Origin of the sequence: Veronia nyctiphanis, from assembly GCF_004116385.1 — a bacterium.
GTDB classification, from domain to species: Bacteria; Pseudomonadota; Gammaproteobacteria; order Enterobacterales; family Vibrionaceae; genus Veronia; species Veronia nyctiphanis.
Genome location: NZ_PEIB01000001.1, coordinates 230686 through 346028 on the forward strand (window position 1 = coordinate 230686; position 115343 = coordinate 346028).

The 115343-nt window shown below is 46.7% G+C and carries 87 protein-coding genes, 2 tRNA genes and 21 pseudogenes (2 of these 110 only partly in view); 82 read left to right on the forward strand and 28 right to left on the reverse strand.

The annotated features are described in order from the left end of the window. The 10 genes and pseudogenes from CS022_RS01080 to CS022_RS01110 form a co-directional block, all read left to right on the forward strand. On the forward strand, window positions 1–98 hold the 3' portion of the coding sequence (locus CS022_RS01080; protein ID WP_129120731.1) for a hypothetical protein. The gene continues 883 nt to the left of window position 1, outside the view; the window shows 98 of its 981 coding nt (coding positions 884–981); the start codon falls outside the window, past its left edge; its stop codon occupies window positions 96–98. 57 nt (window positions 99–155) lie between these two features. Next, entirely contained in the window at window positions 156–500 is a 345-nt protein-coding gene (locus tag CS022_RS25730) for a hypothetical protein (RefSeq protein ID WP_235869177.1), read from the forward strand. Beyond that, the gene (locus CS022_RS01085; protein ID WP_235869191.1) at window positions 473–2503 is read left to right on the forward strand and encodes an efflux RND transporter permease subunit; all 2031 of its coding nucleotides are present in this window, start codon (window positions 473–475) and stop codon (window positions 2501–2503) included. Before CS022_RS25730 ends, CS022_RS01085 begins: the two co-directional genes overlap by 28 nt. Further along, window positions 2503–3297 carry an outer membrane lipoprotein-sorting protein gene (locus tag CS022_RS01090; RefSeq protein WP_129120732.1) on the forward strand — a complete coding sequence of 265 codons (795 nt, stop codon included), beginning with the start codon at window positions 2503–2505 and terminating at the stop codon, window positions 3295–3297. Before CS022_RS01085 ends, CS022_RS01090 begins: the two co-directional genes overlap by 1 nt. Before the next feature lie 18 nt (window positions 3298–3315). Continuing rightward, entirely contained in the window at window positions 3316–4566 is a 1251-nt protein-coding gene (locus CS022_RS01095) for a hypothetical protein (protein ID WP_129120733.1), read from the forward strand. Window positions 4567–4885: 319 nt separating this feature from the next. Then, window positions 4886–7063, forward strand: coding sequence for an efflux RND transporter permease subunit (locus tag CS022_RS01100; protein ID WP_235869178.1), 2178 nt, complete (start codon window positions 4886–4888; stop codon window positions 7061–7063). Next, entirely contained in the window at window positions 6997–7242 is a 246-nt protein-coding gene (locus CS022_RS25735) for a hypothetical protein (protein ID WP_235869179.1), read from the forward strand. The genes CS022_RS01100 and CS022_RS25735 overlap by 67 nt, the downstream gene beginning before the upstream one ends. 323 nt (window positions 7243–7565) lie before the next feature. After that, a pseudogene (locus tag CS022_RS01105) lies at window positions 7566–9857 on the forward strand (efflux RND transporter permease subunit); the annotation flags it as partial. A gap of 303 nt (window positions 9858–10160) precedes the next feature. Further along, window positions 10161–10706, forward strand: a pseudogene (locus CS022_RS25740) (outer membrane lipoprotein-sorting protein); the annotation flags it as partial. Between the two features lie 10 nt (window positions 10707–10716). Beyond that, a pseudogene (locus CS022_RS01110) lies at window positions 10717–11885 on the forward strand (hypothetical protein). Window positions 11886–12295: 410 nt separating this feature from the next. Here CS022_RS01110 and CS022_RS01115 read toward each other — a convergent pair. Beyond that, window positions 12296–13176 (reverse strand): annotated as a pseudogene (locus CS022_RS01115) (DUF72 domain-containing protein). Window positions 13177–13500: 324 nt separating this feature from the next. Between CS022_RS01115 and aspS the strand changes: the two are divergent. From aspS to CS022_RS01160, 9 genes are all read left to right on the forward strand, one after another. Then, window positions 13501–15282, forward strand: coding sequence for an aspartate--tRNA ligase (gene aspS / locus CS022_RS01120; protein ID WP_129120734.1), 1782 nt, complete (start codon window positions 13501–13503; stop codon window positions 15280–15282). 182 nt (window positions 15283–15464) lie between these two features. Further along, the gene (locus CS022_RS01125) at window positions 15465–16211 is read left to right on the forward strand and encodes a YebC/PmpR family DNA-binding transcriptional regulator (RefSeq protein ID WP_129120735.1); all 747 of its coding nucleotides are present in this window, start codon (window positions 15465–15467) and stop codon (window positions 16209–16211) included. 7 nt (window positions 16212–16218) lie between these two features. After that, window positions 16219–16740, forward strand: a complete 522-nt coding sequence (ruvC, locus tag CS022_RS01130; protein ID WP_129120736.1) for a crossover junction endodeoxyribonuclease RuvC — start codon at window positions 16219–16221, stop codon at window positions 16738–16740. A gap of 143 nt (window positions 16741–16883) precedes the next feature. Further along, window positions 16884–17135, forward strand: coding sequence for a cysteine hydrolase family protein (locus CS022_RS01135; RefSeq protein ID WP_129120737.1), 252 nt, complete (start codon window positions 16884–16886; stop codon window positions 17133–17135). After that, complete coding sequence (locus CS022_RS01140; protein ID WP_201746175.1) at window positions 17065–17388, forward strand: isochorismatase family protein; 324 nt, start codon at window positions 17065–17067, stop codon at window positions 17386–17388. Before CS022_RS01135 ends, CS022_RS01140 begins: the two co-directional genes overlap by 71 nt. 276 nt (window positions 17389–17664) lie before the next feature. Further along, window positions 17665–19119, forward strand: coding sequence for an FAD/NAD(P)-binding protein (locus tag CS022_RS01145; RefSeq protein WP_129120739.1), 1455 nt, complete (start codon window positions 17665–17667; stop codon window positions 19117–19119). Then, window positions 19116–19472 carry an MFS transporter gene (locus CS022_RS27060; RefSeq protein ID WP_129120740.1) on the forward strand — a complete coding sequence of 119 codons (357 nt, stop codon included), beginning with the start codon at window positions 19116–19118 and terminating at the stop codon, window positions 19470–19472. Before CS022_RS01145 ends, CS022_RS27060 begins: the two co-directional genes overlap by 4 nt. Before the next feature lie 47 nt (window positions 19473–19519). Further along, entirely contained in the window at window positions 19520–20083 is a 564-nt protein-coding gene (locus tag CS022_RS27065) for an MFS transporter (RefSeq protein ID WP_268967841.1), read from the forward strand. A 174-nt stretch (window positions 20084–20257) separates the two neighbouring features. Beyond that, window positions 20258–20485: a hypothetical protein gene (locus CS022_RS01160; protein ID WP_129120742.1), complete on the forward strand. Its 228-nt coding sequence runs from the start codon at window positions 20258–20260 to the stop codon at window positions 20483–20485. 63 nt (window positions 20486–20548) lie between these two features. Here the strand turns inward: CS022_RS01160 and CS022_RS01165 are convergent, their stop codons facing one another. Beyond that, window positions 20549–21019 (reverse strand): DUF2780 domain-containing protein, encoded by a 471-nt coding sequence (locus CS022_RS01165; RefSeq protein ID WP_129120743.1) that lies wholly within the window; start codon window positions 21017–21019, stop codon window positions 20549–20551. Window positions 21020–21391: 372 nt separating this feature from the next. Here CS022_RS01165 and CS022_RS01170 point away from each other — a divergent pair, with 372 nt between their 5' ends. The 16 genes and pseudogenes from CS022_RS01170 (at window position 21392) to nadA (ending at window position 35507) form a co-directional block, all read left to right on the forward strand. Then, complete coding sequence (locus CS022_RS01170) at window positions 21392–23209, forward strand: ABC transporter transmembrane domain-containing protein (RefSeq protein ID WP_201746176.1); 1818 nt, start codon at window positions 21392–21394, stop codon at window positions 23207–23209. A gap of 159 nt (window positions 23210–23368) precedes the next feature. Further along, the gene (gene ruvA / locus CS022_RS01175; RefSeq protein WP_129120744.1) at window positions 23369–24001 is read left to right on the forward strand and encodes a Holliday junction branch migration protein RuvA; all 633 of its coding nucleotides are present in this window, start codon (window positions 23369–23371) and stop codon (window positions 23999–24001) included. Between the two features lie 12 nt (window positions 24002–24013). Then, window positions 24014–25021, forward strand: a complete 1008-nt coding sequence (ruvB, locus tag CS022_RS01180) for a Holliday junction branch migration DNA helicase RuvB (RefSeq protein ID WP_129120745.1) — start codon at window positions 24014–24016, stop codon at window positions 25019–25021. Between the two features lie 475 nt (window positions 25022–25496). Beyond that, the gene (locus CS022_RS01185; RefSeq protein ID WP_201746184.1) at window positions 25497–27077 is read left to right on the forward strand and encodes a cytochrome ubiquinol oxidase subunit I; all 1581 of its coding nucleotides are present in this window, start codon (window positions 25497–25499) and stop codon (window positions 27075–27077) included. 12 nt (window positions 27078–27089) lie between these two features. Further along, window positions 27090–28225, forward strand: a pseudogene (gene cydB / locus CS022_RS01190) (cytochrome d ubiquinol oxidase subunit II). Between the two features lie 15 nt (window positions 28226–28240). After that, complete coding sequence (gene cydX, locus CS022_RS01195; RefSeq protein WP_129120747.1) at window positions 28241–28351, forward strand: cytochrome bd-I oxidase subunit CydX; 111 nt, start codon at window positions 28241–28243, stop codon at window positions 28349–28351. Between the two features lie 97 nt (window positions 28352–28448). Beyond that, window positions 28449–28645, forward strand: a pseudogene (locus CS022_RS25745) (cyd operon YbgE family protein). A gap of 196 nt (window positions 28646–28841) precedes the next feature. Continuing rightward, window positions 28842–29261 (forward strand): tol-pal system-associated acyl-CoA thioesterase, encoded by a 420-nt coding sequence (gene ybgC / locus CS022_RS01205; protein WP_129120748.1) that lies wholly within the window; start codon window positions 28842–28844, stop codon window positions 29259–29261. Beyond that, on the forward strand, window positions 29251–29946 hold the full coding sequence (tolQ, locus tag CS022_RS01210) for a protein TolQ (protein WP_129120749.1): 696 nt from the start codon (window positions 29251–29253) through the stop codon (window positions 29944–29946). Before ybgC ends, tolQ begins: the two co-directional genes overlap by 11 nt. Then, window positions 29947–30393 (forward strand): protein TolR, encoded by a 447-nt coding sequence (gene tolR, locus CS022_RS01215; RefSeq protein ID WP_129120750.1) that lies wholly within the window; start codon window positions 29947–29949, stop codon window positions 30391–30393. 176 nt (window positions 30394–30569) lie between these two features. Beyond that, the gene (locus CS022_RS25750) at window positions 30570–31154 is read left to right on the forward strand and encodes a cell envelope integrity protein TolA (protein ID WP_235869180.1); all 585 of its coding nucleotides are present in this window, start codon (window positions 30570–30572) and stop codon (window positions 31152–31154) included. Window positions 31155–31173: 19 nt separating this feature from the next. Further along, window positions 31174–31632 carry a cell envelope integrity protein TolA gene (gene tolA / locus CS022_RS25755; protein WP_235869193.1) on the forward strand — a complete coding sequence of 153 codons (459 nt, stop codon included), beginning with the start codon at window positions 31174–31176 and terminating at the stop codon, window positions 31630–31632. Window positions 31633–31640: 8 nt separating this feature from the next. Then, entirely contained in the window at window positions 31641–32999 is a 1359-nt protein-coding gene (gene tolB, locus CS022_RS01225) for a Tol-Pal system beta propeller repeat protein TolB (protein ID WP_129120751.1), read from the forward strand. Window positions 33000–33034: 35 nt separating this feature from the next. Beyond that, on the forward strand, window positions 33035–33553 hold the full coding sequence (pal, locus tag CS022_RS01230; RefSeq protein WP_129120752.1) for a peptidoglycan-associated lipoprotein Pal: 519 nt from the start codon (window positions 33035–33037) through the stop codon (window positions 33551–33553). Between the two features lie 25 nt (window positions 33554–33578). Next, the gene (gene ybgF / locus CS022_RS01235; RefSeq protein WP_129120753.1) at window positions 33579–34322 is read left to right on the forward strand and encodes a tol-pal system protein YbgF; all 744 of its coding nucleotides are present in this window, start codon (window positions 33579–33581) and stop codon (window positions 34320–34322) included. Window positions 34323–34445: 123 nt separating this feature from the next. Continuing rightward, on the forward strand, window positions 34446–35507 hold the full coding sequence (gene nadA, locus CS022_RS01240; protein ID WP_129120754.1) for a quinolinate synthase NadA: 1062 nt from the start codon (window positions 34446–34448) through the stop codon (window positions 35505–35507). Window positions 35508–35569: 62 nt separating this feature from the next. Here the strand turns inward: nadA and CS022_RS01245 are convergent, their stop codons facing one another. Next, on the reverse strand, window positions 35570–36151 hold the full coding sequence (locus CS022_RS01245; protein WP_129120755.1) for a UPF0149 family protein: 582 nt from the start codon (window positions 36149–36151) through the stop codon (window positions 35570–35572). 198 nt (window positions 36152–36349) lie between these two features. Here CS022_RS01245 and CS022_RS01250 point away from each other — a divergent pair. The 3 genes from CS022_RS01250 (at window position 36350) to CS022_RS01260 (ending at window position 37523) form a co-directional block, all read left to right on the forward strand. After that, window positions 36350–36437, forward strand: a tRNA-Ser gene (locus CS022_RS01250). A 185-nt stretch (window positions 36438–36622) separates the two neighbouring features. Then, complete coding sequence (locus CS022_RS01255; RefSeq protein WP_129120756.1) at window positions 36623–37282, forward strand: hypothetical protein; 660 nt, start codon at window positions 36623–36625, stop codon at window positions 37280–37282. Between the two features lie 153 nt (window positions 37283–37435). Then, window positions 37436–37523, forward strand: a tRNA-Ser gene (locus CS022_RS01260). A 496-nt stretch (window positions 37524–38019) separates the two neighbouring features. On the opposite strand, the gene CS022_RS01265 is transcribed toward CS022_RS01260, so the two are convergent. The 3 genes from CS022_RS01265 to cls form a co-directional block, all read right to left on the reverse strand. Further along, the gene (locus CS022_RS01265; protein WP_129120757.1) at window positions 38020–38940 is read right to left on the reverse strand and encodes a manganese-dependent inorganic pyrophosphatase; all 921 of its coding nucleotides are present in this window, start codon (window positions 38938–38940) and stop codon (window positions 38020–38022) included. A 287-nt stretch (window positions 38941–39227) separates the two neighbouring features. Next, window positions 39228–39530 carry a hypothetical protein gene (locus tag CS022_RS01270; RefSeq protein ID WP_129120758.1) on the reverse strand — a complete coding sequence of 101 codons (303 nt, stop codon included), beginning with the start codon at window positions 39528–39530 and terminating at the stop codon, window positions 39228–39230. Between the two features lie 271 nt (window positions 39531–39801). Next, complete coding sequence (gene cls, locus CS022_RS01275; RefSeq protein WP_129120759.1) at window positions 39802–41268, reverse strand: cardiolipin synthase; 1467 nt, start codon at window positions 41266–41268, stop codon at window positions 39802–39804. Between the two features lie 374 nt (window positions 41269–41642). Between cls and CS022_RS01280 the strand changes: the two are divergent. From CS022_RS01280 to CS022_RS01290, 3 genes and pseudogenes are all read left to right on the forward strand, one after another. Continuing rightward, a pseudogene (locus CS022_RS01280) lies at window positions 41643–42999 on the forward strand (sodium-dependent transporter). A 117-nt stretch (window positions 43000–43116) separates the two neighbouring features. Then, entirely contained in the window at window positions 43117–43788 is a 672-nt protein-coding gene (locus CS022_RS01285) for a TIGR01621 family pseudouridine synthase (RefSeq protein ID WP_129120760.1), read from the forward strand. A gap of 14 nt (window positions 43789–43802) precedes the next feature. After that, window positions 43803–44741 carry a class I SAM-dependent methyltransferase gene (locus CS022_RS01290; RefSeq protein WP_129120761.1) on the forward strand — a complete coding sequence of 313 codons (939 nt, stop codon included), beginning with the start codon at window positions 43803–43805 and terminating at the stop codon, window positions 44739–44741. Window positions 44742–44849: 108 nt separating this feature from the next. Here CS022_RS01290 and gspS2 read toward each other — a convergent pair whose 3' ends face one another. The 12 genes and pseudogenes from gspS2 to CS022_RS01350 form a co-directional block, all read right to left on the reverse strand. Beyond that, window positions 44850–45251 (reverse strand): type II secretion system pilot lipoprotein GspS-beta, encoded by a 402-nt coding sequence (gspS2, locus tag CS022_RS01295; RefSeq protein ID WP_129120762.1) that lies wholly within the window; start codon window positions 45249–45251, stop codon window positions 44850–44852. A gap of 33 nt (window positions 45252–45284) precedes the next feature. After that, a complete protein-coding gene (locus CS022_RS01300) occupies window positions 45285–45587 on the reverse strand; it encodes a YciI family protein (RefSeq protein WP_129120763.1) in 303 nt (100 codons plus the stop codon). Window positions 45588–45684: 97 nt separating this feature from the next. Further along, the gene (yciA, locus tag CS022_RS01305) at window positions 45685–46083 is read right to left on the reverse strand and encodes an acyl-CoA thioester hydrolase YciA (RefSeq protein ID WP_129120764.1); all 399 of its coding nucleotides are present in this window, start codon (window positions 46081–46083) and stop codon (window positions 45685–45687) included. An 89-nt stretch (window positions 46084–46172) separates the two neighbouring features. Continuing rightward, window positions 46173–46712: a septation protein A gene (locus tag CS022_RS01310; RefSeq protein WP_129120765.1), complete on the reverse strand. Its 540-nt coding sequence runs from the start codon at window positions 46710–46712 to the stop codon at window positions 46173–46175. A gap of 167 nt (window positions 46713–46879) precedes the next feature. After that, window positions 46880–47700 (reverse strand): annotated as a pseudogene (gene trpA / locus CS022_RS01315) (tryptophan synthase subunit alpha). Next, window positions 47700–48890 (reverse strand): tryptophan synthase subunit beta, encoded by a 1191-nt coding sequence (gene trpB, locus CS022_RS01320; RefSeq protein WP_129120766.1) that lies wholly within the window; start codon window positions 48888–48890, stop codon window positions 47700–47702. Before trpB ends, trpA begins: the two are co-directional and overlap by 1 nt. A gap of 8 nt (window positions 48891–48898) precedes the next feature. After that, window positions 48899–50266: a bifunctional indole-3-glycerol-phosphate synthase TrpC/phosphoribosylanthranilate isomerase TrpF gene (trpCF, locus tag CS022_RS01325; protein WP_129120767.1), complete on the reverse strand. Its 1368-nt coding sequence runs from the start codon at window positions 50264–50266 to the stop codon at window positions 48899–48901. Continuing rightward, window positions 50266–51267, reverse strand: coding sequence for an anthranilate phosphoribosyltransferase (gene trpD / locus CS022_RS01330; RefSeq protein WP_129120768.1), 1002 nt, complete (start codon window positions 51265–51267; stop codon window positions 50266–50268). Before trpD ends, trpCF begins: the two co-directional genes overlap by 1 nt. A gap of 33 nt (window positions 51268–51300) precedes the next feature. Then, window positions 51301–51906: an aminodeoxychorismate/anthranilate synthase component II gene (locus CS022_RS01335; RefSeq protein ID WP_129120769.1), complete on the reverse strand. Its 606-nt coding sequence runs from the start codon at window positions 51904–51906 to the stop codon at window positions 51301–51303. Further along, window positions 51903–53485, reverse strand: a pseudogene (locus CS022_RS01340) (anthranilate synthase component 1). The gene CS022_RS01335 and the pseudogene CS022_RS01340 overlap by 4 nt, the downstream one beginning before the upstream one ends. Next, window positions 53482–54495 carry a 3-deoxy-7-phosphoheptulonate synthase gene (gene aroF, locus CS022_RS01345; protein WP_129120770.1) on the reverse strand — a complete coding sequence of 338 codons (1014 nt, stop codon included), beginning with the start codon at window positions 54493–54495 and terminating at the stop codon, window positions 53482–53484. The pseudogene CS022_RS01340 and the gene aroF overlap by 4 nt, the downstream one beginning before the upstream one ends. 354 nt (window positions 54496–54849) lie before the next feature. Then, window positions 54850–55869: a helix-turn-helix domain-containing protein gene (locus tag CS022_RS01350; protein WP_129120771.1), complete on the reverse strand. Its 1020-nt coding sequence runs from the start codon at window positions 55867–55869 to the stop codon at window positions 54850–54852. Window positions 55870–56021: 152 nt separating this feature from the next. On the opposite strand from CS022_RS01350, the gene CS022_RS01355 reads away from it, so the two are divergent. The 5 genes and pseudogenes from CS022_RS01355 (at window position 56022) to rluB (ending at window position 61641) form a co-directional block, all read left to right on the forward strand. Then, the gene (locus tag CS022_RS01355; RefSeq protein ID WP_161569520.1) at window positions 56022–57212 is read left to right on the forward strand and encodes a flavin reductase family protein; all 1191 of its coding nucleotides are present in this window, start codon (window positions 56022–56024) and stop codon (window positions 57210–57212) included. 382 nt (window positions 57213–57594) lie between these two features. Beyond that, entirely contained in the window at window positions 57595–58770 is a 1176-nt protein-coding gene (locus tag CS022_RS01360; protein ID WP_129120773.1) for a ferritin-like domain-containing protein, read from the forward strand. A 254-nt stretch (window positions 58771–59024) separates the two neighbouring features. Next, window positions 59025–59903: an RNase RNM gene (gene rnm, locus CS022_RS01365; protein WP_129120774.1), complete on the forward strand. Its 879-nt coding sequence runs from the start codon at window positions 59025–59027 to the stop codon at window positions 59901–59903. Further along, a pseudogene (locus tag CS022_RS01370) lies at window positions 59903–60522 on the forward strand (L-threonylcarbamoyladenylate synthase). Before rnm ends, CS022_RS01370 begins: the two are co-directional and overlap by 1 nt. 144 nt (window positions 60523–60666) lie before the next feature. Next, entirely contained in the window at window positions 60667–61641 is a 975-nt protein-coding gene (gene rluB / locus CS022_RS01375; RefSeq protein WP_129120775.1) for a 23S rRNA pseudouridine(2605) synthase RluB, read from the forward strand. A 106-nt stretch (window positions 61642–61747) separates the two neighbouring features. Here the strand turns inward: rluB and CS022_RS01380 are convergent, their stop codons facing one another. Further along, entirely contained in the window at window positions 61748–62527 is a 780-nt protein-coding gene (locus CS022_RS01380) for a YciK family oxidoreductase (protein WP_129120776.1), read from the reverse strand. 180 nt (window positions 62528–62707) lie between these two features. Here CS022_RS01380 and sohB point away from each other — a divergent pair, with 180 nt between their 5' ends. From sohB to topA, 3 genes are all read left to right on the forward strand, one after another. Next, window positions 62708–63769 carry a protease SohB gene (gene sohB, locus CS022_RS01385; protein WP_129120777.1) on the forward strand — a complete coding sequence of 354 codons (1062 nt, stop codon included), beginning with the start codon at window positions 62708–62710 and terminating at the stop codon, window positions 63767–63769. Window positions 63770–63777: 8 nt separating this feature from the next. Then, a complete protein-coding gene (locus CS022_RS01390) occupies window positions 63778–64203 on the forward strand; it encodes a DUF805 domain-containing protein (protein WP_129120778.1) in 426 nt (141 codons plus the stop codon). 544 nt (window positions 64204–64747) lie between these two features. After that, window positions 64748–67372 (forward strand): type I DNA topoisomerase, encoded by a 2625-nt coding sequence (gene topA / locus CS022_RS01395; protein ID WP_129120779.1) that lies wholly within the window; start codon window positions 64748–64750, stop codon window positions 67370–67372. 83 nt (window positions 67373–67455) lie between these two features. Here the strand turns inward: topA and CS022_RS01400 are convergent, their stop codons facing one another. Next, the gene (locus tag CS022_RS01400) at window positions 67456–68388 is read right to left on the reverse strand and encodes an NmrA family NAD(P)-binding protein (RefSeq protein ID WP_129120780.1); all 933 of its coding nucleotides are present in this window, start codon (window positions 68386–68388) and stop codon (window positions 67456–67458) included. A 92-nt stretch (window positions 68389–68480) separates the two neighbouring features. Here CS022_RS01400 and CS022_RS01405 point away from each other — a divergent pair, with 92 nt between their 5' ends. Next, window positions 68481–69128, forward strand: a complete 648-nt coding sequence (locus CS022_RS01405) for a LysR family transcriptional regulator (RefSeq protein WP_129120781.1) — start codon at window positions 68481–68483, stop codon at window positions 69126–69128. Then, window positions 69125–69379: a LysR substrate-binding domain-containing protein gene (locus CS022_RS27070; protein WP_161569521.1), complete on the forward strand. Its 255-nt coding sequence runs from the start codon at window positions 69125–69127 to the stop codon at window positions 69377–69379. Before CS022_RS01405 ends, CS022_RS27070 begins: the two co-directional genes overlap by 4 nt. 16 nt (window positions 69380–69395) lie before the next feature. Here CS022_RS27070 and miaE read toward each other — a convergent pair. Continuing rightward, window positions 69396–70171 (reverse strand): annotated as a pseudogene (miaE, locus tag CS022_RS01415) (tRNA isopentenyl-2-thiomethyl-A-37 hydroxylase MiaE). 181 nt (window positions 70172–70352) lie between these two features. On the opposite strand from miaE, the gene CS022_RS01420 reads away from it, so the two are divergent. The 4 genes from CS022_RS01420 (at window position 70353) to CS022_RS01435 (ending at window position 72949) form a co-directional block, all read left to right on the forward strand. Next, window positions 70353–70721, forward strand: a complete 369-nt coding sequence (locus CS022_RS01420) for an antibiotic biosynthesis monooxygenase family protein (RefSeq protein ID WP_129120783.1) — start codon at window positions 70353–70355, stop codon at window positions 70719–70721. Next, a complete protein-coding gene (locus CS022_RS01425) occupies window positions 70718–71113 on the forward strand; it encodes a DUF3224 domain-containing protein (protein WP_129120784.1) in 396 nt (131 codons plus the stop codon). Before CS022_RS01420 ends, CS022_RS01425 begins: the two co-directional genes overlap by 4 nt. Window positions 71114–71137: 24 nt before the next feature. Continuing rightward, window positions 71138–71824, forward strand: a complete 687-nt coding sequence (locus CS022_RS01430; protein ID WP_129120785.1) for a helix-turn-helix transcriptional regulator — start codon at window positions 71138–71140, stop codon at window positions 71822–71824. 135 nt (window positions 71825–71959) lie between these two features. Further along, a complete protein-coding gene (locus tag CS022_RS01435) occupies window positions 71960–72949 on the forward strand; it encodes a WD40 repeat domain-containing protein (RefSeq protein ID WP_129120786.1) in 990 nt (329 codons plus the stop codon). A 57-nt stretch (window positions 72950–73006) separates the two neighbouring features. Here CS022_RS01435 and CS022_RS01440 read toward each other — a convergent pair. Together CS022_RS01440 and rne are read right to left on the reverse strand one after the other, a co-directional pair. Further along, window positions 73007–74562 (reverse strand): annotated as a pseudogene (locus CS022_RS01440) (SulP family inorganic anion transporter). A gap of 173 nt (window positions 74563–74735) precedes the next feature. Then, window positions 74736–77865, reverse strand: a pseudogene (gene rne / locus CS022_RS01445) (ribonuclease E). Window positions 77866–78301: 436 nt separating this feature from the next. On the opposite strand from rne, the gene rluC reads away from it, so the two are divergent. Together rluC and CS022_RS01455 are read left to right on the forward strand one after the other, a co-directional pair. Then, the gene (gene rluC / locus CS022_RS01450) at window positions 78302–79246 is read left to right on the forward strand and encodes a 23S rRNA pseudouridine(955/2504/2580) synthase RluC (RefSeq protein WP_129120787.1); all 945 of its coding nucleotides are present in this window, start codon (window positions 78302–78304) and stop codon (window positions 79244–79246) included. Further along, window positions 79243–79902 (forward strand): HAD family hydrolase, encoded by a 660-nt coding sequence (locus tag CS022_RS01455; RefSeq protein ID WP_129120788.1) that lies wholly within the window; start codon window positions 79243–79245, stop codon window positions 79900–79902. Before rluC ends, CS022_RS01455 begins: the two co-directional genes overlap by 4 nt. A gap of 26 nt (window positions 79903–79928) precedes the next feature. Here CS022_RS01455 and CS022_RS01460 read toward each other — a convergent pair whose 3' ends face one another. Further along, entirely contained in the window at window positions 79929–80522 is a 594-nt protein-coding gene (locus CS022_RS01460) for a Maf family protein (protein ID WP_129120789.1), read from the reverse strand. Window positions 80523–80788: 266 nt separating this feature from the next. On the opposite strand from CS022_RS01460, the pseudogene yceD reads away from it, so the two are divergent. The 14 genes and pseudogenes from yceD (at window position 80789) to ptsG (ending at window position 92993) form a co-directional block, all read left to right on the forward strand. Continuing rightward, a pseudogene (yceD, locus tag CS022_RS01465) lies at window positions 80789–81318 on the forward strand (23S rRNA accumulation protein YceD). A gap of 5 nt (window positions 81319–81323) precedes the next feature. Next, a complete protein-coding gene (rpmF, locus tag CS022_RS01470; protein ID WP_068899683.1) occupies window positions 81324–81494 on the forward strand; it encodes a 50S ribosomal protein L32 in 171 nt (56 codons plus the stop codon). Window positions 81495–81503: 9 nt separating this feature from the next. After that, window positions 81504–82528: pseudogene (plsX, locus tag CS022_RS01475) on the forward strand (phosphate acyltransferase PlsX). A 5-nt stretch (window positions 82529–82533) separates the two neighbouring features. Continuing rightward, window positions 82534–83495: pseudogene (locus tag CS022_RS01480) on the forward strand (beta-ketoacyl-ACP synthase III). 13 nt (window positions 83496–83508) lie between these two features. Continuing rightward, window positions 83509–84432 carry an ACP S-malonyltransferase gene (gene fabD / locus CS022_RS01485; RefSeq protein WP_129120790.1) on the forward strand — a complete coding sequence of 308 codons (924 nt, stop codon included), beginning with the start codon at window positions 83509–83511 and terminating at the stop codon, window positions 84430–84432. A 52-nt stretch (window positions 84433–84484) separates the two neighbouring features. Beyond that, the gene (fabG, locus tag CS022_RS01490; RefSeq protein ID WP_129120791.1) at window positions 84485–85219 is read left to right on the forward strand and encodes a 3-oxoacyl-ACP reductase FabG; all 735 of its coding nucleotides are present in this window, start codon (window positions 84485–84487) and stop codon (window positions 85217–85219) included. 146 nt (window positions 85220–85365) lie between these two features. Continuing rightward, on the forward strand, window positions 85366–85599 hold the full coding sequence (gene acpP, locus CS022_RS01495) for an acyl carrier protein (RefSeq protein ID WP_129120792.1): 234 nt from the start codon (window positions 85366–85368) through the stop codon (window positions 85597–85599). Window positions 85600–85670: 71 nt separating this feature from the next. Beyond that, a complete protein-coding gene (gene fabF / locus CS022_RS01500; protein ID WP_268967845.1) occupies window positions 85671–86927 on the forward strand; it encodes a beta-ketoacyl-ACP synthase II in 1257 nt (418 codons plus the stop codon). Between the two features lie 87 nt (window positions 86928–87014). Further along, entirely contained in the window at window positions 87015–87824 is an 810-nt protein-coding gene (pabC, locus tag CS022_RS01505; protein WP_161569522.1) for an aminodeoxychorismate lyase, read from the forward strand. Further along, window positions 87818–88831, forward strand: coding sequence for an endolytic transglycosylase MltG (gene mltG, locus CS022_RS01510; protein ID WP_129120794.1), 1014 nt, complete (start codon window positions 87818–87820; stop codon window positions 88829–88831). The genes pabC and mltG overlap by 7 nt, the downstream gene beginning before the upstream one ends. After that, a complete protein-coding gene (gene tmk / locus CS022_RS01515) occupies window positions 88828–89460 on the forward strand; it encodes a dTMP kinase (protein ID WP_129120795.1) in 633 nt (210 codons plus the stop codon). The genes mltG and tmk overlap by 4 nt, the downstream gene beginning before the upstream one ends. A 16-nt stretch (window positions 89461–89476) precedes the next feature. Beyond that, a pseudogene (gene holB, locus CS022_RS01520) lies at window positions 89477–90414 on the forward strand (DNA polymerase III subunit delta'). Window positions 90415–90461: 47 nt separating this feature from the next. Next, window positions 90462–91244, forward strand: a complete 783-nt coding sequence (locus CS022_RS01525; RefSeq protein WP_129120796.1) for a TatD family hydrolase — start codon at window positions 90462–90464, stop codon at window positions 91242–91244. 327 nt (window positions 91245–91571) lie between these two features. Then, window positions 91572–92993: pseudogene (gene ptsG / locus CS022_RS01530) on the forward strand (PTS glucose transporter subunit IIBC). Between the two features lie 57 nt (window positions 92994–93050). Here the strand turns inward: ptsG and CS022_RS01535 are convergent. Then, a pseudogene (locus CS022_RS01535) lies at window positions 93051–93952 on the reverse strand (lysine exporter LysO family protein). A 446-nt stretch (window positions 93953–94398) separates the two neighbouring features. On the opposite strand from CS022_RS01535, the gene CS022_RS01540 reads away from it, so the two are divergent. Both CS022_RS01540 and dsdC read left to right on the forward strand, forming a co-directional pair. Beyond that, window positions 94399–94983: a TfoX/Sxy family DNA transformation protein gene (locus tag CS022_RS01540; protein ID WP_129120797.1), complete on the forward strand. Its 585-nt coding sequence runs from the start codon at window positions 94399–94401 to the stop codon at window positions 94981–94983. 134 nt (window positions 94984–95117) lie between these two features. Beyond that, the gene (gene dsdC, locus CS022_RS01545) at window positions 95118–96029 is read left to right on the forward strand and encodes a DNA-binding transcriptional regulator DsdC (RefSeq protein ID WP_129120859.1); all 912 of its coding nucleotides are present in this window, start codon (window positions 95118–95120) and stop codon (window positions 96027–96029) included. A 36-nt stretch (window positions 96030–96065) separates the two neighbouring features. Here the strand turns inward: dsdC and CS022_RS01550 are convergent, their stop codons facing one another. Then, window positions 96066–96629 (reverse strand): outer membrane beta-barrel protein, encoded by a 564-nt coding sequence (locus tag CS022_RS01550; protein WP_129120798.1) that lies wholly within the window; start codon window positions 96627–96629, stop codon window positions 96066–96068. A 342-nt stretch (window positions 96630–96971) separates the two neighbouring features. Here CS022_RS01550 and CS022_RS01555 point away from each other — a divergent pair, with 342 nt between their 5' ends. Together CS022_RS01555 and CS022_RS01560 are read left to right on the forward strand one after the other, a co-directional pair. Continuing rightward, window positions 96972–98276 carry a DUF945 family protein gene (locus CS022_RS01555; protein WP_129120799.1) on the forward strand — a complete coding sequence of 435 codons (1305 nt, stop codon included), beginning with the start codon at window positions 96972–96974 and terminating at the stop codon, window positions 98274–98276. A 211-nt stretch (window positions 98277–98487) separates the two neighbouring features. Continuing rightward, on the forward strand, window positions 98488–98904 hold the full coding sequence (locus CS022_RS01560) for a CBS domain-containing protein (RefSeq protein WP_129120800.1): 417 nt from the start codon (window positions 98488–98490) through the stop codon (window positions 98902–98904). A 71-nt stretch (window positions 98905–98975) separates the two neighbouring features. Here the strand turns inward: CS022_RS01560 and CS022_RS01565 are convergent, their stop codons facing one another. Next, window positions 98976–99446 (reverse strand): LEA type 2 family protein, encoded by a 471-nt coding sequence (locus tag CS022_RS01565; protein WP_129120801.1) that lies wholly within the window; start codon window positions 99444–99446, stop codon window positions 98976–98978. A 392-nt stretch (window positions 99447–99838) separates the two neighbouring features. Here CS022_RS01565 and CS022_RS01570 point away from each other — a divergent pair, with 392 nt between their 5' ends. The 6 genes and pseudogenes from CS022_RS01570 (at window position 99839) to udp (ending at window position 107052) form a co-directional block, all read left to right on the forward strand. After that, window positions 99839–100729 carry an MATE family efflux transporter gene (locus CS022_RS01570; protein ID WP_328590298.1) on the forward strand — a complete coding sequence of 297 codons (891 nt, stop codon included), beginning with the start codon at window positions 99839–99841 and terminating at the stop codon, window positions 100727–100729. Between the two features lie 29 nt (window positions 100730–100758). Next, window positions 100759–101142: an MATE family efflux transporter gene (locus CS022_RS27600; RefSeq protein WP_328590299.1), complete on the forward strand. Its 384-nt coding sequence runs from the start codon at window positions 100759–100761 to the stop codon at window positions 101140–101142. A gap of 351 nt (window positions 101143–101493) precedes the next feature. Then, complete coding sequence (locus tag CS022_RS01575; RefSeq protein ID WP_129120802.1) at window positions 101494–101862, forward strand: diacylglycerol kinase; 369 nt, start codon at window positions 101494–101496, stop codon at window positions 101860–101862. Between the two features lie 94 nt (window positions 101863–101956). Continuing rightward, window positions 101957–103531, forward strand: a complete 1575-nt coding sequence (locus CS022_RS01580; protein ID WP_129120860.1) for a phosphoethanolamine transferase — start codon at window positions 101957–101959, stop codon at window positions 103529–103531. A gap of 191 nt (window positions 103532–103722) precedes the next feature. Beyond that, window positions 103723–106056 carry a zinc/cadmium/mercury/lead-transporting ATPase gene (locus CS022_RS01585; RefSeq protein WP_129120803.1) on the forward strand — a complete coding sequence of 778 codons (2334 nt, stop codon included), beginning with the start codon at window positions 103723–103725 and terminating at the stop codon, window positions 106054–106056. A 235-nt stretch (window positions 106057–106291) separates the two neighbouring features. Beyond that, a pseudogene (udp, locus tag CS022_RS01590) lies at window positions 106292–107052 on the forward strand (uridine phosphorylase). A 71-nt stretch (window positions 107053–107123) separates the two neighbouring features. On the opposite strand, the pseudogene CS022_RS01595 reads toward udp, so the two are convergent. Then, a pseudogene (locus CS022_RS01595) lies at window positions 107124–108295 on the reverse strand (Card1-like endonuclease domain-containing protein). Between the two features lie 2444 nt (window positions 108296–110739). Here CS022_RS01595 and CS022_RS01600 point away from each other — a divergent pair. Beyond that, window positions 110740–115343 carry the 5' portion of a hypothetical protein gene (locus CS022_RS01600; protein WP_145964499.1) on the forward strand. Its footprint extends 373 nt past the window's final position, so only the first 4604 of its 4977 coding nucleotides appear in the window; the start codon lies at window positions 110740–110742; its stop codon lies off the right edge, out of view.

Here is a 115343-nt window from a genome sequence, read left to right on the forward strand (position 1 = left end):
TCTCCGGCGCATTCTTCAATAGCGAAGAAAAACAGGATCCTTTGTTCAACATTAAAGATGATGATTACGTTGAGGCTGGTGTGAAGTACTACTTTTAACGCCAGTGCTTAGTGAAAACCAAAAGGAGTGAGATAGGTGATGAAAAAGGTAGTTGAATGAACGTTAGTGCAGCGCTTCAATGGCCCGCCTCACGTCCGTGGTGGTGTATTCTCATTGCGATCTTATTTGTTGTTGCGGCTTCACTGGGCGCTAAAAATCTCTATTTTCGGGGCGATTACAAAGTCTTTTTCAAAGATGACAACCCTCAGCTCGTTGCCTACGAAAACGAAAAGGTCAGTTTTAACAGCTCCGACGGATTAATCATCGTTGTGGTTCCGCCTGACGGTCAGGTTTTTAGCGCGTCATCGCTCGGCCTCATTCGCGAGATAACAAAAAAAAGCTGGCAAATTCCTTTCACGACACGTGTGACTCAATTACAAACTATCAGCACACTGCCGTAGAGGCGGATGATTTAGTGGTTGAAGACCTTGTTCCTGATTACTATCCGCTTGATGAAAAAAGAGTGGCTTACGTTAAAGGTGTGGCCCTTAATCAACCGGAGATTTTAGGGGCGTTGGTGACAGAGAAGGCCGATGTTGCCACCGTATCGGTGAGTCTGACCCTGCCTGATGGCGACCAAACGGATGCGTTGATAGAGGTCATGACTTTCGTCAAGCAGATGCTTGATGGTGCCAAAAGTGATTTTCCGAAAACAGAATTTTACCTTGTCGGCAGAGCGGCGTTGAATAATGCCTTTTTAGAGTCCGCGTTAAGCGACGGAACAACGCTGATCCCGCTTATGTTCGTGACAGTGATTCTGTTTCTCCTCTACATGCTGGGGTCGTGGCAATTTATGCTGGCTACGCTGGTGGTGATTATTGCGACCAACACTGCAACACTCGGACTTCTTGGCTGGGCTGAGCACTACCTGACCAATGGCACGGTCAATATTCCTACCTTGTTAATGACGTTGGCCGTCGCTGATTCTGTTCACATCATTACCACTTATACCCATGCGCTGCGAGAAGGTAAGCCTAAATTCGAAGCGTTAAACCACAGCTTGAAGCTTAACTACATGGCGTTGTTGATCACTTCTGTGACTACAGCGGTGGGTTTTTTGATGATGAATGCGTCGACATCTCCGGTGTTGATTGAATTCGGCAACCTTGCTGCGGTGGGGGTGATGATTGCCTTTTTCCTGTCTATTACTCTGCTACCCGCAATCATCATTCTGATCCCTGTTGATAAGCTGCCCGCGCTGTCATCCAAGACCAATCGTAATATGAATGGGTTGGCTGACTGGGTGATTCGTCATCACAAAAAGCTCTTACCAGCGGGGTTCGTGGTTGTGGCACTCAGTGTCGCGGGATTAGTTCAAAATGAAGTGAACGATCGACCCATCGGGTATTTTGACGGAGATAACTCTTTCCGTCAGGCAGTGGATTTTATGGAGGACAATTTCAGTGGCATGTCCCGCATTGGTGTGACGGTGGATTCCGGGCAGTCACAGGGTGTCACTGAACCGGACTTTCTTCGCCTGTTGGATAGTTTCGCCGAATGGGCAAGGCAGCAACCGGAAGTAGATCATGTCGCCAGCCTGTCAGATATCTTTTATCGGTTGAACCAGAACATGCACGGTGGTGATCCCGCTTACTATCGTTTACCTGAATCGTCTGAGTTAGCCGCGCAGTATCTTTTATTGTTCGAGTTATCACTGCCTTACGGTCTAGATCTTAATAATCGACTTGATATCGACAAGTCATCGGTGTTGGTGTCGCTGACGGTGGAAAACCTAGGCAGTAAGGAAATGGTGGCGTTTGAGACCCGCATAAACCAGTGGTTCAAGGAACGTATTTCATCGTGCCCTTCTTGCTCGGTATCGGTGTCCGGTACCGCACTGATGTTTGCTCATATTGGCGAAACAAACATGTCGAGCATGCTAGAAACCTTACCATGGGTGCTTTTACTGATTTCAGGTTTACTTGTGCTTGCATTGCGCTCCCTGAAACTCGGCCTCATCAGCATATTGCCTAACGCCGTTCCTGCCATTATTGGCTTCGGTATCTGGGGAGTATTTTCCGGAGAGATTAACCTTGGCCTCTCCGTTGTGACGACATTGACGCTTGGCATTGTGGTCGACGACAGTGTGCATTTTCTGACGAAATACCGATATGCAAGGTTGAAAGGTGATGAGGTTGAAGAGGCGATTCGTTATGCCTTCAACACAGTTGGACGGGCACTCTGGGTCACCACCATGGTACTTGTTGCCGGCTTCTGCATACTTGCCTCATCAAGCTTCCGTGTAAATGCTGATATGGGTGCGCTTAGCGCTCTCGTTATATTTATTGCTTTGGTAATAGATTTTCTATTACTACCGGCTGCGTTGCTTATTTTTGATAAGCAACCTTATCAACGTGTCATAGAACACGATTCTGTAAATGAAATTGAAAAGGAGAGGGGATAATGAAAAAGGTTTTTAAACATTTGAAGGTCGGTATAGCCGTGTTAGCAATGGCTGGATTGACTGCACCTGTATTCGCAGATGAGGCGAAAGGGCTGGATATTGCGAAGGAGATGAAATCGCGTGCAGCAGGGTGGGGTGACAGTCAAGCCAAGCTGGTGATGGAGCTGAAAACAGCCCGTGGAGACAGCAGTACCCGTAAGCTCCGAGTGAAGAACCTTGAGGTTCAGAGTGACGGTGATAAGGGAATGACCATTTTCGATGAGCCAAAAGATGTGAGGGGGACAGTATTCCTGTCATACAGTCACGTTGATAAGCCCGATGATCAGTGGCTTTATTTGCCAGCGCTGAAACGCGTGAAGCGTATCGCGTCAAGAAATAAGTCGGGTCCGTTTATGGGCAGTGAATTCGCTTATGAAGATCTCAGTTCGTTTGAACTGGATAAGTATGCATTCACCTACCTGCGTGATGAAGCTGTCAATGGGGAAGACGCTTTTGTGATTGAGCAAATCCCAACAGATGAGTTTTCAGGCTACACCAAACAAATTGTCTGGGTCAGTAAAGAACATTACCGTGTTCTAAAGGTTGAATTTTACGACAGGAAAAAAGCACTCCTGAAAACTTTGATGGCAAGCGAGTACAAGCAATATCTCAATAAATTTTGGCGAGCTCACCGCCTTGAGATGCAAAACCATCAGACAGGTAAAAGCACAGTACTGGCGACTGACTCGATCGAGTTCAACACTGGCTTGAGAGAGAAAGACTTTTCTAAATCCAGCATGAGCCGGGTGAGATAGCATAGCTGAGGATCACGGATGAAAAAGTGCAACACGTACAGTATTGCTCTCGCTTGCATGTGGCTGTCTTCGCAAGCTCACGCCATACTGGGTGCAGATATCAATGTCACTGTTGCAGTTGAACATCGACAATTTCTTAAAGAGGGAAGTCTGGGCCAGAAACAGGCCCAGACGTCACTAATATTGTCCCCCGAGATTTACTTTGAGAATGAAGACGGTGACACCAGCTTTACTTATGTTCCGTACAATCGTTTTGATAGTTTGGACAAGGGCCGAAATGTCATGGACATTCGGGAAGGTCTTTTTCGCTACTACAAAGGCGACTATGAAATCAGGGTTGGAATAGGTCAGACATTTTGGGGGGTGATGGAGTCATTTAACCCCGTTGATATTGTCAACCAAATTGACTTTGGGGATTCGTTCGACGGTTCGCAGAAACTGGGTCAGCCCATGTTGAATTTGATATTCGATTCAGACTACGGGCATTTTGACGTTTTATACCTGCCCGCTTTTCGTGAACGTTCATTTGCGACGAAAGAGGGAAGAATAGCTTACCCCAGATTACAGGAAAACGGGGCGAGTTTCGAATCTAAATTTGATGAATTCCACTCTGATGTTGCGTTTCGCTATAGCAATACTTTTGGCGATTCTGACATAGGCTTAAGCGCGTTTCATGGCACCAGCAGAGACCCTTACTTCATGGTTAACCGAAAGCTGGTGACATCTCGGATTCCCGGATTGACAATCAGTCCTGTGCCCGGGGTTGAGATTTTCCCGTTTTATTCGCAAATGACCCAGATTGGACTCGACTTTCAGCATGTTTATGACGATTGGTTATTCAAGCTGGAAGCGATTCACAGGCTCAGTGAAGAGGACTATTCGTCAGCCGCTATAGGCTTTGAGTACCAGTTATACGGCCTTGATGACTACCTTGGCTACTGGTTACAAGGGCATGAGTGGACCTTATATGGCGAGTATCTTTATGACTCTCGGGGTCAGCGAGCGTTTACTTATCTTCAGAATGATATATTTTCTGGCCTAAGGTGGACGTTCAATGATTTACGGAGCACAGAAGTCAATATAGGTTTGACACAAGACTTGGAAGATATGGATTCAAGGACGTTGCGCGGAGAAGCAAGTATGAGGCTCTTCGATAGCTGGAAAATCTACCTTAACGGGCAGATGTTTTTCAGTGAATCGGTAAAAGATGCACTCTATTTGTTGCGAGACGACGACTTTGTTGAAGCCGGACTGGAATATCGATTTTAGTTCATTTCTTCTTTTTACAGGGGGTCAGCTGTTCGGGCTGGCCTCACCTCAACTACCACCTCCCATCACCGCACGCCAAATAAGAATATAGTTTCATTAATAAAACCTGCGGTTATTTATTCGCCGTTTCACCCCTGATTGTCTTTGTCCGGCTTTTCAAATAAGAATACTTACTCTAATTTGGTATATCGTCATTTTTTGACGGAGTGTCAAATACTCATGTGGCGATAACTCTTGGGAGCTGTTTGCTCGTAGGAGTACCTAAATATCTAATAACAATATTTGCCTAATTTATACGTTTGAAGAAAGGGAATGTTTTATGAGAGGGAAGCTCTTCCGGATACCAATAGCCAAAGCATGGCTGTGTATAGCGCTAACACTTTTCTGTGTGTTGCTGTCAGCCGCCGGTAATAAAAATCTTTATTTCAATGGTGATTACAAGACATTTTTTGATAACAGCAATCCTCAGTTGCAAGCACATCAAAGTATCGAAAATGCGTTTCTTAAATCAGATTCACTGGGAATTGTTATAGAACCTGAAAATGGCAATGTATTTACCAAAGAAAATCTTACTCTTATCAGAGAGATAACAGACGCATTCTGGCAGGCAAACTATGTACGCCGTGTAGATTCGATCACCAACTACCAGCATACCTCAGCGGAGGGTGACGATCTGCTTGTTGAGGATCTTGCGCCAGATTATTTGCCACTTGATGACGCGAGAATTGCGCATATCAAAGAGATCGCGTTGAGTGCGCCAAGGCTGAAAGGTTCTTTGGTCTCGGAAGCTGGCGATATCTCTGTTGTTAATGTGTCGTTCAATGGACCGGATGGCGATCCAACCAAGCTTGTTGCCGAAATTGCCGTTTTCACCCGTGATATCTTTGCAGAGATGGAGCAGCGGTATCCGGGTGTTAAATTCCACATGGTGGGGATCGTGGCTCTCAATATGTCGCTGACGGAAGCTGCGATTGCTGATGCTACGACACTCATTCCTATGATGTTTACCGCTGTCGTGATTTTTCTTGGCATCATGCTGAAATCATGGCGATTTGTCTGTGCAACATTGGCCATTATTGTGACGTCAATCATTGCGACCATGGGGCTAGTGGGTTGGATGGAGCATTACCTAACCACAGCACTGGTCAATGTGCCTACCGTTGTCATGACACTAGCGGTGGCAGATTGTGTGCATATCATCGCGTCTTACATCAATATCCGCCGTGCAGGTACACCTCATCGCGATGCCATTCTTGAGAGCATTAACCTCAACATGACGGCTCTGGTAATTACCTCGGTCACAACATCGATTGGTTTTTTGATGCTGAATGCCTCGGAGTCTCCGGCGCTGAGAGATTTCGGCACACTGACAGCAATCGGCATTTTGGTGGCATTTTTCCTGTCTGTGACATTGCTCCCTGCACTTTTAACCGTGATGCCTGAAAAAGACAGCGCCTTTGACCGGCATAATGACAAGCAGTCTATGGATCGTCTGGCACTGTGGATTATTCGCTTTCATAAAGCCATTCTGCCCGCTGGTATTGTTGTTATTGCCGTTTCTTCTGTCTTGATGATGCAGAACAAAGTGGATGATAAGCAGTATGAATACTTTGATACCGGCTCTCCATTCCGACAGGCTGTTGAGCTAGTTAATGACTCTTTGAAAGGTTCAACGGTGATTAACATTTCGTTGGACACTGGGGTGGAAAATGGTATCACGTCGCCGGAGTTTCTCCGTACTTTAGAAGAATTCACTCTATGGCTGAACACGCAGCCTGAAGTTGGCCATGTCATCAGTCTTTCTGACACGATCAAACGGCTGAACAAGAACATGCACGGTGATGATTCTGACTACTATCGAATACCTTTAGACAGTTCTGAATCCGCCCAATACTTGTTGTTATTCGAACTCTCTTTGCCCTACGGACTTGATTTAACGAATGAGATAAATCTCGACAAGTCAGCAGTAAAACTGACGATAACGATACGTAATCTCGGCAGTGCGGAAATGGTGGCATTTGAGCAACGTGTTAAGCAATGGTTATCAGACAACACACCGAATACCGAGCGTGCAATCTCAAGTATCTCGCTGATGTTTGCACATATTGGTGAGGTGAATATGGCCAGTATGCTGAAAACCTTGCCTATCACATTACTGGTGATATCAGGGCTATTGATTTTTGCACTTCGCTCATTACGGCTTGGAGTCGTCAGTCTGATACCGAATATTGCCCCCGCGATCTTGGGTTTCGGACTTTGGGCATTACTGTCTGGTGAGATTAACCTTGGCTTGTCGGTGGTGATAACGATGACGATGGGCATTGTTGTCGATGACACGGTGCATTTTCTTAGCAAATATCGGCATTCTCGCTTCAGGGAAAGAGTGTCGAAGAGGGAATCCTCTATGCATTTTCGACCGTTGGTAAAGCATTGTGGATCACTACTGTCGTTTTGGTTGTTGGCTTTGGCATTCTTGCTACGTCAGATTTTCGCATAAATTCTGACATGGGATTACTCAGCGCGATTGTCATTTTCATTGCACTCATTGTTGATTTTACAATTCTTCCTTCAGCGCTACTGATTTTTGACCGAAAGTCATATGTGAAAGAAGACGTTAGTCATGCCAATGAACTCAGCCAATCTCCGCGAGGTGGAGCTGCCCAAGGTCAGCAATGAAGCCTCTGATTCATCGCTGTTTGTATTGTTCTGAGGCAGTTTGTAAATTTATATCTGATTAATTTCATATGACAAAGGCCGAATAATGCTTCCACCTAGCGTTATTTTGGCCTATTATGACGATCAGTCAAATATTGACGAAGTGTCAATTTTATCATTATTACAAGCGCAAACCGGCATAAGACATCGATTTGCTTGCTAAGAAACAAAGCCTCTCACTGAGAGGTTAATTTTTCCTCCCATTTTGACGATCCGTCAAAATGGGAGGATGCAGACAATACTGAGATTGCCTTACAGCGCGAACGTCACAAACGGAGAATGTGATGAAAGATAAGCTTCTGAATTGGCCCGTTAACAGAGCATGGTGGTTTCTTTGCTTAACCATGTTTGTTGTTATCGTGGCATCGATTGGAAATAAGAACCTCTATTTCCGAGGCGACTACAAAATCTTTTTTGATGACGGAAACCCGCAACTCCTTGCTTTTGAAGAGTTGGAAAACGTTTTCGCCAAAACCGATACCATGGCCATCGTGGTGGCGCCTAACAGCAACAATGCGTTAAGTGCGTCATCACTTGAGCTGGTCAGAGAGATGACCGAAAAAGCGTGGCAAACACCCTATTCGTCACGTGTTGATTCCATCACCAATTACCAACATACCGCCGCAGAAGAAGATGATCTGATTGTCGAGGATTTAGTTCCTGACTACTACCCACTGGATAGTGAACGGCTGGCTTATGTCCGCGATATCGCATTGAATGAGCCGAGACTGAGAGGGTTACTGATTTCTCCCAAGGCTGACGTCACCATGATCAATGTGACACTGCAACTGCCGGATGGTGATCAGACTCTACAGGTGCAAGAAGTGGCCGAATATGGTCGGGCACTGATGGCCGAAATGCAGCAATCTTATCCTGATGTCGAGTTCTACATGACGGGCGCTATTGCCCTTAACTATGCGTTTGCCGAAGCGGCAATGAAAGACGGCAATACACTGATACCCATGATGTTTGTCGCCATTCTTATCTTTTTGGGCGTGATGCTTCGCTCATGGCGCTTTGTGTCAGCGACATTAATTGTCATTGTCGCCTCAATCACAACCACCATGGGACTGCTTGGCTGGGCCGAGCATTACATTACGAACGGCACGGTGAATGTCCCAACGGTCGTTATGACGCTGGCCGTCGCTGATTGCGTGCACGTGATTGTCTCTTACATCAGTGCAAGGCGTGAAGGCAAAGAAAACAAAGAGGCGATATCTCATAGCCTGAGCATCAACTTTATGGCGTTGCTGATCACCTCAGTAACAACCGCGTTTGGCTTTTTGATGATGAATGCGTCAGCCTCACCTGTCTTACGAGAATTGGGTACATTGACTGCCATTGGCGTCATGATAGCGTTCTTCTTGTCTATTACTTTGCTACCCGCACTGCTTTCGCTTCTGCCAGAGAAAAAAGGAGTCATGGTGAAGCAAGGCGAAGATAAAACTATGCTGCCATTGGCTAATTTCGTCATCCGTTACCACAAAAAAGTGTTGCCGCTTGGCGTCTTGTCAGTGGTGATATCGGCGGGCTTATTATTTCAAAATCAGGTCAATGATGAACCCTTCGAATACTTTGATACCGGCAATTCATACCGTGTGGCCGTTGACTTCATTGATGAAAAACTCAGTGGAAGCACAAATGTAAGCATCGGCATCAAAACGGGTAAAGAGAATGGCATCAACGACCCAGCCTTTTTGAAAAAGCTGGAAGCTTTTACTGACTGGCTTAAACAACAACCAGAGATAGATCATGTTGCCAGCTTGTCAGACACCTTCAAGCGTTTGAATAAAAATATGCATGGTGATGATCCTGCCTATTACACCTTGCCAGAAGAAAGCGAACTCGCTGCTCAATATTTGCTGTTGTATGAGATGTCTTTGCCTTATGGACTCGACTTGAATAACGAAATCAATCTCGACAAGTCTGCGGTGAAAATGTCACTGACATTGGCAAACATTGGCAGTAACGAGCTGGTGGATTTTGAGCTGCGTGTGTATGACTGGTTTGCTGAAAATGCCCCTGATTATGATGTGTTGGCATCCAGCCCATCAATGATGTTTGCGCATGTTGGCGAGAACAACATGAACAGCATGTTGAAAACACTACCAGTGACATTGGTGGTGATCTCCGCACTCTTGGTGTTCGCGCTGCGCTCAATGCGACTGGGGTTGATCAGCCTCATTCCTAACATCGCGCCAGCCGTTCTGGGCTTCGGTGTGTGGGCGCTGATATCCGGCGAAATCAATCTCGGCTTATCGGTCGTGGTATCCATGACGCTGGGTATTGTGGTTGATGATGCGGTGCACTTCCTCAGCAAATACCGCTACGCCAGAGTGCGAGGTGATGATGTTGAAGCCGGCATCCGCTATGCGTTTGCAACGGTTGGCAAAGCGTTATGGGTCACCACAGTAGTGCTGGTGGTTGGCTTCGGCATTTTGGCCACCTCAGATTTCAGGCTCAACGGTGACATGGGCACCTTGAGCGCAATGGTGATATTTATCGCGTTAGCGGTTGATTTCACCATTCTTCCTGCGGCTCTGCTTATCTTTGACCGCAAAGCATACACAGAAAAAAAAGGTTGCATACCGAACGCAGCCTTCGCAGTAAAAATTGACAGGGATGATTCTATGAAAAAGCTTACATCAATGATGGTTCTGGGTTCAGCATTGCTGAGTGTGATAACCGCTTCTGTGCCAGTGATGGCGCAGAATGAGAAGGGCCTGAAAATTGCGCAGGAAAGGAAAGCCCGCGATTTGGGCTGGGGAGACAGCATCTCGGCCCTTAGCATGGAGCTGACCAATGCCAATGGCGACACGAGCACTCGCAAATTGCGGATCAAATCATTGGAAGTCAATGACGATGGCGACAAAGGGCTGACCATCTTTGATGAGCCAAAAGACGTGCGAGGCACCGTGTTTCTGAGTCACTCCCACATTGGTTCACCGGATGATCAGTGGATCTTCCTGCCTGCTCTAAAACGTGTGAAGCGCATTGCATCGCGTAATAAATCAGGCCCGTTTATGGGGAGTGAATTTGCTTATGAGGATCTGAGCTCGTTTGAGCTTGAGAAGTTCGAATTTACCTACCTTCGTGATGAAACCTTTGAGGGGCAGGACGTGTTTGTTATTGAGCAAACCCCGACTGACAAATTCTCTGGATATTCACGCCAGCTTGTCTGGATGGATAAAGAGCATTATCGCCCGCTGAAAGTCGAGTTCTATGACCGCAGAAACAGTTTGCTGAAAACGCTAACATTCAATGGTTACAAGCAGTACCTCAATAAATTCTGGCGTCCGGACGAGTTAGTCATGGCTAACCACCAGACGAAAAAACTCACGCGTCTTACGACAGAAAGTCTCACCTTTAATAATGGCCTGACAGAAAAGGATTTCAGCAAATCAGGCATGAAGCGCGTTCGTTAGGGAGAATACTATGCGCAGTACTTTATTAGCGGCCACGATGTTTGTGGCCTCCACACCCATTAGTGCGCTTGAATTTCAGGGAGAAATTGGCGTGCAACATCGATATTTTTTCGAAGAAGGCGCACTTGGGCAGAAACAGAATCAAACTTCTGTATTTGTTGAGCCAGACATCTTCTGGGAAAGCGATGACATTGATTTAACCTTCAGCTTAAAACCCTTTTACCGCTACGATGCGTTGGATGATGAGCGAACACATGCTGATATTCGAGAAGCGCTTTTCTCCTATTACAGCGAGAATTACGAGTTCAAGGCGGGCGTTGGCAAAGTATTCTGGGGTGTTACCGAGTCACAGCATCTTGTCGATGTTATCAATCAAAGTGATTTCATTGAGTCCATAGATGGTGAAGTCAAACTCGGGCAGCCCATGTTAAGCGTGGGTGCAGAGACGGACAACGGCATGTGGGAAGTTTTTGTTCTGCCATATTTCCGAGAGCGCACCTATGCGGGCCCTGAAGGTCGCCTCTCTCTGCCGGGCTTTTCTGAACATCATGTGACATATGAATCGAGCAATGAAGAAAAGCACACTGATGTGGCATTTAGATATGCCACTTCTCTTGATGATGTCGATGTCGGGCTGAGTGCATTTCATGGCACCAATCGTGATCCGTTTTTGCAGCAAGCCGTCATAAACGGGAAAGGAGCCTTGGTGCTTCACTATGCCCAAATGACACAGCTAGCTCTGGATGCTCAGGCTATTGCAGGCAGTTGGCTATGGAAACTTGAGGCCATTCATCGAGACAGCTTGAGAATCATGTCGCTGCGACGGCAGGCTTTGAATACAGCTTGGTCACAGGTAATGGTTATGACGTTGGTCTGCTGGCAGAGTATCTTTACGACGACCGAAAGGGTATGACACAGCCGATAGGTCAAAATGATGTGTTCGCAGGTGTAAGGCTTGCACTTAACGACATCGATGGCACTGAGCTTTTGGTTGGCGGGACCGTCGATCTTGAGACTTCGGACTCGACAACACTGCGTGTAGAGGCCAGTGGACGCATTAACAATGACGTGAGCTGGAATCTGACTGCTGGCGCGTTTAATAGCGAAAAAGTGACAGATCCGCTCTATCAAATAAAGAAAGACGATTACATCGAATTGGGTATGACTTACTACTTTTGATGCTATTTCCTGATGCGGGTGTTATTTCTGCTCACGGAAGAGCGGGTACCCTGGAATGTGTAGCATGTTGCCGACAGCCTTCTGCCTGTCGGCTTTTTTTCGTCAGGGAAACTGGCGATTAATACAGCCTAAACCGAGTGAATTCAGAATGAAAAAAAGGCCGCACAAATCGGCGGCCGTTTGCTGAAATATGACCTGTTCAGCACGAGCTAAAAAGAAAATCTCTTCCGTGTGATTAGAGTTATTAGGAACGCTCAATGAAGCAGTGTGACCTGCTAAGAAGCGAGCGAATCATAACGGCTTTGCAGGAGGCTTGTTCACATCAAAAGTTAATCTTTTATACACTGTTTTCTTTTATTGCTTGCTTAGATAACGCTTGGCCAATGTTGCAGCGATAGAGATTTCTTTGCTTACAGCAGGCTAAGCTGATCGCCATGTCTATCAGGGTTCAGTGTTGCGATTTCTGGTAGGGGTTTCTCGTCAGTTGCCAGTTCCTCTGAAATCAATTTATAAAAGTGGTTGGCCAGCTCCGGTGCCTCGGTGTTGTCAGCGGTGTGTACCATCAGATACGGCACTTTTCCTTCTGTTATCCACTGGCAAAACTTCTTTTTCCAAGGAGTGAAAAACGCATCGTTTTCCGCTAATGCTGGGTTTCCGATAAAACGCACCATAGGGGATTGATCGGTCGCGATAACGTGAACCGGCACTCTGGGTTTTTTCTTCTGTGCATCAATAAGGCGTCGGTGTCGGCTTTAACCGCAAAGACTGGCCGAGAATCCATGATGATGCGATCAGCACTGTGAGAAATCAAAAGTGCATTAAAAGCTTTCTCATCGTCACCTTTGGCAAAAAATGCGGGGTGACGTACCTCCACACCCATCTGAAAGTCACGAGGCATAGATGTTAGAAAATTATCCAGCGCCGGCAGCGAGTCAGGGCCAAACGCGGCGGGCAGTTGCAGTGTCCACATGCCAATACGTGCGTGAAGTGGTGCCATTAACGTCAGGAATTCTCCGACCATAGCATCAGCATGCTGGAGCATCAGCTGGTGGGTGATTGCCTTGGGAAACTTGAACGTGAAGCTGAAGTTGTCGCTGGTTGCCGACTTCCAGTTTTCAACCGTGGCAGGGGACGGGCTGGCATAAAACGTAGTGTTCCCCTCGACGGTATTAAAGACCTGTGCATAGCGAGCAAGTCTCTCGCCCGCTTTGGTACCAGAGGGATAAAACTTTCGTTGCCAGTCATTGTGCGACCATTGTGTAAGCCCGAGTCGAATGGGAGGGCGGGGCATTGCTTCGAGTGTCGCAGGGGTGATGGCGTCCATAATCACTTATTGTTGGTAATCCCGATAAGTCGGTATTCTGATAATGTTGCGGTTGTTTGGTCAAGTGGTGGTGGTTTTTTGGTCAATCAACGGCATTTCCCGCATTTACTGTTTCTCTCTTTACTCAGAGCCGTTTTTTTCCTTTATAATGCTCCGTCATTTTGTTATCTCTGATGGTTGCTAGGCAAACGTCTGGCTGGCAGCTATCTGCGGCAAAACAGGCCGCGTGATTTTGTATTTTTGCACACAAAGCAGTGCAACCGGACAATCAAAACAGATCGGGAATTTTCTATGCGAACCCAATATTGTGGTCACCTGAACAAAGCCCTTGCAGGGCAAACTGTGGAACTTTGCGGCTGGGTTAACCGTCGCCGAGATTTAGGCGGTCTTATCTTCATCGATATGCGAGATCGTGAAGGTGTCGTTCAGGTGGTGATTGATCCGGATATGAAAGATGTCTTTGACATCGCTAACCAGCTACGTAACGAATTTTGTATCAAAATTACCGGTGAAGTCCGTGTACGCCCAGGCAGTCAGGTCAACAAAGACATGGCAACGGGTGAAGTAGAAGTGCTGGCGCGCGGTCTTGAGATTATCAACCGTGCAGAGCCGCTTCCGCTGGATTTCAACCAAAACAACTCTGAAGAGCAGCGCCTGAAGCACCGCTACCTTGACTTGCGTCGTCCTGAAATGAGTGACCGCATCAAGCTGCGTGCAAAAGCGTCGAGCTTTGTTCGTCGTTTCCTAGATGACAATGGCTTCCTTGATATCGAAACGCCTGTGTTGACGAAAGCAACCCCAGAAGGCGCGCGTGACTATCTGGTACCTAGTCGTGTCCACAAGGGCAAATTTTACGCACTGCCTCAGTCTCCACAGCTGTTCAAGCAGCTGCTGATGATGTCAGGATTTGACCGTTACTATCAAATCGTGAAGTGCTTCCGTGACGAAGATTTACGTGCCGACCGTCAGCCTGAGTTTACTCAGATAGATATCGAAACCTCTTTCATGACCGCGGTAGAAGTGCGCGAGAAGATGGAAGAAATGATCCGCAACATGTGGCAAGAGCTGCTAAATGTGGATCTGGGCGATTTCCCAATGATGTCTTATGAAGAAGCAATGCGTCGTTTCGGCTCTGACAAACCAGACTTGCGTAACCCGCTTGAGCTTGTCGATGTGGCTGACATCCTGAAAGACGTTGAATTCAAAGTATTCTCTGGCCCTGCGAACGATGAGAAAGGCCGTGTTGCGGTTATCCGTGTTCCGGGCGGCGCTGAGCTGTCTCGTAAGCAAATCGATGAGTACACCAAATACGTCGGTATTTACGGTGCCAAAGGTTTGGCATGGATGAAAGTCAACGACCGCGCAGCGGGCTTCGAGGGTGTTCAGTCTCCGGTTGCCAAGTTCCTGAATGAGGAAGTGGTCAACGCAATCCTTGACCGCACTGGCGCGGGGTCTGGCGATATCATTCTGTTTGGTGCTGACAGCGCGAAAGTGGTGACAGAAGCGATGGGCGCGCTGCGTCTGAAACTGGGTATCGATCGTGAGCTCACAGACACCAGCAAGTGGGCACCGCTTTGGGTTGTTGACTGGCCAATGTTCGAAGATGATGACGAAGGCAACTTGCATGCCGTTCACCACCCATTCACAGCACCTTTAGGTGTGACGCCAGAAGAGCTGAAAGCAAACCCTGCGGGCACGCTGTCAGACGCTTATGACATGGTCCTTAATGGTTATGAAGTGGGTGGCGGCTCTGTTCGTATTCATAACTCAGAAATGCAAACGGCTGTCTTCGACCTGTTGGGCATTGAAGAAGATGAGCAGCAGCAAAAATTTGGCTTCCTGCTTGAAGCGCTCAAGTACGGTACGCCGCCACACGCGGGTTTGGCATTTGGCCTTGACCGTCTTGTGATGCTGCTGTGTGGTACTGAGAATATTCGTGACGTTATCGCGTTCCCGAAAACAACGGCGGCAGCTTGTCTTCTGACTGATGCACCAAGCGAAGCCAATCCGGCAGCGCTTGAAGAACTGGCGTTGACGATTACGGCGGCACAGAAAGAACAAAACGACGCCTAAGTCTCAAAATGCGTTGAAAATAAGGCCAGAATCTCTGGCCTTATTTTATTTCAGGCAAACAGAGAGTTCTGTTTGCTATAAACAATAAGTTAATCAGAACAACCTCAGCACAAAACGAGGCCAGCTGGCCACCTCCCCGAGCCAGATTAAGGCACTTTTCCTTGCTGATAATGGAGTGAAACATGGCAGGTCACAGTAAATGGGCCAACATCAAACACCGTAAAGCAGCGCAAGACGCTAAACGCGGTAAAATCTTCACCAAACTTATCCGTGAAATTGTGGTGTCAGCAAAAGAAGGCGGCGCCGAAACAGAGAACAACCCACGCCTCCGTGCGGCAGTCGATAAAGCACTGTCAAACAACATGACCCGAGACACGGTTAACCGTGCCATCTCACGCGGTGCGGGTGGTGAAGGTGACGAGAATATGGAGACCGTCATCTACGAAGGTTACGGTCCGGGCGGAACAGCAGTCATGGTGGAATGTCTGACAGACAATCGTAATCGGACTGTTTCCGGCGTTCGTCACGCGTTCTCAAAAGCAGGTGGCAATCTGGGCACCGATGGTAGCGTGAACTATTTGTTTGAAAAGAAAGGCGTGATTTCTTACGCATCGGGTCTGGATGAGGACGAGGTGATGGAAGCGGCGCTGGAGGGGGGTGCAGACGATGTTGAGACGCATGAAGATGGCTCAATTGACGTTTACACCTCGCCGTCTGATTTTGGCCCGGTCAAAGATGCACTCGATGCTGCTGACTTAGAAGCACAAAATGCAGAAGTAACATTGGTTCCTTCTACTAAGGCCGATCTGGATGCTGATACTGCGCCAAAACTGCTTCGCTTGATTGATGCCCTCGAAGATCTTGATGATGTTCAGGAGGTGTATCACAACGGTGATATTTCCGATGAGGTGGCTGCGACGTTGGAATAACTGACGGATGGCTATTATTCTCGGGATTGATCCGGGTTCGCGGATCACAGGCTATGGTGTGATTCGCCAGCAAGGACGTCATTTAGAGTACCTCGGAAGTGGTTGTATCCGCACTGAATCGGACGATTTGGCGGGTAAGCTAGGTCAGATTTATGCGGGTGTCAGTGAGGTGATCACTCAGTTTCAGCCTGATACCTTTGCTATTGAGCAAGTATTCATGGCCCGCAATGCAGACTCTGCACTCAAACTTGGACAAGCACGGGGCAGTGCAATGGTCGCTGCCGTTAATGCTGGCTTACCCGTTTCTGAATATGCTGCTCGCCTGATCAAACAGGCGGTTGTAGGCAAAGGCAGTGCAGATAAGAAGCAGGTACAACATATGGTGGTTCATATGCTAAAACTGGCTTCAACCCCACAGGCCGATGCTGCTGATGCATTGGCTGTGGCAATTTGTCACGCTCATACCAACCATACGCTAGTTGCAATGGCGGGGCAGGCATCACGTGCCCGGAGGGGCCGCTATCAGTAAACGTCTACATGAAAACGGCGGGACAAGGGATGCCTTCTCTCGCTGTTTCTTTTCAATGACCCAATAACTTTTCTATCTTCCTGTTAAATTTTGGGATGTTGTTTACTCTGGAAGAGTAGGCTGTCGATAAATAGGGAGGCAAAGTGACACAATCAACGCTGATCACAGCATCCAACAGTATACTTTTGGCTGTTGATATTCAGGAAGAACTGCTACCTGCAATTCACAACCATGTGTCTCTTTTACATCGGACGACTGTGCTACTCGATGTAGCGAGAAAACTCGATATCCCCAGAGTATTTAGCGAGCATTGCGTCGATAAAATTGGCCCCATCATCCTCATTTCTAACTTCAACCGCTGGCGAACATCATACGCTGACAAAAACGAATTTTAGTCTGGTCGCTGAACCTGGGGCCATCGCTGATCTTGCAGGTATGGAGAAACGGCAAGTCATCATTATCGGGATAGAAGCACACGTTTGTGTATTACAAAGCGCCATTGGTTTGCTAGAAAACGGCTTCGAAGTGTATCTGGGGTCTGATGCGATTGGGTCAAGAAGTTCTTCTCATGTTGATGATGCGATTCGACGAGCTGAAGTGAATGATTGGGTCTTATGTGAAGGCATGAGGTGTTATGTATTAATCTGAAATGAAACGCGAGTGTAGCACGAAATTGGCAACTTCCCCCTTATATTAACCCGGTTTCAAAAATCCTATCCCCCAAAAAGCCTGCCAAATAATTAAGGCTAACCTTGGCGGTGATGACTAATATTTTATGCAATTTGATTTATTTTCAGGTATTCCGTGAATTAATTCCCAGTCTCCTATTATCTCTCATAATCATCTTGAAACGAGATTAATTTTCATTAGGTTATCAATATCATCATAACTACCATATAAATTAGTCAGTCGGTAATACCAAGAATGAAAATTGCGATAATAGGTGCTGACGTAGCTGGCATATCAGTAATGAAATCACTATCAAACCATGTAAAAAGTCATGGTATTGGTAACACCTATTTAGACGGTACGGTTTATGAGCCTGAAAAAATGGGAGGCTTGGCTTATCAAACCAAAAGTAATGCATGTTTGCTTAACCTTCCAGCAGGTATAATGTCGATTGATTCAAGTAACTCCTCTTGTTTTTTACAATGGCTAAATAAAAACAACATACCTACGCACTCTATACCAAGGTATATATTCGGTAATTACTTAAAAGAACAGTACAACAAACTTATAAACGAAAGTAATCCTTGGATAAGGTTCAACAGTAAGGAACAAGCAGTTAAGAAAATAAGTAAAATAGGGAAGCTATTCAAAGTATACACTTTCAATAATTTTGACATTGTTGATAAAGTTGTATTATTTGCTGGCCATTCTGAGCCTACTTCTCTTATAGAGCAGACTGAAAACAGCAATTACATAAATAACCCATGGAAATATGATTTCACAAAAATAGATAAGCATAACAGTATCGCAATAGTAGGAACACGCTTAACCGCTTTCGATGTGGTCAAAAAGTTATTCTACAATGGCCATAAAGGACCAATCACTCTATTCTCTCGCACAAACAACCCACCGCACGTGAGAAGCCTAGTATCCTCCCCCATACCACTCAAGTACTTAAGATGGGATGTGATAGAGTCACTGAAAGATAACCATGGTCATGTCCCCTTAGAAAAAGTGATAGAACTTCTGTCTCATGAACTCTCTAATTCGGGAGATTCATTCCTTTTGTCATCGGAAAAAGTAACTTGCCCGTCTACGTTCATCGCTTCCCAACTCGATTTGGCAAAGAGTGCAAGCCCAGACCAAGAAATACTTAGCGCGCTATATCGTTCAAAGCTTATCGACCTTATTTGGATGAGATTATCATCAAAAGATAAATCCTACTTTTATGAAAACTTTCATAGCAAATGGATGTGTTTGGCACATCCTATTACTTTCGAAAATGGCGTTTTCCTTAATGATGCTATAGAAAGTGGCTATGTCCAAATAGAAAAAGGTCTAAAAGAAATCAAAGAAGATTACGTTTATGGATTTAGACTAATAACACAAAAATCCTTGGATTTTGATTACGTGGCAAATTGTACTGGCATGTCAAAATCCATTAAAAAACACAAATCCAGTTTATTATGTAGCATAGATACTGACGACAACTTATTAGAAAACCATTTTGGCGGGATCGATATCAATCCATATAATCTGCAAGTCATCTCTAAAAATGGCGAAGAAACGACAGGATTCTATGCCAATGGTGCGATTACTTGTGGCGTATTTTTCTCTGCATTTGCCACTATACACGCCGTACGAAATTCTTTTTCTATCGCAAATAATATCTTGTCTGATTTAAATATAGAACAGAGAGCATCAGCATGAAGCGTTCATTAGATGTTGAAAAGACAAGCGTTAGCGTGCTATTCGCCTTGTTAGTCGCCCTACCCATGATTTCCACGGACCTACTTGTTCCGGCGATACCTGTCGTTGTTGAACAGCTTGGTACAACGCAAGAGTTTGGCAAACTGACGTTCGTTTCTTACATGATAGGATTTGCAGCTTCTATACTGCTTTTTGGGATTGCTTCCGACAAGTTCGGGAGAAAACCCTGTCTGCTTTTATCCATATCCGTCTTCGTTTTGGCGTCTATCGGTTGCTATTTCAGCGACACGATTTCACAAATGATCTTCTTTCGTTTCCTTCAGCCTTTGGCATTGGGAGCTGCACGGTATTAGTTCGCTCTATCATAAGAGATGTCTACACGGAGTCGCAGGCCATCGGCATGCTAGCGGTCATTGCCGCTAGCATGACACTTTCTACACTCATTGCTCCCGTTCTAGGAGGAGCTATCGCAGAAATCGTTTCTTGGCGGCACATTTTTAGCTTACTGGTTTTGCTCGGCTTAAGCATTGGCGCAGCCGTTCTGATTTGGATCCCTGAAACAAATAGCAACACGGATAGTGAGGCTCTGCGATTACGTCGTTTGGCAAGTAAATTCCAACATTGTTGGCATAACCGTGCGTTCCTTGTGTATACACTCACTATTTCATTGGTATGGAGTGCATTTTTTCTATTTATCGTTGAGTCTTCCTTTATTTACCAGGGGGAATTTGATGTTGGGCTTCGTACTTTCGCACTGATTTTTGCGCTGATTTCTCAGGGTTATATCTGCGGCTCTTATGCAACGAAGAAACTGGTTTCTAAGGTAGGGGCGGATAGACTTATTTCCTATGGGCTGGCAGTTAGCACCCTCGCTTTGATGCTTTTAACACTCTCATCCCTGATCAACCCTGAACCGATTTCGGTGACAACTGGAATGTTTGTTTTTCTCTTCGGTTGTGGCTGATTGTCCCCAACTGCCAAGGAAAAGCACTACAGCCTTTTCCACATATCGCGGGGTTCGCGGGTAGTATCTTCTATTTTACAGAAATGATATTTGCTGGTTTTACATCCATGGCGATGAGCAAACTGGATCTTCCACTTTATGGTAGATTCTTAGCGATGTTTATTCTGCTGATCTTTGCCAGTACAGTTTTCATTTGGTATCTACGGCCAACCCTTGCAAAGCCAGAAGCTTGGCGTGCAAGTGGTAAATACTGAAATGGTACTGTTCGAATGGCTACATAAGGCTGATACCGAGGTATTTAAACAGGTATTGCCAGCAATTAAGAAGTTACTTCCATCGCCAGAAAATATGGATGCATTGACATCGTTATTTGACGCCGCTGATGAAGAGGAGAAAACCTGATTACGTTGAGGGTGTGAGGCGATTTGAAGATTCAAACCGCCTCTGGCAACTTCTGGGTTCAGACTATTTGGGCCAAATTCCTTTGAGTTCACTCAGCAGTGCACTGCTTGCTCCTTTCTCACCCAAAAACTTCATAATGATGGGGGTGAACTGACTTACCATCGCCGGATCAAGACCCAGACTGGTGAAGATCTTACTGACATCAGATGACGTGTTAAGCAGCGCTCCCAAACCTCCGGGAAGTGTATTTGTCAGGTTCTCCATTCCCGGAATTAAGCTGTTAAGCTCATTATTGTTCTTCTTACTCATCTGCCCGAGAGCCTGCGTGAGCAGCGCGCCTGCGCCACCTGCTGCTTGCTCTGAGCTTATGCCGAGAGATTGACTCAGCGAGTCGATGAGTGGACTGGCTGGGCTCTGTTGCTCAGTTTTTTTCTCGTCACTCAAAAGGCTGGGTAAGTTGAAGGCATGTGACACGACTGGCTGAGTCAGTGACACCAGTACGGTGAGAGAAATGAAAAGGGGATACTTCTTCATGGTTTGCTCCTATGACAAGGCGCAAATCGATACATCGAAAAGTAGGCTGGCCGGCGCACTTCACAAACCGAGTTGTCAGTAAGGGAAGTTTTCGCATCCATGCCGGGCGCATTTGTGATTTGCAGGGATAGAAAGTCGATGTAAATCAAACGCAAGAACATAGTAAACGTATGTATGACTTTGCAGAGTCCAAGATCTGCGAACGAAGGCATCGTGATGATAAACCTATCATCATTTCAACCAGAAATGATGAGGTGTTTGTTAAGGATGCAGGCGACCAATGTTATTTCATAACGTGTATATTCGTATTACCTGAACCAAAACTATCTGTTAACGTAAAAGAAAGGGTTTTCAATAAATCTAAGGATCAGAGTGAAAAATAAAAATACGAAAGACAATTCCCCACTTTCTCAAGTGAGCACGGGGAACGTTGTCCGTTGGATTGGTTCCTTTCTAAAGCCTCACAAGGGGCGTGTGTTTGGTGCGGTATTCTTTCTTTTATTAAGCTCGGTAGCATGGCTTGCGCTTGGACAAGGTGTTCGCTTGTTGATTGATGATGGCTTTCTCGCCGGTAACGGCGAACGTCTCACTCAAATTGTATTTTTGATCCTCGGTATTACCTTCTTAAGCTCTGTGGCGGTGTTTTTTCGCTTTTACTTCATGAGTTGGTTGGGCGAACGAGTCAGTGCTGACATCCGTTTAGAGATTTATAAAAAGATGTTGGCATTGTCGCCTTCCTTCTTTGCGAGGGAGCGCACGGGTGAGGTAATTAGCCGTTTCACTGCCGATACCACACTGTTGCAGACAGTTATCGGCTCAAGTCTTTCAATGGCTTTGCGTTCAGCGCTTTCTGTGGTTGGTGGGGTTATTATGATGGGGATAACCAGCATAAAGCTGACCGCCATGGTTCTGCTCGTTGTACCTGTCGTGCTGGTACCTGTGATGGTGCTAGGTAAAAAAGTAAGACGGCTGGCGCGGGTTAGTCAGGATAAAGTGGCTGATTTGGGTGCTCAGATAGACGAAACGCTTCATGAGATACATACCGTTCAGTCATACGGTCATGAAGAGGTTGATAACAAACAGTTCAGCTTGGGTGTTGAGGTGGCAATGTCGGCGGCGCGGAAACGTATCTGGTATCGTTCAATGCTTATTTTCGCTGTGATGATGTTGAGTATCTCGGCAATCGTCATTGTGACGTGGTTTGGCGCGCAAAGTGTGATTTCAGGCTCAATGAGCGGCGGTGAGTTGTCTGCCTTCATTTTCTACGCAGTTGTGGTCGCGGGTGCAGTGGCGACGATCAGTGAAGTGGTGGGTGAAATTCAGCGCGCAGCCGGCGCAAGTGAGCGACTGATTGAGCTGTCTCAGGCCACGCCTGATATTTCTGACCCGGAAGATGCAGTGAGTCTTCCCAAGGCCGTGTCCGGTTCATTGAGTTTTGAAGGCGTTAACTTTACATACCCCGGAGACAACGAAAGCCAAATCTTTACTGACCTTGACTTTAATGTCAAACCGGGAGAAAGAGTGGCGTTAGTTGGCCCGAGTGGAGCAGGAAAAAGTACCGTCTTTTCTTTGTTCCAGCGCTTCTTCGACCCTCAGTCTGGCAACGTGACGGTCGAAGGCATCCCTGTGTCTTCACTTTCTGTTGATGAGCTGCGTGAGCAGTTTGCGTTAGTGCCCCAAGAGTCAGTGATTTTCGCGATGTCAGTGCTTGAAAACGTCAGGTATGGGTTGCCAAATGCCTCTGAGGAACAGGTAATCGATGCTTGTCGTTCAGCCAGAGCAGACGAGTTCATTCAGGAATTGCCTGACGGCTATCACACAGAACTGGGTGAGCGGGGTGTCCGACTTTCCGGTGGCCAGAAGCAACGTATTTCAATTGCCAGAGCGATTTTGGCTGACAGGCCAATTCTTCTGCTTGATGAAGCCACCAGTGCGTTAGATGCGGTGAGTGAATTTCACGTCAAGCGCGCGCTGGACACCTTAATGCAAAAGAAAACGACGTTAATCATCGCCCACCGATTGTCGACTGTAGTGAATGCTGACCGCATCTTGGTAATGGATAAGGGTGAGCTGGTTGCCAGCGGGACACATGACGAGCTGATGCGCACCAGCGACGTGTACAAGGAGTTCGCCCGATTACAATTGATTAACGGTGAGGACAATACCACACCTCAACTGGTGGGTAGTTAAGACACCCCATCGCTCGAAAAATACCCTGTATGTGCAGGGTATTTTTAATTGCTGATTGTTTGGTCAACGTTTCAGTAAATCAAAAGGCCGAAAACTGGATATCTATCCAGTTGTTCATTATGCTATCGGGAATATCAAATGTAATAAGAGTAGCGACTTGTGATTGGCCGATTGCGCGGAACCCTTCTGGAAAAACAACCCCCTGAAATTCTTATTGAAGTAAATGGTATTGGCTACGAAGTCAGTATGCCGATGAACTGCATCTATGAACTTCCTGACTTAGGTGAAGAGGCAGTCATTTACACCCATTTCGTGGTGCGGGAAGACGCGCAGCTACTCTATGGCTTCAACACAACAGTCGAGCGCGCCTTATTCCGTGAGGTCATTAAAGCTAACGGGGTGGGGCCGAAGCTTGGCTTGTCTATTTTGTCAGGAATGACAGCGACACAGTTTGTTGACAGCGTCGAGCGTGAAGATATTTCAACGCTGGTGAAGATCCCCGGTGTTGGCAAGAAGACAGCAGAACGTTTGGTCATCGAAATGCGTGATCGCCTCAAGAACTGGCATGCGTTCGATTTGTTTACTCCCCATGCTGATGCCGCCGCAAAACGTGCTTCATCTGGCACCGACACAGTTGTTGCGGCGTCAAGCAATCCGAAAGATGAAGCAACCAGTGCATTGGTTGCCCTCGGGTATAAAGCTGCTCAGGCTGAGAAAGTGGTCAAGCAAGTTGCTCAGGATGGTATGAGCTGTGAAGCCATCATCCGTGAAGCATTACGGTCAATGGTGTAAAAGGACAACAGAATGATAGAAGCTGACCGTCTGACGTCTTCCGTTCCGCCCAGTAAAGAAGATGAGATTATTGATCGCGCAATACGCCCAAAGATGCTTGCTGATTATCAAGGGCAAGATCATGTTCGCGACCAGATGGAGATTTTTATTCATGCAGCGCGCAAGCGCGAGGAGGCTCTCGATCATCTACTGATCTTCGGTCCTCCGGGTTTGGGTAAAACTACGCTGGCAAATATCGTTGCCAATGAAATGGACGTGAATATTCGTACCACGTCCGGACCTGTTTTAGAAAAAGCAGGTGATCTTGCTGCACTTCTTACAAATCTGGAACCTCATGATGTGCTATTCATTGATGAAATACATCGTCTGAGCCCAGTGGTTGAAGAAGTGCTTTATCCGGCAATGGAAGACTATCAACTTGATATTATGATCGGTGAGGGGCCGGCTGCGCGCTCGATAAAGATCGATCTTCCTCCTTTCACTTTGGTGGGTGCTACAACCCGAGCAGGCTCTCTGACATCACCCCTTCGGGATCGTTTTGGTATTACTCAGCGTCTTGAGTATTACAACATTACTGATCTAAAGGGGATTGTGAAGCGCAGTGCAAATTGCCTTAATTTGGATATGGATGATCAGGGAGCGCTTGAGATAGCCCGCCGTGCGCGAGGGACACCCCGAATCGCTAACCGGTTGCTGCGGCGTGTTCGTGACTACGCAGAAGTAAAAGCTGATGGACGAATTTGTGCTGACATCGCCGCGAAAGCACTGGATATGCTTGATGTTGATACACAGGGCTTTGACTACATGGACAGAAAGCTCCTAAAAGCCATCATTGAGAAATTTGATGGGGGTCCTGTTGGTCTTGACAACTTAGCGGCTGCGATTGGCGAAGCGAAAGATACGATTGAAGATGTGTTGGAGCCTTTTCTTATTCAGCAAGGTTACCTTCAACGTACTCCTAGAGGCAGGATAGCCAGCCAACGATCTTACTTACACTTCGGTTTTGACCTGCCAGAATAAAAAATGTTGTTCAGAAAAAAGTGGCGCCTGAGGGCGCCGTTTTTTTATCAAAATCTAACTTAATAGACAGCGAATTTCTCAAGATATCCGACTCTTAGTAGTGAACTTTCAATAACCATAATGTATGTATGATTTCAAATCCTTCGATGATTAACATTTCATATCTTTGATTTAGATCAATTTTATAGGCGATATGGAAAGAAATGATTACGTGTATTTTGTGACTTTGACTGCACGAATCCTTTAACTGATTATGAAAAAGGCGTAACCTTTCTCCACAGTATATTAGGGGTTGATTGACAAAAAACCAACGTTTGAAAAACATTGGTGTAACAATTTATCGGCAGTAAATTCACATCTGCTGGAAGCAATAAAAACTGAGCCCTTATATCCCGCTAGTGTATTTATTTGAGCATTTACTTATAAGTACCTGAGTACTTACGTCAGTCGCACTGACAACGAAGGAGTTATCATGATAACTGACATAGTCGATCTGTCGCGGTTCCAGTTTGCATTAACTGCGATGTATCACTTCTTATTTGTTCCACTGACTCTTGGTATGGCGTTCTTGCTGGCCATCATGGAGTCGCTCTATGTCATGACCGACAAACAAGTTTACAAAGACATGACAAAATTCTGGGGTAAGTTGTTTGCTATCAACTTTGCTCTTGGAGTTACAACTGGTCTGACGATGGAGTTCCAGTTCGGTACAAACTGGGCATACTACTCACATTACGTGGGTGACATCTTCGGTGCCCCGCTGGCTATCGAAGCTCTTATGGCTTTCTTCCTCGAGTCTACCTTGATAGGTATGTTCTTCTTCGGTTGGGACCGACTCTCTAAGCGTCAGCACTTAACGGTAACTTGGTTGACTGCTATCGCATCTAACTTCTCCGCTCTGTGGATTCTTGTCGCTAATGGCTGGATGCAAAACCCAGTTGGCGCAGAGTTTAACTTCGAAACGATGCGTATGGAGATGTTGAGCTTTGCAGATGTCGTCATGAACCCAGTCGCTCAGGTGAAATTTGTTCACACGGTTTCTGCAGGTTACACGACTGGTGCAATGTTCGTTCTAGGTATCAGTTCTTACTACTTGCTGAAAGGTCGTGATTTGCCTTTCGCCCGTCGTTCATTTGCTATCGCGGCGTCATTTGGTATAGCTGCGATTCTGTCTACTCTGGTACTGGGTGATGATTCTGGTTATGAGTTGGGTGATGTACAGCAAGCGAAACTGGCAGCCATCGAGGCTGAGTGGCACACAGAAGAGGCGCCTGCCGCCTTTACCCTGTTTGGTCTTCCGAATCAGGAAACCATGCATACCGATTACGCCATTAAAATCCCTTATGTGATGGGGATTATCGCGACGCGCTCACTCGATACGCCAGTGTTGGGTTTGAGTGATCTGGTAGCGAAAAATGAGCTGCGTATTCGTAACGGGATGGTGGCTTACGAGTTGCTTGAAAAACTTCGTTCAGGTGACAAGACACCAGAAAATATCGCTAAGTTTGATGAAGTGAAACATGATCTGGGTTATGGCCTGCTGTTGAAAGCGCATACCGATGATGTTCCTAATGCCACAGAGTCTGAAATTAAGGCCGCGGCGAAAGATTCGATCCCGCATGTTGCGCCTCTGTTCTTCGCGTTCCGCATTATGGTCGGATGTGGTGTTGCCATGCTCTTCATCTTTGGAATGGCATTCTATCAAACCTGCCGTCAGCGTATCGGTCAAAAACCGTGGTTACTTAAACTAGCGTTGTTCTCTATCCCGCTGCCGTGGATTGCCTCTGAGGCTGGCTGGTTTGTCGCCGAGTTTGGTCGTCAGCCGTGGGCCGTCGGTGAAATTCTGCCAGTGACCATGGCCCACTCCGAGGTACCTGTGAGTGACCTGTGGGTATCATTAGCAACCATTATTGCCTTGTATACCGTGTTCCTGATCGTAGAAATGTATCTGATGTTTAAGTTCGCGCGTCTCGGTCCAAGCAGCCTTAAAACAGGTCGCTATCACTTCGAGCAAGAAGGCTTTAAACCCGAACTGTCTCGTCAAGTTGAAGTGTAAGGGAGAGCTAACATGTTTGACTATGAATTAATCCGTTTCATTTGGTGGGCGTTAATCGGTGTGCTTTGCATCGGCTTTGCGGTAACAGATGGCTTTGATATGGGGGTCGGCGCGCTGGTCCCGGTTATCGGTAAAACAGACAATGAACGTCGTATCATGATTAACTCTATTGCCCCGCACTGGATGGTAATCAGGTATGGCTTATCACTGCGGGTGGTGCGCTTTTCGCAGCATGGCCGTTGGTTTATGCCACGTCTTTCTCTGGCTTTTATCTGGCGATGATACTGACGCTGGCAGCTTTGTGGCTTCGTCCTATCGGTTTCGACTACCGCTCAAAGATTGAGAATCCAACGTGGCGTAAGAACTGGGACCGTGCGATTTTCGTGGGCAGTTTTGTGCCACCAATCATCTTTGGTGTTGCTTTTGGTAATCTTCTTCAGGGATTGCCATTCGAGTTCAACGAGTTTCTGATCCCGACATACAAAGGCGGCTTTTTCGACCTGCTTAATCCGTTTGCATTACTGTGTGGCCTTGTCAGTCTGTTTATGGTTTTGGCGCAAGGTGCAAACTGGCTTCAGATGAAAACGACGGACGCGCTGAGAGACAGAGCAAGAGTCATGTCTCAACTCAGCTCCGTGCTTATGGTCGTTTGTTTTGTTGTTGCAGGTATCTGGGTTCAAAGCATTCAGGGTTATGTCGTCACCAGTCAGCTTATTCACGATGCGGCGTCAAATCCGCTTAACAAAGAAGTGATGCTGGAAACAGGTGCGTGGTTCAGAAATTACGAAACGTATCCGCTGCTGTGGATTGCACCGACACTGGCGGTTTTCATGCCTTTGCTGTCGGCTCTGGCTTCACGCTTTAATCGTTGTGGTTTCGCGTTCCTGTTTTCAAGTCTCGCTATTGCAGGAGTAATTTTGACAGCAGGGTTTGCTTTGTTTCCATTCATCATGCCGTCAAGTCTTGTGCCTGCGCACAGCCTGACGATGTGGGATTCCACGTCTAGCCAGTTAACATTGACAATCATGACATGTGTGGCCTCTGTTATGGTGCCTGTTATCCTTGGCTACACGACTTGGTGTTACTACAAAATGTTTGGCCGTCTCGATGAAAAATACATCGAAGACAACAAATCATCACTTTATTGATAGAGGGAGTAGACCATGTGGTATTTTACTTGGATTCTAGGTGTATTACTGGCGTGCTCATTCGGCATTATCAATGCATTATGGCTTGAGCATACTGAAGCAATGGACAAGGACTGTGAGAAGTAAGCTGATAAGCGCATTAGATAGCATCCACGACTGGCTTCAGCGTTCAATACTGAGTGTGTTCTCGCTGGTCATGGCGGTTGCCTGCGGTGGGTTAGTCATGTGGGACCCCCATGCTTTTTCAAATGCGATTGGCGGTTTTTCAGCGGCTAATGCCACCGCGATAATCTGGCAACATGCTGTAGCCTGATTCATGGTGTGGGATTTAAGCCAAAGGCCTTTTTTTGGCAGTTGATGTTCTTCCCGCCATTAGCTTGGTTGGTTCTTCTAGCCACGTTTCTGACTGTGTATTCCTAATATAAGCCAGATATTTATGAGACAAAGCCCAATATTTTTGTATTGGGCTTTTTTATTTTCAAACAGGCTCTAATAATTTAATAAACTATTGTTCTAAATATGAACATACGCGGATTGTAGGGCTTTCATAATTAATTAAAAGTCCGGTATAGTGAAGCGTGATAAATTAATAGAGATTTTCAGGTAATTATTCAGGATGACTAATTTCCGTCCATTTCGGTGGCCAGTTCGCGTTTACTATGAAGACACAGATGTCGGCGGCCTCGTCTACCATTCCAACTTCCTCAAATACTTCGAACGTGCAAGAAGCGAACTATTACGGGAAATTGGTGTCAATCAAGTGGAATTATTCGAGCAAAATACAGCATTTGTTGTGAGCCGAGTAGAAATGGATTTTAAGAAAGGCGCGAAGTTTGATGATCTGCTCACCGTTGAAACAAAGCTCATTGAAGCCAAGAAGGTTACGATGACCGTTGATCAGAAGATCCTAAACCAACAGAATGACGTGCTATGTCAGGCCATCATAAAGATTGCTTGCATTGATACCGCAACGTCCAGACCCAAACAGAGCCCTATGAACCAACTGCTTAACGCGGAGATGCTAAGTGAACGCTGAATTATCAATCCTGGATTTATTTTTGCAGGCGAGCCTGCTTGTAAAATCCGTCATGCTTATCTTACTAGGAATGTCTGTCGTCTCCTGGACGATGATAGTCCAGCGTTCAAGAGCATTGTCTCAGGCGTCTGAAAAAGTAGAGCGTTTTGAAGACAGATTCTGGTCGGGCGTTGACCTAAGTCAGCTCTATCAAGAAGTAAAAGCCCGTAAACACTATTTAAGCGGAAGCGAACAAATTTTTTACGCGGGATTTACCGAATATGCCAGATTGCATCGCAGCAACGGCCGAGTGCCTGAAGCCGTGATGGAGGGCGCTTCTCGTGCTATGCGAGTTTCATTGTCAAAAGAAGTTGAAGATTTAGAAACACATTTGCCGTTTTTGGCGACTGTTGGTTCAATCAGCCCTTATATTGGTCTTTTCGGGACAGTCTGGGGGATCATGCACGCGTTCATCGGTCTGGGCGCAGTTAAACAAGCTACGCTGTCAATGGTCGCACCTGGTATTGCTGAAGCACTTGTTGCAACAGCAATGGGCCTATTTGCAGCGATTCCAGCCGTCATGTTTTACAACCGCCTCAGTCATCGCGTAAACCGCCTTGAGAATGACTACGCAAATTTCATGGAAGAATTTTCGAGCATCCTTCACCGTCAGGCTTTTGCTTCACCTCAGCAGGAGCAGCAGTAAATGGCTCACCTTGTAAAGCGTCGCAAAATGGAGGCCCAAATCAACGTTGTGCCTTACATTGATGTCATGCTTGTTCTTCTGATCATCTTCATGGTGACAGCGCCATTTGTTACTCAAGGTGTGGATGTCGAGCTTCCGAAGACCACAACGGCAAAAACTGCCAGTGAATTGGCTAAAGACAGTGAAAATGCCAGCTTTATTATTGTTGAAGTTGACCAAAACGGTGGTTTAGGCCTCAGCGTTGATAACGGTGACATGCAGCATGGCCTTTCCATCACGGACCTGGTGTATCGGGTGAAAGCTGAACTCGAATTAAACCCTTCCTCACCAGTATTGGTAGGGGGTGACGGTCGTGTTCCTTATGCAGAAATCATATTAACACTTGATGAATTGAACAAAGCGGGTGTTACCTCTGTAGGCTTAATGACCGAGCCGCTTGAGCCGTAAATGAGACAGTGAATGAAAAGAATCAATAACAGTAGTTACGGTCTAGCAATATTGGCATCCGTCGTTTTGCATGGCGTGTTGCTCGCTGTACTGTTATGGGGTACGGATTTTACAACAAAGAAGCAGCAGAACAATGGCGGTAGCGTGATTGATGCTGTTGTCATTGACCGGCTCTTGTGTCTCAACAGGCGCGTCAGATTCGTGCTCAGCGTGAAGAAGCAAAACGGCGTGAGGATGAGCGGCTTAATCTGCTCAAAAACCAAGTCAATGAATTGGAACGGCAGCGAGAACTCGACGAAAAGCGTTTGAGAGATTTAAAACAACAGAAGTTGTCTGCGGAGAAAGCAGCCCGTGAGGCTGAAAAAGAACGTCAGAAAGTCGCTGAAGAGCGCAAAAAATTGGCTGAAGAAAAAAGGAAAGCTGATGAGGCCGCGAAACTTGCTCGTAAGAAAGTTGCTGAAGAAGAAGCTGAAATTCAACGCAAGATAGCAGAGAGAAAACAGGCTGAGGAAGACACCCGAAAGGCTAATGAAGCAAAACAGCAAGCCGAACGTGAGAGTAAGGCGCAACTGGTAGAACAACAGAAAGCGCAAGAAGCTGCTGAAAAAGCGAAAGCCGCAGCTCAAAAAGCGGAACAAGAAAGACAGAAAAAAATAGCTGAACAGAAAAAAGCCGAGGCCGCAGCTAAAAAAGCAGAGCAGGAAAGGCTCAAGAAAATAGAAGAGAAAAAGAAAGCCGAAAGAAGCAGCCAAAAAAGCTGAGCAAGAGCGCAAACGCAAACTGGCTGAAAAAAAGAAAGCGGAAGAAGCGAAGCGAAAAGCGGAGGCTCAACAGCGAGAAGCGGAGAAAAAAGCCGCTGAAGCTAAGCGTCGTCAGCAGGAACAAGAAGCAGCACTTAATGAGCTTTTTAGTGATTTAGCGTCAGACTCAGTCCAGCGTTCTGGCGCAAAAGCACAGTTCATAGATGACGAAGCTAATAGACTTGGTTCGATTTATGAGCAGATGATTCAGCGAAACCTTATTTACGATGACAGTATGCGTGGCAAAGAATGTAGGGTAAATATTCGTTTGACTGGGACAGGTGTTGTACTTGACGTTAGCCAAATTTCTGGTGATGCATCGGTATGTCGAGCGACAAAGGCAGCAGTTCTCAAAGTTCCAGCTTTTCCAATGAGTGACGACCCGGATGTGAATAAAAAACTCAGGGATATTAACTTAACCTTTGCACCGGCTAAGTAGGAGCAGATATGTTTAAACGTTTTTTCTTCGGGATTTTGTTGCTTGTAAGCGGAATACAAGCAGCAAATGCCGGTCTTGAACTGGTGATCACCGAAGGCATAGATTCAGCGCGTCCGATTGCCATTATTCCTTTTCAATGGAATGGTCAGGGACCTGCGCCACGAAACCTTGCGGACGTTGTTGCGTCAGATTTGCAGCGAAGCGGTAAGTTCAATCCTGTATCCGTCAACCTGATGCCTCAAACGCCTTATGAGGACAAGGACATTAATTATAACGATTGGACAGCGATAGGCGTTGATTCGCTGCTCACCGGAAAGGTATCGACCAATGTGAATGGTGACTACATCATTGAATACAAACTGGTTGATATTGTACGCGGACAACTCACGGGCGGAACGGCAAAGGGTCTGAGTACGGATGGTCAGCTCGTTTTGACACGTGATCATTTGTTGCTTAACAACCGCAAAACCATCAAGCAGCCAGACAACAAAAAGCTTAGACGTTACGGTCACCGTATCGCCGATTTGGTCTATGAAAAGCTAACAGGTGAAAAAGGCGCGTTTTCAACGCGTATCGCTTACGTAGTGATTAACGACAAAGCCAAATACCCTTATCAGCTTCGTGTTGCAGATTATGATGGTTTTAACGAGATAACTGTTATTCGTTCTAACGAGCCGCTGATGTCACCCGCTTGGTCGCCAGATGGCAGAAAGCTTGCCTATGTAAGTTTCCAGAACGGTCAGGCTGAAATTTTCATCATGGACGTCTTCACAGCAAAAACCGAAAAGATAACGTCATTCCCCCGTCATAATGGTGCACCACGTTTTTCACCTAATGGTGATAAATTGGCTATAGTTTTGTCTAAAACCGGAAGTTTACAAATTTATGTCATTGATTTGAAAACTCGTAAGATGAAACAGATTACCAAAGGAAGAGCTAATAATACGGAACCTTTCTGGGATCCGAGTGGTAACTCTCTGGTATTTACATCAGACCGGGGTGGTAAACCTCAGATTTATAGAGTAGATTTGGCGGATAGCTCTACCCAGCGTATCACTTGGCAGGGAAGGCAAAATCTTGGTGGTCAGTTGACGCCGGATGGTCGTTACTTGGTTTCAGTACAGCAATCTGAAGCTGGGTATAACATCGCCAAGCAAGATTTAAGCAGTGGGGCGGTGCAAATTCTGACATCAACCATACTCGATGAATCGGCAAGTTTGGCACCCAATGGTGGCATGGTCATTTATAGCTCGATGTATGGTGGTAGAAATGTCTTGTCTATGGTTTCGATAGACGGGCGATTTAAAGCAAGATTACCAGTAACTAACGGAAGGGTCCGTGCTCCAGCGTGGTCGCCATTTCTATAGCAGATACGCAAAGTAATATTGAAAAGGAATCTAAGATGGAAGTTAATAAACTACTAAAAGGCCTAGCAGTGGCTTTACCTATGTTCACGCTGGCAGCATGTAGCTCAAGTGGTCAGTCGACAGATAGCGATGGTAGCATGTCAAAGACTGATGCAACGACTGTTGTTACTCCAGTAGATGGCAGCAGCGCTAAGCTGTCTGAAGAAGAGCTGCGTAACCAGCAATTGCGTCAATCACAAACTGTTTACTTTAACTTTGACGATTCTTCTGTTCTTCCAGAATACGAAGAAATGCTTGATGCACATGCTGACTTCCTGCGTAACAACACGAACATCAACGTTGTTGTTGAAGGCCATGCGGATGAGCGTGGTACACCTGAATACAACATCGCGCTGGGCGAGCGTCGTGCGAAAGCTGTTGCTAAGTACCTTCAGGCACTGGGTGTGACTGCAGACCAAATCAGCATTGTAAGCTATGGTGAAGAGAAGCCGCTGGTATTCGGCCAAACTGAAGCTGCATACAGCAAAAACCGTCGCGCGGTTCTGGTTTACTAATCCAACAACCATATAGAGAAATAGAGTGAAGACACGTACTTTACGACTGTTATCTCTGGCGATATTGGCAGGCTCAGTGTCTTTTGTAAGCGCTGAGCCTGCGCCTGTTTCTGAGCTAGGAAATTCGAAAAGTGTTTCTGAGCGCTTGGATAATTTGGCAAGGCTGATAACGGCACGTAATCAGACGCAGATTCAGATGCAGCAGCAGCTGGATGAGATCTCCAGAGAAATTGACGAGCTTCGAGGTAATGTCGAGCGAAACAGCTATGACCTGAACCAAATGCTGACTCGCCAACGTGATATTTACCGTGAAATAGACAATCTTCGTACTGCGAAACCAGTACAAGAGGTTAAAACGGACACGACGACACCATCTTCAGGAAGCTATTCATCCAATAAAAATGAGAATGCTGACTACGAGAAGGCCGTTAATCTTATTCTGAAAGACAAAGATTACTCCGGTGCAACTGATGCGCTGAAAGCATTTGTGTCTGCTTATCCGAAATCTGTATACCTCGCGAATGCGCACTATTGGCTGGGACAGTTGTACTTTGCCCGCGGTGATTTTAACAGTTCAAAACCGCATTTTACGTCGGTTGTTGCTGATAAATCATCCGCTAAGCGTGCTGATGCACTATTTAAACTGGGCAAGATTGCTGTGAATCAGGGAGATAAAACGGGAGCAAAAGGCTTTTATAAGCAAGTTGTTGACCAATATCCTGACTCTTCTACAGCAAGGGATGCGAAGAAAGAACTGTCAAAAAAATAGGTTTGTTTTATAATCGTAATTAGCCGGCGTTTACCCGGCTTTTTGTCGTTACAGCGATGGGGAATACGTTCCTGTCCCTTACGCAATCATTAAAATGGAACGTGAAGAATTCAGAGTAAGTCGATGAGCCAAGTCCTTGAAACCACTGAAGTGGTTTATCCTTTTCCTCCTAAGCCCCGAGTATTGACTGAGCAAGAGAAGCAAGCTTATATCGCCAGCATTAAAGTTCTCTTAAAAGAGAAAGATGCCGTTCTGATTGCTCATTACTATACCGATCCGGAAATTCAAGCCCTCGCTGAAGAAACGGGTGGATTTGTTGGTGACTCTCTGGAGATGGCGCGTTTCGGTAATCAACACCCAGCTAAAACCTTGATTATTGGTGGTGTTAGGTTCATGGGTGAAAGTGCGAAGATACTGACACCAGAGAAAACGGTGTTAATGCCAACGTTGGAAGCTGAGTGTTCTCTGGACTTAGGTTGCCCGGTAGACAAGTTTACCGCTTTTTGTGATGCGCATCCCGACCATACAGTGGTTGTGTATGCCAATACGTCAGCCGCAGTCAAAGCTCGTGCAGACTGGGTGGTGACCTCTTCAATCGCATTGGAAATTGTTGAGCATTTAGATTCAGAGGATAAACAGATTATCTGGGGGCCTGACAGGCACTTAGGTTCGTACATCGAGAAGCAAACTGGCGCTGAGATGTTACTTTGGCAAGGAGAATGCGTAGTTCATGACGAGTTCTCAGCTAAAGCCCTAAAAGATATGAAGTCCGTTTACCCGGACGCCGCGATACTGGTGCACCCTGAATCACCTGCCAGCGTAGTGCAAGTTGCCGATGCAGTGGGCTCAACCAGCCAACTGATAAAAGCAGCGAAAGAACTACCAAACAAGACACTTATCGTTGCTACTGATAAGGGTATATTCTACAAAATGCAGCAAATGGTTCCTGATAAGGAGCTGATCGAAGCACCAACAGCAGGCGCAGGTGCGACATGTCGAAGCTGTGCACACTGTCCGTGGATGGCAATGAATGGTTTAGAAGCAATTGAATCAGCATTGAAAGATGGCGGACAAGGTCACGAGATTCATGTTGATGAGGCTATTCGAGAAAAGTCGCTCATTCCTCTTAACCGGATGCTGGATTTTGCTGCGCAAATGCAGCTAAAAGTGAAAGGCAACGCTTAAGACTATTATTGCTAAGTAAAAAGGCGGGTTATCCGCCTTTTTTATATTTTACGCGTGGTTATTTATTCTTCTGCTTCTTGAATTCTCTGTGCAGCTCTCATGGTTAGCCCGCAAAGCATTGTAGGCATAGCACTGAAGATTTCTTCGAATTGGGCCAGCTCAATTGCTCCTTGTTCCTCTACGGCAGTCAATGCCGACTCAGGGTCAAACATCAAGGTTATAGATAGCAAAACGCCACCCATTAGTGCGTTATCTTCGGACTCTTCTGGCATCAGAGTCTCCCAATCATCACGTGCAAGCGTCCACCCCTGAAGTAAGCCTTCACAGAACAGGCGCGTATCGTTAGTCACGATCTCTTCGTCGTCTAGCGCACAGCCATCTGGCCATACCCAAGTATTTGAAAGAAGCTTCTCACGTTCTTGGTTCCAGATAGCGACGATAATATTCGCGTATTCTTCGAGCATTTCATGGGTGTCAAAAGGGGAAGTTTCTTCACCTCCCCACATGAAAGCTAACCACTCTGCTGGGTCAATAAGGTGGGGTGCTGCCGCCATTGAGGTAACAAAGCCTCGGGTTTGCATGTCAGACAGAAGGTGGTCTTCCAGTGAGTGATTCGCAATAAATTCTTTTAATGACTGAGCCATCGGGACATTCTCTTTGTTTATTCGCGAGATAGTGTAACAGCCAGATTGATTACACGTCACCGAAATAATATGAATTGTAGGATTTGCCAGCATATTGCCGATTACGCACTCAGTTAAATGGGTAAGATGACAGTGGCTGTTGACCTTCATATCGGCTATCTCTATAGTGCCGGCAAGTCGGTGAGAGCTGACCGAATTGGTGAGGTGTCCGAGTGGCTGAAGGAGCACGCCTGGAAAGTGTGTATACGGCAACGTATCGAGGGTTCGAATCCCTCCCTCACCGCCATATTTAAGCCCGAGCAGCAATGCTTGGGCTTTTGCTGTTTATAAAGCCAGGATGTTTATAAATCAGACTAAGCGATGTCGTCTCTGATACGCAACAAGTCGAGAAGAACTCTCAAGAGGTATTGATAACCTCATTGAACATCGTAAAAATCGAAGCTTGAATCAAACAGTGAGAATTAAAAAATTATGCGCGTACTGTGCCTTGTGCTTATTTTAATGTTGTCTGGCTGCGTAAACCGAGTTGCCAACCTTTCGAACCACCTTTCCCTAGAGCCAAATGAGCCATTAATCATCAATGATGAACGTGAGCGTGACAGCTTAAAAGGTGAATTTTTATCTAACCTAATTACAAGTTGCGATTATGGTGTCGAAAGGCTGGGAGAAGACAAAATAGAGCCTTTAAGACTGGAGATACTGAATGACTTACTGTCGAATAAATACAGTCAAACATTCTCGGGTGAAATCATTAGTGTCTTTGAATTTGATATATACAGTAACCGAGCGGTGGTTTTTAGACATATTGCTTACGGCAGTGCCGGTGTGGAAGGGGAACTGATGCGTTTGGCGGTTGAACCTTTTTTTAACGATTGCCCTCTGGAATCGTCAATTGGTGCCTATACCAAAGAGGAAGCTTCAACACCGTATTCACCCATTATTATTTGGTTTGATGTCCAACATAACGGTCAGCGTGTGAAAACACGAACGGTTTACTCGCCTGAAGAGGAGTTTATGGGTCAATACCACTCTCCAGAAGGCGCTGATGCACTTTATAAGGCCATAGAGACAGCTGTCGATGATTTGGTTATTGAGCTCGGCACAGTTACAGCCAAACATGCTGTAAAGTAAAACCAATTGTCTTGTAAGATCTTTGAAAAAAATCGCGTGTTCTGGGTGTTTTTTGTTCTAACAAACTGTTTCAAGGATAAAACCCGTTGACCATAAATGTGGAAATGTCTATAGTAGCGCTCCGTTACGGCACTGTGTGTTGAACGACAATTTGGTGAGGTGTCCGAGTGGCCGAAGGAGCACGCCTGGAAAGTGTGTATACGGAAACGTATCGAGGGTTCGAATCCCTCCCTCACCGCCATATTTAAGCCCGAGCAGAAATGCTCGGGCTTTTTTCGTTTGGAAACAATTTAATCGTTACTGATATAAAAAAAACAGACCGAGTCGTCCGGTTTCATTGTGTTTAGGAGATCTTGATTCTTATATCAAACCGCCCCAATACATTGCATTAAATAGCGTAAAGCCAATGCTTGCAACGACCATAAAAAGGAATGGACCATAGCTGGAGACCTTAGCAGCAAGTTTTTTAGACACAACTGTATCCCTAGGAAGAATATTTTGCACAAATTATCCTTTTTATGTGATCAATTTCAAGTAGAAGCTATGGTGTAAAATACCTATTTTTTGCTTGGAGCAGTGGGATCACCTGAAAAGGCTTGGCAACTTCATATTATCAGTGAGTTAATCGATACAGCGTCTGATGTGAGCTGATAGTCATTACTGTCGGCAGATTTAGAGATAAAAAGGAAAGGGAAAGAGGGGGGATGAAAGGCGCCAAGATTGACGCCCAGAAGAGCTTAAGCAAAAGCTTCTTGAAGTGGCGGTACCACTTGCTTTTTGCGGCTTAGCACGCCGTCCAGCCATATGCGGCCAGCATCGGTGTCTTTGCCATAAGCACGCTCAACAATGTTCACGTCATCAGACACCACTAAAAGCTCAGAGCCTTCTTTCATGATATCGGTCAACAGTAACATCACAGTATGACGCTGACCTTCTTCTTTGAGTTTTGCAATATCAGCCTCCAGATCTGCTTTGATTTTGTCAAATACAGACAGATCAACAACCTCAAGCTGGCCGATGCCAACAAGGTTATCGTTCATATTGAAGTCTTTAAAATCGCGAAGCACAAGATCACGAACCGGTGTCCCGTCAACGGCTGACTTCACTTTGAACATTTCCATGCCAAGCGCTTCGTAGTCTTCGATGCCCGCGATTTTTGCAAGATCTTCGACACAACGAATGTCCGCAGTCGTGCAAGTAGGAGATTTGAAAATGACAGTGTCGCTGAGGATTGCGCAAAGCATGATGCCTGCAATATCTTTCGGGATCTCAACACCATGAAAATCGTACATCATTTTGATAACGGTGTTGCTGCAACCAACAGGGCGGATCCAGCACTCCAATGGCGTCGATGTTGTCAGATCACCCAGCTTATGGTGGTCAACAATGCCTACGATAGTTGCTTGTGCAATATCATCAGGTGCCTGAGTCAGCTCAGAGTGGTCGACGATATACACTTCTTCGCCAGCATAGCTCATTTTGAGTTCTGGAGCTTCAAAACCAAAGCGATCAAGAATGAATTGGGTTTCAGGTGAAGGTTCACCAAGACGTGAAGCTTTCGCAGGCTCACCAATTTGGTTTTTCAGATAAGCCAGAGCGATTGCGCCACAAATTGAATCCGAATCAGGGATCTTGTGTCCCACTACGTACATTGCCATATGTTTCTCTCTCAGAAAATTTTCCGCGCAATTTTATCAAAGTGAATTCAAATGTACATCTATCGTCAACGTGGATAGTTATTCATTTCTGATCGGGATAACGGTATCTAAGGGTAGTAGGTGATGCACTGGACCAGAAGTTCACCAACTATTGTTTGTTTGATTACCGAAACGTATCGAGGGAAGGGGGTTTAACTATCGAATGCTGTCCCGGGAAAAGCGTTTAATTTGAAAAGTGATAAAGCAAAACTGCCCAGATTGAAAGGGCAATTTTGGCTAAAGATCTTTCATAGGTCACGCATCAGTATTTCAAGTTCTTCAGAGGCATCTTCAATTAATTGTTCTAATTCTTTGGCATCCTCTACACGAAGTGGAACCTGCCATTGTACTTTTTTACTTCCTGATTGCGTCTGCCCAACTAACTTTGCAATTTTGCCACGTCTTTCGAACCTAACCTTGTCAAACTCGGCTGAATGACACTCTTTTTTGTCGACGATTTCTACTTCAACAATACCCGTTGGAATGACCTCAAAATGGGCTCGGAGATGCTTGGTATCTTGTAGTAGATAATCCCGATGTCTCGATAACATTTTGTTCCTCCTTTCGTGCTATTTTTCTTTGGCGCTTAACCAGTGTAGTCAAGCACCCAATTAAAATTTGAAAAAAATCATTAAAATAGCCAGTTAATCTCTATATTTCTGTTAAATAAGGATTTTATTTTTATCGAATTTGAGACGATAAACAGTGAGGCGTATGACTTTCGTTTAGAACTCAGAGTCATAAATTATGCAAAACTACTTGGCTAGTAATTTACTTTTAGGTGGGCGTTTTAAGCAAGGATACGTATGGAATTAGAGCCCCTTATAACAGGGGCGCAAACATATAAAAAAACTGTTCTATGGGTTTGTTGACGACGGACCTTTTTTGCCACATATCAAAGTCTAGAATTTCAGACTTGTGTGTGTAGCTTTTCTGAAGCTCAACGAGTTGTTGGCAAAATTCAGGGTCTTCGACCGCAATGGTTAGCTCGAAATTGAGCCAGAGGCTTCTCATATCAAGGTTCACTGTACCGATGAAACAGAATTCCTCGTCTATAACGACGGACTTTGTATGAAGTAGTCCACCATCGAAGCGATAAATCAGGATCCCGGATAACATAAGCTCCGAGAAGAATGAGCGGCTCGCCCAGTCCACCATCAGGCTATCATTCTTTGCTGGTATGATGAGATTCACTTTCACACCGCGTTCAGCTGTGGTTCTTAATGCGTTCAGCAGGCTTTCACTCGGTATCAGGTACGGCGTAGTGATAGTAATTGACCGCTGAGCCTGATGAATCGCGAGCATGAGCACTTGCTGTATCACGCCATCCGGCATACCGGGACCTGACGGAATAACCTGTATTGCATGGGGATCATCAGCTGTCGCTTTCTCTGCTGCCACATCACACTCAGGAAGGGGAGGTAAATCACGGATCCCTGTTTCTACTTCCCAATCCCATGAGAACACACTATTGATGACAGGGACTGCGGGACCAGTGAGCCTGACCATGATATCGACCCATTGGCCCACACCCGCATTTTGTTTGAAGAAGCGCGGATCGACCATATTCATTGAGCCTGTGTAGGCAATGTTATTATCGATCACGACGATTTTTCTGTGTTGCCGTATGTCCAGTCGTCGGAAAAACATCCGTAATGGGCTTACAGAGAGCGCTTCAATTAACTCTACGCCCGCATCACGCATCTCCGAAGGCCATGGGCTTTTGAAGAACTCTTTACTGCCAGCAGAATCAAGCATCACCCTTACAGCAACCCCGCGGTGTGCAGCATCACAGATTGCCTGAGCGACCCGATCAGCATCGCCTCCAGGATACCAGATGTAAAACACCATGTTGATGTGCGTTTTGGCACTGGCGATATCTGTCTCTATCGCACTCAGAATTTTGGCAGGGTTGTCTTTCAGCTCCATGCTGTTGCCTGCAAGTGCAGGAATACCCAAGCGATGGAAACAGAGGTCACTGACATTGCGAGATTGCTGATTCAGTAATTGTGGGGCGTGGTTCGTACATGCCCTGAGTTTCCTTAGCCAACTCTCGAAGGAAGAAAACATGGCTTTGGCACGTTCAGCACGTTTCTTGCCAAGGTTTAACTCGCCAACCAGCAAATACAGGAAAACACCGAGAATCGGCAGGATATATATCACCATCAACCAAGCAATAGAGACGCCGGGTGCACGTCGACGAAATACAACCCGGACGGTGACGGACGCAATCAGAAGCCAGTAAAGAAAGAGGCCCGCCCAGCTGACAATTTGAAAGAATTTTTCCATATCACATTATTTTTACCATTGTGCTCAACAATATAGAGTGAACAGAAAGAACTTGCATTGATTATCGCTGTCTAGACACGCGAAGAGAGAATTAACTCGATATTCTTCTCATCACAGCAATGAGGTTATGTAGGGGAGATTGGATGGTGTCTGCTTTTTATTCACTCAATGCTGAAATAATAAGCGAAAAATGAAAAAAAATAAAAATATAGCGCGGGCGCTTTAAATTCTAATTGCAAACTGGTTTACTTGCTACGCTCTAGTTGAAAACACTGTTTTTACAGGTGTAAAATTATTATTACAGTTGCCTTTTTATAGATATATGAACGTTTTCACTAGATGTGTAGGTATGTTCAAAATTTAAGCGAGATTTTATGGCAGGAAATAACAGAGCCCAGTTTTCGTCCCGACTGGGGTTCATTTTAGCAGCCGCGGGCTCGGCTGTAGGCTTGGTAACATATGGGGGTTCCCGACTAAGGCTGCCAGTAATGGCGGCGCGGTATTTCTTTTAACCTATTTATTCATGGTGTTTGTGTTGGCCTATCCACTGCTAGTGGCTGAGCTGACGATTGGTCGTTATGGCAATGCTAACCCGATTCGCTCTCTGTCTGCTGTCGCACCTAAACACAAAATACTGGCTAAAACGATTGGACTGGTTGGTTTGCTGGGAGCCAGTGGGATCCTGAGCTTTTATGCGATTGTAGCGGGTTGGCTGATTGGCTATTTCGCCTCGCCGGTACTGTCAATGTTAGGACTGGACAGCGCTGCTGAATGGGTAAAAACGTTTGGCAATGAGCGAAATTTGCTGTTGATGCTGATCTTCATGGTGGTCACCGTGTTGGTTGTTCGCAAGGGGGTTGCCGCAGGTATTGAGCGCTGGTCGAGCCGTCTGATGCCAGTATTGTTTATCTTGTTTGTTCTTATGACCATCTACATCATGACGTTACCGGGCGCTGTTGAAGGCCTAGAAATGTATTTGATTCCTGATGCTTCCCATTTTTCTCCTGATTTGGTGGTCAGCGCAATGGGACAGGCATTTTTCTCGCTGTCTATCGGCGTGTGCACCATGATGGTTTATGGTTCTTACCTGAAGAAAGAAGCAAACCTGGCATCAACCGCCGCTCAAGTCGCCTTGTTAGACACGGGTGTTGCTTTCTTGGCAGGTTTATTAATTCTTCCTGCGATGTTTGTTGCTCAGAACAATGGCGTGGAAATCTACAGTGATGCAGGGGCGTTGCTCGAAGAGGACACACTGGTTTTCAGTGTTCTGCCAGCGATGTTTGATACCATGGGTAGCGCGGGTGTTGTGGTCGGTATTGCCTTTTTTGCTTTGATGATTATTGCTGCACTCACATCATCAATCTCGATGTTAGAAGCGCCTGTGTCGACAGCCATTGAAGAGTTCGAGATGGAACGAAGTAAAGCCGTATGGCTTATAGCAGGTGCCATTACGCTGTTCTCGACACTCATTGTGTTTAACTTCGACAAACTATTTGGCTGGTTGTCAGTGTCACGACAAAATACGCCCAACCGATCATTGGGTTACTGACTGCATTGGTTGCTGGCTGGTTGTGGCATAGAAACCAAGTGCTTGAAGAGCTTAGGCAAGGGAATCCGGAACTGGAAAACAGCATATTCTGGAAAATCTGGCCACATTATGTCCGCTTGGTGTGCCCGGTTCTGATGGCAGTAGTCTTCCTCTGGCCAGTGCTCAAGTCATTGTTCGAATAATTTTGAAAACCCTTGCGGTGCATGATAAAGCCGCAGGGTGTTTCTACTCCTTCCTACTTTATTCCTCCCCCTGCAATCAGTACACTCATGCGCTGATTTTTAGATAAGGGTGCAGGCATGTACAGCCTGATTTTTCAGTGTGATGATTTTTTGGTGGTCAATAAGGCGCCGGGAGTCAGTGTACACAAAGACGATAATGAACAGCCCTTTGTGGCGGCAATTGCTAAAGATACAGGCGACAAGCAACTTTACCTTGTTCACCGCCTGGATAAGATGACATCCGGCCTGTTACTTCTCGCACGAAGTGCCCGTTGCGCTGCAGCTCTGAGTTCATTGTTCGCGGAGCGCGATGTGGAAAAATACTATGTGGCTCTCTCCGCGAAAAAGCCGACTAAGAAGCAGGGTACAATTATCGGCGATATGATGAAAAGCCGACGTTCAGCGTGGAAGTTGACCGCCGATAAATGCAATCCTGCGGTCACGCAGTTTTTCTCAGTAGCTGCTGCTCCGGGACAGCGCCTGTTTTTGTGTAAACCCTACACCGGAAAAACACATCAGATTCGTGTGGCGCTAAAAAGTGTAGGTTCTCCAATTCTTGGTGACGGCATCTATGGCGGAGAGGGAAGTGACAGAGGATACCTGCATGCCTATTGTTTGCGGTTCAAGCTAAACGGAGAGCTGTTTTCCTTTCTTTGCCCACCTGAAATGGGCAGTGACTGGTTTACTCTTCCTGATGAATGGCAAACCCCTTGGTTGCTTAACTGGCCCAAAGTACCTAACCGACGTTGATGCAAGGACACCCTATGAACAAAAATATGCTCACAGAACTGTCGGACATACTTAATTCTCGCTTTTCTGGTCTGCCTTGCGAAGCACGTCGGCTATTTCATGGGCGAGGGCGCTGCTATGAAGGACTGGAGCAACTTACTGTTGACTGGTTAAAACCTGTTTTACTCGTGTCGATATTCAAAGAACAAGAAGACAGCTTTTACGCGAGTCTGAGTGAGATGTTGCTAGTTTTCGCGAGTTCTCCTAAGTGGAAAGAGGCGGGAGGCGAGCACATTCTGGTTCAGCACAGAGACAGGATAGATTCCCCTTCAGAGGTAGTTGTCGGCTCGATACCGGAGCAATTAGAAATTACGGAAAACGGACTGACTTTTCTGCTTGATATCGGAAAAAGGCAAAATAATGGGTTGTTTCTCGATATGCGTTTTGGAAGAAAGTGGGTCATGGCCAATTCACAAAATAAGCGCGTATTGAATCTGTTTGCCTACACCTGCGGTTTCTCAGTGGCTGCTATACAAGGTGGCGCACAAAAGGTCGTAAACCTTGATATGGCAAAATCCTCGCTGGCTAGGGGTAGAGATAATCACAGGCTTAATGCTCATGACTTATCGAAAGTCAGCTTCATGGGACATGACATTTTCAAGTCTTGGGGAAAGCTTAGAAAAAATGGACCTTACGATTTGGTGGTGATTGACCCGCCATCATTTCAAAAAGGCAGCTTTGTGCTGACAAAAGATTACGCAAAAATACTCAGGCGATTACCAGAATTGGTCGCTGAGAATGGCGAAGTCTTGGCATGTGTGAACGCCCCTGATGTTGGCGTGGAATTTCTGCTTGAGCAGATGAAAGAGCAGGCACCAGAATTCGCGTTTGTCTGTCGCCTTGAAAATCCACCCGAATTTGAGGATATCAGTGATCAAAGCGCGCTAAAGGTGATGCATTTCGTCAGAGGTTAGTCTGTTCAGAGCGATTTTCATTGGCAGATAACGACAAAGGGCAACATCACGTTGCCCTTTGTCGTTGTTAATCACCCAAGGAGCAGGCTTTGATGTTTTAAGAGCTTATTAACCCTGACAGCTTGAGATGGTAATTGGACGCTCCAGAATCTTCTTGCCGCGTTGGTCTCTGACAAGCAGCGAGTAGGTTACGCCAGTTTCTAGCATCGACAGGATTTCAACGTCGTTGCAATAACGTGTGGTCATGCCCTGAAATAGTTGTTCGGGCTGCTTTTTCTTGGCATCCCCAGTGAACATCATGGTCAGCTCAATGTTACTGCCCGTCGCTTTGGCCTTGAGAATCGAATAGCCATCGAGGTTAACGGGGACGACTTTACTCAGCATTTCAGCGCGCTGACTTGCAAATGATTCAGCCAAGTTGTTACCCGAAGGGGTTGTTGAACATGCAGAGAGTGCTAAAGCAAAAACAGATGTAAATAAAAGTCGTGTCATACCCAATTTGCGCTGCATTGAGGTTTCCTTTTCTGTTGTAATTTTGTTTCGTTATGCCGGAAGAACCTTCTTAAACGGCTTAACGATGACATCCTTGTATACCCCAGCTTCAATATAGGGGTCCTGATCGGCCCAGGCTTTCGCTTCTTCAAGGCTACCGAACTGAGCGATAACGGTTGAACCTGTGAATCCAGCTTCACCCGGATCTTCTGAGTCAACTGCTGGGTTGGGTCCCGCCACCAAGAGTCTACCTGATGCTTCCAACTCCCTTAACCTTGCAAGATGTTGCTCACGAACTTGCATACGTAATGGGAGACTGTTTTCAACATCCTGAGAAAAAATGACGTACCACATCCTTAACTAACTCCAAAATAATAGGTTTGTTTCAGTGTATTCGCATTGTTGTCACAATAAAAATCCGACATTCTATTCGGTGACAGACCTCCACGAATCAATTTGGTTTTACAGGCCGGGGTCTGCCATTTACATCGATTGCAACGTAATTGAAAACGGCCTCACAAACTTTGTACCGCTCACCAATACCATCGGTACCAATGGGTTTTACCCAAACCTCAAGGTCAACACTCATTGAAGTGCGGCCTATTCGTGAACATTCGCCGTAACAACAAACGACATCACCAACTTTGACCGGTGTCTTGAAGACAATTTCGTTAACTGACACAGTGACGACTCTTCCACCACAGATTTCTTTCGCGAGTATTGCGCCAGCAAGGTCAAGCTGTGACATGATCCAGCCACCAAAAATATCACCGTTTGCGTTGGTATCTGCTGGCATTGCAAGTGTTCTTAATAGCAATTGACCGCGCGGACATGAAGCTGTTTCAGACATAGTTCTTTCCAGAAATAGACAGTGCGAATAAAGACAAAGACAGGGGCATAAAGCCCCTGTTTATAGTTATGATTGTAAAAACGACTGATTTATTCAGTGTTTTCCTCTTTTGGCATCTGGCGATAAATATATACGCCCGTTACCAAAGTATAAATAAGCGTCAGGGCCATCAGGCCGAAGACTTTAAAGTTAACCCATACATCTAGCGGTAATTCGTAAGCGACATAAATGTTCACTACTGACAGAATCGCGAAGAAAGCGACCCATGCATGGTTGATGTTGCGCCATGCTTGATCAGGAAGCGTAATTTCTTTGCCGAGCATTCCTTTGATCAGTGGTTTACCGATTAACTGAGATACAACAAGGCCAACGGCGAACAATACGTAAACAATGGTGACCTTCCACTTAATGAAGTTATCGTCGTGGAAAAAGAGCGTCATTCCGCCAAATGCGGCCACGAGGGCGGCAGTGACTAGTTGCATCTTTTCGACCTTACGATAAAGCACCCAGGTAACAATGACCTGAATGATCGTAGCGACGATCAGCGCCCCTGTGGCGGTGTATATGTCATACATCTTGTAGAGCGCAAAGAAAATAATTAGTGGAATAAAATCGAGTAGTTGTTTCATCCGGTTACCTGTGAAGTCCGTTTTATCTGTATTTCAGGTTATTGATACGGAGTTTACCGGAAAGCGTGCAGAGATAAAACGCGGGGATTGTTTGGAAAGGTTTCAATTAGGCTTCACGCGTCCTCTGTTGCGCAGAAAACAGAGTGAAGCCATTCGCGAGTAAGAGATTACTTGGCGGTTGCTGCTTTCATTTTACTGACGAAATCGCCCAGCTCACTCAGCATTTTCTCAGGATTGTCGACATTGGTTTCGATGATCTTGACCACGGCCGATCCTGATATTGCGCCTGCTGCCCCTGCTGAAATCGCATCTGAAACCTGCTCAGGCGATGCGATACCGAATCCAAGTAGTGGTCGCGGTGCGTTAAATTCAGCGAGTTTTTCAAGCAGATGGCCAATAGGTTTGCCTGCTTTTGTCTCAGTGCCCGTGACACCTGCGCGTGAAAGCAGGTAGGTGTAACCGCCGCCCAGTTCAGACACTGTTTTCAACGTCTGATCATCTGCATTTGGCGGTGCAATGAAAATCGGATGAATGCCATGTTTAACGGCAGACTGACGAAACTCTTCCGATTCATTGGCGGGTACATCGGCAATGAGTACTGAATCGACACCGGCATCAGCACACTTGGCATAGAAGTTATCTACGCCATTGGCGAACACAAGGTTGGCGTACATCAAAAGCCCATAGGGATCTCAGGATAACGTTCGCGGACTTGTTTGATGATGCCAAAGCAATTGTCCGGCGTTGTTCCAGAGTCCAGCGCTCTGATAGCTGCGCCCTGAATTGTCGGTCCGTCCGCCAACGGATCAGAGAATGGAATACCTAGTTCAAGTGCGTCCGCACCGTTTTCAACCAGTGTTTCTATCACGCGTAAAGAGTGCTCTGGGGTAGGATCGCCAATCGTGACAAAAGGAACGAAAGCAGCTTCACCCTTCGCATCAAGATTCTCAAACATCGTCTGATAGCGGTGTGACATAGCTGTAGTCATTACAGTGCTCCTTTTTCTTCAAGAATGTCGTAGACGGTGAAGATATCCTTATCACCACGCCCAGACAGGTTAACTACCAAGAGTTGCTCTTTTTCAGGGTTTTCTTTCGCCATTTTCACCGCGTGAGCCAACGCGTGTGCAGACTCAAGGGCTGGAATAATACCTTCGTGACGTGCTAGCTCCTGGAATGCTTCCAGAGCTTCGTCGTCGGTAACCGCTTCATATTTGGCACGGCCTGTCGCATTCAGGTGAGCGTGCTGAGGACCGACAGACGGGAAATCCAAGCCGGCAGAAACAGAATAAGACTCTTCGACCTGACCATGGGTGTCTTGCATTAGTGGGGCTTTCATTCCGAAGAAAATACCCAGCTTACCGTGTTTCAGCGGCGCGCCGTGTTGGTCGGTGTCGATGCCAAGGCCAGCAGGCTCTACACCAATCAGTTCTACTTCGGTGTCGTCGATAAAATCTGAGAACATACCGATAGCATTGGAGCCACCGCCAACACAGGCAATGATGGAATCTGGCAGGCGACCTTCTTTTTCAAGGATCTGCTTTTTGGTTTCTTCACCGATCATTTTCTGGAATTCACGAACGATGGTTGGGAAGGGGTGAGGCCCCGCTGCCGTGCCCAGCAGATAGTGTGCTTTGTCATACGTTGCGGACCAGTCACGGAGGGCTTCGTTACAAGCATCTTTAAGTGTTGATGAACCTGAATGAACTGGAATCACTTCTGCACCCATCAGGCGCATACGGAATACGTTCGGGCTTTGTCTCTCAACGTCTTTCGCACCCATGTAGACGCGGCATTTGAGATCAAGTAATGCACATGCGAGGGCAGTCGCCACACCGTGCTGGCCAGCACCCGTTTCGGCAATAATTTCGTTCTTGCCCATACGTTTTGCAAGCAGCGCCTGACCGAGCACCTGATTGGTTTTGTGCGCACCGCCGTGAAGTAAGTCTTCACGTTTCAGGTACAGCTTGGTTTTAGTGCCTTTGGTCAGGTTCTTACATAAGGTCAGCGCGGTTGGTCTTCCCGCATATTCTTGCAGCAAATCGATAAATTCACGTTGGAATTCAGGATCGCTTTGCGCGTCAATAAAAGCCTGCTCCAACTGGTCAAGGGCTGGAACGAGGATCTGTGGTACGTACTGACCACCAAATTCACCAAAATAGGCGTTTAACTTTGTCATAATAATCCCTAATAACCTCTGACTGCGGCAAAAGCGGCGGCCAGTTTTTGATGATCTTTAATACCCGGAGCTGATTCAACGCCTGAGTTGAAATCCAGCCCCAACGCCCCTAATTTTGCTGCTTCGGTGGCGTTATCTGGCGATAAACCACCTGCAATCATAATCTGTGCTTTGTCTTCATCCGGTACCAGCGTCCAGTCAAAGACTTGACCTGTTCCGCCGCTCTCATTACCCACTTTGGTGTCGAGTAAGCGTCGGTCTGCGCCCTGTACAGGTTCTGGCAAGCTGTCGGAAACACCTTGCGCTTTCCATACCTGACAGTCTGCCGGCAGTTCACTCTTCAGCGCCGCGATATATTCTGCATCTTCATCACCGTGAAGCTGCACGGCATGCAGATTCAAGGCTTTCGCCAGTCTTGCTACTTCTTCAATTGCGTGATTCTGGAATACGCCCACGTAGTGAAGGGGAGCTGCAGCAATGACCTGTTCGGCCTGAGATTGCGTTACGCAGCGCGCTGATTTCTCCACGAAGATGAGCCCGCCATAAACGGCATTGTTCTGGTAAACCGCTTTCGCATCTTCGGCACGTGTCAGGCCACACACTTTGTTTTCGCCGAAAATGACTTTTCTGACCGCTAAATCCACATCCTGTTCGCCCATCAGGGAGCTGCCAATCAGGAATCCGTTAGCAAACTGCGCAAGGTCGCGAACCTGCTGGTGGGTGTAGATACCTGACTCCGAGATCACAATTGTTCCTGCCGGAATGCGGGGTGCCAGCTCTTTGGTGCGATTCAGGTCGATACTCAGGTCGCGAAGGTTTCGATTGTTGATGCCGATGACGCGAGCTTCAAGCGCAATCGCTCTTTCCAGCTCTTCGTCATTACTGACTTCGGTCAGAACGCCAAGGCCAAGTTCATGAGCGACATCTTGTAGCTGCTTATATTCTTCGTCATTGAGTACTGACAGCATCAGCAATATCGCGTCTGCCTGATAATGGCGAGCAAGGTAGACCTGATATGGATCAATCATGAAATCTTTGCAGAGAACAGGCACATTTACCTGACCCCGAACCTGAGGTAAGAAATCAAAATTACCCTGAAAATACTTCTCGTCCGTCAATACGGAAATTGCCGATGCGTGTTTTCCGTAAACACTCGCAATGTAATCAAGATCAAAATCGTCACGGATTAACCCTTTTGACGGCGACGCCTTTTTACATTCAAGAATGAACTTTGCGGGCTTTCCTTCCAGTGCTTGATAAAAGCTTCTGTCACTTGCCACAACGTCACTGGCAAAACTTTCAAGCGGTTGAGTGCGTTTTCTCTCCTCAACCCAGATACGTTTGTCAGCAACGATTTTTGCTAAAACGGTTTCCATTAATTACTCCGGGCAGCCAGTTGCTGCATCAACTCATACGGCTTGCCACTGTTCATGACATCCAGTGCTTTTTGTGTATTCGCTTTCAGGTCTTCATTGCCGAATAAGCGTAATAGCAAGGCAACATTCACCGCAACTGCACTTTGTTGTGCCTCTGTGCCTTTTCCTTGCAGGATTTGGCTGATGATTTCACGGTTTTCTTCCGGCGTTCCACCTTCGATTGATGACAATGGATGGGTATTCACCCCAAAATCTTCGGGTGTCAGCGTGTAGTGGGTGATATCGCCGTTAATGATCTCAGCCACTGTGGTTTCGCCGTGAATGGCCACTTCATCCAGACCACTGCCGTGAACAACCGCAGCGCGTTTGAGGCCAAGTGAACGGATAGTCTCTGCAATCGGTGCGACCAGTGATTTGTCGTACACACCCATTAGCTCTAGCGTTGGTTTAGCAGGGTTAATTAGCGGGCCCAGTACATTGAAGATGGTCCGCGTTTTCATGGTTTGCCTGACGGGCATCGCATGGCGGACACCACTGTGATACTCGGGGGCAAACAGGAAGCAGACACCCAAATCGTCCAGCGCCTGTCTTGCTGTTTCCGGCGCCATCGCCAAATCAATCCCAAAGGCTGCGAGTAAATCGGATGAGCCGGACTTGCTCGACACGCCACGATTACCATGTTTGGCAACTTTTACACCACATGCTGCTGCGACAAACGCTGCCGTGGTTGAAATGTTAATGGTGTTTGCGCCGTCGCCACCTGTACCAACGATATCGGCAAAGTCGTAATCTGGTGACGGGAATGGGTTAGCGTTTTCTGTCAGTGCAGATGCTGCGCCTGCAATCTCTTCTGGCGTTTCACCTTTAACCTTAAGTGCGGTCAGTGCTGCTGCCAGCAAGATCGGGTCGAGCTCACCCTTAATGATGGTATCAAACAGCTGGTGGCTTTCCGATTTGGTCAGTGACTCTTGTTGATAGAGTTTATTAATTATTGTGTCCATAAAATCCTCTCCTTGAAATATAGCCAGCCGCTGTCAGACGCCTGTTGCCCAGCCTATGGTCTTGGTGAGCAGGTCGGCACCTTTAGTTGTCAGTATTGATTCCGGATGAAATTGGTATCCCACAACTTTATCTTTGTTGTTTGCTACGGCCATCACCAGTCCATCTACGTCCGCAATGACTTCCAATGAGTCTGGTACTTCAGTAGCGACCAGAGAATGGTAGCGAGCAATGGTCAGTGGGCTTGATATGCCTTCAAAAACCGGGTGATCACCGCATTGCATATCTGACGCCTTACCGTGAACGATTTCGCCAGCGCCTTCAACTTTACCGCCATAGGCTTCAACAATCGCCTGCTGACCAAGACAAATACCAATCATGGGTACTTTTCCTTTCAGGCGTTGAATCAGCTCTGGCATACAGCCCGCGTCAGCGGGAGCACCGGGCCCTGGTGATAGCACAACAACAGGGTTATCGAGCTTATCAATGGCTGATTCGATTTGGGTGGCTTCCAGATTGTTACGGTAAATCGTGACCGGGTAACCCAGCGAGCGGAATTGGTCCACCAGGTTATAAGTGAACGAGTCAAAGTTATCGACCAGAACAATGCTGGCAAGCGTTTGAGCTGATACTGCACTCATGCGTTTGCCTCCTGATGCGCTGCTTTGATGGCGGTGATCACTGCCTGTGCTTTGCCGCGCGTTTCATCGGCTTCAGCTTGCGGCACAGAGTCAAACACAACCCCCGCTCCGGCCTGAACCTGTGCAACGTCATTCTCAACATAGGCTGAGCGGATAACAATACAAGTATCCATATCGCCATGGCCTGTCAGGTAACCAACAGCACCACCGTAGCTGCCGCGACGTTGTTGTTCGAAATCGCGAATCAATTGCATGGCACGGATTTTCGGCGCACCTGTCAGGGTGCCCATGTTCATACAGGCTTGATAGGCGTGCAGCGCATCCAGATCATGACGAAGTTGGCCGACAACTCGCGAGACCAAGTGCATGACGTGCTGTAGCGGTCAACTTTCAGTAGGTCGGCGACGTATCTTGTGCCCGGTTCACTGATCCGTGCAACGTCGTTTCTTGCAAGGTCGACCAGCATCATGTGCTCGGCTTTTTCCTTGGTATCGTTTCTAAGTTCAAGCTCGATACGACCATCAAGGTCAAGGTTGATAGAACCATCGGCATTTTTGCCGCGAGGGCGGGTACCTGCAATAGGATAAATCTCGACCTGATTGGTTTCTTTACTGTATTTCAACGCGCTTTCCGGCGATGCGCCGAACAGGCTGAAGTCTTCATCATGCATGTAGAACATGTATGGACTTGGGTTTCCCTGCTTAAGCTTACGGTAGGCGTTAAGCGGTGACGGGCAGGGCAGGGTGAAGCGTCTGCTTGGCACGACCTGAAACACATCACCTTTCACGACGTAGTCACGCATGGTTTCTACCGCGGTGCAGAAGTCTTCGTCAGAAACAGATGGAACGGCTTCACACTCATCAAGCTGAACGGCATCAGGCAGTTTGCCCGGGTTGAGGCACGATTCTTTGATGGACTGAAGACGACGGCTGAGGTCGAAATAGCTCTCGGTAGTATCGTCACCGCCAAACAGCGTAGCTTGCAGGCGGCCCTTGCGGCGCTGGTGGTCGATTACTAATAAGGTCTCAGCGACATAAAACACATAATCCGGACATTTGTTGGTCGCTTTTGCATCTGGCAGTGGCTCAAACTCTGCGACCAGATCGTAGGCAAACAGGCCGCCAATCATAATGGCATCATCAGGGTGACCAGCGAGTTCACACGATTCCTGAACCAGCCTTAATGCGTCAAACTGGGAATGTTCCCTCAGGCGCGCATCTTCATCGAGTGCTGATGTTATTTGCGGAAAATGCATCTCCAGTGTGTCTGGGGTGCGTGTTGTTTCGATGGAAAGGCGCTGGCTTTCAATGCGGTGCTCGACAGCGGCTAACAGATTGCGGCCATTTCCAGTTTTCGCATGCAAGCTGACATCACGACCGCGGCATACGATACGCACGGCAGCATCGACCAGCATCCAGCTCTTTAAATCTTGCTTTGAATCAATTTCTGCCGACTCAAGTAACAGGCTGTTTGGCCTGTCCTGACACACGGCACTGTAGAGTTCGATTGGATCAGCCACATACGGCACGTCCAGACTCAATACTTCCAGTTCACCTGTTTTTACAGCGTGGTTGTTCACAGCGTTCTCCCTGCTGCCTCTACAAAAGGTTTAAGTTCTTGCATTAATTGGGCAAACATTTCTCCGGTCAGCGCTTGATGGCCATCTGATAAGGCTTCGCTTGGGTTCAGATGACTTTCAACAATGATTCCGTCAGCCCCCACCGCTGCAGCCGCTCTTGACAGAGGGATGACCAGTTCACGCACACCTGTGCCATGGCTTGGGTCAACCAGCACGGGGAGGTGGCTCTTTTGCTTGATCACAGCGACAGCATTGAGGTCCAGCGTGTTGCGGGTGGCGGTTTCAAATGTTCGGATACCGCGCTCACACAGAATAATGTTTGGGTTACCAGCGTCATAGATGTATTCAGCAGCCAGTAACAATTCCTCGATAGTGGCGGAAAGTCCACGTTTTAACAAGACTGGTTTGCCAGTTTCGCCGACGGCTTTTAATAAACCGTAGTTTTGCATGTTTCTCGCGCCAATTTGCAGGCAATCAACGTAGTTGACCATCATGTCGACCTGGCTGGTTTCCATCACTTCAGAAACAATAGGTAGTCCCGTCATATCGCGGGCAAGGCTCATTAGCTTAAGACCTTCTTCACCGAGACCTTGAAAATCGTACGGGCTGGTTCTTGGTTTGAATGCACCACCACGAATTGCTACTGCCCCTTCTTTGGCAACCACCTCAGAAACAGAGAGCATTTGTTGCTCCGATTCAACAGAACAAGGCCCGGCAATTACTGTGAAACGATTGCCACCGACTGGCACATTACCAATGCGAACAACAGAATCATGGGCTTGCACATCTCGTGACACCATCTTGTACTTGGTCAAAATAGGCTTCACTTCTTCTACAGTAGGTAGGTTTTCAAGGTGAAGCTTCTGAAGTACACGCTCATCGCCCAACGCGCCCAATACCGTTCGCTCTACCCCTGGCATGTAGAGTGGTTTTAACCCAGCTTGCTCAATTTTATTTAAGATATGTTTTGCGTCTTGTTCTGTGGCCTGCGCTTTCAATACGATGATCATTCCGTTAATCCTTTCAATTTTGTTGTCAGTGACAATGACGTTCCGTGTCTTTTAGCCAATAAAAAACCCGCATTTTTGCGGGCTCCGGTATTGGGTTGATGCGTTTCAACGACATCGCTTACCGGAGCGGGCTTGACCACCACCAGTTTGTGTTGTTTCTTGTTTTTACGGTGACTGACAACATGACAAAACCCTATCTCAATGTAATTACGTACTAGTTAACTAGTTCAAAGGCGTAAAGTCAAGGAGTGTTTTATAAGATGCGAACAGGACACGATTTTTTTTGTCTCTGTGTCCTGTCAATTGCTGAAAATAGTGGTGGTGGGTTTACCAAAGGTTATGAATCGTCTATTTCTAACTCACTTCTAAACTCCGACGGCGTTTTGCTACCCACCTTTTGAAGGTGCGGGAAAAGTTTGATGCTTCCTGGTAACCCAGTGAGTCCGAAATTTCCTCGACAGTCATGCTGGTTTTTGTCAGGTACCAGATTGCGAATTCTTTTCTGACGTCATCGAGAATTTCCTGGTAACTGGTTTCTGAGGCTTTGAGCTTTCTCATTAAGGTGCGGGTAGACATACTAAGGTTGTCTGCAACCTCATTAAGTCCCATAAAATTGCTTTCTGAGTTCAGCAATAAGCAACGGACACGAAGCGCAATGTCTTCACCCATCTCTTGTTGCTTTTTTATACGCTCACATTGCGACGTCGCGAGCTGAAATGCGCCGGGCTCATGCGTGAGTGATATAACATTCAGGTATTCGTTAGGAATGAATACTGAGATATTCTTTTGACCAAAAAGAAACTGATTGCCGGGCATAGAGGCATCATATTCAACTGCCCAATCAGGTTTTTCATACGTCATGCTAAGAAGCCAATTTTTGATTGGCAGGCCTGTAATGGTGACTACCGCACGATACAGAACACCAAACAGCGCACAACAGACGAATTCTTCATCGTGTAACAGCGTGACATTGGGGACCATCGTAATTTTCAGCCCACCTGGCTCTTCTGTCATTTCCGGGGAGAATATTTTTTGTCTCGTGCCCATAAAGGTGGTGATGAATTCAATAGCTTGTTTGAGATTTTTGCTGACAACGACACCAAAGCCCAAACTACTGTGGTGTCCTGTCTGAATCGTTTTCGCTAGCTCTAGTGCGATCCATGGCTTTTGTGAAACTTGAACAGACCGGGAGGCGATACGGGAGAACTGCTCGAAGCTGATAAACTGTGTATCGTTTTGCAGGTCATCCCAGTTAATATTGGTCGGGTTTAGAAATGTTTCTGCATCCATGCCTTCTCGGGCGAAATATGCACAGATGATTCGTGCATAAGCAGGGTGGATAGAAGGTTGAAGCCTATCCGAGTACAATTGCATTCTTGCTTCCTTTTTCTTGTCGCTTTGTCTCTCTTATTCTTTATCCTAGTCTGATTTACGTAGAATGTTGTCACAATATGACGACTAATTGTCGTTGTGGACTCTCGTGTCATCACTGATTAATAGCCATGATTGAAGTATGGAAAAGTTCAATGGCAAAAGGAGCAGTGATAATGGCAAACATGGTTACTTCTTTTATTGGTGCGTTGTTTTCCACTAATAAAGTGAATCATAAGCGGGTCAGGCGGCAACATCAGGCGCCGTCTAATGCTTATGATAGCTGTCACGACCACACAAAAAACATGGCAACAGTCACGGAGGTTATTCGCGAAACCGAAAATGCAGTAACGCTCGTCTTCAACACCCGTCTTCCCATTGACTATCGACCTGGACAGTTTATTCACTGTCATTTTTATGCCGACGGCGAATTAGAAAGTAGAAGCTATTCTTTTTCCGGTATCCGCAGTGATGGCCAACATCAGATAACCATAAAAGAAACCTCGGATGGGTATGTTTCTAAATTGATAAATCAGACTTTTCGAGAAGGAATGCTGTTTCAGGTTTCAAATGTCGGCGGCAACATCTCACCCACGCTGTTGACTTCAACCTATGAGAAATTGGTTCTTTTTGCTGGTGGCTCAGGGATTACGCCTCTAAAAGCGTTGGCTGAATATGCGCTTGAAGAAACATCCAAGCCTGTTGTCATTGTCTATTCGAATCGAACTCATGATGACATTATTTTCTTTGACCAACTCGAAGCGCTCAATGAAAAATACGCCAACCTCACTCTGGTACATGTTCTTGATAAGGCAAGTTCAAAAATTGGTTCACAAGGCCCAATGAACCGGGCTGTGGCAGAACAATACGAACTTCTCGGCAGCAATAATCTTTTTGTGACATGCGGTCCGGGGGGGTACATCAATGCTGTTTCTAATCTCCTCGACGGTGCGGATATATCAGCAAGCTCTCGCCATATTGAAGTGTTTACATCAGTGAATATTCCTTCTGTACCTCTGCCTCCTATGGCCAAAACAAGTAATGGCTACACAGCCTCTGATGATAAGGCGAAACGCGTTGAGATTCGTGATACAGGCGAATCTTTCGTTGTGAAACCTAACCATACTATTTTGGGCTCTGCTGCCGGAGTCGGTATTAATCTTAAGCACAGTTGTCAAGCTGGCGGATGTGGCGAATGCAAAATGAAGCTAATCAGCGGTCAAGTGAGACATCAAGAACCTAACTGCCTGACAGAATCAGAGAGAGCAGACGGTTTTGTGCTGACCTGTGTTGGCGTGCCTACGATGGATGTCGTTCTGGAATCCACTACATCAAGCGTGCACTGACTCATTTTATAGATGAATTGATTGACGCTTAACTTGCAAATTTGAAAAGAAAAAAGGCTGGTAGTTGAACCAGCCTTTTTCGTTTTAACGCCGTTTTATCACTTGTTTTTGCTCGAGTCCAAATGCTGTGATCTTGGCATTTTATGACGGCTAATTGGCGTTATTAAACTTGGGCAAAGAATGCGCTCAAGAGCATACTGTGTTACGTGGAAGTTATCGCAATGCGACAACCAGGGGTATCCACATTCTCAGCAGTTGCTCGTTATCTGCACTGCTGATGAAAATAGCAACTTAAGCATCGTAATTGCCCGACGATTAGGCATAACACCAATAAGAAAACGCTTATCTCGGGCTCCACTTTCTAGAAAAGGAATTGGTAGTCATGTTAGAGAAAATGTTAAACGGTATGCCCCTCCATGCTCAACGTAAAGTTGAAGCAACAATGGATAACATCAACACCCTGACGAATATCAAAAACAAGCGGGTCATGGCGAGTTTAGGGCCGTCAGTGGTACGCGGAATGTTCCGCAAACAAGGTAAAAAGTACGATAACACAGGCATGGTTTCGGAGCATGCTGTGGATTTCGACTGGACCTACAAAATGGATTTCCCTGAGATGCAGGAGCTTTATCGTCGTGCAGTCGGCAATCAGTGGGATGGTGACAAACACATTGATTGGTCTATCGACGTTGATCCGTTGAACCCGCATGTTCCGATTATCGCCGATAGGTTCATTCCTATGGAAACGTTGCGCGAACACGGCGTGAAGCTGACAACGACAGAGTTTCGGGAATTTAATTTTAATATCGCTTGCTGGATCCTAAGCCAAATGATGCATGGTGAGCAGGGCGCATTATACGCCTCGTGTCAGGTCACTGAAGCAGTACGTTGGTTTGATGGAAAGTTATACGGAGCCACGCAGGTTGTTGATGAAGCGAGGCACCTAGAGGTGTTCATGCGATACCTCGACACCAAGCTTGGTAAGCTTTATGACGTGAATGACAACATGTTCTCAATCCTTGATGGTCTGCTGACAGATAGCCGGTGGGATATCAAGTTCCTTGGGATGCAAATAATGGTCGAAGGGTTGGCATTGGGTGCGTTTACGACTGTGCACAACATGAGCAAAGAACCTCTGTTGAAGAGTATCCTTCGCTATGTGATTCAGGATGAGGCGAGACACGTGCACTACGGAGTGCTGGCGCTCAAGAAAACGTTCGAAGAGGAACTGACGCCATCCGAACGTCGTGAGCGACAAGAGTGGGCTTTTGAAGTTGCTGTCTTAATGAGAAACAGATTCCTCGGTCACGAAATATACGAGGAGTGGTTTGAAGGGATAATGACACGCAAAACATGGAACAAACTCATTTCAGAGTCTGATGCAATGAACACCTTGCGTAAAACTATGTTCAAGCGCCTGGTACCAAACCTAGAATGCATTGGTTTGTTGCCTGACAGTATGCTCAAACATTATGAAGAAGCTGGCCTCACCCATTACATGGGGGGTAAGAGTGCGATGGAATTGACCGACGCAGACATGATGGCTGATCTTCATTAATTAACAATTTACAGCAATACCTGTTTTATCCGCGTTGCGGGTGACAGACCATTTTCAAACGTAATTTACTCTTCTTAATGTAAGAAGCCGGCTTGTCCGGCTATTTTTTTGTCCAAAATAGAACGTCTGGGTGGCAAAAGTGCTTTATCGTGCTTCGATACCACGTTTTATTTCATTAAGCATCAGTAGATGTTTGCAATCATCTATTGCCTCCCTCATCATGGCGCACGTTCAGTTCGTCTCAGAGATACCCCATGCTATTTGATTTACACAGCCATACCACTGCATCTGATGGTCATTTATCGCCGAGAGCACTTATTGAGCGAGCGTCATCGTTTAATGTTGATGTACTGGCCATCACGGACCATGACACGGTAGCTGGTCTGAATGACGCCAGAGACGTGCTTTCAGAGCTTGAACGCTCGATGACCCTAATTAACGGCATCGAGATTTCAACGGTGTGGAGCAACTTTGATATTCATATTGTTGGTCTGAATATCGATCCCGATGCTGAAGGACTTGCAACACTTATTGAGGAACAGACTGTTCGTCGCGATCTGCGCTCAAGAGAGATTGCTGAAAAGCTCGAAAAACAGCGTATGCCTGGTGCATTGGAAGGCGCGAAAGCCATTGCCGGTGATGTATCGCTGACCCGAGCGCATTTTGCCCGCTGGATGGTAGAAAAAGGTCACGTAAAAAATATCCAGACAGTATTTAAAAAGTACCTGACTCGAGGTAACCCGGGTTATGTGCCGCCAAATTGGTGCTCTATTGAGCATGCAGTTGATATAATTCACAAAGCAGGTGGGCAGGCTGTACTTGCTCATCCCGGTCGCTATAAACTCTCCGCCAAATGGTTGAAGCGCCTGCTTCAGGCCTTTGCTGATGCTGGTGGTGATGCAATGGAAGTTGCTCAGCCGCAGCAGGCACCTAATGAGCGAAGGCTACTTGCCGACTATGCTATTCACTATGGACTACTGGCTTCTCAAGGTTCAGATTTTCATTACCCTTCTCCCTGGTTGGAGTTGGGAAGGAATCTATATTTACCCAAAGGGTGTCAACCTGTTTGGGAAAACTGGACTTTGCCGGTGAACAGATTGGCTGAAACCAGCCACAAGCTCGAGGAGAAATAATGAGCCAATTTTTCTATGTTCACCCTGAAAATCCGCAAGCACGCCTGATCAATCAGGCCGTTGCGATCGTGCGAAATGGAGGGGTGATCGTTTACCCGACTGACTCTGGCTATGCGCTGGGTTGTCAGCTTGAAAACAAACAGGCGCTGGAGCGTATTTGTCGCATTCGTCGTCTCGATGACAGCCATAACTTCACACTGTTATGTCGCGATTTGTCAGAGCTTTCGCTTTACGCGCGCGTTGACAATACGGCGTTTCGTCTTATCCGAAACAATACACCGGGTGCGTTTACCTTCATCTTCAAAGCGACCAAAGAAGTGCCGCGTCGATTGATGAACCCGAAGCGCAAAACCATCGGTATTCGGGTACCAGATAACCAGATCGCGTTGGATTTGCTGGAGGCATTGGGTGAGCCCATGATGTCGACATCTCTTATCCTTCCAGGTAATGACTATACCGAGTCTGATCCTGAATCAATTAGAGATAATCTTGAGCATGCGGTTGATGTTATTTTGCATGGTGCTATCTCGGTGAGCACCCGACAACCGTGGTGGATTTCAGTGAAGATTCACCAGAGATTCTGCGTTACGGTGCAGGTGATGCCGCGCCATTCGAGTGATTGGATTAATCATAATCTTGATCACAAAATGCATGGTGTATTCTTGTACACTTTGGCATAATGCGCCGTTGTTTCGAAGATGGTCTCCGAAACCCCAATGTCCGACATCGACGCCTGTGAAGGCGACAGTAAGGTAACGATTTAATGAGCGAAAAATTACAGAAGGTGCTGGCTCGCGCTGGCTTAGGTTCCCGCCGGGAAGTTGAAAGTCTGATTCAGGCTGGTCGAGTCAGTGTTAATGGCGCTGTGGCCAAGCTTGGTGATCGCCTTGACGACCTCAATGCACACATTCGTGTTGATGGCCATAGCGTGAAAATCTCAGCATCTTCTGAGGTTGTTTGTCGTGTTCTGGCATACAACAAACCTGAGGGTGAGCTGTGTACTCGCAGTGACCCAGAGGGCAGAAGGACGGTGTTTGATCGCCTCCCACGTTTGAACGATGCCCGCTGGGTATCGGTAGGTCGCCTTGATGCCAATACGTCAGGCCTATTGCTGTTCACGACTGACGGCGAGCTTGCTAACCGCCTGATGCATCCTAGCCGTCAGGTTCAGCGTGAATATATGGTTCGCGTGTTCGGCGAAGTGAACGAGCAAATGGTTCGTAACCTTGTAAACGGTGTCAAGCTGGAAGATGGCGAAGCCCGTTTTGAAGATGTTCAGTACGCGGGCGGTGAAGGCATGAACCATACCTTCTATGTCGTGATCACTGAAGGCCGTAACCGTGAAGTTCGCCGTTTGTGGGAAACACAGGGTGTGACAGTCAGCCGTCTAAAGCGTGTACGCTACGGTGATTTGTACCTGAGCAAAGAACTACCTCGTGGCGGTTGGATGGAACTTGACCTGAAAGAAGTGAATTACCTTCGCGAGATGGTCGAGATGCGTCCCGAGAAAGAAACCTTTGTGACTCCAGAAGCGGAAAAACGCAAAGCACGTTCTCAGAAAATCCGTCGCGCTGTTCGTCGACACGAAGAACGCGTAGATTCTTCTGATACGCGAAAGTCACGTCAATCTCGTCGTGGTAACTCAGCGTCTAAACCTCAAGCTAAAGGCCGTCCAGGCAGCCAACAACGCCCAGGGCAGTCTTCAAACCGTCAGAAACGCGGCTCGTCTAAGCGATAAGCCTGTGTGGCGCTGAAATTCGCGCAACAAGAACAACAAAGGCCAGCAAATGCTGGCCTTTTTCTTTCTGTCATCAATGTATGTTTGGGGTAAGGAAGAAGAAAAGTTACTCTTCTTCTTCCTTTGCCTTTTGTTGCCCCGGTACCAGTTTGGGTTGCGCATAGATACATTGACCATTCACATCTCTGCCTTCCGGTGCCATCAAATAAATGTAAAGAGGCATAATATCAGCTGGCGTTTTCAGGAGGTTTGAATCTTCCGCTGGGAAAGCAGATGCGCGCATTTTCGTGCGAGTACCGCCCGGATTTATCGCATTAACGCGCACGTTTGTGTCAGAAAGCTCATCAGCAAGGATTTGCATCATCCCTTCGGTCGCAAATTTAGAGATGGCGTAGCTTCCCCAAAATGCGCGTCCCATGTGTCCAACGGTTGATGAAGTAAACACAATCCGGGCGTCTTCAGATTTCTTCATCAGCGGCAACAAGGCTTGTGTCATCAAAAACGCCCCTTTGACGTTAACCTGCATGACATCATCGAACGTCTTTTCATCAATCTGGTCAAACGGGCTCAGTACACCCAGCAAACTTGCATTGTGCAGCACACCATCAAGTCGACTAAATTGCCCTTCAATGGTATCCGCCATGTCGATGTAATTTTGTTTAGTGGCCCCCATAAGGTCAAGAGGCACAATGGCAGGTGTCGGGCCACCAGCAGTTTCTATCTCGTCGTACACAGCCTCGAGCTTAGACACTGTTCGACCCAAAAGAATAACGGTAGCACCCTTGGCAGCATAACTGAGTGCGGCCTCCCGGCCTATACCGTCTCCGGCGCCAGTCACCAGGATGACTCTGTCATTTAACGCGTCTGATGAGACTTGATATTCCACGATACACTTCCTACGTACTGAGTAAAACGCCCATTGTACGTGCGCAATATCTGATGAAACAACCAAAGAGATCTCGCAAAGCGGTAAAAATTAGTTTCAATTACATGTACTCTGGACAGTAATAATTTCTATCAGTTGATAGTAGAATTCTAAATCTACAAAGATAAAGAGGGATTAAAGGTGGATTTTCTTTTTGAATACGGTCTTTTTCTGCTGAAAGCGGCGACGTTTGTGGTCGTTGTTTTTGCAATCTTTGCGATCATTCGAGGTGGTGGCAAAGGCGCAGCTCAGCCTGGGGAGCTTAAAATTACCAACCTGACTGAGGCGTTCAAAGACACGATCTCTACGATGGAATCCCATCTTTACGATGATGCGGCCATGAAGCTGCGTGAGAAAGAAGAGAAAAAAGCAGACAAAGCAAAAGCGAAAGAAGAAAAGAGCAAAGCCAAAGAACTTGCAAACAGCGGTGATCTTGATACGAGCCGAAAACCTCAGCTCTTTGTCATTGATTTCAACGGCAGCATTGATGCCCGAGAAGTCGGTGCTATGCGCGAAGAAATCACCGCGATTCTGGCCGTTGCCAAAGAAGGTGACGAAGTGCTGGTCAGGCTTGAAAGCGGCGGCGGTATGGTGCATGCATATGGTCTTGCTTCTTCTCAACTTGATCGCGTGAAGAAAGCGGGTGTTAAGCTAACGATTTCTGTTGATAAAGTCGCTGCTAGTGGTGGCTACATGATGGCATGTGTTGCTGATAAAATCATCGCGGCACCGTTTGCTATCGTAGGTTCTATTGGCGTAATTGCCCAGTTGCCAAACTTTAATAAGCTTCTGAAAAAGAATGACATTGAGTTTGAACAGCTGACAGCAGGCGAATTCAAGCGCACGTTGACGATGTTTGGCGAAAACACAGACAAAGCACGCGAGAAGTTTCAGGAAGAACTGGAGCAGACACATGGCTTGTTCAAAGATTTCATCGCTGATCATAGACCTGACCTTGAGCTGACAAAAGTGGCAACGGGTGAGCACTGGTTTGGTAATCAGGCATTGCCGCTTGGGTTGATTGATGAGGTAGGTACCAGTGATGACTTTTTGATGGCTGCCTGTAAAGAAGACAGAGATATTTTGAAAATTCAATATACCGCGCGTAAGAAGCTGATGGACAAGGTGTTTGATTCATCATCAGAGGCGGTGGACCGTTTGTTGTTGAAATGGGTTGCTCGCGGTCAGCGACCAATCGTTTAGGAGTGAAAATGAATCCGACCTGGGCCTTCTTCTCGCTGCAGGGGAGAATGAGACGTAGGGATTACTGGCTGTGGAATATTGTGTTAGGCATGATTCAGTGGCCAGCAATGATGTATATCTTTCAGGGGGGTACAGGGGCGCTCAGTATCCTTGCTTCTATCGTGATGTTCATTTCGACGTGGTCTAACCTCGCCATGGACATCAAACGCCTTAGAGACAGAGATATGCCACCATGGTGGATAGGGATGAGTCTTTTACCACTGACCAATATCCTGCCGCTCATTTTGGTGAGTGCGGTTTTCCGTCTTGTTGTGCTCGGCATTTTGGATGGTACACCAGGACCAAATCGCTACGGGCCTGACCCGAAGGGACGGGGTGGTAAACCGCCATCAAATGATAGCAAACCGAAAGATGAAGCTGTGTTCGAAGGCTAATCTGGAGGTAAAAAAGCCACGACTAACATCGTGGCTTTTTTTTGGTCGGGGGAGTCTTCAACATTCTTAATGTATCAGCAAGCTTGTCTTTGTCTTTACTCCGGCTACGAAAATCATGTATATACTTTAGCGGTTGTTGATGGCCAATAGTGTTTATCCATTTAGCATGAGAATCTACCAATAACCGGGCACTCAAACTGCTGTTTTATTCATTGTGCCAGAGCTTTCAGTGTCACGTTACTCTTAAATTTAGTGTGACCCAGGCCAGAAATTTGTGCATCTTAATAGCGTTAAAGTCATTACCAATGGTAATGATTAGCGCCCATGAGGGAACACAGTGGTCTGAAAAAAGGCGTTACACCAGCTACTGTTCATTTTTTTTTCAAAAATCGAAGAAGCCGCGACCAATCAGCGACTTTTCCGTAGAAACAGGTTGATATTCAGTTCGACACGCTCAATATTAAAAAGCGTTGGCCCGTCTCAGATGGGTATTGTTCAACCTGATCATTAGATTTTATAAATACGAGGGCGTAATTGGTTCATTATGGGTAAATCTCTCGTTATCGTGGAGTCACCAGCGAAGGCGAAAACGATAAACAAGTATCTTGGCAAAGATTTTGTCGTTAAGTCGAGTGTCGGCCACGTTCGTGACCTGCCAACTGGCGCTTCTCAGGGCGGTAAAAAAGCTGCTCCAGTGTCAACTAAAGGCCTGAGTCCGGAAGAAAAAGAGCGCATCAAAAAGCAGAAAGAGAAGAAAGCGCTGATCAACAAAATGGGTGTAGACCCATACGATGACTGGAAAGCCAACTACCAAATTTTGCCCGGCAAAGAGAAAGTCGTTGCCGAGCTCAAAACTCTTGCTGAAAAAGCTGACCATGTTTATCTCGCGACCGATTTGGACCGTGAGGGTGAGGCGATAGCCTGGCACTTGCGGGAAATCATTGGTGGTGATCAAGATCGTTTCAAACGCGTTGTCTTTAATGAGATCACCAAAAACGCGATCACTCAGGCTTTCGAAGCGCCGGGTGAGTTGAACATAGACGGTGTGAATGCCCAGCAGGCTCGCCGTTTCTTGGACCGTGTTGTTGGTTTCATGGTATCGCCGCTGCTTTGGAAGAAAGTCGCTCGTGGCTTGTCCGCTGGTCGTGTGCAGTCTGTGGCGGTAAAATTGCTGGTAGAACGTGAGCACGAAATTAAAGCTTTCGTGCCGCAGGAATACTGGGATATTCACACCGATACCACGACAGCAAGTCAAAGCGCGCTCCGTTTGGTGGTGGCCCAGCAAAACAAAGCTGCCTTCAAGCCGCTGAACGAAGAATCAGCCATGGCGGCAACGCGCGTACTTCAGTCTGCGACATACAAGGTTGTCGATCGTGAAGATCGTCCTACCAGCAGCAAGCCATCAGCACCTTATATCACGTCTACGCTCCAGCAGGCGGCAAGTACCCGTCTTGGCTTTGGTGTGAAGAAGACCATGATGTTAGCTCAGCGTCTCTATGAGGCGGGCTACATCACTTATATGCGTACAGACTCAACGAACCTCAGTAAAGAGGCGGTGGAGGCTGCACGAGGCTTCATCGGCACTGAGTACGGTGAAAACTATCTGCCCGGCAGTGCCAATGTTTATGGTGCAAAGAGCAATGCACAAGAAGCGCACGAAGCGATTCGACCTTCAAGTGTTGATGTTAATGCTGACCAACTGACAGGCATGGACCCTGATGCGCACCGTCTTTACGACCTGATTTGGCGACAATTTGTTGCTTGTCAGATGGTGCCAGCAAAATACGATTCGAGCACCATCACGGTGGAAGCGGGCGAATTTACCCTGAAAGCGAAAGGCCGTACTTTACGCTTTGATGGTTGGACACGTGTTCAGCGTCCAATGGGTAAAAACGAAGACACAACGTTGCCGCGTGTCGATGTTGGCGAACAGCTTTCGCTTGAGAAAGTGGACCCGAAACAGCACTTCACCAAGCCGCCAGCGCGTTACACCGAAGCGGCATTGGTTAAAGAGCTGGAAAAACGTGGTATTGGCCGTCCATCAACATATGCATCGATTATTTCTACCATTCAGGATCGTGGCTACGTTCGCGTTGAGCAGCGTCGTTTCTATGCAGAGAAAATGGGAGAGATCGTTACTGACCGTCTCGACCATAGCTTTGCGGATTTGATGGATTATGATTTCACCGCAAGAATGGAAGAGCGTCTTGACCAGATTGCTGTTGGCAGCAAGAACTGGAAAGAAGTGCTTAACGCATTCTTTGACGATTTCACCGATGTATTGGGTACTGCCGAACAGGATGAAGATCAGGGCGGAATGAAGCCAAACAATATCGTACTGACTGATATTGATTGCCCGACCTGTGGCCGTAAGATGGGTATTCGTACCGCATCAACGGGTGTTTTTCTTGGCTGTTCAGGCTATGCGCTTCCGCCAAAAGAACGATGCAAGACCACTATCAACCTAATGGATGAAGAGGGTATTGTTAACGTTCTGGAAGAAGACGTTGAAACTGAAGCGCTGCGAGCGAAGAAACGTTGCCCGAAATGTGAAACGGCAATGGACGCTTACCTCATCGATCAGGAGCGTAAACTGCACGTTTGTGGTAATAACCCAAGTTGTGACGGTTATGTCGTTGAAAAGGGACAGTACCAGCTCAAGGGTTACGATGGCCCCGTTGTTGAGTGTGACAAGTGTAGTTCCGATATGGTGCTAAAAAATGGCCGATTCGGGAAATACATGGACTGCACCAATGATGAGTGTAAAAACACGCGTAAGATTCTGAAAAACGGCGAGGTTGCACCTCCGAAAGAAGATCCTGTGCATTTTCCTGAGTTACCATGTGAAAACTCAGATGCGTATTTTGTTCTGCGTGATGGCGCATCTGGTTTGTTTATGGCGGCCAGCAACTTCCCTAAATCGCGCGAAACACGAGCACCGTTGGTTGAAGAGTTGTCACGCTTCAAAGACCGTTTGTCGGATAAGTTCAAGTACCTTGCTGATGCACCGCAGGAAGATCCTGATGGCCGCAAAGCCGTTGTGCGCTTTAGTCGTAAAACCAAAGAGAACTACATTCGTACCGAAGAAGATGGAAAGCCGTCTGGCTGGACGGGCTTGTTTATCGATGGTAAGTGGGAAATCACTGACAAGCGTAAAAAGAAGAAATAACGCAGTTCAGTAGTGACCAGGAATTAAAAGGACAGCATGAGCTGTCCTTTTTCTTTTCTCACTACTAACGTGTTCGGTACTTCTTAAATCAAATCACTCTCTGTGAGAGCTTCAAAGAGAGGTGTTTGCTTTTTTGCGTCTGCGCCAAGGTAACCCTCAAGCTTTTTGCCTGAGAGGCTCATCGGCTGTTGCCAAAGATAGCGCAATTCAATAACGCCCTTGAGTTTTGGCATCAATAGAGAAAACAGCCGGATAACGAGCCAAGGGAAGTTTTTTGTGATAACTGGTTTACCCGTTTTCTTTTTGATTTCTGTTGCCAGTTCACTCATAGAAAATTCGTAGCCTGCGAAATGAAAAGTCTCAAAATCGCCCAGTTCCGTATCCAAAAGTGCGACGGCGCTAGAGGCAACATTGGGCAGATAAGCAAAGCTGTGTTTGGTTTCTTTTTTGTCCGGGCACTGAATCTGAATATTTCCCTGTTGTTCTGACAGAAGCTCGCTGAGCCAAGTGCTGGGAGCATATTTTCCAATATAGTCACCACAGCGGATGATAAGTGCCGTCATGTTGCTCACGTTCACGGCCTCACGAATGTGTGACTCCATCTCAACGCGCATGCGGCCTTTTTCAGTTCTGGGATTAAACGCCGTATTCTCGTCGACATGCGGTGTTTTTGCAGGATCGAAATTATACACATTACCTGGGAAAACCATTTTCAAGCCTTGCTCACGGCATATATCAACGGAGACAGAAAGAAGTGACAGGCTGTCTCTACGCCATTTGTGATAAGGAGGATTTACCCCGTAAACAAGAATGCTACAACCTAATGCGGCTTTAATTACTGCGGCTGTATTTTTAGCATCGCCTTGAAGGCAATCAACCTTCCCCCTTAATTCTGGTGCCAGAGACGTTTGACCGCCGCGACATAATGTCACTACATGCCACCCAGCCTCCAAAAGAGCCGCGGCCATGTAATGACCAAAGCCGCCTGATGCGCCTAAAACTAATGCCTTTTTCATGATGTGCTTCCTGCTTCATTAAGTGATAGGCCGATAATGACAGGGCATTGGTGTATAAGGAATCGACAAAATTTCAAGCGGGCTATTCAGATATGAATAACGAGGGTAGGGATATAAACTGGGAATGGCTGCGGGCGTTTTTGGCCGTTGCAGAACTGGGAAGCCTTAACAAAGCAGCGGAAACCCTCACTGTGTCACAACCCACCTTAAGCAGACAGTTGAACGCACTCGAAAAGCACACCGATGTATTGCTTTTCCATCGCACAACACAGGGCGTATCGCTCACTCCAGAAGGTGAGGCACTGTTACTGAGTGTCATGCCAATGAGAGAGGCCTACGATGCTTTCTCACGCGCACTACAAGGCAGTGATGAACTCTTAGAAGGTGACATAAGATTGAGTGTCAATGAATTGATGGCCCACCATTATATCGCAGATCATTTGGTGGCGTTTCGAAGTGAGCATCCTGCGGTATCGGTTGAGCTCGTGGTATCAAACCAACAGACGAGTATCAGTCGTCGCGAGGCAGATGTCGCCATTCGCATGTTTCGCCCTGAGCAGCTTGATTTTAAGTGTCAACGCATCGGCAGCATTGAACTTGGGTTTTATTGTCATCGTTCACTGATTGATGATGTTCAGCCTATTGCGGATGCTGCAAACCCTTTTAAAGGTGTGTCCCTGATAGGCTTCGATAAAGACGACGCTTTATTCGCAGTGCTGCTGAGCTCGGGATTAGCGTGACTGCAGACGATTTTCACTGGCGCACTGATAGCTTAGAAACCCAAATTACTCTGTTGAGAGCAGGTGCGGGTGTCGGCGTGATGCACATATGTCTTGCAGAAAGAGACAGGGAACTTGTGCAAGTTTGGGACAGCGTGCCGATACCGCCTTTGGATGTATGGTTGGTGTGCCATCGCGATAGCTGGAAAAACGCCCGTATTCGAGCGTTGATCAACTTTTTATCATCCCGTTTACGGGCGGATTTGCAGTGAATATATAAGCTGATGCTCAGGCTGCAATCGGTGTGCCGCTGTGAAAACGGAACATGCCGTCTGGAGCTTCTATGAGAACAGCCTCCTTTTCGCCGATGATCTTGATACGTTCACTGATATCCTCGCCAGCAATTGCTTCAGCCAATGTCAGGTAGTCCTGATAGTGACGTGCCTCAGAACGAAGTAAAGAGATATAGAACCTTTGGAGATCGGCATCCAGATACGGCGCGACTTTTGCGAACCTTTCACAAGACCGTGCTTCGATGTAGCACCAATGATCAGTTTGTCGACTAATGTAGCTGGTTCGTGTGTACGCACTACTGACATCAAGCCCTTTGCATAGCGGCCTGCATTGAGCGGTGAGTAGCTGGTGCCGCGCTTTTCCATGATCTCAATGACTTGTTCAAAATGATGGAATTCTTCTTTGATGAGTCTGACCATTTTGTCGATCAGCTCCTGTCCGTGCTCAAAGCCGGCTTTGGGTTTCAATGGTGCGCTGAGACCATTTTTCTTCGCGTGGAATACGCCATCGCGTTCACCACGATAGACAAAATCTTCATACGGCTTCGCCCACTCAAGAAGTAAGTAACCTGACTCTTGGTCAATCGCATATTTACGGATCAACCACATCGCCGTCTGGCTTGCTTTGAGTTCGCAATTGGCGTGGTCCCTGAGTAAGACGGTTTCGTTTTCTGGTTTGATGGCTTCATCAATCCAGCTTTGCGGCGTTTCGCAATGCAGAAAAGCACGAACAGGGGAGAGCAGGGATTCAATTTCTTGGTTCAACGACATCAGCTTAGATCAGGTTCAGGTTAAGTAATAACAGTGCCGGGATTATACCGGAGTCATTACAAGATGCCACACAAGGGCGTTGGGGGCGCTCGCTGCAAACGTCGAGAATCACTCCTGACAAATCCTGTCAGTAGCCGACATTATGATGGTGTTGAACTCACTCAATAATGGAGACACAACAATGACAGCACAAAGTATCGAAATTATTACTTTTCAATTGAACGATAGTGCCGACAAAAAAGCATTTTTAGAAGCAGCCCAGCAGACACAGGAAAAGGTTAAACACTTCCCCGGTTTCCTTCATCGCTCATTAAGTTACAATCCGGATAACAACGTCTGGAGTGATGTGATTCAGTGGCAGTCTGCTGAAGAGGCACAACACGCCAGCAAACAATTTATGCAGCTTGAAGCGGCAGGACGCATGTTGTCTCACGTCGACACTACCACATTAGCCGTGTCTTATGGCTCGATAGAAATGCAGGGTCGATGTAAAACTTGGATGAACAATGAGGGAATAAAGCAGGAGCAGGCTCATGGAGAAATAGCATGATAGTTAGCGGCGAATTTTCTGTCACCCTAGGTTCCCTGGATGTATTTCATTCAGGAAGTGAGAGCAACAGACTGGCGAGAATGTCCATTGATAAGGTATTGCATGGAGCGCTCGCTGGGGAGAGTAAGGGCGAAATGCTGAACATTCGAACTATCAAGAATGGGTCTGCAGGATATGTCGCGATTGAGGAAGTCAGTGGAATCTTAAATGGATTGAGCGGCTCTTTTGTTTTACAACATTTTGGCGTGATGGCAGATGGTAAAGATCGGCTTTGTCTTGAGGTGGTGCCTGACTCAGGAACGCATCAGCTCAAGGGCTTGACGGGTTCTATGCAAATTCGTATTGAACAAGGACAACATTATTATGATTTTGACTATCATCTTCCTCGGTAAGACGGGTATTGAATAAGGTGTCAGGTGAATAAATCTGAACGGCTTTTTGCGCTGTTGACGCTGCTTCGCGCTCGTCGTTATGCCGTTACTGCTAGGGTACTCTCAGAGGCAATGGATGTCAGTGAGCGGACAATTTACCGTGACATCCAGTCTTTGCAGCTTTCTGGCGTCCCCATTACCGGAGAAGCCGGTATTGGATACCTGCTGGATAAGCGTGCTCACTTACCACCTCTGATGTTTACAGAAGAAGAAACCATGGCATTAGAGGTAGGTATGAAAATGGTCAGGGCATGGTCTGATAAGGGCCTGGCTAAAGCAGGTCAGTCTGCCTCAGCCAAGATTCAGTCAGTCTTACCCGATCACTTAAAACGTCAATTAGACCAAATCCCAGTGCTGGTGCCAGACTTCCACATTGAAAGTGACTTTGCGGCAGCGAGCGAGACAATTCGAAATGCAGTGTCTTCCCATCAGATCATCTACTTTGATTACTTATCAGGGGAAGGTGTGGCGACGAAACGCTGTGTGCAGCCACTGGGGCAGGTATTCTGGGGGAAGGTTTGGACTTTGGTAGCATGGTGTGAATTGCGGGACGATTACCGTAGTTTTCGGGTGGACCGGATCTCCGGACTCGTGGTGACAGACCGCAAGTTTGAACTTTCTGATGAAAAATCGCTGCGTCACTATTTACAAAGGTATCGAACCTTCTCTTAAGCGAGGATTAGCAGGGTAATATTGATAACTGTGATATTAGTCCAAATTCAAATTGCTGAATTATCAGTATTACTCGAGAACTTTTTTCTTCAGCCGCTTCATCATAGTGAAGAGAAAAACAAATGGTGAAAAGGCATGCGCAATACTCTACTTCTTCTGGCCGTAATATTGGTAGGCTGCGAGAAAACGTCGGACATTGAACCGAGCTCAACCTTCAGGTTTACGGACTCGCCAGTAGTAATGGGTGCGTTGTCAACCGACGGTAACCTCACTGCACTTGTGACGTCGGCACAGAACATTCAGGTGTGGGAAAACACGCTCAAGACCAAAGTGCTGGAAATTGCATCTGGCACGATCAGAGGCGACTTGGTCGATATTTTATTGTCAAAGGACAATGCTTTGCTGGTAACAGCAAATGCCAGGCAGGTTGCCTTCTGGGATGTAGCGACCAACGAGAAAATCGAAGAGCACTTCCTTTCTGGTGCTGGCCAATTTGCCAAGATCCGTGGGCTTGCGCTATCAGACGATAGCACTCGGCTGGCTGTTGGCTTTTCTGATGGTTCAGTCACGACACTGGTTAGAAAAGGCAAAGGGCTCAAGACCTACCAAGTCCATAGCAAGTCAGTTGACCACCTGTATTTCAACCCTCAAGGAAATCAACTCTTAACGGCGGGGGATGATGGCAAAGTAAGACGCTGGGCTTTTAACTCTGGCAAAGTGGTTGAAGAGCATAAATTTGATAAGAGCATTAGCAGCCTCGCGGTCGATAAACGCTTTAACAAGTTTTTTGCTTCTGGTGTGATGAAAAAGCAGCAAATTGTCCACCTTGCATCGTCTGAATCTCCCTCGGACCTCTCTTATGCAAAACGCTTTAAGTGGTTCCGCACTGCTGTGTTTGTCGAAGGTACGCCTTTACTGGTTACCGCATCACCGACCTCAGAGATTACCGGCTGGCATGGACGCAAAGGCGATGAGCTGAGTAGTTGGAAGATTGATGGTTCAGACGACGATGTAAAGGTGCTTGATATTGGTATGTATGATAACGACCATCTATACAGTTTGAGCTCAGAGGGTGTTTTGGAGAGCTGGAATTTACGCCCAATGATGGCAGCAAGCCTAAATTAAGCACCAATGCGTAAAAAAGCGAGCCAACTGGCTCGCTTTTTTATTTACTGAGGTTGTTTACCCCAAAACATCGGTTGCGACGCGATAGGTAGGGTCTTCGTTGCGGTTCACTTCAACCAGACTTCCTGCCTTGGTAAGCAATGCATGGCATTCAGGGCTTAGGTGGCGAAGATGTAGTGCTTTACCTTCTTTCTTATATCGCTCGGCAAGCGTATCGATAGCCTCGATAGCTGAGTGATCAGCAACCCTAGAATCAGCAAAATCAATAATCACATCATTCGGGTCGTTTGTCGCATCAAACAGCTCAAGGAAATTGGCAACTGATCCAAAGAACAGTGGGCCATTCACCTCGTAGACTTTCGAGCCTTGTTCGTTGGTGTGGCTTTCAGCATAGATGTGTTTAGCGTGCTCCCAAGCAAACATCAGTGCAGAAACGATAACACCAACAAGCACTGCGAGTGCAAGGTCGGTGATAACGGTTACGCCAGTCACCAGAATGATAACGAAGAAGTCACGTTTAGGTACACGACGTGCCAGTTTAAACGTCGCCCACTCAAAGGTACCGATAACGACCATGAACATGACGCCAACCAATGCCGCAAGCGGGATCATTTCGATCAGCGATGAAGCAAACAAGATAAAGCCAAGTAAAGCCAGCGCCGCCGTGATGCCAGAGAGACGACCTCGTCCCCCTGAGTTAATGTTGATCATCGATTGACCAATCATGGCACAGCCACCCATTGCACCGAATACAGAACAGGTCACGTTAGCAACGCCCTGACCCACACATTCACGGTTACCACGGCCACGTGTGCCTGTCATTTCATCAACAACCGTGAGTGTCAACAGCGATTCGATAAGGCCAACCGCTGCCAGAATGAGTGAATAAGGCAAAATGATATAGAACGTTTCCAACGTCAGCGGCACTTCTGGCCATGCGAACGAAGGCAGGTCGCCCGCCAGCGTTGCATCTGCGTTACCGCTCATCGAACGGAGGAAGTCAACAACAGTGCGTGTATCCAGATCTAACCCAACAACAGCGACAGTCACGGCAATAATGGCGACGAGAGAAGAGGGAACCGCCGTGGTCAGTTTTGGAAGGAAATGAATGATACCCATGGTAATTGCAACAAGACCAAGCATCAGGGTCATTTGACCGCTTTCAAGCCATTGCATATCGCCAACAGCATCCGGGACTTTAAACTGACCCAGTTGGGCGAGGAAAATCACGATAGCCAAACCATTGACAAAGCCAATCATGACTGGGTGAGGCACCATTCGGATAAATTTACCCAACCTGAAAATACCGGCTAAAACCTGAATCAGCCTGTCAGAAGAACGGCTGCGAAGAGATACTGGACGCCATGCTCGACAACCAGGCTGACCATAACGACGGCCATGGCACCTGTTGCACCAGATATCATACCGGGACGACCGCCTAATATTGCGGTAAGAAGGCCCATAATAAAGGCGGCATAAAGGCCGACCATTGGGTCAACACTTGCTACAAAAGCAAATGCGACAGCTTCCGGTACAAGTGCGAGTGCCACGGTAAGACCGGACAACACGTCATTCTTGACGGATTGATGTGAAAACTGAGGAAATTCAAACATTGTGATCGCTTTAAATTTGTTATTGGTGTGTTAGTCGGACATTAAGCGCTTGGGTGCTTTATGCTTACAAAGCACCGGATCCTACACTAGTTTCGTTACACCCTTCAATGTTTCTGAAAGGGAGATAAAAAAAGAGCCATGGAATCCATGGCTCTTTTCGGTCGAAAGACTGATTAACAGTATTCAGGCTTGGTGGCTGGAGCCTCTGCCTTACTGGTTGCCGTCTGGCTGCCCGCCTGCTTGGTTTGTGATGGAGACGCTTTAAAGGTTGCCACGGCAAGCTGGATAGCTCTGCCACAACCGCAGGTCCTGGCGCCTTAGACATTGGCGCTGTGACCACGATACCACCATTGATTGCTACTGCTGGTTCTGATGGACGAACCGGCGTTTCAACGGCTACTGGTGTGGCTGGCGCCTCTATTTCTTCTGGCACAGCGACTTGCTCTACATTGGCAACACCCTTTTGAGTTGGAGCGATATCTTGGGCGACAGCTGTGTCCGCTTCTGGCGTAACGTCAGCTTCAGCATTGTTATCTGTTGCAATGGCTGGTGTCGCTTCAACGCTCTGCTCAGCCACTGGCGCCGCTACCTCTGTGACTGCGACGTCAGCAACAGGCTCAACCGGATTCACCTCAATCGGTGCGACATCAGCGAGGTCATCTTGTGCAGAGCTGTTAAGATCCTCATCGTCACGGCGCACGACCACTTTGCCCATTGCCATTTCAGGTGCTGCCACACCGCCAAGTGGAACCTCGACAGTTTCAGTCGGCGCTTGAACTGGTAAATCAACAACAGACTCTTCAGCTGACACACTCACTGAGCGAGATGGCCACACTTTGCCCATTGCCATCTCTGGCGATGCAACACCAGATGACAGGCTAGGCGTCTTCTGTTTTGCAATGACGCTGACAGTAGACTCCATGTTTTCGATCTGCTCTAGGTCTCGCTCTGCATGATTGTTATCGCGGTTACGTCGACGCTGACCACTTGCTCTCAGGTGACGAAGTGAACGGCGATTTCTACGCTGCCCATCGCGTTCTTGCTGGTCGTTATTGTCACGACGCTGCTGAGGCTGACGTTCTACCTTGGCATCTGCAGCGACGGCTTCACCAATTGCCTGAACAGGTGATGCTTCAACTTTGGCAGCATCTGCGACACGTACTTTCTTACTTAACTTACGGCGCTGACGACGTTGTTTAACTTTTTCTGTCTTCTCAACGTTCGCTTTTTCGACACATTCAGCTTCGCCGGCTTGTTGCTTTTAGCAACTTTTTCACCGCGTTCAGGTTTTTGCTCTGTCAGATCATCTTTTGGCGGACGGGTCTGCTTGTTGCGCTGGCGTGGTTCTGGCTTCTCAGTGTTCTTGCGCCCCTGACGCCTGTTCGGTCTTTCACCTTGTTGCTCAGCGGATGCTTTGCGATCTGTTCTTTCGCCACGCTCGCCGCGTTCGTCTTTGCTGTTGCGACGACGTCTGTCGTTACGCTCACCATCGCGTTGAGGACGGCGTCCACGACGGTTATCTTGACCACGTTTGGTTGACGTTGAGCGTTGTTCCTGTGTTGTTTTCTCTTCTGCTTCCGGTGAATCAGCAAATAATTTACCGATGAAAGAGAAGATACGTTGAATAATACCCGGTTGCGCGTTATCAGTTTTTGCAGCAGCAGGCTTGCTAGGTGCTGTCGGTGCAGGGGTTGACGGTGCAGCAAAACCTTGAAGAACAGGCTCTTCGCGTTTACGCACAGGTGCAGCAGTCTGAGCTTCTTCTTTGGCATCAGCTTCGCGCATATCTTCCAGTTGTTTTGGCAACTGGTAAGAAAGTGTCGGGTTTTCGTCGCCAGTGCGAATGCGAACGACCTCAAAGTGTGGTGTTTCCATCGCGGAGTTTGGTACGACTACAACACGCACTTCGTGGTGCTTTTCAACATGCTGGACAGAACGACGCTTCTCGTTGAGTAAGTAAGAAGCGACATCAACAGGCACAATGGCCATTACTTGACCGGTATTCTCTTTCAGCGCTTCTTCTTCAATCAGTCGAAGAATTGAGAGAGCGAGGGATTCAACATCACGAATTACCCCAGTGCCTGTACAACGTGGGCAGATATGGTGGCTTGCTTCCGCCAGAGATGGACTCAGACGCTGACGTGACATTTCAAGCAGTCCAAAACGCGAAATACGACCAATCTGAACACGTGCTCGGTCCATACGGACAGCCTCGCGCAGACGGTTTTCCACTTCACGTTGGTGGCGAACTGGCGTCATATCGATGAAGTCGATAACAACAAGTCCACCCAGGTCGCGCAGGCGCAACTGGCGGGCAATTTCGTCTGCCGCTTCAAGGTTGGTCTGTAGTGCTGTTTCTTCGATATCAGAGCCTTTCGTTGCACGTGCAGAGTTGATATCAATAGAGGTCAGTGCTTCTGTCGGATCGATAACGATAGAGCCACCAGACGGAAGACGAACTTCACGCTGGAACGCCGATTCGATCTGGCTTTCAATCTGGTAGTGGCTAAACAGCGGTACATCGCTGTCGTAGCGTTTTACACGCTGGATGAAATCTGGACGCACCAATTGGATATGATCTTTGGCACGATCGAAAACTTTCTCACTATCGATAAGGATTTCGCCGATATCACGGCGCAGATAGTCTCGGATTGCACGAGCAATCACGTTACTTTCCTGATGGATGAGAAAAGGGGCTGGATTAGAATCAGCGGCTTCTTTCACTGCACTCCAATGATTGAGCAGTACTTTTAAATCCCACTCAAGTTCTTCAGCAGATTTACCTACACCCGCTGTACGAACAATCAGGCCCATACCGTGAGGTAATTCAAGGCCTGACATTGCCTCTTTGAGCTGACTACGCTCTTCACCTTCGATACGACGTGAAATACCGCCAGCACGAGGGTTATTAGGCATCAGTACAAGGTAGCTTCCCGCAAGGGAGATAAATGTTGTTAAAGCTGCACCTTTGTTACCACGTTCTTCTTTATCAACCTGAACGATGACTTCCTGACCTTCTTTCAACACTTCTTTGATGTTAGGTCGGCCTTGATAGGTGTAATTGCTAGGAAAGTATTCTTTGGCAATTTCTTTGAGGGGAAGGAATCCGTGTCTTTCGGAACCATAATCAACAAACGCTGCTTCAAGACTTGGCTCTATTCGAGTGATACGCCCTTTGTAGATGTTTGCTTTTTTAGATTCAAAACCCGGACTTTCAATGTCCAAATCGTAAAGTCGCTGACCGTCAACTAATGCGACGCGCAACTCCTCTTTTTGAGTTGCGTTGATCAACATTCTCTTCATAAATTTTTATCTCGATTTTTTTGTCGTTGTTATTAGTTGTCGGTGGCGTGATGAACACGCAATGCTGCCGGACCCCAAGTCTGAAAATACGTGCAACCTCACGGCTGGAATTCAGGGGTGCTCTAGGGCATTACTTATGACCAACTGATACGGCAAAAACGTGTGCGCCGCTTTACAAAGTTGGTTCTCCTCCGGGGAGTGAGTCTTAATACACTGGCATCTATCAAACCATGCCAACAAACTAACGCTTGTTTGACCTGTCCTCGTCTTACGCCAGTTGCTGCGGGAAGGAAAAACGGTAATTTTACATTTGATCTGGTGATATTTTAGTCACCGCTAGCAAAAAAGCTGTAAACTTTCGTGCTTTAAGCCGCAACTATAACAGGGTCACTTTTTTGCAGCAAACTCCTTTATCACCATGATAGTATTATCGGCTATGAATACAGATAAACCAAAAGTGCAATTCATCGATATTTCGGATGACATTGCTGGCCAGCGGATTGATAACTTTCTCCGAAATAGGCTCAAAAACGTCCCTAAAAGTATGATTTATCGCGTTCTTCGTAAAGGAGAGGTGCGAGTGAACAAAAAACGCATAAAACCCGAATATAAGCTTCAGGAAGGAGACATTATTCGCCTTCCACCTATTAAGGTTCCAGAAACCACGCAGGCTGCTGCGCCCAGTACAAAATTACAAAAAGTCGCCGAGTTGGAAAAATGTGTAATTTTCGAGGATGATCACGTTTTAGTTCTCAATAAACCATCCGGTACGGCAGTTCATGGTGGTAGTGGTCTTCACTTTGGCGCAATTGAAGCGTTACGTGCGTTGAGACCCGATGCCCGCTTTCTTGAGCTGGTTCATCGCATTGATCGTGATACATCCGGCATTCTGTTGATCGCTAAAAAGCGTTCTGCACTTCGTCATATTCAAGCTCAGTTTAGAGAGAAGACGGTTCAGAAATATTATTTTGCACTGGTCATGGGGGCTTGGAAGCCATCGTGTAAAAAAGTCACGGTGCCTCTGCTCAAAAATGAAGTGAACAGTATTGTAAGGGTAAACCCCAACGGAAAGGCCTCAGAAACACGCTTTAAAATTTTAGAAAAATATGAGCAAGCGACCTTGGTGCAGGCAAGTCCGATTACAGGGAGAACGCATCAGATACGTGTTCACGCACAATATACGGGTCACCCACTGGCATGGGACGATCGTTATGGCGACCAGCGATTTGATGCATACACTAAGAAATTCGGATTGAACCGATTATTCTTGCATGCGGCGAACATTAAATTTGAACACCCTTCATCAGGTGAGCAAATGGACATATCCGCATCGATGGACAAAGTGTTAGAGAGAACACTAAAAGGCCTAAGAGAATTATGAGCCAAAGTATGCTGGCAAGGTACAAGCTGATTATCTTTGATTGGGATGGCACCTTAATGGATTCTGTCCCAAAGATTATTGATAGCTTCCATCGTGCGGCGTCCAGCATACCTGATTTACCAGTAAGGACTGATGAAGAGTTCAAGGCGACGATTGGTCAGAGCATTGAAGTTGCTTTTTCAGAGCTTTACCCAGATGCCAGTAACTTGCAGCAGGAGAGTTGGCTCGTTGCTTTTCGTGATGCATTTTTTGCTGACCATAGCGTCGGCAAGCAGCTATTTCATTCTGCGCTCTTGCTGCTTGACCAGCTAAAAGCAAATGGGCAGCTAATAGCTGTTGCGACCGGGAAGAAACGTCACGGACTGGATAAAGACCTTGCCAATAACGCGTTGCTGGACTTCTTCGATGCAACTCGCTGCTCTGATGAAACAGCCTCAAAGCCAGATCCAAAAATGGTTGTCGAGATTCTGGAGAAACTCAATTGCCGCCCATCTGATGCGCTTTTGATCGGTGACAGCCATCACGACATGCAATTGGCGGTCAATGCAGGCGTTGATGCTTTAGGACTTACTCACGGTGTTGCTGACAGAGAGATCTTAGAGCAATATCAACCGATAGCAATCGCCGACGACCTGCAAGAGTTACTCGAACAGTGACACAGAGTAGACAGTGATTGTGCTGTTTAGCCTCTTCCCAGAAGTGGTGAAACACCCTCGTCTTTCAGCATCTCAAGCAAACGTATGAGGGGAAGACCAATTAAGGTATTTGGATCTCTCCCTTCTAATCGTTCGAAAAGGCTGATGCCAAGTCCTTCCGATTTAAAGCTTCCTGCGCAGTCGAGCGGTTGTTCGAGCTTCACATAGGTTTCGATTTCCTCTTGGCTCAAAAAACGGAAATGAACATGAAATGCTTCAACATCAAGGTGTGCTCTCTGTGACGAGGTATTGTACAAACACAGTCCGGTATAGAATGTCACTTTCTTACCCGACGCCGCCAATAGCTGCTTGATGGCTTTCTCATCCGTGTGCGGCTTGCCGAGAATCAATCCATCAATGACACATACTTGATCGGAGCCAATAATCAATGCATTGCTGGAAACATCTTCACATGCCCGTGCTTTTGTCTCTGCGAGGCGTTTAACTAATGTTTGAGCAGACTCATTCTTCAGCGGAGTTTCGTCAATGTCTGGAGAGTGGGTAGTGAAAGGAAGTGAGAGTTTGCCAAGCAACTCTGCACGATATTTTGATCCTGAGGCGAGAATGAGTGATGGTGCCATGAAAAAATGTCTCCGAGGGCTGATTCTATATAGGCATCGAACAGTGTAATGACATACACTTTGAGTTTCGAGGAGTTTGGCGATCTACCGCACAAAGCCGATTATCTTATATGCAAGCCAATGTTTTTAACCACAAGCTTCGCTAAGTGCCTGTTGTGCAGAAAGTAACCAAATTCAACTTTATCAATGCCAGGGTCTTTGAGAGTCGCATTTAAGATGTAATTTCCTTTGACTCAGGCCTGTTTGAAGGCTAATATTCGCGCCCTATGCAAAAGGTAAAGCTACCGCTGACGGTTGACCCGTTTCGCAGTGCGCAAAAGCGACTTGACTATGATGGTATCATCCGGGAAAGGAACTTGAGCGTCTTGCTGAGGCAACTGAAGGTGTGATCAGTGATGCAGAGGTAAAACTCTCTTTTGACGTAGATGTTCAGGGACTCAAGATTGTTCGCGGTGACGCAACAGTCGATGTGACCCTTGAATGTCAGCGTTGTTGGGAAAATTACTCACACCGCTGTGAAATTGAATTTATATATTGTCCGGTCGTCAATGATGATCAGGCTGATGATTTACCGGATGCTTATGAGCCGGCGATAGTCGACGAAAATGGTGAGATTAACCTGATTCAGCTCGTCGAAGACGAACTGATTGTGGCATTGCCGCAGGTTGCCATGCACAAAGAGGAAGACTGTAAAGTCAACTCCGAGAACATGGTATATGGGGAAATCCCACTTGCTGATGAGCGTCCGAATCCATTTGCCGTTTTGAAAAACTTTAAGCAAAGTAACGAGGAGTAGGGTCAATGGCCGTACAACAGAACCGTAAAACCCGTTCTAAGCGTGGTATGCGTCGTTCACACGATGCACTGGGTACTGAAGCAGTATCTGTAGATGCAACTTCTGGTGAAACTCACCTGCGTCACAATGTGACTGCTGACGGTTTCTACCGTGGCCGCAAGGTTATCAACAAGTAAGGTTGAACCTTGACTGGTCTTACCATTGCACTTGATGCGATGGGTGGGGATTTCGGTCCTCAGGTAACAGTGCCTGCCTCCGTGCAGGCATTGTTGCATTTTCCCTCGCTAGAAATCATTCTCGTCGGTGATAAATCGCAAATTACCACTCAATTAAAACATCTTGATCAACTTGATCATCCCCGCCTCTCTATTCGTCATGCGGCCAAAAGTATCGGTAATGATGAAAGGCCCTCCCAAGCACTGAGAAACAGCAAAGACAGTTCAATGCGAATTGCGTTAGATCTGGTGTCCGAAAACCAGGCAGATGCGTGCGTCAGTGCTGGTAATACAGGTGCTTTAATGGCACTGTCGAAATATATCCTTAAGCTACTTCCGGGCGTTGATCGTCCCGCACTGGTCTCTGCACTTCCCAACATGTTTGGTGATGCGGTGTGGTTACTTGACTTGGGTGCCAATGTTTCTGTTGATGCCGACACTCTATTTCAGTTCGCTGTTATGGGCGCTGTTATTGCTGAAGAGCAAATGGACAAGCAGCCCAGAGTTGCATTATTAAACATTGGTGAGGAAGAAATTAAAGGCAATGATTTGGTGAAACGTTGCTCGGAAATGTTGCAGCAGTGTCAGTCACTTGATTATGTAGGCTATGTAGAGGGTGACCAGCTTTATACCGGAAATGCTGACGTGATAGTCTGTGATGGCTTTGTCGGAAATATCTCACTTAAAACCAGTGAAGGGGTCGCCAAACTGTTTTTAAGCAAAGTTACCGAGACGCTTTTTTCCCATCCGGTAAAAAAATTCATTGCTAAGTGGCTGTTTAGTGAACAGTTGAAAGAGTTAAAGCACCTGAACCCCGACCAGTATAATGGCGCAAGTCTGCTAGGATTGCGCGGTATTGTAGTGAAAAGTCACGGAAGGCAGATGTGGCTGCGTTTGTGCACGCAATTGCAGAGGCAGTTCACGAAATCGAACGGCAATTACCAAAAAAAATAAGTGACCGTTTGGAAGCCGTTTTACTTGAGAGGCATTATTAACCTTCATGTTTAGTAAGATTTCAGGCACAGGCAGCTATCTGCCTGCAGGGGTTCGCTCAAATGCGGATCTAGAAAAAATGGTTGATACCAGCGATGAGTGGATCACCACACGAACCGGAATTAAAGAACGCCGAATAGCTAACAGCGATGAAACTGTTGCCATGATGGGATACGAAGCATCATGTCGCGCGATTGAAATGGCGGGTTTGGCTAACGAAGACATAGACCTGATTGTTGTCGCTACGACCAGCGGTGAGCAGGCTTTTCCCGCAGCGGCCTGTCAGATTCAGGCAATGCTTGGGATCAGCGGATGTCCAGCGTTTGATGTAGCGGCGGCTTGCTCAGGGTTTGTTTACGCGTTAAGCGTTGCTGATCAATATGTTAAGTCTGGTATGGCGAGTAACGTTTTGGTCGTAGGCTCAGACCGCCTTTCACATACATGTGATCCTGTCGATCGCTCAACAATTATTCTGTTCGGTGATGGAGCGGGTGCTGTCGTGTTATCTGCGTCAGAAGAGCCGGGCGTCTGTCAACGCATCTTCGCGCCGATGGTAAATTTGGCAAGCTTCTTAGCCTGAAAGTGCCAGAAAGAAAAGATAATCCGTCTTCTGAGGAGAGTTATTTTCTCGAAATGGCGGGTAATGACGTTTTCAAAGTGGCAGTGACCCAGCTAGCAAATATCGTTGCTGAAACGCTGGATGCCAATCAAATGGATAAGTCAGAAATTGACTGGCTGATACCTCATCAGGCAAATTATCGAATCATTAAAGCGACCGCTAAAAAACTCTCTATGTCTATGGACCAAGTTGTTATCACTTTGGACAAGCATGGAAACACATCAGCGGCTTCAGTGCCCACCGCACTTGATGAAGCCGTAAGAGACGGTCGAATTCAACGTGGTCAGACGTTGTTGCTCGAAGCCTTTGGCGGCGGTTTTGCCTGGGGCTCAGCGTTAGTTAAGTTTTAAGAGGGAATATTTAATGTCCAATTTTGCAGCAGTTTTTCCAGGTCAGGGTTCGCAAGCTGTCGGTATGTTGTCTGAACTGGCAGAAAAATTTGATGTCGTAAAAGCGACATTCGCTGAAGCATCAAATGTGCTTGGATACGATTTATGGGAACTAGTTCAAAACGGACCAGTTGAAGACCTGAACGAGACACACCGCACTCAGCCTGCACTTTTGACAGCGTCTGTCGCTGTTTGGCGTGTCTGGCAGCAACAGGGCGGTGAAGCGCCAATTGTGTTGGCTGGTCATAGTTTGGGTGAATACTCAGCGCTCGTATGCGCAGGAGTTATTGATTTTAAAGAGGCGGTAAAACTCGTCGAGCTTCGTGGTCAACTTATGCAGCAAGCTGTTCCTGCGGGTGTTGGTGCTATGTCAGCCATTATCGGCCTTGATAACGATGCTATCGCTAAGGCCTGTGATCAAGCGGCGGAAGGGCAAGTAGTATCTCCCGTTAACTACAATTCGCCTGGCCAAGTTGTTATTGCTGGCAACAAAGAAGCGGTTGAGCGTGCAAACGTTTTGTGTAAAGAAGCAGGCGCTAAGCGTGCGATGCCTCTGCCTGTCTCTGTACCCTCTCATTGTGCGCTGATGAAGCCTGCGGCCGATAAACTTGCCGAAGCGCTTGAAGCTATTACTTTTTCAGCACCGTCTATTCCCGTTATCAACAACGCTGATGTTGCATCGGAAACTGATCCGGCGGCAATCAAAGACGCTTTGGTTCGTCAGCTTTACGGCCCTGTTCGTTGGGCTGAAGGTGTCGAGAAAATGGCTGAGCAGGGTGTTGAAGTGTTACTGGAAATGGGACCAGGTAAAGTACTGACTGGGCTGACAAAACGGATTAATCGTCAGCTTTCTGCTGCTGCTGTGAATGACTCCGCAAGCCTTGAAGCTGCGCGCTAAAAAATGAATAGATGGCCTGAAGTGTCGGGCCGTTAAATAAAGGATAAGGAAAATGAACCTAGACGGTAAAATTGCACTGGTAACGGGTGCGAGTCGTGGAATTGGTCGCGCAATCGCTGAACTATTTGTTGAGCGTGGCGCAACAGTTATCGGTACAGCTACATCTGAAGGTGGTGCGGCTGCTATCAGTGATTATCTAGGTGATAATGGCAAAGGCTTTGCGTTAAACGTGACATCTCCCGAATCTATCGAATCGGTTTTAAAGTCGATTAAAGAAGAGTTTGGCGATATCGATGTTCTGGTGAACAATGCGGGCATTACCCGCGATAACCTGTTGATGCGTATGAAAGATGACGAATGGCAGGACATCATGGATACGAACCTGACGTCTATTTTCCGCATGTCAAAAGCGGTACTGCGTGCGATGATGAAAAAGCGTAAAGGCCGTGTTATCAACGTTGGCTCAGTGGTTGGTACCATGGGTAATGCAGGTCAAGCCAACTACGCTGCCGCAAAGGCTGGTGTAATCGGTTTTACTAAATCAATGGCTCGCGAGGTTGCATCACGAGGCATTACCGTAAATACTGTAGCCCCTGGTTTCATCGCGACTGATATGACAGATGCGCTGAACGACGACCAGCGTGCTGCGACTTTGGCGCAGGTTCCTGCCGGAAGACTGGGAGAACCGCGCGAAATTGCAGCAACTGTAGCATTTTTAGCATCAGACGATGCTGCCTATATTACAGGCGAAACGCTGCATGTTAACGGCGGGATGTACATGATTTAACCGTTGTCGTTGCAACTCGTAATGACGAAGTTCAAACTATGACCAAATCGTGGTTTGACCAGCATTGCGGGTGTTGCAACTTCCACGTTATTGAATAAACTACTGCACATATCGCATCTGCGAATCTTGTAAGGACTAGTATTAATATGAGCAACATTGAAGAACGCGTAAAAAAAATCATCGTTGAGCAACTGGGTGTGGACGATGCTGAAGTAAAGAATGAAGCATCATTCGTAGACGACCTAGGTGCTGACTCTCTGGATACAGTAGAGCTGGTTATGGCTCTGGAAGAAGAGTTCGATACCGAGATTCCAGACGAAGAAGCTGAGAAGATCACTACTGTTCAAGCAGCTATCGACTACGTGAACAGCGCTCAATAATTGAGGCATGTTCATATCAGGCGGTCATATGACCGCCTGTGTTGTTTTTGGCACACAGAAAATTATTAATCATCTCCGGAGAAAATCATCGTACTAAGCGTCGTGTTGTTGTCACTGGCATGGGCATGCTGTCCCCTGTAGGTAACACCGTTGAATCATCATGGAAGGCACTGCTGGCAGGTACGAGCGGTATCGAGAATATCGCACACTTTGACGCCAGTGCATTCGCTACCCGCTTTGCTGGTTTGGTTAACGACTTTAACTGTGAAGAGTACCTCTCAAAGAAAGATGCCCGAAAAATGGACTTGTTCATCCAATACGGTATCGCTGCAAGCGTGCAGGCTCTGAAAGACTCTGGTCTGGAGATATCAGAAGAAAACGCCGATCGTATAGGTGTTGCTATCGGTTCTGGTATCGGTGGCTTGGGTTTGATTGAAACAAACCACCAAGCATACTTAGAAAAAGGCCCACGTAAAATCAGTCCATTCTTCGTTCCGTCTACGATCGTTAACATGATTGCTGGCCATGTTTCAATAAACTATGGTCTTCGTGGTCCAAATATCGCTATTTCTACAGCATGCACAACAGGTCTTCACAACATTGGCCACGCTGCTCGTATGATTGCTTACGGCGATGCTGATGCGATGGTTGCTGGTGGTGCAGAAAAAGCATCAACCGAACTGGGTATGGGTGGCTTTGCTGCAGCAAAAGCACTGTCAACCCGTAATGATGATCCTCAAGCTGCTTCACGTCCTTGGGATCAGGATCGTGATGGTTTCGTTCTGGGCGATGGCGCAGGCATCATGGTGCTTGAAGAATACGAAAGTGCGAAAGCCCGCGGTGCGAAAATATACTGCGAACTTGTCGGCTTTGGTATGAGTGGTGATGCGTTCCATATGACCTCTCCAAGCGAAGACGGTTCCGGTGGAGCGCTTGCAATGAAAGCGGCTATTCGTGACGCGGGTATTGACCCTTCACAGATTGGCTACGTTAATGCGCACGGTACATCAACGCCAGCAGGTGATGTGGCCGAGACGAAAGGTATTCGTCTTGCTTTAGGCGACTCAGCGGATAAAACACTGGTTTCATCGACAAAATCGATGACAGGCCACTTGCTAGGTGCCGCTGGTTCTGTAGAAGCAATCATCACAGCGATGTCACTGGTTGACCAAGCTGTTCCACCAACAATTAATTTAGACAACCCGGGTGAAGGTTGTGACCTCGATTATGTCCCTCACGAAGCGAGAGACGTAAAAATGGATTACGCGCTGTGTAATTCATTTGGTTTCGGTGGAACGAACGGCTCATTGATTTTTAAGAAAATCTGATAGCATCTGATACTATATAAAACGGCTCGATATTGCGTATCGGGCCGTTTTTTTGTTTTAGTAATCAACATGGATGGGAGCTCGGTAATGATCTGGGTCAATGGCAAAGAAACCCTTGACATCAATGTGATGGATCGCGGCTTACAATATGGCGATGGCTGCTTTACTACCGTGTTTTTAAACGATTCAGCACCGATGGACTGGCCTTTGCATCTCGAACGACTCAGGCTATCGACAACGCGTTTACATATTCCGTTCGATAACTGGTCTCTGCTTGAGTATTGGGTAAAAAACGCGTGCTCCAAGGTAGATGAAGCGAGATTGGTGTTAAAAATCGTAATTACTCGAGGTAAGGGTGGGCGAGGCTACAGTCCTAATGGTTGCAACGACCCTTCTGTCATTATCTCATTGAGCGCGTTTCCTGATCATTATGACTGCTGGCAAAGTAAAGGTATTCGACTGGAATTGCTTAATACCAAACTGGGGTTATCTCCTCTGGCAGGGTTAAAGCACTTGAATCGGCTTGAGCAGGTAATGGCGAAGTCTGAGTTAGACGCACTGGATGCTGAAGATGGCGTCCTGTGCGATATAAATGGTTTTATGATTGAAACATCCGCATCTAACCTTTTTTGGCGGAAGGGAAACCGAATCTTCACGCCGACACTCAAATATTCTGGTGTTGAAGGAATTATGAAACAAAAAGTGGTGTTAGCAGCAGAAGAAGAAGGATTGAGTGTCGAAGAGGTGCTGCATAAACCAGAATCGCTGCTTGATGCAGATGAAATATTTATCACCAATACATTAATGGGGCTAGTACCCGTGAATCAGTTCGTAACACATCGATTAAAAAATCGTGACGCACTGAAAAAAATTAATAAGAGGTTGGGTACGTGCTGAGAAAGATCGCATTACTGCTTTTGATTATTGTTGCAGGATCAGCAACAGGGCTTTCATGGATGGCCCAGCAAATCGAAAAGTATGTTTCAACACCTGTTGTTTTGGAATCACCGGAGTTGGTCACGGTTCCTGAAGGCGCGCATTTTAGATCGATGCTGAATGTTTTACAGACGAAAGGATTGGTTGCTCCATCTGACTGGTCTCGATGGGCTCCCAAAGTCTACCCTGAGCTGGCGAGCTTCCGCGCAGGTACTTATCTGGTAAAACCTGATATGACCCTGCGTGACGTCTTTGATCTCTTTCGGGTGGGGAAGGAACATCAGTTTTCAATTACCTTCGTTGAAGGGAGCCGCTTTAGTGAATGGCGTGAACAATTGGCGAAAACTGGCTACCTTACTCATGATTCGGCGGCGCTCAGTGAAGCGCAAATTGCTGAGAAAATTGGCGTTAAGAAATCTAAATTGGAAGGTTTGTTGTTACCCGAGACTTATCATTACGTTGCAGGTCAATCGGAGTTATCAATACTCAAGCGTGCAGCTGATGAGATGAATAAAGCGCTGGAGAAAGCCTGGAGCGAAAGGAACACATCGGTACCCTTAAAAACCTCTTATGAACTGCTGACACTTGCGTCAATTGTTGAAAAAGAGACGGCGGTGGATGGCGAGAGGCCAAAAGTTGCCTCTGTGTTTGCCAATCGATTGAACAAGCGTATGCGATTACAGACGGACCCGACCGTGATATATGGTATGGGTGATAAGTTCCAAGGTAACATCACCAAAAAGGACTTGCGGGAAAAAACGCCGTATAACACCTACGTTATTAATGGTTTGCCACCTACGCCGATTGCCATGCCAGGTGCGGCAGCAATCATGGCAGCAGCGAACCCTGAGAAAACGCCTTACTTCTATTTTGTAGCAAACGGGACGGGCGGCCACACATTCTCAAAAACGTTGTCTGAGCATAATCGGGCAGTAAAGAAACTTATTCAGATACAAAGAAGAAAATGAACGGTAAATTTTTAGTTGTTGAAGGACTGGAAGGGGCAGGTAAAACCACTGCGATCAATAAGGTACTTGAAACACTCAAGTCAGCTGGAATCTCAGATATTGCACAAACTCGAGAGCCAGGCGGCACACCTCTAGCAGAACAAATGCGCACGTTGGTTAAGCAAGGCCATCCCGATGAGCCAGTTACTGACATGGCAGAGCTACTTCTGATGTATGCAGCGCGTATTCAGTTAGTCGAGAATGTCATCAAGCCAGCTCTGTCTGAGGGTAAATGGGTTGTGGGTGATAGACACGATATGTCATCTCAAGCTTATCAAGGTGGAGGCCGAGGGTTTGACGCGAATATGATGCTGACATTAAGAGATATGGTTTTGGCTGATTTTCGCCCTGCTCTGACCTTGTATATGGATATTGATCCGATAATCGGGTTAAACAGAGCAAGGGCTCGCGGTGAGCTAGATCGTATCGAACAAAATGACATTGAGTTCTTCCAGCGCGCACGAGCTAGATATCTTGAGCTAGCAGAGTCCGATGATTCTGTGATTATTATTGATGCTTCGCAGTCTATGGAAGCGGTTGCTCATGATATTCAGAATAAGCTGAGTGAGTGGCTGAGACATGTTAGCTGACATTTATCCTTGGCAAATGAACATATGGCAGCAATGGCAAGTGTTGTTGCAGCAAGACCGACTCCACCATGCCATCTTATTGGCTGCACCAGAAGGTAGCGGGCGCATTGCGCTTGCAGGTCGGCTCGCTAAAACAGTGCTTTGCAGAACATCGAATGAAGAGCCATGTCATCAATGTCATAGTTGCAAACTATTCGATGCAGGGAATCACCCTGACCTCCATCAAGCTCGCCCCGAATCAGAGGGGAAGCAAATCAGTGTCGATGCAGTGAGGCAAGCAAATCACTACGCATGGGAAACCTCTCAGCTGGGTGGTAAAAGAGTCATACTTATCGACGGTGCCGAGTTGATGGGAGAAGCGGCTGCTAATGCATTACTCAAAACATTGGAAGAGCCCCCATCTAGTTGTCAGTTTATTCTCTTAACGGCAGCGATAGATCATCTTCTACCGACTGTCGTGAGTCGATGTAATAAATGGAAAGCTGAGTTGCCGGATGAAAATGTTGCAAAGCGTTGGGTGGAGTCCGCACTGTTCGAAAGCGTGCCTCTTCAGACTATCAGGCTCCACCGTGGAGCGCCGCTTGCCGCAAAGGCGTTTATTGAAAATGGTGGCACGGCAAAACACGCAAAACTGGTAGAGGCATTCTGTACGTTTGTTGAAAAGAAACAGGGACTATTTACTGTCAGTGAACTGTTGGTCAAATCAGAAAGGTCTGGGCTCAACTGGATAAGCTTCCTGTTACTTGATGCGATGAAAATTCAGCAAGGTAGTGATACAGGGATTGTGCATAGTGACATGGGTGACTTACTCAGGCTTTTGGCAACCAATCTCGCGTAAGTAAACTTATGAGCCAGTTAACTGCATTGAATAAGCTAGCAGCAGATTTACAGCGTAATAGTGGTTTAAACAAAGAATTGATGATTAGCAACTGGCTCCGTCAATTCAATGAATGAACACACTAAAGAAGTCGTCCAATTAATTTCCGAATCGGAGTAGTAACGTGTTAGTGGATTCGCATTGTCATCTCGACAAGCTTGATTACGAACAGCAACATGGCGATGTTGCAGATGTGCTTGAGAAAGCCAAAGAAAGAGGTATCGACTACTTCCTCTCTGTGGGAGTGACACTCGATAGCTTCCCAAAGATGATGGATATGATTCGTCCATATGAAAATGTGTTTGCATCATGTGGTGTTCACCCGCTTGATATTGAGCAAGGCTTCGATTTTGAAGAGTTGAAAGCGCTGGCGTCTGACGAGCGCGTCGTGGCCATCGGCGAGACTGGGCTGGACTATCATTACCAGCCTGAATTAGCTGAAAAGCAACAAGATATTTTCCGTCAGCATGTTCGACTCGCTGTTGAACTGAAAAAGCCGCTCATTATTCACACCCGAATGGCGAGAGAGGATACCCTCCGTATCCTGAGAGAAGAAAATGCGAAGGAAGTTGGCGGTGTGCTTCACTGCTTTACAGAGAGCCTTGAAATGGCTGAAGCTGCGATTGAACTTGGCTTTTATATTTCTATCTCCGGTATTGTGACATTCAAAAAAGCAGAAGAGTTGAAAGAGGTTGTTCGTCGACTTCCACTTGAACGATTGCTGGTGGAAACCGATTCTCCTTACTTGGCACCTGTTCCCTATCGAGGAAAGCAAAACCAGCCAGCTTATACCCATGAAGTCGCGGCTTACATTGCCAGCCTCAAGGGAACCTCATTTGAAACAGTCGCTGAAGTGACAACGGATAATTTTTTCCGATTATTCTCAGGCGCTCAACGAAAAGCTTAAACGAACTTATTTCGTTTAATGTCAAAAAGGCCAGACGAACAGTCTGGCCTTTTTCGTTGGTACGTATGTGTACTTTGCCCTATGTAGAACTGTCAGACATGACACTTATTTTTAGAACATAAATATCTGTTGCCAATCGCATTTTTTTAACAACAAGCTCAATAACTATGATGACTTGTCAGTAGTCGTTAAATTTCACTTGCCCTGCTTGTTGCATGTTTTTTGTCGATATATAGTTTGCGACCAAGTCCAAATTTTTGGATGTAAATGCGCTCTGTGTCCAGAGGTTACAGTGCTAAAAGTCATAATTCTAAATAGGAGCCAAACATGTTTAAAAACTTGTTTGCCAACCTGCAAAAAGTCGGCAAAGCATTGATGCTGCCAGTTTCTGTTCTTCCCGTTGCAGGTATTTTACTCGGTGTTGGTGCTGCAAACTTCAGTTGGCTACCCGATATTGTTTCGCATGTGATGGAAAAGGCAGGGGGATCTGTATTTGATCAGCTCCCTTTATTGTTTGCTGTTGGTGTTGCACTTGGTTTTACCAATAATGATGGTGTCGCTGGGCTTTCCGCTATTGTTGGCTATGGCATCATGACTGCAACATTGAATATCGTTGCGGGCACTGAGGTCAACACCGGTGTTCTTGGTGGTATTCTTGTTGGCGGTGTCGCGGGTTGGGCTTTTAACCGCTTCTTTCGTATTCAGCTACCTGATTTTCTTGGCTTCTTTGCCGGTAAGCGTTTTGTTCCTATCATGACCGGTTTCTGTTCTATTGCTTTAGCTTTAATTTTGTCAGTGATTTGGCCACCCATTGGTAGCGCTATTGCCAGCTTTTCTGACTAGGCAGCGAATCAAAACCCGGTCACCGCGTTTGGTATTTATGGCTTAGTAGAGCGGGCATTGATTCCATTTGGTCTTCATCATATCTGGAATGTGCCTTTTTTTACCGAAGCGGGTACCTGTGTCAATAAATCTGGCGAAGTTGCACACGGCATCATGACCTGCTTCTTAACGGCAGATGATGCGTCTCGGGCAGCAGGAAATGGCTTTGGTCAGCTGGCAGGGGGCTACTTATTCAAGATGTTCGGTTTACCTGCAGCGGCGTTTGCAATTTGGCATTCTGCAAAACCTGAGAACCGCGCGAAAGTTGGCGGTATTATGATCTCAGCGGCCTTCACGTCTTTTCTGACGGGTATCACTGAACCGATTGAATTTGCGTTTCTCTTTATTGCACCCGTTCTGTATGTCATTCATGCGATTTTGGCTGGCTTGGCTTATGTACTAACAAACTACTTCGGCATTGTACATGGGCATACTTTTTCAAATGGCTTTATAGACTTTTTTGTTCAGTCTCCCAACGCAAGTAAAATGCTTGAACTGGTGATGTTCGGTTTGGGTTATGCCGTAATTTATTACGTCGTATTCCGCATCGTCATTGTCATGCTGGATTTAAAAACGCCGGGCAGAGAAGACGAAGACAAGACGACGAAGACTGAAGCCAGTGGATCCGAATTAGCGAAGGATCTTGTGATGGCATTTGGCGGCAAGCAGAATATTACTGGCCTCGATGCGTGCATTACTCGATTGAGAGTCTCAGTGGCCAGTGTCGATAAAGTTAATCAAGAACAATTAAAACAGCTAGGCGCAGCGGGCGTAGTCGTGGCGGGCGGTGGTGTTCAGGCTATTTTCGGTACTAAGTCAGATAATTTGAAATCTGACATGGATGAGTGGATAAGACATAACGGCTAATACGACTTATCAAGAGGAGGGCTCTTGCCCTCCTTTTTTTGTTTTTATCAGTATGCCTCAACCGAACGACATGAAAAACAGCATGAAGACTGGAACTAAAAGGCTAAGAATAAAGCCACTGACAATAGCAACAGGCACACACCGAATGCCTCCAGAACTCTGAATGATTGGCAGAGTGAAATCCATGGATGTTGCTCCTCCATAACCTATCGCTGTAATGGTATAGCGAGATATCAACATGGGGATCAGAATGATTGCAACCATTTCCCGCGCCAGTTCGAGCAGAAACGATGCGCCGCCATAAACTGGCCCTAAGCCATCCCCCATTAATATTCCCGCCAAAGAGTACCAACCAAACCCTGAAGCCATAGCAAGGCCATGATTAAAGGTATATCCAAAAGCCATGCGCCAATTAATCCACCAATCCACGAGGAAATGATGACCGTTAGCGCTGCGGCCATGCCTTGTTTATTAACAACTATCTGCTTCAGCGTCATACCGCTGTTTCTGAGTTGAATACCAATCAAAAAGAGCAGGAACAATAAGATGTACTCGCTTGCTGTATCAACCCAACTCAAGCCCATATCAAAAATTAGCCCAACGATCAGCCCAAACCCCACAACGACAACAAGTTTTACTGATTCAAACATCATTCTCGAAAATGGAAGTTTTTGGCTTCGGGCTTCTGTTTCGGTTTTCCAAATCATATCGAGAAGTGGCAGTGCTAAAAGGTTCATTCCGCCGATAGTGACAAAAAATACGGCTGATAAAAGCATTATCTGGCCAACATTCTCTCCGAAATTATCCAGGCCAGCGAGACTGAGACCCATTAGGCCAAGAATGACGAAAACGAGGCGTGATGTGGAGATATTGATCAAATCAAGTTTTTTGGCGCTTTTTATCTTTACAAAGTATCCAATTACCAAAGGCACAAATATGTATAAAACATCAGGAAACATCTGGCTCTCACTGAATTCAAGAGGGTTGGTACATGAAGCGTTGAGACTAACAGCGGCCTACAAAAGATGAAACCCTGAAATGACAGCCTATCAAGTCCATTTATTCATACTTCTGCGTTAACACCACAAAGTTATTTTCTCTTCAATGTCATCTCTTAAAACATGATTTGCGGTTATCCACTCAGATATTCAAGAAAAACGTGAATAAACCTCTGACTAGTACATTAGATGCCCCGAAAAAAAACATGTAACGCGAGGTAACTTTTATGACTCCCGTTAACATTACACATGTATCATATTTGGACTCACTGTATTGTTAATGTGACACAAGTGTTAGTTTTAAGGATATTTTGCAGACTTCTCCTTTGAGTTAAGTCATGATTAATTCGCATCAGGAAATTAGATAAGGATTGATCAACAATTCGCTTAGGGAGCAGGAGACGCAGATGTTTGAAGTAAAGGAAGGCTTTGTCGCGTATCTACAACAGGTTGGTGAAACTGAAAAGCGCTCAATGTTTGGCGGCACCGGTTTCTTTGTAAACGGTGCGATGTTTGCGCTTGTAAAAGATGAAAAAATCTACCTGAGAGGCGGAAAAGACCTCACTGACAAATTGATTGCAAAAGAATGTAAGAAGTTTGTTCATGTAAAGAAAAGTTCAACAGCCGTAGTAAACTACTATGATGTGACTTCTCTATACCAACAGCAGGATGAAATGCTGGAGACTTTAGTAAAAAAGTCCATAGAGACGTCAGTGGCAGAAAAAGAGTATCGAGACTCAAAATCCAACAAACGCTTAAGAGACTTGCCGAATCTTCGCCTTACTATTGAGCGTATGTTGAAGAAATCTGGCATCGCTGATGTTGATACTTTCTTCTCTCTTCCGCCGGAAGAGATTTTTAAGATGGTACAAGAAGCACACGGTTATGATGTTGACGTTAAGTTACTTTGGATGTTCGTTGGCGCTCAAACAGGTGTTCACTACACGCTGATTGGTGAAGAGCAAAAACAACAATTACTCGAAGCTATCTAACGCTAATTTTGCTTAAAAAGGCCACTTAATTGTGGTCTTTTTTGTTTCTGGTGGCTGCTAACGAAGAAAACCAAGCCGAACAGATTCAGCGTGTTATGCTTCATGCAGTTTGTCCTTTTTTGTGTTCCTTTTCGATGAAAACACCGACTTTATCCGCGACCTTACTCTCTGGCTTACATTGCTTCAGTGTCGCCGCTGAACTCATGAGCTTTACACGCGCTGCGTCAGAACTTAATCTGACACAAAGCGCCGTCAGTCACAGGATCAGAAATCTAGAGAGTAAACTCGGCGTCCAATTATTCATCCGACGTCCTCGTCAGTTGGCTCTCACGAATGAAGGTGAACAGCTCAAATTATCACTGAGAGAGCAATTTTCTGCCATCAGTCTTCAATTGAGAGAACTTAAGCAAGCGCACTTATCTGGTGATTTGACGATATGTGTTCCTCCTACGTTTGGACAAATATGGTTGGCGCCCCGATTACATCGTTTTTCTGCGTTGTATCCTGAGTTAACTCTCCATGTCAGAACCCGTAACGATCTCGTCGACTTTCAGACTGAGGCATTTGACTGTGCAATCTATTATGGTGACGGTCGTTATACCGGATTAAAAAGTAGCTTTTTGTTTGATGATGTTATTGAGCCAGTTTGCAGCCAAGAATATGCCAGTGAACACGATCTTTATGACAAACCTGACAATCTGATTCATTGTCACCTATTGCATGATGCGGCACCGTGGGCAAGTGCAGGCTTGAATGATGAGTGGCAGTTTTGGGCCAGTGAAACGGACACCAAACTAGGCTATCAAAACTCAAGTTTTGATAGGGCAGACATGGCCTTTGAGGCTGCAAGAAGCGGGTTAGGTGTGGCGATTGGCCGAGTGAGTTATGTTCGACAGGATCTGGAGACAGGACGTTTAGTTGCACCGTTTAAAAAATCAGTTGCTGCACCTTTTTCATATCATTTGGTATATCGAAAAGACCTTATAACATCGTCAAAAATCAGTGTTTTTGAACAGTGGTTAAAAGACGAAGTGAAAGAAGAATAGCCTCGTTCGAGGCTATTGATTGTTTTCAGCGTTTTTTTAGAACTTAAAACGAGTACTCAGTACGAGTTGGTCGTCGTATATCTCGTTGAAGCGGAATTGTGCTCCGATAGAGAAAAGCTCGGTTGCATGGAATCTTCCAGTGACAGAACCAAATACTTTCTCATCTTCTTCTTTGATGCTGACGTGGCCAATTTCGCCGCCGACTTCAAGTTGAGGGGTCAGCCATTGACGTACACCGATAGCAACTTCAATGCCGAATTCGCCATCTTTGTATACGTCGCGCTTTTTGACGTTACGAAGCGCCAGTTCGCCATAAATATCGGCCCAGTCATTCACCGGTGCATGGAAGCCTACGGCGCCAGTAAAATCCCAGTCTTTGTCAAACTCAGTATCCACTTCAGCTCTCACGTGGGCATTCGGGTGAATAGACATGCTAACACCGCCACCATAAGTAACAGGACTCAAGCCAACGCGGACATCAAAATAGTCGTAAGAAAAGTTGCTCATGCTTGGTGTTAAGTTTAAATCCTGACCGATGGCCATTGTTGGAGCTGAAACTACGGATGCAAGCAAAGTTCCGATAAATACAAGTTTGCGCATGGAAAATCTCGTCAATTAGTTTGTAAAACCATTTTAATAGCAATACATGACCAGAAACAATAAGACCAAGCCTTATACCGCCTGTTTTTTTGACGTAATAACCTGCAATTCATATCTCATCTATCCCAGAAATGCTCGGTGTTGTTTCATCCTAGAATAACGTTAATCGATTATTTTCTGTTCGGTCGGCGCAAGGCAGTGATACATCGTACTCAGTCTTTATTGTGCATCGTTGTTAAAAATGTCTAGATTTATTATTAAACTCAAAAAGGATTTGAACGAAACTAGCCCTTTTTCGTTTACAATATTTACTTACACTTCAATACTTAAAAAGGTGGCGCCATGATATTTGGGAAATACGCGGCAATTGGTGGTGGTGTGGCGCTTGTCGCTCTGTGGCCATTCGCAATGGGTCAAATCGGCCAGTCGGCCTACGAAGAAGAACTGAAAAACATTAACCAACCCGAATTCAGTGTGTCCAATTTGAGTTATGAGCGGGGATATTTATCTTCGACTGCGGTGACAAAAATTGACATGACTGGTCAAGTAAAACAGACACTGATTGAAGAGGGGCTGCCAACTAGCTATACCTTGAATCATACGATTGAGCATGGCCTTACCGGGGTTGAATCCACAACGGTGTTGGATATGACGCCGGAGCTCAAAGATATTACCCGTGTTGTCTGGGGTAACGAAAAATCGCCTATTTTAATCAAGCAAAAGACATCGATAACGGGTTCTACCAACGTTGACATGACAGTTGACGGGTTTAATGGAAACGAAGACGGCTTTTCAGTTACCAGTAAGCCTTTGGTAATGAAGGGGCAATTCGATAAGAACTTCAACGGAACATTCACCTACAACATGGAGTCTCTGGACGCTGTGTCTAACACAGGTGAGTCGCTCAAAATGACGGGTTTCTCGGGAACGGGTAACGGGTATATCGACGCAGGCATGTGGATTGGTACTCAAGACCTCAACCTTAGCTCTATTTCGTTTGATGGTGACCTAGAAAGTACTTTTGCCCTCGATGGTCTAGCGGTCAGCATTTCTAATCAGTTTTCTGATGTTAAAGAAGCAGAAGCGACAAGAACAGTTGTTAATTCAGATAACCTGATAAAGGTAAAAGGGTTCACAGCGCCTACATCAGGGTTTGAGCTCAAAGGACTCGAATTTGGCTTTGGAGCAGAGGGTCTGGACAAAGATGCAGTATTGAAGCTGTATGAGTTGTCCAACACCATGGTTGGTGAGCCATCTGACATGGAAATGGTCTCGATGATGCACACACTGGATACCTTGATAGAGAAAGGGATGAAAGTGTCGTTCTCTCCAGCCAAAATTCAACTCCCTCAAGGCGAGACGAGTGTCGATATTAAACTGGATGTGGCTCCTGGAATTGAAAACGCCACCCAGAATATACAGCAACTTCTCGATAAACTTGGTGGTAAAATCTCTGCGTCAATTCCTACGGCATTGGTTAACATGGAGCCCTCTGCGACATACTTTTTGAATGAGCTTGCCAGTATGGGCTTTGTTGAAGAAAAAGGTGCGTTTACAGAAATCAATGCCACTCTCAAGGGAGAAGTGCTGGTCTCTCCAACGGGCAAAGAATTCCCACTCGCCTATTTCGCACAGTTGGCGATGTAATACTTTATTTCAATATCGATATACAAGCCCAACATATGTTGGGCTTTTTTGGTTCTGTCTTCGTAAAAATTTTCAGGAAACTCGTTTAACCTTTGTGACAAAACGTAAAATTTACGGGTTTAAATCTAGTAAATCTCAGACTTTAGCCAACACTGAATGTAAGGACAGAGTCTAATGCGCTCTGACGGTATTTTCCAAAGGGAGGACCTACATGGAATCGATAAAAGTTGAAGATTACATGAATAAGCGGCCAGTGACATTTACGCCAGAGATGCCTCTCTCAGAGGCGATGGACAAAATATTAAAAACGCATCAGTCAGGTGCACCTGTCATTGATGACAGGCACCAGATAGTAGGGTTCTTGTCTGAGCTCGATATGATTCAACAATTGCTCAAGGTCGGGTATTCCTGCCAGGACTCAAAGACAGTTGGAGACTGCATGTACAAAGAAGTACTGTCAGTGTCACCCTACGACAACATTATGCGTCTCGCTGAGCAGATGGTTCCAACGAAACCTAAGGTTTATCCTGTGTGCGATAGTGGTAGGCTAGTGGGCTTAATTACACGTCGTGATATTTTGAGAGCGATAAGCACTCAGATAGGTGATGGATTTTTACATCCGGTATGATTACCTCTTAGCGTTTAACCTAAAAAAGATGCGCATGCGCATCTTTTTTGTCTCTCAAGGAGCATGAAAGGCTAGAAAAGGGCCTTGAGTAGCGAGCTCTTATCCTTTGGAATAGGGATGTCGATGGTCTTTTTGATTGTTCGGTTTATTGGAAATGGACTGATATCCAGAAACCCTGAAGACAATGAAGGTTGACCATATATTTTTAATTCCACATCAACTGGGATGGACGCTTTTCCCAAAAGTACTTGCCTTGTCACCGCGCCGAGTGGCTTAAGCAATTCGTCATATCTGATTGTTGCAGGTATTTGAATATCAGATGTTTGATTGGCATTAAGGTTTATGTCGAGCTTTGAGCCCTGCACTAGTCGATTGCCTTCGACAAAAAGTTCATAATCGGCAAAAATTTCGTTCACACCGTATGCATTGGGATTTGCAGCTTCAACATTGAACACTGCTGTGACCTCTTGCGGTGTAACATTGGAAATATCGTAGTCTTTGTATGTGAAGGTTGGCTCCTCGAATTCCATTTTCTTGGCCATTTCGACTGCACTGTTCAGAGTTTTACACCCGGCTAAAGGCAATGCCAAAAGGATGATAGTAAGAAAGTTTTAATATACTGCAAGAGAGTGTCCTGTGTTGTAGTTAACGTTAAAGGTTAACTCTTGTTAATTCCGATATCCGTCATTTTATAGGCTCTGACGACACTCAACCATCAACTTTTTTGTATTTAAACCTTGAATTGAAGACACTGTCCGGAAATGTTTGAGTTTATTGGTAACCGACTTTCGGGAATAGGAAAAAGAACACTTACCTTTCATTGATTCTATGTCGCATTGGCAGTTACTATCCGTTTATCTCGCCCATGCTCGTTAATAAGAACGCCTAATTCATGTCTCCTCAAAAACACGCTAAATTTGTCACTGGATCAGTGATGAAACATATCAGCATTATGTCCGTATCGAGTGCAATCGGGCTGATGGCGATCTTTTTAGTCGATCTGCTTGATATGTTTTTCATCAGTCTTTTGGGAGACCTTGATCTGACGGCAGCAATTGGCTTTGCTGGCATTGTGGTATTTTTTGCTACATCCATTTCTATAGGGACATCAATTGCGATGGGGGCGATAGTCAGTCGCGCCATCGGAGCGGGTAAAAGAGATCATGCAAGGGAGATGACGGCAAATATTCTTCTGATCGCGCTTCTGGTCAGTATTTCTGTTGTTAGTATATTGTTGCTATCACTGGATACACTGTTGTCCGTTCTTGGTGCGACAGGTAACGTCGCCGAAAAAGCAAAAGATTATCTTGTGATCATGTTGCCCAGTGCGCCATTAGTGGCGATGGGGATGGCTGGAGCTTCTGCGTTGAGGGCGGTGGGAGATGCCAAGCGCTCAATGTCTGCGACACTAGCGGGTGGTTTTGCCAATGCCATTCTTGATCCGCTATTTATTTTCGGCCTTTCCATGGGGATTGAAGGCGCTGCCACTGCCACTGTCTTGTCGCGCGTTGTCTTGTTCCTTGTGGCAATGCGCGGTCTTGTGCGTGTACATGACTTACTGGCTATGCCATCAGGGAAGAGCTTCCTTACGGGGATGCCAAACATAGCCAAAATAGCGATTCCAGCGATTATCACGAATATGGCAACACCGATCAGCAATGCCATTGTCACCAGCCAGGTCGCACGTTTTGGTGAAGAGTTTGTTGCAGGGTTCGCCGTTATTGGTCGACTGATGCCAGTCTCTTTTGCGCTTATCTTCTCCCTCTCAGGCGCTGTTGGACCCATTATTGGACAGAATGTTGGGGCGGGGCAATTGCCAGGGTGAGAGAGACGGTTTACGAGGCGTTCAAATTCATGTCCGGATACTGTCTTATTGCCGCACTCATTCTCTATTTCGCTCAAAGCGCGATTATCTCTGCGTTCAGTTTACATGGTGATGCAGCGTCAATGGTGTCACTATTCTGTACTTTCCTTGCCATTACATTTGTATTTAATGGCATGTTGTTTGTTGCCAATGCTGCGTTTAATAACTTAAGCAGACCTTCATGGTCGACCATGCTTAATATGGGGAAAGCGACTTTGGGAACCATCCCTTTTGTTTATATCGGAGGGAAGGTTGCTGGCACCCAAGGCGTACTGATAGGTAATGCGTTGGGGTCAATGGTATTTGGTGTTGTTGCTTATTGTTTCGTTCTGAGATTTATATCCCGTATAGAAAAGGGAGAGAGTACGATTTAATGGGCATTCATAAACTTGTCATTAACCATAATCTTATTCAATAAAAAACATATAGTTACGTTATTGTGATGCTGTTCTAATTTTGAAGGTGACTTGTCATGATTATGAACCCTATTGCTTTTAGTGATCAATAAATTATGATTTTAATCACGAATTAAGTATACTTACCCCCCGAAATTGTTCGGGCTATAGACGTTTTCATTCGTGTCACTGACTTCTCAGTGCGCTATATACCGACATCCGCAATCAACGACTATCGTCGATCATTCATGGGGTTTACTGGTCATTTGATATTCAGATCTTACATTTTTGTCTGTTTTCATGTCAGTTGCCTAGTCAGGAGGTTCATTAGTGAAACCGGGTCATACAGGCTTGTTGCGTATTCTTAAAGCCACAGGGTTTTCCATTCAGGGTATCAAGGCTGGATTTAAGCACGAAGCGGCCATTCGTCAGGAGTTTGTATTACTTGCTGTATCGGTGATTGTGGCTGCGGTATTCGACTTCGATCTTACTGAAAAATGCTTGTTAGTCGGTTCAGTTATTTTCCTTTTGATTGTCGAGTTGCTTAATTCTGCGGTTGAAGCTGTGGTTGATCGCGTCGGGTCTGAGTTTCATGAGCTCAGTGGAAGGGCGAAAGACATGGGCTCAGCAGCTGTATTCTTTGCTCTGGTACTCGTCGCAATGACGTGGTTCGTGATCTTTTATAGCCATTTCAGCTGAAACTTGTGGTAGGAAAACTTAAGTGACAACAACGACTCAAAACGCCTCTTCGGCGAGCACTATGACGTCAATTCGTAATAAACTCTCGATATCCATGTCGACATTCATTGTGTCGATGTCATTCTATTTTGGCTTTGTCCTGAATTTCCCGGTGATCTCGGAAATTATGGCGGTGACCGCGAGTTCACATGGTGGATTCTTCGCTTACACATCGCCACTTCTTCTCACGTGTTTGTTTATTATCATATTTTCCGCACTTGCCATCCCGTACCTGTTCCGGCCTCTGTTTATTTTTATTACGCTGACATCAGGCGCTGCTTGTTTTGCCACGGCAAAATATCAGGTGATGTTCGACTACTCGATGATGGAAAACATCTTTGAGACCAACACCAGCGAGGCGGCGTCGTACCTTTCTTTGAGCTCATTCCTTTATGTTTTCGCACTGGGTGTTGTTCCGTCATTGCTCATTGCAGTGGTGAAAATTAAGAAAGATAAACCACTGAGAAGCAGAGTGATTAGCCGTATGGCGATCCTCGCTGTTGCTGTTGTCGGTATCGCAGGTATCGCTGGTGCCTATTACAAAGATTATGTATCGATGGGCCGCAATAACGTGCAAATTAAAAAGATGATTGTCCCGGCTCATATTTTTAACTCAGTCAAATATGGCTATAAAAAGAATTTTGAACCCAAGCTGCCTTACCGGGAGCTTGGTGACGACGCGACACTGATTCCCGCAGCAAATGGGAAACCGACTTTAATGGTCCTTGTTGTTGGTGAAACCGCTCGCGCAATGAACTTTCATTACAATGGTTATGCCCGCGATACCAACCCCTACACCAAAGGCAAGGGCGTTGTGTCACTGGCTGATGTTAGTAGTTGTGGTACCTCGACCGCGCACTCACTGCCTTGTATGTTCTCAAAGCTTGAGCGAACGAACTATGAACGCCGCGTCGCTGACAGTCAGAGTAATGCGTTGGACATTATCAAAAAAGCGGGTGTCTCTATGACATGGGTTGATAATGACGGCGGTGATAAAGACGTTGCTAAGATGATTGGAATGAAAGTGGTCAACGCATCATCTTCAAATAAGTTTTGTGATGGAATGACATGCTATGACGAAGTGTTGTTAGAAGATTTCGATAAGACAATCAACGAAAACCAAGGCGACAAACTGATTTCATTGCATACCATAGGTAGCCATGGGCCAACATATTGGAAGCGCTACCCTGCAGAAATGACGAGGTTCACACCGACCTGTGATCGAAGTGATATCGAAAATTGTACCGATGAAGAAATCGTCAACACCTACGATAATACGATTGCCTATACCGACTATTTCTTGAGTAAAGTGATTGAGAAGCTTGAGAGTTATCAGGACAAGTACAACGTTGCGATGATGTATATTTCTGACCATGGCGAGTCATTGGGTGAAAATGGACTGTATTTGCATGGCACACCATACATGTTCGCCCCGGCAGAACAAACACATGTACCATGGCTTATCTGGATGGGTGACGGTTATGCAGAAGCGAAAGGCGTCGATTACAACAGGCTTGTGACCCGTGCAAAGGAAGGGCAATTTTCACATGATAATCTCTTCCACAGTTTGATTGACTTCTTCGGTGTCGAAACGACGGAATTGGACAAAGCGAAAAGCGTTTTCAATTAATCTCCATTAACCAGTGGGGCACTTTCGGGCCCTGCTGGTTCTATTTACTTCCCCTCTGCTCCTGTTTTTTGTTCTGTCTCCTCGCTCCAATTTTTTTTCCCTACCGACGAATAAATCAAAAAAGGATTTGACCTTAGAGTTAAGTCCAAGGTTTACACTGAGCTCATAACAACCGAAACGTGGAGTTTACAATGTCTAAACCTTGCTTATCATCGACGTGCAAAAACCCGAAACATACTCATGTGAAGAAGAATGAAGCTGTCTCTGTGCCTTCATCTGCCCAACCTAGCTGCAGCATAGACAATTCTGAAATCCAATGTTCTTCGGCGGAATACCCCGATCCAGAAGAACCCGCTTCAGGTAAACGCTGCTGCAACTCTGAAGCAAATGGCAAACTTGAAGAACTAGGCAATCCAACCTTAAAGGCTTCAGAGCAGTGGAAGGTATCAAATATGGATTGCCCGAGTTGTGCGGGTAAACTTGAATCTGCTGTCTCCAGTGTTGAGGGGGTGGCGAATGCGCGGGTCATTTTCGCCACAGAAAAACTTCGTGTTGATTTTCTCCCAGATGCAAACAGCCAACAGGTATCGGAGGACGTTAAACAGCAGGCTAACAAAGCCGGATTTCCCCTCTCAGCGATTGCCAAAAAAACTAAAAAAGAGCTAAAGCTGACATTTTGGCAGCGCGTCATTAAAGAATCCATATTGTTGAGTTTGATTTCTGTCATGGTGTTTGCGGCCATCTTGTCTGTGTGGATGCCCGAAACCGGACAAGCTCTATTTATTGCTGCCACCGTTATTGGCTTATATCCCATTTTCAAAAAAGCCTTCAATCTTGCCAAATCAGGATCGCCTTTTTCCATTGAGATGCTGATGAGTATTGCCGCTATAGGTGCGTTGTATCTCGGTGAAAGTACCGAAGCTGCCATGGTTCTGGTGCTGTTTCTCATTGGGGAACGCCTTGAGGCGTATGCCTCCTCCCGAGCCAGAGACGGCATACAAGCACTGATGTCTTTGATTCCTGAAGAGGTGACTCGAATTGAGACCAATGGTCAGCGCGCGCGCGTGCCTATTGATGAATTGAATCCGGGCGATACGATTGAAATTGCGCCGGGTGAGCGTTTGCCAGCTGACAGTGCTGTTCTCGATAGAGCAGCAAGCTTTGACCAGAGTGCGCTGACGGGAGAGTCAGTCGCCGTTGATATTGCCGTTGGCCAGAAAGTCATGGCTGGGTCTCTCGCCGTCGACCAGGTTGTGACGTTGACCGTCACTTCGCGTCAGGGAGAGAGTGCCATTGACCGAATCCTTAGCTTGATTGAAGAGGCGGAGTCGAGAAAAGCACCTGTTGACAGATTTATAGACCGATTCAGCCGCTGGTATACCCCGTTAATGATTTTGGTTGCGGCATTGGTTGTGGTTATTCCTCCTACTTTTTTCGCTGAAACATGGGATGTCTGGTTATATCGTGGATTGGCTTTATTGCTTATCGCGTGTCCTTGTGCATTGGTGATATCGACACCCGCGGCGATTACTTCCGGGCTTGCTGCTGCCACGCGTCGTGGTGCTCTCATTAAGGGCGGAGCAGCGCTGGAGGCGTTGAGTAAGGTAGATGCTGTAGCATTTGATAAAACAGGTACCTTGACACAGGGTAAACCAGAAGTGACGGATATCATTGTGTGGAAAGGTGAGGAAGACGCCTTCCTCGCGAACGTATCTGGCATCGAGGTGGGCTCTCATCATCCTCTGGCTACTGCGCTGGTCTCTCACACAAAACAGCTTGGCATTACTCCGCGACATGCTGAAAATCGAAACGCGCAGGCAGGCGAGGGGGTGTCGGGAAATGTTGATGGTAAGCATATTCAGGTTATTGCTTTAGATAAGTTACCTGTGACGATGAAACTTACTCAAAAGAAACAATCAATCGCTGATGGTATTGCTGCGCAAGGCAAAACGGTGGCCATTGCGTACGTTGATCAAGAACCATTTGGCCTTATTGCATGGCGAGACGTGCTGAGGGAGGGGGCCCAATCATCAGTGTCCGCATTATCGCAAATGGGTATTCAGTCGATCATGCTGACCGGCGACAACGCGACAGCTGCTTCGGCGATGGCCGGTAAACTTGGGATGGGCTTTCGTGCCAGCCTTTACCCTGAACACAAAGTGGCAGAGGTAGAGAAACTCGCGAGGCAGCAAACAGTGGCAATGATAGGTGATGGGATCAACGATGCGCCGGCAATGAAAGCCGCAACGGTTGGCATTGCTATGGGAAGCGGTACTGATGTTGCTCTTGAAACTGCAGATATTTCTCTTAGCCACAGCCGTATCGAAGATTTGCCTGAAGTGATAGGTTTGGCGAAAGCGACAATGTCGAATGTCCGTCAAAATGTTGCTCTCGCAATAGGCCTGAAAGCTATTTTTCTCGTAACGAGTGTGGCTGGCATAACAGGCCTCTGGGTTGCCGTTCTTGCCGACAGCGGTGCGACTGCGTTAGTCACGATGAATGCGCTAAGGTTACTGAAAAAGTAGTGAGTGAGAATTCGGTATAGTGTGCGGAGATGACTTACACCCCTTCAATTTAGTGATCTTCTCTGCATAATATTGAAATTGAAAACCAGTCAAATGAGAATAAAGTGATTATTGTCACTTTATTCTCGCGATATTGCCGTTAGTTTAGTCGTTTGTGAAACGAGCCTGTTTAAGTGCACGCTGGATTCAGCCATCGCCCATCGAATGCAATGGCTGTTTTAATGGGAGAAAATTAATGTCTGACACTGCAGTATTCCACCTTGGCGTAACCAAAAATGATTTACAAGGTGCTGAGCTTGCCATCATTCCGGGCGATCCGGGCCGAGTGGAAAAAATAGCGAAGTTAATGGATGAGCCAGAATTTCTAGCCGCTCACCGCGAATACACCTCTTTCGTGCAAAACTCGACGGCAACCCTGTTGTTATTTGCTCGACGGGTATTGGTGGTCCATCAACCTCTATTGCTGTGGAAGAACTTGCTCAACTGGGTGTGACATCTTTTCTGCGCGTCGGAACAACTGGTGCTATTCAACCGGGGATTGAACCGGGAGACATGATTGTTACCACGGCTTCTGTTCGTCTTGATGGTGCCAGCTCTCACTTCGCGCCGATGGAATTCCCTGCTGTTGCAGATTTTGATGTCGCAACAGCAATGAAAGCGGCCGCAGACGAATCTGGTGCTCGAGTATTTACTGGTGTTACCGCATCGAGCGATACTTTCTACCCGGGTCAGGAACGCTACGATACAGTGACGGGTCGTGTTGTTCGCCGTTTTCAGGGGTCAATGAAAGAATGGCAAGACATGGGTGTACTGAACTATGAGATGGAATCAGCGACGTTGTTGACCATGTGCGCAAGTTCGGGCCTGAGAGCCGGTTGTGTCGCTGGGGTTATCATTAACCGCAACAATACCGAAACACCTGATCACGAAACACTGGCTGCAACAGAAGCGCGCTCGATCAAAGTGGTGGTTGAGGCTGCACGTAAACTGCTGTAACTCATACTGTTCACAATAAAAAAGCCGGACAAGTGTCCGGCTTTTTTATCTCTGAGACCTTCGATAAGCCATTAATGGACTGGATTAGCGTTATCCAAGCCGCCAGCACCTAAGAACCAATTAAACAAGCAGTTTTTCAAATCTCCGAGATGTTCAGGACCAACAAGCGCCAGACCTAAGTCTTTCGCTCTTGTAACATCATGGTGTCGAAGCGGACGGAAACTGACTAACATCGCTCTTGCTTGAAGGCCGCCCAGCAAGTCACGCAAAGATTCAAGCTTGTAGAGGGTATCATCGCCATCGTTTGACATGCTTTTCGTTTTGCATTCGATAATGTGCAGCTTGTTATTCACAACAGTCGCGACGTCTAGTTCGTTGCGTACTTCAATATCACCAATCTTGCGATAGACCTGTACGCCCAGCGAGTTATCCTGAATGGTCAACAGTTCGTGCTGGATCTCGCCGACCAAATAGTGCACATAACATTCAAGCCATTCACCGTTTGCGAAGCGGCGTGCTTCTTCATTAGCAAAGCAAAGAACACCTCTGTTGTAGCTGGCAAGCTCTACGTCTTTTAAATCATCAATCAGCATCGCCAATTCACGGTAGCCTTGCTGCTTTTCAGATAATTCGACATCCAGTTTCTGCTCTTTACGGCAAGTGGTCGCGAGATAGTTGAGGGTAGCAAGTCCCGGCCCCAATTCTTGAGCATTACCCGCCCATTTCTCGCCAAGATATTTCACCTTCTTGTCGAGTGATTGAACGATGGTTTCGTCCTGCAATTCACTTCTTGCGCCAAACAACGTGAGGTAGTCATTGATGCCGATATGGTCCTCAACCTGTTGGTGCTTTTTGCTGTCAGGATAGAGCCAGCAGAGTTCATCACTGAATGGTTCGATGACATAAATATGCCACCCGTATGAGCGGAAAACCTCATAGGCTGACAACAGACGGTGTCTTAAGCCACAACTGGCGTTGAAGAAAACCTCATCTCCACGATCTTTGAGCTTTTCGCCAGCGAGTGAATGGAGGACTTGATATCTGAGATGCTGACATTGGAGGGAATTTGAAAAAATTCACTGTCGATGCCTTTTGGAGTCAGTATATCGGTGAAGCGGGTAAATTGCTGTTTTTGCTCGGCAGTTCCGATCAAAATGAGCTTATCGACATCGTCCTTTTGATGTAAAACGGCGGTGATAAGCCTCACTGGATCGTTATCAATAATACCAACATGAACTGACATAACTTCTCCATCTGAATGCTGCTAACTGTCCGCCTGAGCCTGAATTGTAGAACACTGCTATTTCTGGACTGGCAGGATGGAAAGTAAGTGCATGAATCTTTAGATTGATTGAATTTTCTAATATCGGGTCAATATTCCGCTTAATCAAGTACCTAACTGAATTTTTATCTTTAATTGACACAAATTTACTCAGTGATGGATGTTTTTTCTCTAATTACCCTAAAAATCTTCAAAAAGTTACCTAGTCTTAAGTATGCATAAATGTTTCATATCCCTTTCATTCATTAGGGATATGCGTGGTGTTTTTGGGCTGAGGCTCTCTGTTTTCGAGTGCAAATTATTGGTAATAACACTGAGGTGAGCTGGCGGCATGTATGGCCTTGACCATGAGCCGACTTTACATGTTTTAAACTGCGCGGGTAAAGCCTATTTGCTTACCTGCGACGGATTCGTTATTCCAGCATCTCAGGGCATCGGGTTGGACGCAGGGCATGTATTGATGACGGGGGTAGGCAGCAACATTACTGCCACGCTCAACGGTACCTGCTATGAAATTGACCAACAGTCTATAGCCTGTATTAATTTCCTCGACAGAGAGGCGCATGGCGCTGAGCTCTCAATAACCGACCTGATGGTCGATTTTGATCCGCAGAAGCTCAATTCCGATGTGGCATTCGATATTGATGTGGTGTCGATTCAAAAGATGGTCATAGAGGGGATCGATCCCACATCCAGCTTCGTTTCATCCGCCCATAAAATGAAAGCGGGTGTCAACGGAGGATTTATTAATGCTGTTGATATTATTGAGCAAGATGGACAGGTCTTTACATCAACAGAAATGGGGGCGGTTCTACCGGATGAATGCTGCAGTGACGTCCAAGATTCCCCGGAAGTATCAGTTGCCATATCCCAAGAAACAGATGCCTACAGCGAGGCTGCTGAAAGTGTAATGGAACAAAGCATGGTTAATTCGGAAATAATGGCGGATGAATTCAACGAAAACATGCCTGCGCAGAGCAGTGATTACAGCGACGGCAACATCCAGAAAGAGTTGGAGACACCAATGATGACGGACGTTAGTGAAAGCATGAACGCTTCTTCTTTAGTCCTTAGCCAATCTACGACCGTTGACGATGGTTCGATCGGCTTAATGCCGGGGTCTATGCAGATTGCCTCTGATTCACTCATTCCGTTTCAGTTTGCGCTAAACGGACTGTCAGTGGGCGGTGAGTCGATATCAATCAGCCTAATGTGTGGTTTCGACGCGGAAAGAAATGGTTATTTCTCTCTCTGCGGTTTTTTGAATGCAGAGAAAGTGATCGAGTTTACTGCGGTGACTGCTTTTGATGCCAATTCACTTATCATAAATGGCACGCTCTCAAGTTTTACTCAGCTTGATGAGTATGAAAGTGCTGATGGAAATATCTGCATTGTCGGGGATTCGGTCACCTTTACATTACCTCTTCAAATGCTGGACGGGGGCAGCCATGTTCATCCGGTCAGTTTCGCCGTCTCTAACGTACAGCTTTCACAGGAATCTGAGCTATCCAAACAGGAGGCTGTGACTGAAGGTGAATCGGAACTGCCATCTGAAGGACTGGAAGTGTATGCTTCGCAAGAGCAACCCAACGAGGAAATTGCATCAGCCGATGATGTAACTTCAGTGCCTGAAGCCCCCGTAACTGCTTCTCAGGAAACTGTTGTGTTTTATTCTGACATGCTCGCGTCAGCTTTATCAAGTGTGACCTGCTATGCCATGCCTGTTCTGGTCGATACCTCGATTCCTGGTTTGCTCAGTTTGTATCTCGATGATGCTGATGGCCGCATTGCGGTGCTGGATATTACACCTGTGCGTTGCAACGACGGACAAACGTATGACTACGAGTCCACCCAACACCAGAAGGTCGATGTTGTGACGGGCGAAGAGTGGTTTGCTTTACCATTTATGCTTGAAGATGCGACATCAGGAACGAGCAGACCTTATCAGTTGTCGATTGCCGTTAATCAAGGCGATCATGCACCTGACCTGAATCTATCATTTGCACCCGCAGAGCCTATTGCGGACCCAATGGGCGAGCCCATGACTGATACAGTCACAGAGGTGGTTGCTGATTCTTCGCCAAACGAAATGGAAATGCCTGTTGAGCCAGATGTGATGGCTGAACCTGCGGTAACGGCAGACGAAGCACCCGCAGCAATGCAAGGTCCGGTGGGCGAGGAATCTGTGGTTTTCGACCCCAACATGCTGGCGTCAGCACTGTCTACTGTTACCTGTTACACCATGCCTGTGCTGGTGGATACCTCGATTCCGGGCTTAGTGAGTTTATATCTCGATGATGCAGATGGTCGCATCGCGGTGTTGGACATTACGCCAGTACGCTGTAATGACGGGCAAAGTTATGACTATGAATCAACCCAGCATCAAAAAGTGGATATTACGACGGGTGAAGAGTGGTTTGCGTTGCCATTTATGTTGGTGGACTCCGCCACCGGAGCCAGCAGGCCTTACCATTGCGTTGCCATTTATGTTGGTGGACTCCGCCACCGGAGCCAGCAGGCCTTACCAGCTTTCTGTCGCCGTCAATCAGGGAGACCATGTCCCCGATTTGAACCTTTCCAACCCTCCGGCTCCAGTTTTTGATGGCGGCGAGCCGTCAACAGATACCCAAGCGTCCGGTTCAGTCGATGAAATAGCAGCTGACGCGACAGACACATCTACCGCAGCGGCTGATTCTCAGGTTGTCAGTTTTAACGTTGAACATGTAGCGTCTGCTATTGCGAGTATGACCTGTTACACCATGCCATTACTGATTGATACCAGTGTATCTGGCACGCTCAGCCTGTATCTGGATGATGCAGATGGCAAAATTGCAGTGATGGATATTACCCCTGTTGCTTGTGGTGATGGGTTAAGTTTCGATTATCGCCTTGTTCAACAGCAAAAAGTGGACATGGCCGATGGATCTTCACAGATTACCCTGCCTTTTGATCTCAACAACTTGAGTACAGGTGAAGTGTGGCCGGGGCAACTGACCGTCGCGGTAAATCAGGGCGATCATGAACCCGAACTCGCTGCGGCGGCTGATGAGATTAGCCAATCTGACCCAGTAACAGAAACCATTGAACAACAAATTCAGCCAGCAGCTGATCCCCAACCCTCTACTGAACCTGAAGAGCTTGCAGCCAGCTCACCGTTAGAGCCGTTTGCTCCAGCTTCTCAACCTGTTTTACTGAATGTTCCATCTGCGCCAGCGCAAATCACTCCGGCTACACCAACCTTGCTATCTCAGATTCTCGCCGAGTGTGTTCAACAAAGTGGTGCGTTGAGTGGGCAATCAATGACATTCAAACTCGAACCTGAAAGTGGCATATTTTTCGGCGGAGGTATCTTTAATCATCGAGGAAACTGGCAGTTGAGCGATGCCGTGTCCTTCTCTGAGGTCATGTTTGCGGCAGAAGAGGGCTTTGAAGGGACGTTAAGCCTTTCGATTTCGGTCGGCGCTGAAAATGAGGGTAGCGATACAACCGTTGATATCGAAATCATCGTAGGTGACCCACAGGAGGGGGCGACAGATAACGAGGGTGAACAGACAATCGTCTCCCTTGCCGACAAAATTTCAATAAGCGGTTCAGCAGAAGCGATGGGTGATGAATCTCTCTTTGTCAGGGTATTTAGCCTTCCAGAGGGAGCGAGGTTACAAGCGCGAGATGTGGCTTCCAATGAGGTCACTCTGCTGTCAGATCAAGACAGAGTTTCGTCTGAAAACATCTGCCAGTTAGAAATTGCAGGACCTATGTCACTGCCAGCTAGCTTTAGCATTATGGTTGAAGGGATTGTAAACACCTCATCAGAAAGCGGTATAGAAGAGCGCATACTGCCCGCGCAGTCACTTCAGGTAGATATCAATCCATCACCTGAAGCAATGGGGATTGAAATGACCTCCACCGTTGTCGAGATGCCCGAGCCAGAAACATCCCCCCTTGAATCCGCTGACAGCGGTGAATCCTTTGCAAACGAACCCACTCAGTTACAAAGCGATGAGGTGGAGCAGGAGATGCCCACTGAAACGTTGATAGCGGAACAGCCCCTTGCAGAAACGATGAGCGAGGAAACGCCTTGCATGGATGAGGTCAATAACGCTCTGACGTCACCTATTGCAGAGGAGAGTGACATTGCCGTTCCTGATGAGCCAGTGATTGAAGAGGTTCCTGTGTCGGACTCTCTAGCTGATGCCAGCATGATATCTGAAGAGGCATCACCGGAGCCTGACCCGTTGGTTGTAGCAGTCGAAACAAACGAGCAGGATGCTGTCATCGAACAAGATATGACACCAACGGTACATGAGGCGGTGTGTTTTGATCCTGATGTTGTCAATGCTGCGTTGTCCGGTGTGACCTGCTACACCATGCCACTACTGACTGATACGAGTGTTCCGGGAACACTTAGCCTGTATCTTGATGATCCTGATGGTCGAATCCCTGTTATCGACCTTACGCCAGTCGCACTTGCGGACGGGGTCAGTTTTGATTACGAAATGACGCAGCACCATAACGTTGACTGCGCCAACGGTGAAGACAATATTCTGTTTTCCTTCAGCCTCATTAACGAGGCAACAGGCGCTATTCGTCAGGCAAGTATCAGTGTGGTAGTGAATCAAGGCGATCACACTCCTGATTTGTCTCAGGCCTCCATACCACAACCAGCGCCAGTGGCTGAAGACATGCCAATGCCTGATATGTCTTCAGCCGAGTCCGACAATGACGTTCAAAGTGTAACTGAGTCGCCCATCACCAATGAGATGGAGGCTGGCGAGATGGGAGTAGCAAACGCGACTACCGACGCGCCACAGGAAATGTCATCACCGCACAGTGCGCCTGATATGCAGGCGATTCAAGCTGATTTATCAGCGAATGGAATCGTGCCACTGGATTTCTCTGAGATCCGGCGTCAACTGGCGAATATCATGATGTCCGGTATCACGGATATGCCTTCGATGATCGTGACGCATTTTCATGAAGAAGATATGTTTGTTCTGGTGTCTGACCATGGTGAGCAGCAGGATATTGAACTCAACTTTATTGGTTGGGCTGAAGACCAAACGGGTATGTCAGTGGCTCAGTTTGGCTTTGATTTAACCATGCTTGATGCGGGTCATATTTACCTTCGTTTATCTCCGCAAAGTTCCGCAGAAACCGTTTCTATTCATGCGCAGCTGTTTGGTAGCGATGGCAGTCCGATCTATCAGGGACAAATTGTTTCGCAATCTGAAAGCGATGGCGCGATGCCAGAGCCTATGGCAATGTCTGCGGCGTCGGACCAGACTGTGGCTGCTAGTGATGCCGAAGCCAATGGTCAGGAGGAAGTGAGGGTTGCGAGGGGAGGCGATGTTACACTCGCGTCGCTGCTGGTGAAATGTGAAGGCATTGCCGATATTAGTATTGTTAAAAGCGCAATGTTGTTCGTCGACTACTCAAAAGGGGCGTTTGGTTTACCTTCCGGCAACTACAGCAATGTATTTCTTGCCTCGTTGGCCGATGAGATCACGTTTATGCCAGAGAAGGGCGTTCGCGGCGAACTTGAAATAAAAGCCTTGATCACGTTACAGGATCCGACGTCGACAGATTATAGAACGCTGAAAGACAACATTGTTCTGGATTTAGATGCGATGGGAGCTCAGTCTGTCTCATTTGATAGTGAACCACTGGACAATGCGGCATCTGAGGCGTTGACCGAACATATCGAACCTGCCCCGCAAATGGCTGAACAAGCACCGGAACAGGAAGATGCAACTATGCCGTCTGCTTCGCCAGAGCTGGAAATAGCGCCGGAAATGCCACCAATGAACGAAGATATGCCCCTTCCAGAAAATGAGATGCCAGCGCAGGAAATGGCGACCACTCCGATAATGGAGAACCAAGAGAGTGTCGAATCTGTTCAGGATGACTCGCCGATGATGCCTCCTGAAGATAACCCTCTCGAATCACCAAATATGCCAGAGATGAATGCAGCGCCGCAGATGCCTGATGATCAACCGGAGGGCGACAACATATCGCCTGAGGTCGATAGCTCACACGTTGGTCAAAGCGAAGATACGGTATTGACGACACTGCATCTTGATAACAGTGATTACCCACAAATCAATGTGACCTTAGCGGCGGGTATCGATGCACAGCTTCGCATCACTGAGCAGGTTCCGGGCGTGACTGCAACTGGCGATGGAAACAATGTATTGGTGCTGACGGGAAGTGTTGAATCCATCAACACGCTGCTAGAAAAAGGTATTTCCTGCCATCACGGTTCACAAGACGGCGTGGCAATGATCATCACCCGGGCAACCCCTCAGGGTCGCTCACTCGAACTGGCAGAGTTGTCATCTGGTGGATACCTCAAAGCAACAATAGTGACGAATCGTTCTATTCCGATCCCTGTTGTTGGTTTGCTGGAATCAATGGTTGACCAACTGGATATTGTTACCAGCCTGACAATCTGTGGCCTTGGTGAAACCAGCAAGCTGGTGGATGCGCAGGGAAATCTGGTTGGCTCGCACTATGGTGACGGTACATGGACAGTGAACCTAGAAAATGCAGCGGTGGACAATCTCTATATTGCTTTGACAGATCAACCAAAGCGCGTTGTGGAAATTCGGGCCATGGCCGGCGAAGCAACGCTAGCTTCTATTAATGCGTTTTTCAGGGTAACAGATGCTGAAGTAGGTGCATCAACACTGGAGGAAGAGATGATGCAGAGTGATAGTGGTTCAGACAATGCCTCATCGGGAGAAAACGTCGAAATCATCGAAAACTTTAATATCGGCGTTGATGTCATAAACCTGCGGCGTGACTTTGTGTCCGAGGGGCGTTTTACCTTCACCCAGCTTGCCAACAGACTCGATATTCAGCAGGTTGGCGACGATACCCGATTACAGATTTTCGATATAAATGCCAATTTACAGCGAAGCGTTGTCCTCAAAGGCCGTCCACTGAGTGCCATGCTTGGTATAGATTGTCAGAGCATGACTCAAGACGAGATATTGGAGTCTATGTTGAT

Bases quoted from the DNA above. Each gene is read 5' to 3' on its own strand.
- rpmF (WP_068899683.1), top strand. From the start codon at position 81,324: ATGGCCGTACAACAGAACCGTAAAACCCGTTCTAAGCGTGGTATGCGT.
- CS022_RS01350 (WP_129120771.1), bottom strand. From the start codon at position 55,869: ATGCAATTGTACTCGGATAGGCTTCAACCTTCTATCCACCCTGCTTAT.
- aspS (WP_129120734.1), top strand. From the start codon at position 13,501: ATGCGAACCCAATATTGTGGTCACCTGAACAAAGCCCTTGCAGGGCAA.
- CS022_RS01405 (WP_129120781.1), top strand. From the start codon at position 68,481: ATGAATAACGAGGGTAGGGATATAAACTGGGAATGGCTGCGGGCGTTT.
- acpP (WP_129120792.1), top strand. From the start codon at position 85,366: ATGAGCAACATTGAAGAACGCGTAAAAAAAATCATCGTTGAGCAACTG.
- CS022_RS01425 (WP_129120784.1), top strand. From the start codon at position 70,718: ATGATAGTTAGCGGCGAATTTTCTGTCACCCTAGGTTCCCTGGATGTA.
- pal (WP_129120752.1), top strand. From the start codon at position 33,035: ATGGAAGTTAATAAACTACTAAAAGGCCTAGCAGTGGCTTTACCTATG.
- ruvC (WP_129120736.1), top strand. From the start codon at position 16,219: ATGGCTATTATTCTCGGGATTGATCCGGGTTCGCGGATCACAGGCTAT.
- CS022_RS27065 (WP_268967841.1), top strand. From the start codon at position 19,520: ATGCTAGCGGTCATTGCCGCTAGCATGACACTTTCTACACTCATTGCT.
- gspS2 (WP_129120762.1), bottom strand. From the start codon at position 45,251: ATGCAGCGCAAATTGGGTATGACACGACTTTTATTTACATCTGTTTTT.
- trpB (WP_129120766.1), bottom strand. From the start codon at position 48,890: ATGACAAAGTTAAACGCCTATTTTGGTGAATTTGGTGGTCAGTACGTA.
- CS022_RS01555 (WP_129120799.1), top strand. From the start codon at position 96,972: ATGATATTTGGGAAATACGCGGCAATTGGTGGTGGTGTGGCGCTTGTC.
- CS022_RS01125 (WP_129120735.1), top strand. From the start codon at position 15,465: ATGGCAGGTCACAGTAAATGGGCCAACATCAAACACCGTAAAGCAGCG.
- CS022_RS01570 (WP_328590298.1), top strand. From the start codon at position 99,839: ATGAAACATATCAGCATTATGTCCGTATCGAGTGCAATCGGGCTGATG.
- topA (WP_129120779.1), top strand. From the start codon at position 64,748: ATGGGTAAATCTCTCGTTATCGTGGAGTCACCAGCGAAGGCGAAAACG.
- rluC (WP_129120787.1), top strand. From the start codon at position 78,302: ATGAATACAGATAAACCAAAAGTGCAATTCATCGATATTTCGGATGAC.
- tolR (WP_129120750.1), top strand. From the start codon at position 29,947: ATGGCTCACCTTGTAAAGCGTCGCAAAATGGAGGCCCAAATCAACGTT.
- CS022_RS25730 (WP_235869177.1), top strand. From the start codon at position 156: ATGAACGTTAGTGCAGCGCTTCAATGGCCCGCCTCACGTCCGTGGTGG.
- CS022_RS01580 (WP_129120860.1), top strand. From the start codon at position 101,957: ATGTCGACATTCATTGTGTCGATGTCATTCTATTTTGGCTTTGTCCTG.
- CS022_RS01540 (WP_129120797.1), top strand. From the start codon at position 94,399: ATGTTTGAAGTAAAGGAAGGCTTTGTCGCGTATCTACAACAGGTTGGT.
- yciA (WP_129120764.1), bottom strand. From the start codon at position 46,083: ATGTCTGAAACAGCTTCATGTCCGCGCGGTCAATTGCTATTAAGAACA.
- CS022_RS01300 (WP_129120763.1), bottom strand. From the start codon at position 45,587: ATGTGGTACGTCATTTTTTCTCAGGATGTTGAAAACAGTCTCCCATTA.
- CS022_RS01090 (WP_129120732.1), top strand. From the start codon at position 2,503: ATGAAAAAGGTTTTTAAACATTTGAAGGTCGGTATAGCCGTGTTAGCA.
- CS022_RS01095 (WP_129120733.1), top strand. From the start codon at position 3,316: ATGAAAAAGTGCAACACGTACAGTATTGCTCTCGCTTGCATGTGGCTG.
- CS022_RS01360 (WP_129120773.1), top strand. From the start codon at position 57,595: ATGTTAGAGAAAATGTTAAACGGTATGCCCCTCCATGCTCAACGTAAA.
- CS022_RS01310 (WP_129120765.1), bottom strand. From the start codon at position 46,712: ATGAAACAACTACTCGATTTTATTCCACTAATTATTTTCTTTGCGCTC.
- CS022_RS01390 (WP_129120778.1), top strand. From the start codon at position 63,778: ATGAATCCGACCTGGGCCTTCTTCTCGCTGCAGGGGAGAATGAGACGT.
- CS022_RS01460 (WP_129120789.1), bottom strand. From the start codon at position 80,522: ATGGCACCATCACTCATTCTCGCCTCAGGATCAAAATATCGTGCAGAG.
- CS022_RS01290 (WP_129120761.1), top strand. From the start codon at position 43,803: ATGAACAAAAATATGCTCACAGAACTGTCGGACATACTTAATTCTCGC.
- ruvB (WP_129120745.1), top strand. From the start codon at position 24,014: ATGATAGAAGCTGACCGTCTGACGTCTTCCGTTCCGCCCAGTAAAGAA.
- dsdC (WP_129120859.1), top strand. From the start codon at position 95,118: ATGAAAACACCGACTTTATCCGCGACCTTACTCTCTGGCTTACATTGC.
- tolB (WP_129120751.1), top strand. From the start codon at position 31,641: ATGTTTAAACGTTTTTTCTTCGGGATTTTGTTGCTTGTAAGCGGAATA.
- CS022_RS01285 (WP_129120760.1), top strand. From the start codon at position 43,117: ATGTACAGCCTGATTTTTCAGTGTGATGATTTTTTGGTGGTCAATAAG.
- ybgC (WP_129120748.1), top strand. From the start codon at position 28,842: ATGACTAATTTCCGTCCATTTCGGTGGCCAGTTCGCGTTTACTATGAA.
- CS022_RS01100 (WP_235869178.1), top strand. From the start codon at position 4,886: ATGAGAGGGAAGCTCTTCCGGATACCAATAGCCAAAGCATGGCTGTGT.
- cydX (WP_129120747.1), top strand. From the start codon at position 28,241: ATGTGGTATTTTACTTGGATTCTAGGTGTATTACTGGCGTGCTCATTC.
- CS022_RS01165 (WP_129120743.1), bottom strand. From the start codon at position 21,019: ATGAAGAAGTATCCCCTTTTCATTTCTCTCACCGTACTGGTGTCACTG.
- CS022_RS01420 (WP_129120783.1), top strand. From the start codon at position 70,353: ATGACAGCACAAAGTATCGAAATTATTACTTTTCAATTGAACGATAGT.
- CS022_RS01400 (WP_129120780.1), bottom strand. From the start codon at position 68,388: ATGAAAAAGGCATTAGTTTTAGGCGCATCAGGCGGCTTTGGTCATTAC.
- CS022_RS01560 (WP_129120800.1), top strand. From the start codon at position 98,488: ATGGAATCGATAAAAGTTGAAGATTACATGAATAAGCGGCCAGTGACA.
- CS022_RS01145 (WP_129120739.1), top strand. From the start codon at position 17,665: ATGAAAATTGCGATAATAGGTGCTGACGTAGCTGGCATATCAGTAATG.
- fabG (WP_129120791.1), top strand. From the start codon at position 84,485: ATGAACCTAGACGGTAAAATTGCACTGGTAACGGGTGCGAGTCGTGGA.
- CS022_RS01265 (WP_129120757.1), bottom strand. From the start codon at position 38,940: ATGGCAATGTACGTAGTGGGACACAAGATCCCTGATTCGGATTCAATT.
- rnm (WP_129120774.1), top strand. From the start codon at position 59,025: ATGCTATTTGATTTACACAGCCATACCACTGCATCTGATGGTCATTTA.
- cls (WP_129120759.1), bottom strand. From the start codon at position 41,268: ATGGAAAAATTCTTTCAAATTGTCAGCTGGGCGGGCCTCTTTCTTTAC.
- rluB (WP_129120775.1), top strand. From the start codon at position 60,667: ATGAGCGAAAAATTACAGAAGGTGCTGGCTCGCGCTGGCTTAGGTTCC.
- CS022_RS27600 (WP_328590299.1), top strand. From the start codon at position 100,759: ATGTCCGGATACTGTCTTATTGCCGCACTCATTCTCTATTTCGCTCAA.
- aroF (WP_129120770.1), bottom strand. From the start codon at position 54,495: ATGATCATCGTATTGAAAGCGCAGGCCACAGAACAAGACGCAAAACAT.
- trpCF (WP_129120767.1), bottom strand. From the start codon at position 50,266: ATGGAAACCGTTTTAGCAAAAATCGTTGCTGACAAACGTATCTGGGTT.
- CS022_RS01585 (WP_129120803.1), top strand. From the start codon at position 103,723: ATGTCTAAACCTTGCTTATCATCGACGTGCAAAAACCCGAAACATACT.
- trpD (WP_129120768.1), bottom strand. From the start codon at position 51,267: ATGGACACAATAATTAATAAACTCTATCAACAAGAGTCACTGACCAAA.
- CS022_RS01455 (WP_129120788.1), top strand. From the start codon at position 79,243: ATGAGCCAAAGTATGCTGGCAAGGTACAAGCTGATTATCTTTGATTGG.
- CS022_RS01550 (WP_129120798.1), bottom strand. From the start codon at position 96,629: ATGCGCAAACTTGTATTTATCGGAACTTTGCTTGCATCCGTAGTTTCA.
- CS022_RS01245 (WP_129120755.1), bottom strand. From the start codon at position 36,151: ATGGCTCAGTCATTAAAAGAATTTATTGCGAATCACTCACTGGAAGAC.
- CS022_RS01435 (WP_129120786.1), top strand. From the start codon at position 71,960: ATGCGCAATACTCTACTTCTTCTGGCCGTAATATTGGTAGGCTGCGAG.
- pabC (WP_161569522.1), top strand. From the start codon at position 87,015: ATGATCTGGGTCAATGGCAAAGAAACCCTTGACATCAATGTGATGGAT.
- tmk (WP_129120795.1), top strand. From the start codon at position 88,828: ATGAACGGTAAATTTTTAGTTGTTGAAGGACTGGAAGGGGCAGGTAAA.
- CS022_RS01270 (WP_129120758.1), bottom strand. From the start codon at position 39,530: ATGTTATCGAGACATCGGGATTATCTACTACAAGATACCAAGCATCTC.
- fabD (WP_129120790.1), top strand. From the start codon at position 83,509: ATGTCCAATTTTGCAGCAGTTTTTCCAGGTCAGGGTTCGCAAGCTGTC.
- CS022_RS01255 (WP_129120756.1), top strand. From the start codon at position 36,623: ATGCGCGTACTGTGCCTTGTGCTTATTTTAATGTTGTCTGGCTGCGTA.
- CS022_RS01565 (WP_129120801.1), bottom strand. From the start codon at position 99,446: ATGGCCAAGAAAATGGAATTCGAGGAGCCAACCTTCACATACAAAGAC.
- nadA (WP_129120754.1), top strand. From the start codon at position 34,446: ATGAGCCAAGTCCTTGAAACCACTGAAGTGGTTTATCCTTTTCCTCCT.
- CS022_RS01335 (WP_129120769.1), bottom strand. From the start codon at position 51,906: ATGAGTGCAGTATCAGCTCAAACGCTTGCCAGCATTGTTCTGGTCGAT.
- CS022_RS27060 (WP_129120740.1), top strand. From the start codon at position 19,116: ATGAAGCGTTCATTAGATGTTGAAAAGACAAGCGTTAGCGTGCTATTC.
- CS022_RS01355 (WP_161569520.1), top strand. From the start codon at position 56,022: ATGGCAAAAGGAGCAGTGATAATGGCAAACATGGTTACTTCTTTTATT.